Below are 108,227 nucleotides of genomic sequence, written 5' to 3'. Positions count from 1 at the left end.
CGGCCTGTCCGCCGCCTTCGTGCACGAGCGGCTGCGCCGGGCCGCCAAGCTGCCGCCGGAGGCGCGCTATCCGCGCGGCGGCTGGGGCGGGGTCGTCGACCGGATGGCCGCGCGGGCCTGGAACATGGGCGTGCGGATCGAGACCGGGGCCCGGGTGGACGAGCTGCCGCAGGACACCCCGGTGGTCGTCGCCACCGGCCTGCCCGCCGCCCGGCGGCTGCTCCGCGACGACGCGCTGGAGTGGCCGAGCGGCCGTACCGTCCTCCTCGACCTCGCCGTGCGCGCCCGGCGCGGGGACGCCTTCGCTGTCTCCGACCTGGACGCGCCCGGCTGGATCGAGCGCTTCACCGCGCAGGACCCGTCCCTCGCGCCGGCCGGGGAGCAGCTGATCCAGGGGCAGTTCCCGATCGGGCCCGGCCAGGCCCGGACCGACGGCGTGGCCCGCGCCGAGCGCCTGCTCGACCTGGGGTTCCGGGGGTGGCGGGAGCGGGTGACCTGGCGGCGGGAGGCCGTGGCGGACGGCCGTACGGGGGCCGTGGACCTGCCGGGCCGCAGCTGGCGGGACCGGCCCGCCGTGGACCGCGGCGACGGGATCTACCTCGTCGGCGACCAGGTGGCGGCCCCGGGGGTGCTCGCGGAGGTGTCCTTCAACAGCGCGGTGACGGCGGTGTCCCTGATCCTCGGCCGGCCCGCCCTTGACCTCAAGCGCGCTTGAGGTCCGAGGGTGGAGATCACATCGAGCCTCGTCTCCCTGGGGGTCCCATGCACGCCGTCCGCCTGTACGCCTTCGGTCCGGCCGAGAACCTGACCTACGAGGAGCTCCCGGACCCCGTCCCCGGCCCCGGCCAGGTGCGGATCGCGGTCGCCGCGGCCGGCGTGCACCTGCTCGACGCCGCCCTGCGGGAGGGCCACCAGGGCCCGCTGCCCGAACCGCCCCGCCTGCCGACCGTGCCCGGCCGGGAGGTCGCGGGGGTCGTGGACGCGCTCGGCGACGGCGTGGACGGCCTGTGGCTCGGCCGGCGGGTGGTGGCCCACCTGGGCTTCGCGCCCGGCGGGTACGCCGAACGCGCCGTCACCGAGGTCGAGCGCCTGCACGACGTCCCGGAGAACCTGGACTTCGCCGCCGCCGTCGCCATGATCGGCACGGGCCGTACGGCGCTGGGCATCGCCCAGTTCGCCGAGCCGGGCCCGGACGACGTGGTGGTCGTACCGGCCGCGGCCGGCGGCATCGGCACCCTGCTCGTGCAGCACGCCAAGAACGCCGGGGCGACCGTGATCGGGCTCGCGGGCGGCCCGGAGAAGACCGCCCGCGTCCGGGCCGCCGGCGCCGACCTCGCCGTCGACTACACCGCACCGGACTGGCCCGCCAAGGTCCGCGCCCACCTGGGCGGCCGGCCCGCCTCCCTCGTCTACGACGGCGTGGGCGGCCAGGCCGCCCGGGAGGCCGTCGCCCTGCTCGGCCCCGGCGGCCGGCACCTGGTGTTCGGCTGGTCGGCGGAGGGCATCGGGCAGGGGCGGGGGTACCACGTCGAGGGCGTCTCGGAGTCCGTGCTCGGCCCGGCGATGCTGGAGCGCGCCGGCGGCCTGCGCGCGCTGGAACTGCGCGCGCTCGCCGAGGCCGCCCAGGGCCGGCTGCGCCCGGCGGTCACCCGTTTCCCCCTCGCCCAGGCAGCCGCCGCGCACCGGGCACTGGAGGGACGGGACACGATCGGCAAGGTCGTGCTGGAACCCTGACGACCGCGGAGTGCGGCGCGGGGAACCGCGCGACCGGCCGCGGACGACCGGGAGCCGTCGGGCCACCGCCACGGCGACCCCCACCCCCGCGACCCCGACCACCTGGACCGCCACCGCCATGGCCGCCGCCGGGACCGCCGTCGGGGCCTGTGTCAGCCGGCCGAGCCCAGCGCGGTCAGGGACTCGTCGGTGAGCCGGTACACCGTCCACTCGTCCTGCGGCCGGGCGCCCAGCGCCTCGTAGAAGCCGATCGCCGGCCGGTTCCAGTCCAGCACGGACCACTCCAGCCGCTCGTACCCGCGCTCCACGCAGATCCGCGCCAACTCGGCCAGCAGCGCCCGCCCGTGGCCGCCGCCGCGCGCCTGCGGGCGGACGTACAGGTCCTCCAGGTAGATGCCGTGCACCCCGCGCCAGGTGGAGAAGTTGAGGAACCACAGCGCGAACCCGACCGGCTCCCCGCCCGCCTCGTCCACCGCCATGTGCGCGAACGCGGCCGGCCGCTCCCCGAACAGCGCCTCCCGCAACTGCGCCTCGCTCGCCCGGGCCTCCTCGGGCGCCTTCTCGTACTCGGCCAGCTCACGGACCATGGTGTGGATGACGGGGACGTCGTCGGGGGTCGCGGTACGAATCATGCCGCGAGGGTAACCGGCCCGCGGACCCGGCCTCAGTGCCGTCCCGCCACCCGGTCGGCCACCTTCGCCAGGCGCGAGGACTCCATGCCCGGACGGAGGCGTTCGCGCTGGTCGGCGGCGCGGTAGGTGGCGTACATGCCCTGGACGCCCAGCCAGCGCAAGGGTTCCGGCTCCCACTTGCGGACCTTGTGGTTCACCCAGGGCAGGTCCGTCAGCTCGGTCGGCCCGCCCTGTCCGGAGTCCCGCTGCACCAGGTCGCGCAGGGTGCGGGCGGCCAGGTTGGTGGTGGCGACGCCGGAGCCGACGTAGCCGCCCGCCCAGCCGAGGCCGGTGGTGCGGTCGAGCGTCACCGTGGCACACCAGTCGCGCGGCACCCCGAGCACGCCCGACCAGGCGTGCTCGACCCGCACCCCGGCCAGGGACGGGAAGAAGCGGGTCAGGATCTCCCGCAGCGCCTCGACCGTCGCCGCCTGCGTCCGGCCGTCGTTGTCGGTGCGCGAACCGAAGCGGTACGGCACCCCGCGCCCGCCGAGCGCGATCCGGCCGTCCGCCGTGCGCTGGGCGTACATGTAGGCGTGCGCCATGTCGCCGAGGGTCTCCCGGCCCGCCCAGCCGATCGCCGCCCACTGCTCCTCGGTCAGCGGCTCGGTCGCGATCATCGAGGAGTTCATCGGCAGCCAGGTCCGCCGCTGCCCCTTGAGGGAGGCGGTGAAGCCCTCGGTGCAGCGCAGGACGTAGGGCGCGCGGACGGTGCCGTAGGGGGTGACCGCGTGCTTGGGGCGGATCTCCGTCACCGGCGTCGACTCGTGGATGGTCACGCCGAGCGCCTCCACGGCCGCCGCGAGCCCCTTGACCAGCTTCACGGGGTGCAACCGGGCCCCGTGCGGGGTCCAGGTGGAGCCGACCGCGTCCGCGATCCGGATCCGCTGGGCGGTCTCCCGGGCGCCGTACAGCTCCCGGTCCTTCTCGCCGTACGACAGCTCGTGCTGGTGGAACGCCCTCAGCCGGGCCAGCTGCGCCGGGGTGGTGGCCACCTCCAGGACGCCGCCCCGGTGCACGTCGGCGTCGATGCCCTCCGCCTCGGCGACCGCGATCACCTCGGCCACGGTGTCGTTCATCGCCCGCTGGAGCCGTACGGCGGCCTCGTGGCCGTGCAGCTTCGCGTACCGGTCGCGGCCCGCGATCCCGTTGTACAGCCAGCCGCCGTTGCGGCCGGAGGCGCCGTACCCGCAGAACTTCTGCTCCAGGACGGTGATGCGCAGGAAGGGGGCGGCCTTCTTCAGGTAGTACGCGGTCCACAGGCCCGTGTAGCCGCCGCCCACGATCACGACGTCGGCGGACGCGTCCCCGGGCAGCGGCTCCCGCACCGCCGGAAGGCCGTCGTCCGCGTACCAGAAGGAGATGCCACCGTTCACGACACTGCTCGCCGAGCTGCTCATGGCCGGGACGTTAACCCCTGAGCCCGGCCAGTGTCTCCTTCGGATTCCATGCTTTTCCGCGGCCCCTGGCCAGCGGATAGCAGGCCAGGCCGATCAGTACGGCGACGAGGTGACCGAAGTCGGTGAAGGTCGGCCCGGCGGCCAGCGGCAGCCCGAACACGGCCAGCACCGCCGGCAGGTACGCGTACCGCCAGGGCGCCGCGATCCGGTAGACCAGCACCGCCATCGTCCCGGCCAGCGCGTAACTCACCCCGATGTCCAGGGTGTTGACCGCCGAGTGCGGGGCCATGCCCCGGCGGATCGCCTCCAGCAGCACCCCCTCGCTGATCAGCGAGGCCAGCACGTGCGCCAGCGCGCACACCGCCAGCCAGCGGACCGTGCCCAGCCAGCGCTCGGCCGGCGCGTGGAACACCGTGTACAGCAGGGCGTACGGCACCCAGTACCCGCTCTCGATCCACATCGCGCTGGCCACCAGCACCCGCACCGGATTGCGGGACAGCTCATGGATGTTCGTCGACCGCCGCCGCAGGAAGTGCTCCTCGAACTCCGGCGACATGTGGTGCAGCGCGACGGTCGTCACGAACAGGATGCCCAGCCACACGTACGTGCCGGGAGCACCGCGGACATACGCCCACACCCCGCAAAGGCCCCGGAAAATTCGCATGAGCCGATTCACGCACGCCGGTATCGTCCGCTTCGTGATCGACATCCCCGGCGAGTTGGCGCGGACGCAGGAGGCGTACAACGGCGCGGCGGGACGAGCGTTCATCGCCGCGCTGCCGGACCTCGCGGCCGACTTCCTGCACCGCTGGCGGCTCACGCTCGACGGGCCGTCGATGAACGGCGTCAGCGCCCTGGTCCTGCCGGTCGTCCGCGCCGACGGCCTCCGCGCGGTCCTCAAGCTCCAGTTGACGGACGAGGAGAGCGTGGGCGAACCGGTCGCCCTGCGCGTGTGGGACGGCGACGGGGCGGTACGGCTCCTGGACCACGACCCGGCCACCGGCGCCATGCTCCTGGAGCGCCTGGACGAGTCCCGGATGCTCGCGGGCCTCGGCGACACCCGCGAGGCGGTCCTGGTCATCGCCCGGCTGCTGGCCCACCTCACGTCCTTCCCGGCCCCGCCCGGCCTGCGCCGGCTGGGCGACATCGCCGAGGCCATGCTGGAACGGACCCCCTGGGCGCTGACCCGCATCCCGGACCCCGGGATGCGCCGGACCGTCGCCGACTGCGCCGCCGCCGTGCGCGAGGTCGTCCACGAGCCCGGCGACCGGCTGCTCCACTGGGACCTGCACGACGAGAACGTCCTCGCCGCCGACCGCGCCGACTGGCTCGCCATCGACCCCAAGCCGCTGGCCGGCGACCCCGGCTTCGAACTGTGGCCCGCCCTGCACAACCGGTTCGACGCGGCCGAGGTCCGCTGGCGCTTCGACGCGATGACCGACGTCCTCGGCCTGGACCGCGCCCGGGCCCGCGCCTGGACCCTCGGCCGCCTGCTCCAGAACGCCCTGTGGGACGTGAAGGACGGCCGTCCGATCGAGGCCCGCCAACTGGAGATCGCCCGCCTGCTGGCGTGAGGAACACCTGGACCGACGGCGCCACGGCCCCGCGAGGAGACGGGGGCCTCGGCTATCCGGGGAGCAACGCGTCGATGTCGACCAGGTCGCCGCCCGCCGTCCAGGGGCTGACCAGGTACGCGCCGTTCCAGTCGACCGTGCCGCTGGTGGTGCCGCGGGCCATGGCCATGGGCAGCAAGCGGTCGGCCACGAAACCTTGCCCGCCCTTCAGGTACCCAGGACCGGTTCGTGTCCGCGGCGACCGCCTCGCCCTGGGGCCTGCTTTCCCTCCGCGGTCCCGGGGCAGAAGCCCCAGGTCGGCGTGGTGGTGGAAGAGCCCCCTGTCGGATTCGAACCGACGACCTTCGCTTTACAAGAGCGGCGCTCTGACCAGCTGAGCTAAGGAGGCGTGCACCTGGGTGCCCGTGCAGTGTACCCAGGTCTCGGGGCCGTCCCGTCGAAAATTTCCGCGAAGTTCACACGGGTCGGGCTACTGACAGATCGAGTGAACGCCAGGTACCGTCCTGACCCAGTTCACTCGCGTGGACTACACCAACCACCTTCCTACAACGGATCGTCCGGCACGTTCCTGCCGGTAGAAGGGGGCCCATTCACCATGGCCACAGTCACGTTCGACAAGGCGACCCGCATCTACCCGGGTTCCACCAAGCCCGCCGTCGACGCACTCGACATCGCGATCGAGGACGGCGAGTTCCTCGTCCTGGTCGGCCCGTCCGGTTGCGGAAAGTCCACCTCCCTGCGGATGCTCGCGGGCCTGGAGGACGTCAACGGCGGCGCCATCCGCATCGGCGACCGCGACGTCACGCACCTGCCGCCCAAGGACCGGGACATCGCCATGGTGTTCCAGAACTACGCCCTCTACCCGCACATGACGGTCGCCGACAACATGGGCTTCGCGCTCAAGATCGCCGGCGTGAACAAGGCGGAGATCCGGCAGAAGGTCGAGGAGGCCGCGAAGATCCTCGACCTCACCGAGTACCTGGACCGCAAGCCGAAGGCGCTCTCCGGCGGTCAGCGCCAGCGTGTCGCCATGGGCCGCGCGATCGTCCGCGAGCCGCAGGTCTTCCTCATGGACGAGCCGCTGTCCAACCTGGACGCCAAGCTCCGCGTCTCCACCCGTACGCAGATCGCGTCCCTCCAGCGCCGCCTCGGCATCACCACCGTCTACGTCACCCACGACCAGGTCGAGGCCATGACGATGGGCGACCGCGTGGCCGTGCTCAAGGACGGCATCCTCCAGCAGGTCGACTCGCCGCGGAACATGTACGACAAGCCCGCGAACCTCTTCGTCGCCGGCTTCATCGGCTCCCCCGCGATGAACCTGATCGAGGTCCCGATCACCGACGGCGGCGTGAAGTTCGGCAACAGCGTCGTCCCGGTCAACCGGGACGCCCTGAAGGCCGCCGCCGACAAGGGCGACCGCACGGTGACCGTGGGCGTGCGCCCCGAGCACTTCGACGTGGTCGAGCACAACGGCTCCGTCGCCGCCTCCCTGTCCAAGGACGCCTCCGACGCCCCGGCCGGCCTCGCCGTCTCCGTGAACGTCGTCGAGGAGCTGGGCGCCGACGGCTACGTGTACGGCACCGCCGAGGTCGGCGGCGAGGTCAAGGACCTGGTCGTCCGCGTCAACGGCCGCCAGGTGCCCGACAAGGGCTCCACGCTGCACGTCGTGCCGCGGCCGGGCGAGACCCACGTGTTCTCCACGTCCACCGGCGAGCGGCTGTCCGACTGACGGCCGACGGCATCGGAAGGGCCCCGCGCGCTCGGCGTGCGGGGCCCTTCCCGTCGTCTCGTCACCGGGTCCCGCCACACCGCCCTGTCGTGGATCTTGCCGTGGGGCGCTCCGTCAACCCGTTACCCGGAAATCAGCGCCTTCTCATCCCCCATAAGAGTGACGCATTGTCTCCGCGTCATCACTGGGCGCTACCCTCACACGCGTGAAGCACTCCACCACCCCACAGACGCGACGCGGCCACCGGGGCGGCCCTGCCCGCCGGATCGGCCGCACTCTCGCCCTCGTCCTGCCCGTCGTCCTGGTGCTCTCCGGGACCCTCGCGGTCACCCGGGTCAACTGGACGGGGAGCCCCTCCAGCTCGGTGCTGGCCGCCTCCGACGTGACGTCGGCGGAGGTCTCCGCCAGGAAGGTCACCCGCGCCCCGCAGGACGTGCTCCGCGACCAGCTGATGACCGAGTTGCAGCACAAGAACCCGGGGGTGGTCCTCACCCACCTCCAGCAGGCCGTCAACGGCCGCCCCTCGCTGGCCCGGCACTGCTCCTCCATCGCCCGCGCCCTCGGCAGGGCCGCGGTGCACATCTACGGCGCCTCGCGCGCCCAGTCGTACGCCCGCCCGGTGTGCGACACGGCCTTCGCCTCGGGCGTCCTGGCCGCGCACAGCTGACCCCGCGACAGCGGGCCGCGGGTGTGAACCGGGTAACGGCTCCTCAAGGAGCGGGTCGGCCCCGGCGCACCGCGACGGGGGCGCCACGTACAGTGCGGTCATGACCCATCCGAACGCCGCGTCGCGCCCCACTCAAGCCGTGGTCCTGGCCGGTGGCCAGGGCTCCCGGCTGCGTCCGTACACCGACGACCGGCCCAAGCCGATGGTCGAGATCCCCGGTACGGGCACTCCGATCATCGGCCACCAGCTGACCTGGCTGGCCGAGGAAGGTGTGACGGACGTCGTGGTCTCCTGCGGCCACCTCGCCGACGTCCTGGAGAAGTGGCTGGACTCGGCCGACCTTCCCGTCTCCGTCACCACCGTCGTGGAGGGCGAGCCCCTCGGCCGCGGCGGCGGCCTGCGGTACGCGGCGGCCCGTCTGCCCCATCCCGACCGGCCCTGGTACGCCACGAACGGTGACATCTGGACGCGGTTCTCCCTGCGGGACATGGCCGACTTCCACGCCGAGCGGGACGCCGTGGCCACGCTGGCGCTCGCCCGGCCGCGGATCCCGTGGGGAGCCGTCAGGACCGACGGGTTCGGGCACATCACCGACTTCATCGAGGCACCGCCGTCGACGTTCGAGATCAACGCGGGTGTCTACGTGTTCTCGCCGGAGTTCGCCTCCCTGCTGCCCGAGCGGGGGGACCACGAGCGGACCACGTTCCCCCGGCTGGCCCGGGAGAAGAAGCTGGCCGGGTTCCCCATTCCGCAGGGCGCGTACTGGCGGGCCATCGACACGGCGAAGGACCTGACGGAGGCGGCCAAGGAACTGGCGGCGCTCGGCCGCTGACAGGTCCCCGGGCCCCTGGGCGGGTCCGCCGGCCGCGAGTCCCCGGGATCGAAGAGGGCCCCGTACCTTTCCGGTACGGGGCCCCGCGCTGTTCCGTGTGCTGTTCCGTCAGCCCAGCAGGCCGCCCACCAGGCCCGGCTGTCCCGTGGACGTGCTGCCGCCGCCCGTGGACGTGCCGCCGCCCGTCGTCGAGCCACCGGTGCTCGTGCCGCCGCCGCCCGTGCTCGTCGGGCCCGCCGTCGTGCTGGGCGCGCCGCCCGTCGTCGGGGACGTCTGGCGGGGCGGGACCTGGCCCGTGGTGCCCTGGGTCTGGGTCGGGGTCGTGGTGGTGCCGCCGGAGGTGGCCCGGCTCGTGCCCGGGGTCGTCGCCGCCCCCGAGGGGCTCGCGCCGGCCGTGGCGTCGCCGGTCGGGGAGCTGGACGCCGCCGGGGTCCTCTGGTGCCGCGTGCCGGGCTCCTGCGGGAGCGGGGAGCCGGGAAGCTGGTTGCGGGGCGCCTCGCCGGGGCCGGGGACGACCACGCGGCTGGAGTCGCGCACCGCGCCGCCCAGCAGGGAGCCGATGAACAGGGTCAGACCGACGGTGACGGCCGTGATCAGCGCGCCGCGGCGCAGGACGTAGCGGCGCAGCTCCCAGATGTCGGCGCGGGGGCCGAGGCGGCGCCAGGCGCCGCCCGCGAGCCGGCCGTCCACGGAGTAGACGGGGGCGCCGGCGATGATCAGCGGGGACCAGGCGGCGAGGTAGATGATGTCCGGGGCGTCGTAGACCGGGACGGTCTTCCAGCTGACGGTGACGATCAGGGCGGCGGAGAGCATCGCGCCGACGACCGCGGCGACGCGCTGCCAGCAGCCCAGGATCGTCAGGACGCCGACGACGACCTGGAGGAAGGCGATGACCAGGCCGGAGCCGACCGGGTGGTGCAGGGCGAACTGGCGCAGCGGCTCGGCGACGTCCCAGGGGTGCAGCGTGTTGAGCCAGGTGACCATGGAGCCGCGCTTGCCGCCGTCGAAGTAGACGGGGTCGCACAGCTTGCCCATGCCGGCGTAGATGGAGATGAAGCCGAGGAAGATGCGCAGCGGGAGGAGGACGACGCCGAGGTTGAGCCGGCGGCCGGGGTAGTAGGCGTGCCGGGCCGGGTCGTCGCCCTGGCGCTTGGCGCGGCGCGGGGCGTCGGCGCCCGCGGCGAGGCCGGTGCCGGGGCCGGTGTCGGCCGGGTAGCCGTCGTACGGCTCGTGGTCGTCGGGGTAGGCGGGGTAGACGGGGTCGTCGTAGGCGCCGGTGGCCGTGCGCATGTGCGGCAGGAGGCGGGTGCCGTCGGCGCCGGGGGCGGTGCGCTGGTGGCCGACGACGGGGGTCTCGACGGTCAGGTCGCGTTCGTCGTAGGTGTCGGCGTAGCCCGTCTGGACGCGCGGGATGACCTGGGTGGCGCCGGCCTCGGGCTCGTCGGCGTGGCGGACGCTGCTGCCCCGCACGGCCTGGAGGAGCCGGTGGGCGCCGGTGTCGTCGGGGGCGGACTTGCCGCTCCACACGACGGGGCGGCGGCGGCCGGTGGCGCCGGCCCGGCCCGCCGTGCCCACGACGGGCATCCGGGCGGTGTCCTGGGCGGCGCTCAGATGCCGGGCGATCCGCGGGGATTGGGTGCGCCTGGCCGCCGCGCCCAGCTGCACGCGGAAGCTGGCGTGATTGACGATGACCTGCGCCGGATCGCTCGGCACCTTCACCATGCTCAGCGCGGGAGCGTCGTCGAATCCCGACGAACGGTCCCCCGTGGGTGTGCGGGGTGTTCTGGTGTCCACACTCATCTAACCGAGTGATGTGGCGTTAGGACACTGCTTTGACCGCCCGGATGTGTCCGGACCCCGTCAAAGCGGCCCCGAGCGCCATATGTCCGCCCGAATTACCCCGCAAGGGTGAACTTCCGGACGGGCGTTCAGGCCCGCCCGGAGGTTGTTCAGCTCCGCCTGCGGGCGGCCTCGTACAGCACGATCCCGGCGGCCACACCCGCGTTGAGCGACTCGGCGCCGCCCGGCATCGGGATGCGGACGCGGAAGTCGCAGGTCTCGCCGACCAGGCGGGACAGGCCCTTGCCCTCGCTGCCGACCACGATGGCGACCGGGCCCCCCAGGGCCTCCAGGTCACCGAGTTCGACCTCGCCGTCCGCCGCCAGGCCGACCACCGTGAGGCCGGCCTTCTTGTAGGCCTCCAGGGTCCGGGTGAGGTTGGTGGCGCGGGCGACCGGCGTACGGGCGGCCGTACCGGCGGAGGTCTTCCAGGCGCCGGCGGTCATGCCGGCCGAGCGGCGCTCGGGCACGACCACGCCGTGGCCGCCGAAGGCGGAGACGGACCGGACGACGGCGCCGAGGTTGCGCGGGTCGGTGACCCCGTCCAGGGCCACGACCAGCGGGTCCTCGCCCTCGTCGGCCGCGGCGTCGAGCAGGTCCTCCGGGTGCGCGTACTCGTACGGCGGGACCTGGAGGACCAGGCCCTGGTGGTTGAGGCCGTTCGTCATGCGGTCCAGCTCGGGACGCGGGGCCTCCATGAGGTTGATGCCACCGCGCTCGGCGGCGAGCTGGAGGGCCTCGCGGACGCGCTCGTCGTTGTCGATGAACTGCTGGACGTAGAGGGTGGAGGCCGGGACGCCCTCGCGCAGCGCCTCGACGACCGGGTTGCGGCCCACCACCAGCTCGGAGGTGGACCTGCCGCCACCCCGGCGCTGCTGCGTGCGGCCCTGCGCGCGGCGGGCCTTGGCCGCGGCGGCGCGCTGCTTGGCGTGCCCCTTGCGCATCTCGGCGGGCGGGGTCGGGCCCTTGCCCTCCAGGCCCCGGCGCCGCTGGCCGCCACTGCCGACCTGCGCGCCCTTCTTGCCGGACATGCGACGGTTGTTCGCGGCCATGACCTACCTGTCTTCGTGAGCTTTCGTACGTACGTCTTATGCAGTGTGCCGCCCGGAGGGCCGGGCGGCACAATCGATCAAGCGGGGCGCTAGCGCGGGCCGAGGCTCCAGCGCGGGCCCTGCGGGCTGTCCTCGATGACCAGCCCGGCCTGGCCGAGCTGGTCGCGGATGGCGTCGGCGGTGGCCCAGTCCTTGCGGGCGCGGGCGGACTCGCGCTGGTCGAGGACGAGGCGTACGAGGCTGTCGACCACGCCGTTCAGGTCCTCGCCCCGGTCGCCGCCCTCACCCGCCCAGTGCGGGTCGAGCGGGTCGAGGCCGAGGACGCCGAGCATGGCCCGCACCTCGGCGAGCCGGGCGACGGCGGCCTCCTTGTCGTCGGCGGCCAGCGCGCTGTTGCCCTGCCGGACGGTGGTGTGCACGACGGCGAGGGCCTGCGGGACGCCCAGGTCGTCGTCCATCGCCTCGGCGAAGGCGGGCGGGACCTCGGCGGCCGGCTCGACCGTCTTGCCGGCCAGCTCGGTGACCCGCTGCACGAAGCCCTCGATCCGCGCGAACGCGGACTCGGCCTCGCGCAGGGACTCCTCGCTGTACTCGATCATCGAGCGGTAGTGCGGGGTGCCCAGGTAGTAGCGCAGCACGACGGGCCGCCACCGCTTGACCATCTCGCCGACCAGGACGCTGTTGCCGAGCGACTTGGACATCTTGTCGCCGGCCATGGTCACCCAGGCGTTGTGCACCCAGTACCGGGCGAAGTCGTCGCCGTAGGCCTTGGCCTGGGCGATCTCGTTCTCGTGGTGCGGGAAGATCAGGTCGAGGCCGCCGCCGTGGATGTCGAAGGCGCTGCCCAGGTACTTGTGCGCCATGGCGGAGCACTCCAGGTGCCAGCCGGGGCGGCCCGGTCCCCAGGGGGTCGGCCAGGTCGGCTCGCCCGGCTTCGCCGCCTTCCACATGGCGAAGTCACGCGGGTCCCGCTTGCCGGTCTCGCCCTCGCCGGACGGCTGGAGCAGGTTGTCCAGCTCCTGCCGGGACAGCTCCAGGTAGTGCGGGAAGGACCGCACGTCGAAGTAGACGTTGCCGTCGGCCTCGTAGGCGTGCCCGCGCTCGATGAGGCCCTGCATCATCTCGACCATCTCGGTGATGTGGCCGGTGGCGCGGGGCTCGTAGGTCGGCGGGAGGCAGCCGAGGGCGTCGTAGCCCTCGTTGAACGCGCGCTCGTTCTCGTACCCGATCGACCACCAGGGCCGGTTCTGCTCGTGGCTCTTGGCGATGATCTTGTCGTCGATGTCGGTGACGTTGCGGATGAACGTCACCTCGTAGCCGCGGTACGCGAACCAGCGGCGCATGATGTCGAAGTTGAGGCCCGAGCGGATGTGGCCGATGTGCGGTGCCGCCTGCACGGTGGCGCCACAGAGGTAGATCGAGACGCAGCCCGGCTTGAGCGGGGTGAAGTCACGGATCTGCCGGGCGCTGGTGTCGTACAGGCGAATAGTCACCACTCCAGAGTAGTGGGCCCCGGGCAGTGCCATGCGCCTTCCCACCAGGAAGCCGCCTCACCGCGGCGCCGGGCCCCGCCCTCACCTCTCTACAACCGCCCGACCACCTTGCGCGGGCGGATCCGCACCACCACCCGCTCGGCGTCCTGGGCCGACGCCGGGTTGAAGTCGGCGTAGTCCTTGCCGGTGTACTTGCGGCTGAGTTCGTCGATGAGTTCCTGGCCGCCCTCGGTCGTGGTCTCGGCGGTGCCGCGGATCTCGGCGTACTCGTAGGGCTCGTCGGGGTTGAGGACGACGACCGTCACCCGGGGCTCGCGCTCCAGGTTGTGGTACTTGCGGCGGTCGACCGTCGTGGAGATCAGGAGGTCGTCGCCGTCACGCTTCACCCAGACCGGGGACATCTGCGGGCTTCCGTCGGGCTGGACGGTGCCGAAGACGACGAACACCTTGCCGTCGAGCACGGACTTCAGGCGGTCGGACAGTACGGCGGACATGGGCACCCCTCCGGAGTACACGATCACTGGTGGTCGTGTGGGTACCCTGCCACGCCGTCAGCTCACGCGCACCACGAGTGCCGTGGCCACCGCCATCAGCCCCTCCTCGCGGCCCGGGAAGCCCAGCCCGTCCGTCGTGGCGCCGGAGACCGACACGGGCGCGCCGGCCGCCTCGGAGAGGATCTTCTGCGCCTCCTCGCGCCGCTTGCCGATCTTCGGGCGGGGCCCGATCACCTGGACGGCGACGTTGCCGACGGTGAAGCCCGCCGCGCGCACGATCCGGGCGGCCTCGGTGAGCAGGGTGACCCCGGACGCGCCGGACCACTCGGGGCGGCCGGTGCCGAAGTGCTGCCCCAGGTCACCGAGCCCGGCGGCGGAGAAGAGGGCGTTGCAGGCCGCGTGGGCGACGACGTCGGCGTCGGAGTGGCCGGCCAGGCCGGGCCCCTCGCCCTCCCACTTCAGGCCCGCGCACCACAGCTCGCGGCCCTCCTCGAAGGCGTGGATGTCGGTGCCGATGCCGACCTGGGGAAGCACGAAGCCGGCCTCAGAAGCCATCGGTCAGCCTCCTGCGGGCCAGGACCGCCTCGGCGAGGATCAGGTCGAGCGGGCGGGTGACCTTGAACGCCTCCTCGTGGCCGGGGACGGCCACGACGGGCAGCCCCAGCTGCTCCACCATGCTCGCGTCGTCGGTGACGTTCTCGGTGACGCTCTCGTGGGCGCGGACCAGGGTCGCCCGGTCGAAGCCCTGCGGGGTCTGGACGGCCCGCAGCCGCGCCCGGTCGGGGGTGGCGACGACCGGTTCCGGGTCGTCGGCCACGGCCGCGGGCTCGACCTCCTTGACCGTGTCGGCCAGCGGCAGCGCGGGCACCACGGCGGGGGCGCCGTCGCGTACGGCCTCGATGACCGCGTCCACCGTGTCGACCGGGACCAGCGGCCGGGCCGCGTCGTGGACGAGGACGATCCGGTAGTGCGGCGGCAGGGCGTCCAGGCCGATCCGGACCGACTCCTGGCGCGACTGGCCGCCGGGGACGACCTGGAAGTCCGTCCTCTCCGGCAGCGCGTGCGCGTCGAGCAGGGACTTGACCTCGGCGGCGCCGTCCGGCGGGGCCACGACGACCACCAGCGAGACATGGCGGGACGCGGCGAGGGCGCGGACCGCGTGGATGAGCATGGGTGTGCCGTTCAGCGCGCGGAGCGCCTTGGGGGCGCCCGGACCGAGCCGTACGCCCCGGCCGGCGGCCGGAATCACGGCGGCGACGGGGGTCTGCGCGGGCGTGGGGCGCGATTCGTCAGACATCGGTTCCTGTCAGGTTTGTGTGCTCGACCTAGGTGGGTATGGCCTGGAGGAGTGCGGGCGCGACGCCTTGACCGGACCCTTTCCGTGACCCTGGTCGAGCCATCCGCCCGGGCGGCGCATCGAGTACCGGCACTTGGGGTACCGGGGGATCGAGTATCGACCGGGGAATCGATGATCGGGGGATCACGTGTCGGGGGCTGGTCCACAGGCTTGCCGGGGAGCACCCGCTGCGGGGACGCAACATGCCGCAGCGCCCGGCGACAGGATCAGTGTCATCGGGCACCGCGGCATTTCAGTGTGCTGAGCGTGCCGGAAGCGAAGGTTCGCCGCCGTCGCGCGTCAGGAGGCGAGCACCTCGTCGAGCAGGGCCTCGGCCTTGTCCTCGTTCGTGTTCTCCGCGAGAGCCAGCTCGCTCACCAGGATCTGGCGGGCCTTGGCGAGCATGCGCTTCTCGCCGGCGGACAGTCCACGCTCGCGCTCGCGACGCCACAGGTCACGCACGACTTCCGCGACCTTGATGACATCGCCGGAGGCGAGCTTCTCCAGGTTTGCCTTGTAGCGACGGGACCAGTTCGTGGGCTCCTCGGCGTACGGCGCGCGCAGCACCTCGAAGACCCGGTCCAGCCCGTCCTGACCGACCACATCACGCACGCCGACGAACTCCGCATTGTCCGCTGGCACACGCACCGTCAGGTCACCCTGGGCGACCTTCAGCACCAAGTAGGTCTTGTCCACGCCTTTGATCTGGCGAGTTTCGATGGCCTCGATCAGCGCGGCCCCGTGATGGGGATAGACCACGGTGTCGCCAACCTTGAACGTCATGTGACAGGTACCCCTTCCGTGGCTATCCAGGGTAACACGGATACGGCGTCTTCTGAATGGCGTTTTCGCAGGTCAGGGCATATCTCAGGGCTTGACAACAGCAACCGGAACGTGCTGCGGGGAGCCTCCGGAACCGGGTATTCGCAGGTCGGAGGGGCTCTCCGGGCGGGGTGAAACACGTACGTCACACGCCTCGGGAGGCCGTTCCAAGTGGCGGAACATCCTGATTTGTCCGGTCTCAAGCGTGCGACTTCCGCTACTCCGTTCGGTGACCATGGCCGGATGCGGGACGATTCAGAAATTGATCAACGGCTGCCGGAGGGGTGCTCCGTGATCAATATCCGGGAGGCTCGCGCATTCCTTCACGGACATTTTGCGAGCGTCGTTGTGAGGGGCCGGGAGGGGGTCGCCGTCGCGTTATGTGAATGACAGACCAGCGGCTCCGCAATGTCACCGGGGAGCCGCGCGGGCCGCGCGGAGTACCCCCAGCCGGAGGGAAGCCCGGGGCCAGGGGGAGGGTCGGGTGCGACGGCGCCGGAACGGCTCGGTAGCCTGAAGCCGCTGACAGACACTTAGGGCGGCTTTACAAGGGGAGCCGCCCGCGCGTTCAAGGAGTTGCCGCCGCCGTGAGCAGCAGCCTTCGACGCGGCGCCCTCGCCGCCTCCGCCATCGTCTTCTCGATCGCCTCGCTCGCCGCCTGCGGCGCCGGAAACAACGCCCAGACCCTGGAGATCAAGCCGGACAACGCGGCGACCAGCGTGGGCGACATCAAGGTCCAGAATGCTCTGGTCATCACCCAGCCCGACCTCCAGTCGACGGGTCCCGCGGTGATCTCCGCGACCCTGTTCAACTCCGGGAGCACCGACCAGACCCTCCAGTCGGTCACCCTGGACGGCAGCGGGACGTCCGCCGAGTTGAAGCCCGCCAAGGGCCAGAGCCTGACCGTTCCCGCGCACGGCTCGCTGATCCTCGGCGGCAAGGACAACGCGTCCGCGACGCTGCCCAGCGGCCGTGAGGCCGTCCAGGACGGCAACGCCCAGAAGATCACCTTCACCTTCAGCAAGACCGGCAAGGTGAGCCTGCGCGCCTTCGTCGTCCCGGCCACCAGCTACTTCGACAAGTGGGGCCCGACCCAGGTCCCGTCCGCCCCGGCCGGCGCCGGCGGCGGCCCGGCCACCCCGTCCGGCAGCGCAAGCCCGTCCGGCAGCGGCAAGCCGGAGAGCGGCCACGGGACGAGCCCGTCGGCCACCGCGTCCGGTGCGCCCGCCACCCCGCACGACTCGGCGTCGGCGTCGGCCGCCGGCCACTGACCAGCCGTATGCCGAAGGGCGGTACCCCGTGCGGGTGCCGCCCTTCGGCATACGTACCAGCGCTCACACGTCTGGAGGCGCTTACGGCTTACGGCTCGAACTTGTAGCCCAGACCCCGCACCGTCACCAGGTACCGCGGCGCGCCCGGGTCCGGTTCGATCTTGGCGCGCAGACGCTTGACGTGGACGTCGAGGGTCTTGGTGTCGCCCACGTAGTCGGCGCCCCAGACGCGGTCGATGAGCTGCATGCGGGTGAGCACGCGGCCCGCGTTGCGCAGCAGCATCTCCAGGAGGTCGAACTCCTTGAGCGGGAGGTCGACCTTGGAGCCGCCGACCGTGACCACGTGCCGGTCGACGTCCATGCGGACCGGCCCCGCCTCCAGCGCGGCCGGGGTGACCTCCTCCGGCTCGCCGCGCCGGCGCAGCACCGCGCGGATGCGGGCGACCAGCTCACGGGAAGAGAACGGCTTGGTGACGTAGTCGTCGGCTCCTATTTCGAGCCCGACGACCTTGTCGATCTCGCTGTCCTTGGCGGTCACCATGATCACCGGGACGTTGGAACGGCCGCGCAGCTGGCGGCAGACCTCGGTGCCGGGCAGGCCCGGCAGCATCAGGTCGAGGAGGACCAGGTCGGCGCCGTTGCGCTCGAACTCGTCCAGGCCGTCAGGGCCGGTCGCCGCGACGGCGACCTCGAAGCCCTCCTTGCGGAGCATGTACGACAGGGCGTCGGAGAAGGACTCCTCGTCCTCGACGACGAGCACACGGGTCACGGAAGGACCTCCGGGGCGGGAAGCGATGCGTACGGGGGTGGATCGGTGGGGCCGGCCTCGTCGTCGAGGTCGGGGTGCTGCTGTGCGCGGTCGCGGGCCGCGCCCGCCTCCGGCAGCCTGAGGGTGAAGGTGGAGCCCTGGCCTTCGGCGCTCCAGACCGTGACCTCCCCGCCGTGCGAGGCGACCACGTGCTTGACGATGGCGAGACCCAGACCGGTGCCGCCGGTGGCCCGGGAGCGGGCCGGGTCGACCCGGTAGAAGCGCTCGAAGATGCGCTCCTTGTCCTTGTCCGAGATGCCGATGCCCTGGTCGGTGACCGCCAGCTCGATCATGTCGCCGCCGGGCGCGTTGACGCGGCGTGCGGCTATGCCGACGCGGGTGCGGGCCGGGGAGTAGTTGACCGCGTTCTCGACCAGGTTGCCCAGGGCGGCGGCCAGCTGGCCCCGGTTCCCCCACACGTGCAGGTCCGCGGTGCCGCCCGCCCGTCTCCCGCCATCACCCTGATCGGGCCCTTCGGGCGCCCAGACATTCGAGGCCATCGTGATCTGCTTCGTGCCCGCCTGGTGGCGGCAGCGGTCCATGGCCTCGGCGACCAGCTCGTCCACCCGGACGGGCTCGGCGTCCTCCAGCGGGTCGTCGTTCTGCACCCGGGAGAGGTCGATCAGCTCCTGCACCAGGTTGGTCAGGCGGGTCGCCTCGATCTGCATCCGGCCGGCGAAGCGCTGCACGGCCTCGGGGTCGTCGGAGGCGTCCATCACGGCCTCGGAGAGCAGGGACAGCGCGCCGACGGGCGTCTTCAGCTCATGGCTGACGTTCGCCACGAAGTCACGGCGCACCGCCTCGATCCGGCGGGCCTCCGTCAGGTCCTCGACCAGCAGCAGGACCAGGCGGGAGCCGAGCGGGGCCACGCGCGCGGAGACGGCGAGGGCCTCGCCGCGTCCGGTGCCGCGCCGGGGCAGGTCCAGCTCGACCTGTCTTATCTCGCCGTCCCGTCTGGTGTCCCGGGCCATCTGGAGCATGGGCTCGACGGAGAGCTTGCCGCCGCGGACCAGCCCGAGGGCGTAGGCGGCGGAGCTGGCCTTGACCACGGCGTCGGCCTCGTCGAGGACGACGGCGGAGGAGCGGAGCACGGACAGTACGGTGTCCACGCCGGGCGGGAGTACGGGATCAGTGTGCAAGGAAGTCCTGGTCGGTCGCTTCTGGTCGCGTTCGCTCCAGCGGAACGCCAGCATGGCGATGACACCGGTGAGCACCCCGGCGATCGCTGCCGCTGCGGCGACCGCCGCGTTCACGTCCATGCCTCCAGGTTAGGCACGGGGTACGACATGACCACAGCCGTCACCGTGCGACCTCGAACACTCGTCGCCCAGAGTTCACCTTGCAGCCAGTATTGGTTCATTTGGGGTGGCGGAAACGGACGGGTGCGGGGCAGAACGTGGGAGCGTGGGGACCAAGCACACCGATGAGAGGGAACCCTGATGCGGGACGCGTACCACGAGGAACTGGACTCGATCGGCGACGGACTGGTGGAGATGGCCCGGCTGGTCGGATCGGCGATCGGGCGCGCCACGACCGCCATCCTCGACTCCGACCTCAAGCTGGCCGAGAGCGTGATCGAGGCCGACAAGAAGGTCGACGAGCTCCAGCACGACCTGGAGGCCCGGGCGATAGCCCTGCTGGCCCGGCAGCAGCCGGTGGCGACGGACCTGCGGATCGTCGTCACGTCGCTGCGGATGTCCGCCGACCTGGAGCGCTCCGGCGACCTCGCCCAGCACGTGGCGAAGCTCGCGCGGCTGCGCTTCCCGAACCGGGCCGTTCCGCACGACCTGCACGCCACCATCCTGGAGATGGGCCAGCTCGCGCAGCGCCTGATGGCGAAGGCGGCCGAAGTGCTCGTGACCAAAGACGTCGACCTCGCCCTCCAACTGGAGCAGGACGACGACGAGATGGACCTGCTGCACCGCACGCTCTTCCAGCACCTGATCGACGACCGCTGGAAGCACGGCATCGAGACGGCCGTGGACGTCACCCTGCTGGGCCGCTACTACGAGCGGTACGCCGACCACGCCGTGGCCGTCGCCAAGCGCGTGGTCTACCTGGTGACCGGTGAGCACGCCGACGAGTTGCAGCCGGACATCCAGCCGGTGACGGGCGCCGAGGGGGCGTAAGCCCTCCAGCCGGGGTGGTCCGGGTCCGCGAACGCCTCCGTGCGCCGTTGATGCGCCCGGCGCGACGGGCATGAAATGGGCGAGGGCACCCTGCCCCAGGTCTAGGAGGGACCCATGGCCGAATCCCCCAGCACCACGCCCGACCCGACGCAGGAGCGCGAGACCGGGCAGCCCGCCGAGATCAGGACCCTTCCGCTGTTCGGCGCGTGCGGCTGCGGCTCCGGCTGCGGCTGCGGCTGCCAGTCGGGCAACCCCTGCCAGTGCGGCTGAACGGCGCGCCCGGGCCGGTGTGAGCGTCGGTTCACACCGGCCCCCGCCGTACCGGATGCCCCTCCCTCCCCCCGGGCGCAGCATGGAAGGTGCGGGTGGGAAGGACAACCGGCAGCAGGAGGTGTCGGGTCATGGCCAAGTTCATCGACGTGCACCGTGGCATGGAGGGCATCACGGCCGACCAGCTGATGGAGGCGCACCGGGCCGACCTCGCCATCGAGGCGGACGAGTCCGTGCACTTCCAGCACGCCTGGGCGGACCCGGAGTCCGGCATCGTCTACTGCCTCTCCGAAGCGCCCTCGGCGGAAGCCGTCCAGCGCGTCCACGAGCGCGCCGGCCACCGGGCGGACGAGGTGCATCGGGTGCCGCTGGAGGTGTGAGGGCCGCCGGGAGCGTGGGCCGCCGGAGGTGTGAGGGCCACGCCCCGCCCTCGTCGGCGGACGTCACGCCCCGCCCCTTCCGCGTCAGCGGACGTCACGCCCGTCCTCTCCGCGAGGACCCTGGGGGTCACCACCGTACGGACCGGCCGGGTCACCACCGTACGGACCGGCCGGGTCACCGCCGTCCGTCTCCGGCCGGAAGCTCAGCCGGCGGGTCAGGACCTCCCGGGCCACCTGGCTGACCGTGCGGCCGTCGGCGTACGCGCGGGCCCGCAGCCGGTCCAGGGCCTGCTCGGGGTCCACGTCCAGCTGCACCATCACCATGCCGACCGCCTGGTAGACCTCGGTGTGGCCGGCCTCGGAGGCCGCCACCCAGGACGCCACCTCGCCCTCGGTGTCCGCGTCGGTGCCCCCGCCGGGGGTGCCGTACCGGGCCGCCTGGAGGTTCATCAGCGCCAGGGTGACCGCGTCCCGCACCCACAGCGCGACCCGCAGATCGGGCTCGGCCAGCCCGCCCGCCTGCTCGCTGTACAGGTCGAGGGTGCCGACGGCGGCGCCGCTGACGCCGAGCGGCAGCGAGAACACCGCGCGGACGCCGAGACCCACCGCCTCGTGCGCGAAGATCGGCCAGCGGCGGAGGTCGGGGCCCTGGGTGAGGTCGCACGCGAGGACGGGGACGCCCCGGTCGAGCGCGGTCTGGCAGGGGCCGTCGCCCACCGTGTACTGCAACTCCGCCAGCCGGGCCGCGACCCGGTCGCTGGCGCACCACGTCATGCGGACGCCCTTGCCGCCGGAGATCGACACCGAGGAACCGGTGACCGGCAGCAGCCGCGCGCACGCCGCGCACAGCGCGCCGGGCACCGCCCGGGGCTCGTCGGCGCCCCGCGCGGCGGCGGCCAGTGCCTCATCGACCCGCAGCCGCACCTCGGCGTCGGGCGGCCCGCCGCCACCCGCGGACGGCCCGGACTTCTCGGGCGGCATGGTCATCACTCCCGCCACGGCACGGTCTGTGCCGGCCTGATCCACCGGCTCCGCCTGCCGAGTTCCCAGGAAGGGGGAAGTGAAGGGGGAAGTAGCTGCGCTGCGCGTTTCGTTTCCACCGACGGGTGCCTCCGCACGCCGGTCGCCCCCGCCTCCCGGGGCCGGTGCCGGTCCTGCGAGAGTGGGTCCGTGCTGCTGGATGCCGAGAAGACCCTGTTCGTCCGCGGGGCCACGCCCGTACTGCTGCTGGCCGGGGCGCCCTTCCACGACGCGCTGCCGGTGCCGGCCGCGTCCGACGGGGCGGTGCCGGTGTGCGAGGGGTGGAGCATCGTGCCCCGGCTCACCCTGTGTGTCGTGGACGGACCCGGCGACCACGGCCTCGTGGTGCCCGCCCTCGCCGCCCCGGTGATCGACGCGCAGGGAGCCCCCGGCGGCATGGGCGACTGGTGCGCGGACGCCGAGGGGGCGGGCGGAGCGGTCGTACTGTCCCTGGACCGGCTGCCCGAGACCCTCGACTGGTCCGCCTTGCTCTCCTCGGGCACGACCCGCGGCGGCTTCCTGCCGGCCTTGTGAGGGCGGCACGAGCAGCGGCCGGCTAGGCCGTGCGCACCTCGGTCCCGGCGTCCGCCCGCACCTTGGCCGGGGCCGGCCGCTCCGTGGGCAGGCGGCGCATCAGGACGCCGTAGCCGAGCCCGGCCGCCGTCCCCACCACCGCGCACATCCCCCACAGCCACCCGGCGCCGAGGCGGTCGATGACCACGCCCGACATCAGGGGCGCGATCAGGGCGGCGACGGACCAGGAGAGGGTGTACATGCCCTGGTAGCGCCCGCGGCCGTGGACCGGGGAGAGGCGGACGACGAGGCCCGTCTGGGTCGGGGCGTTGACGATCTCGGCCAGGGTCCACACGCACACGGTGACCATGAAGACGCCGACCGAGCCGGCGAACGCGGTGAGCCCGAAGCCGTATCCCGCGAGGAGCGAGGAGGCGACCAGGAGGGTGCGCGGGTCGCGGTGCTCGATGAACCGGGTGACGGGGATCTGGAGGGCGACGATCAGGATGCCGTTGACGGCGATGGCGAGGCCGTAGTCGGCCGGGGTGAAGCCGGCCCGCCCCATGGCCACCGGCAGGCCGACCGAGCCCTGCTGGAAGACCAGGGCGACGAGGAAGGACAGCCCGACGACGGCCATGTACCGCCCGTCCCGCAGCACCGTGCCCAGGCTGACGCTGTCCTCCGCCTGCCTGGCCGTGGCCGCCGGCCGCGACTCCGGCACCTTGGCGAAGACGACGACCGCGCAGGCCAGGGTCATCCCGGCCTCGATCAGGAACCCGGCCAGATAGCTGAACTCGGCGATGAACCCGGCGGCCATGGAGGAGACGGCGAAGCCCAGGTTGATCGCCCAGTAGTTGAGGGAGAAGGCCCGCACCCGGTCCTCGGGGTGGACGATGTCGGCCATCATCGCCTGCACGGCCGGCCGGGAGGCGTTGGCGGCCATGCCGACGAGGAAGGCGACGGCGGCGATGGCGACCGGGTCGGTCATGAAGCCGAGCAGGGCGACCGAGGCGGCGGTGGCGGTCTGCGCGATGAGCAGCGTGGGCCGCCGGCCGAGCCGGTCGGCCATCACCCCGCCGCCCAGCGAGGAGACGACCCCGCCGAGCCCGTGCAGGGAGGCGACGAGACCGGCGTACGAGGCGGAGTAGCCCCGGTCGAGCGTGAGGTAGAGCGCCATGAACGTGGCCACGAAGGCGCCCAGCCGGTTGACGAGGGTGCTCGTCCACAGCCACCAGAACTCTCTGGGGAGCCCGGAGACGGATTCGCGGACGGCACGTCTCATACGGGCTGGTGACATCGAGGATCCCCCACGTCTGTAAGCGGCTCAAGCGGCGGGCACACGTTACGAGCGGGGGCCTCGGAAACGCCAGTCGATTAGCGGGTCGCGTCATTCGGGCCCCGGCCGGGCCGCGCCCCGGCGACCGGCGTGCCGCTCCCTCCCCCATGCCCGACACGCCCCCATCCCCCTTAGGTAGGCTCAAGGCCATGGCCGACGCACCGTACAAGCTGATCCTCCTCCGCCACGGCGAGAGCGAGTGGAACGCGAAGAACCTGTTCACCGGCTGGGTGGACGTGAACCTGAACGAGAAGGGCGAGAAGGAGGCAGTCCGCGGTGGCGAGCTCCTGAAGGACGCCGATCTCCTGCCCGACGTGGTCCACACGTCCCTCCAGAAGCGCGCGATCCGCACGGCCCAGCTGGCGCTGGAGGCCGCGGACCGCCACTGGATCCCGGTCCACCGCTCCTGGCGCCTGAACGAGCGCCACTACGGCGCCCTCCAGGGCAAGGACAAGGCGGCGACGCTGGCCGAGTTCGGCGAGGAGCAGTTCATGCTCTGGCGCCGCTCGTACGACACCCCGCCCCCGCCGCTGTCGGACGACTCGGAGTTCTCCCAGGCCCACGACGCGCGCTACGCGACGATCCCGCCGGAGCTGCGCCCGCGCACGGAGTGCCTGAAGGACGTCGTCTTCCGGATGCTCCCCTACTGGTACGACGCGATCGTCCCCGACCTGCTGACCGGCCGCACGGTCCTGATCGCCGCCCACGGCAACAGCCTGCGCGCCCTGGTCAAGCACCTGGACGGCATCTCCGACGCGGACATCGCGGGCCTGAACATCCCGACGGGCATCCCGCTCTACTACGAGCTGGACGCCGACTTCAAGCCGGTCACCCCCGGCGGCAAGTACCTGGACCCGGAGGCGGCGGCGGCCGCGATCGAGGCGGTCAAGAACCAGGGCAAGAAGAAGTAGCCCTCATTGGTCGAGCCCCCTGCCTGCGGATTTCTCGCGGGCAGGGGGCTTGCCTCTGTCTCCGGCCTGTCGTGAGACCGCCCCTGGGCCGCTCGGCGGATCGGCCGGACGTGCCGGCACCGGCTCACGGCGGCTGGCGTGCTGCGACGATCTCCTCGACCGCATCGAGGACCAGGTGCCACGGGTACGCGTGCGGTTTGCCCTGCCCTGGCTGGTTCGGGACAAAGCCGCCCTCGCCGTACAGGACGCGCACACCCATCTCACGCAGTTCGGCGACACTCCGCTCGAACTGCCGGTGCTGCGCGTAAGCCGCGTTCACGCAGGGCATCGCGACCATGGGGATGTCCTTGCCGATGCCCTCGGCGACGACGCCGACCACGAAGTCACGAGTGATACCGAGCGCCCACGCGTTGACCGTGTTGAAGGTCGCGGGCGCCACCGCGATCACGTCCGCCTTCGGCCACACGTCCGGCTCACCCGGCAGCTTGTACACGCTGCGCACGGGGTGCCCGGTGATCCGCTCCAACTCGCCCCTCCGTGGCTCCAGCCAGCGCGCCGCGGTCGGAGTCAGCCCGAGACACACGTCGAACCCCCGCCCCTGCGCATCCACGACGACCTCCGCCACGTCGAACACCGGCGGGGCAGCGGAGCCGAACAGGTAGAGGACAGGGCGTGTTGTCGTCATGCGCTTATCCGATCACACACGACCACGCCCGGGCGGTGAGAACGGAAGCCACGTACCCGTGGAGCTACGCGGGTACCGTTCCATCGGGTGCATCGGGTGCTCAGAACGGAGGCTGCATGCCGTCTCGGGACGATGACCACACGGGCGCACGCATCAGGGAGCAACGCAGACTCGCCAGACTCACCCAACGGCAACTGGCCGAGCGGCTTCCCTACTCCTACAGCTACCTGAATCAGGTCGAGTGCGGTGCCCGCCCGGCCACCGCAGCCTTCGTCGCCGCCTGCGCCCGAGCCCTCACCATCGACGTGACGGTCCTGACCGGACAGCCGTACGTGACCGAGTTGCAGCGCGACCGCCTCGCGGAACTGGTCCGACCCATCCGTGAATCCCTGGACCTGTACGATCTCGGGCCCGACCCTGAGCTGACCCCCCGGCCGGCGCAACAACTCATCGCCGGGGCCGACCGCCTCTGCGCCGAGGTGCGGGCCACCCGCCTGCGCAGCGCGGCCCGCGACCTTCCAGGGCTCATCGCCGAGCTGACCCACGCGGCATGCTCGACCCCGTCCACCGAGCTGTGGCGGGCGCTGGCCTCCGCTTATCGCACAGCGCACGACATCAGCGTCAAGCTCGGCTACTACGACCTGTCCACAGTCGCTCTGGACCGCATGGACTGGGCGGCACACCGCGCATCCGACCCGTATCTGGCCGCCGTACGGCAGTACATGCGGGCCCTAGTCTACTTCCGCGAGGGCGAGTACCGAATCGGACAACGCCTCATCGCCGCCGGGCACGACATGATCGCGCAGAACGATCCTTCACGAGAAGCGCTCGCGGTCGTCGGACAGTTGCACCTCGGCGGTGCCGTCATCGCCGCCCGCGCCGAGCGGCAGTCGTCCGTGGGACAGCACATCGCCGAGGCCCACCGAATCGCAGAGCGCATCGGCGACGCCTCCGACGTGCACTGGCTCAGCTTCGGTCCGGCCAATGTCGCCCTGCACCAGATGTCCGCCGCCGTGGAGATGTGCCAGTACGACGAAGCAATGAAGCAGGCCCGGGGCATCGAACTGCCTCCCCCGCTGCCCACTTCCCGCCGCGCCCACTTCCTGATCGAACGGGCCCGCGCCGAGATGGAGACCGGGCATACCGATGCCGCCTTGAAGTCCCTCGTAGAGGCCCGCCGCCTGGCCCCCGAACAGACCCGCTACCACCCGGCCGCACGCGAAACGATCACCGGTCTGGTGCACCAGTCCCGCCGCACGCCGGAGACCCTCAACCACATGGCGGCCTGGGTCGGTCTCTAGAGCCGCTCGCAACGCTCGCAAAACTGTGAGCGTTCCTCCTTCAGCAGCTTGTCACCCTTTACTCACCCGTCGTCATGGCTATGCGAAGGCGACGATGCGAGATGCGCCCCGGCGGCCGCGCGAACGACCCCGGGGCCGGCCAACGCTGCGAAGGAGCGTCGACATGCCGAACGCTACATGCCCGCCTCAGGATGACCCGCCGACCGCCAAGATGACCATCAGGGTGTACCAGGTGAACCGCCAGGGCGCCGTCACACGGGAGTGCGGGACGGTGATCGTTCCACCCCTCGAAGGGCCGCCACCGTTCACAAGCGCCTTCCCGTCATGCGAGTGCCGGGACTGCCGGGCCGGCGGGGCGGCTGCCCGGTGACTCGGACCATGGAGAACGGCACCCCGGCGCTCTCTGACGGCATGGCGGCGGGGCACGGCTACTGGTGCGAGTGCTGGACAGAGGATCTGACCGGGCAGTGGGGGCCTGCGCTGCTGGCATCGTTCGACGCGTACTCGGCGCCCCAGGCGGACCGTTGGGTAGCGGTCGCGCTCCGCACGATCTCGCCGGCCCTGGACGCGGACGCCTCCGACGAGGCGTGGGCGTGGCTGTCCGAGGGCCGCATCGAGACGCGTCGAGCCTTGTTGCGGGCCGAGCCGTGCGCGGTGTCAGTGACTCACGCCAAGACCCGCATCACCTGGGCAATCCGACCCGTGCTCTTCCTGCCACTCGCCCACCGCCAGGGGCCTGAACTCCCGGCGTGCGCGTACGCTTTCACGCCCCGCCGGGGTGAGTGAGTTACAACTTTCTCTACGGGTTCAAGGCGGCTCGCTCCGCTCCCCGCGCGCGGCCCGGCCCCCGGCCGGGCCTGCGCTCCTGTCTCCGCCCCGCTCCAGCCCGGCCGGCGCCCGTGCCGCGCGTACGGCGATCAGCCGCCTGACGTCAGAGAAGGGGTACGTCGTGGCTGGGGCGGTCGGCTCCACGGCCAGCAACCTCGACATGTACAGCTCCCCGTAATCTCTGAAGCTCGGTACGATCCCGTAGACCGGCAGGACACGGGGAGGGCCGAAGCCACATGTCGATTCAAAAGATTTCGCTGGCCAAAAACCAGATACACAAAATTCTTCAGCTAGAAGAAGGCCACTTCTCGGATCTAAAGTCGATCGAAATCTCGCCGGCGAAACTCACCAAAGCAATTTCGGCGTTCGCTAACGCCGATGGCGGTGAACTCTACGTAGGGGTAGACGAAGGCCCCAACGGCAGCAACCACAGTTGGCGCGGCTTCACAAATATGGAAGCAGCCAACGGGCATCTGCAAGTATTCGAAGAGCTTTTCCCACTCGGTGGGGATTTTCTTTACGAATTCATGCAGTGCGACGATCAGCCCGGGCTGGTTCTGCATGTAATCATCCAGAAGACGAAGGAAATAAAATACGCGAGCGACGGTAAGGCATACGTACGCCGAGGAAGTCAAAGTCTGCCGGTAGGCCCAGAGGGCCTGGAGCGCCTACGGCGCAACAAAGGAATCACCTCGTTCGAGTCGGAGACCGTCCCAGTCCCGACTGAAATCATCACAAACTCGCTAACTGTGATTGATTTCATGCTCAGCAGCGTACCCACCGGTGAACCCGAGCCGTGGCTAAGGAAACAAATGATGATCGTGGGCGACAAACCTACGGTGGCCGGGGTGCTGCTCTACTCGGACGAGCCTCAAGCCGTGCTGCCGAAGCGATGCGCTATCAAGATCTATCGATACAAGACCACCGACCCAGAGGGCTCACGAGAAAACCTCGCATTCGATCCATTGACCGTCGAAGGATCTCTTTACGAGCAGATCAAGACGGCCGTCTCTACAACATCTGAACTCATCGAAGAAGTTAAGGTACTTGGCCCCGAGGGGCTGACGCCCATCAAGTACCCGTTTGAAACGCTACACGAAATCATCACGAATGCGGTAATTCACAGGGATTACGGAACTGCTGATGACGTACATGTCAGAATCTTTGATAACCGCGTCGAGGTAGAGAGCCCTGGGCGTCTGCCCGCCCACATCACCACTCGCAACATCCTAAAGGAGCGATTTTCACGGAACGGGGCTATTGTTCGCTTGATCAATAAGTTTCCCGACCCGCCGAACAAAGATGTGGGCGAGGGTTTGGCCACGGCGTTTGCCGCCATGAAGAAGTTGAAACTCAAGGATCCCGTAATCGAAGAAAGGGATAACTCGGTCCTCGTCAACATCCGCCATGAGCGGCTTGGCTCGCCAGAAGAAATCATCATGCAGTACCTGGAAAGCCACGAAGAAATCAACAATAGGACAGTTCGCGCACTCACCGGAATCGGATCAGAGAACAAGGTAAAGACTATCTTTCTGAGACTGATGGACGCGGGGCAAATTGAGCGCGTTCCAGGCAAGAGAGGCAGTGCGTCCGCCTACAGGAGAATCATCGATCCCGCGTAGACGCGACGCTCGGGAGGTTCCGCAGCCGAGCGCGCCACAACCGCACCAGAACGAGCGAGGCACCGCAGGGGCTCACGGCGAAGTAGCTTGCGCGAATGTTTCTGATCCGCACTTTCCGTGCGGATCAGGGGAATTTTCGGGATGACGCCCGTCTTTTCGTGGGGAGGCTTCCAGCGCTCTTCGTTCAGCGACGTACGCCACTGCGCTCGCGCGCGACGGCGTTGGGGAGCTTCCGCCCGCGGCATGCTTCCGGGCCGACTTGGACCTGGCGTGCCCAACTTGGACCTGGGGTGACCAACGGGTCGGCAAAGTACCTGCGACTATCCCGGCAACCCCCACGCGGGAGCGCCCCGCGGCGCGTGGCTGCGGGGCGCTCTGGTCTGTGGGGTTTAGTCGACCTTCTCGCCGTCGTGCGTGCCGCCCTTGCAGACGTTGTCCGTCAGGTCGGCCGTTCCGCCGCCCTGCCTGCACTCAGAGGGGGTGACGTAAGATTTGGCACCCTGTGCGTTGGCGGTGGCGGCGCTGGTGAGGCCGATTCCGGTGAGGGCTGCCGTGGCGATGACGGCGGCGAGGATTCGTCGAGTGCGCATGTGCTCCCCTTTCACGGATTGCCTTCGAGGGGCACTAGCCAGCTTCACCTTCGCCCATGTGGGTGGCACCTGGTGTTCCGCCATTCGGGTGACAGCGCGAGAACGGGCGAGGGGGCGGCGATGGCGGAGCGGGCGTGGGCCACGGCGGGCAGGAAGGGCAGTCCCGACCGGAAGCCGGTGAGCCGGGCGCGGCTCGCGGGCGTGGCGCTGGTCGTGCTGTCTCTGACGGGGGCAGTGCTGAGCTACCTGACGTTCACGGTGTGGGTGCCAGGCCGGCAGGAGCGCTACGAGCATTACCGGGCAGCCGAGCCGTGCCCCGCGCAGGCTGCCGCGCAGGAGGTGGCCGCGCAGGACTGTCTCGTCACCTGGCACTTCACCGTCACGAAGGCCGAGTCCACGTTCACCGGGAAGGTCACGGTCTACGAGGTGACCCTCAGGGACAAGGGCGGCGACTCGCGGCAGAGGACCGTGCGGTTCGGCGACTCCGGGCCGCTCTTCGACAAGCTGCGTCGGGGCGACGAGGTCACCGCGACCGGCTGGCGCGGCGCGATCGTCGTCCTCAGCAAGGACGGTGTCCGCCAGAACACCTCCGACGCGCCCCGCGACGAGCACCCGGGAAACGCCGCCCTGGGCGTCCTCCTCGCCCTCCTCGCGGCCCAGTCGCTGGTGTTCGGCGCGGTCCGCCTGGCCCGGCCGACCGCCTACGCGCCCCTCGTCTGGGAGCCGTACGGCAGGTGGCTGGTCTTCACCGACATCTGCGTCGGCGTGGGCGTGGGGGCCGCCTCGGTGTGGCTCCACATCCCGTGGTGGACCGTGCTCGTGACCGTGCCGGTCGCAGTGTGCGCGGTGATGGCACGGCTTGTGCGCCGGCAGCGGCGCGCGGCGGCGCCCTCGGCGAAGACCGGGCGGCAATAGGACTCACGAGTGAGTCCGCGATAGGTCAGGGCTTGCGGAAGTCCGGCTTCGGCTGTTCCCTCACCTCTGCCCGCGCTCCCGCCTCGCGGAGAGCCGTCACGGCTGCCTCCGCGTCTTCCTGCGGCACACCGTCGAGGATCACCGCGGATACCTGCATGGCCAGCGTCACCCTCCCCCCATCGACCCCTGAGCCCTGAGCCTACGAGCCTCGGCCGGCCGGGCGCAGACCGGTAGCGTGTGGTGATCAGCCGTGGCGCACCTGGAGGCTTCGTGGAAGCTACCGCTCTCGTCAATCCCGATCGGTTGTGGTCGGCGCAGGAGGTCTTGGTGCGTCCGAGCCCTGTTCCGGCGGCGGCAGGGGTGTACGGGTGGCACTTCGAGCAGTCGCCCCATCCGGACCTGGAGGCCGGACAGTTGCTCTACGTCGGGATCGCCCCGCGGTACATGGCGAACCGGACCAGCGCACAGAACCTGCGCAAGCGGCTGCGCAACCACTACCGGGGCAACGCGGCCGGCTCGACGCTGCGCCTCACCCTCGGTTGTCTGCTCGGACTTGAGCTGCGTCGCGTGGGCAGCGGTAAGAAGACGACCTTCGGGAAGGCCGGCGAAGCCGCGCTGAGTCACTGGATGGCCGAGAACGCGCGGGTGTGCTGGATCGAGGATGACGAACCCTGGGTCCTTGAGTCACAGCTCATCTCCCGGCTCGACCTGCCGCTCAACCTCGACCAGAACCGTCACAACGCGTTCCACGGCCACCTGAAGGAACTACGGGCGCAAGCACGCCGACGGGCGCGGGAGTTGCCCATCAGCGCGTGAGCCGGCGGATGGGCCGACGGGCCGTCCCCGGTCTGCGCCTGGGCCGTCCGGGGCCGCATCGGCAACCGAAGCAGGGCAGTTCACGCCTCCGCCTCCACCGCCCGCGTCACCGCTTCCCTCATCCCACGCCATCCCCGGGGCCGCTGCGGCGCCAGCCGTGCGACCACGCGGCCCAGCCACTCGGGATCGCCCAGGAGGTGTGCCTGCCCCGCGTCGATGACCTGCCTCGTCAGCAGGTCGAGGAAGACGAGGTGGGCGCCGGGATAGTGGCGGGGGTGCCGGTCGAAGCGGGCGATCCAGTTCTCGTAGGGGTGGCGCAGGGTCATGTGCAGATAGCCGCTGCCGCGCCCCCTCCAGGGACCGGGCAGGCCGCCGAGGAGTCCCCCGAAGCCGTTCGACCCCTTGGCCGGGTACTTGCTCCCCATGGTGAGGTGCATGCCCAGCATGATCCGGGACCACGGGACCAGCTGTCCTTCCGCGTGGGACTCGTGCTGGTACAGCCCGTCCCTTCGGAATTCCACCCAGTGGGGCTTGCCGGCGTCCCCCACCACCCAGCGCCCGTGGAGGAACTCCAACGGCCCCAGCGTTGCGCTCGTGTCCGTCATCCGACTAGACCGCGCCGAAGCCCTTGCGAAGCACGAGCTTCAGGTCTTCGCCCAGTTCGGCACCCGGATCATCGATCAGCCGTTGCCGCAGGCCGAGGAGCAGTCCGGCCTCGGCGGTGCGGCCGTTCCGGCTGTGTGCCCTGGCCAGTCGCAGCAGCGCCGAGCGCACGGTGGGCGCGTTGACGAACAGTCCTTCGCCCAGATCGATCGACGGAACGCCCTTGTACGCGACGGCCGGTCCGGGCCGTGATGCAGGGCGTCGACCGCGGCTCATGTGCTGGACCGCCGGCGCGACCGGCGGCTCTGCCAGGGCCTTGACCCCTACCCATGTGTTGCCGAAGCTGTGCGCAGTCATTTCCGCCCCCTGATCACCGCCCGCACTCCTCACAGTGTCGGCGATCAGGTCGTTCCCGGTCCACTCGCCGAGGCCGGTCAGGCCGGGAGCCAGTCGGGCCACCGCGGCGGGACGTTGCTCGCGGGGCAGCGGCCGGAGTCGCCGGGGTGGCCGTCCAGCGTTCTCCGGGTCGCGAAGAGCCACCAGGCCGGGGACACCGTCGTGACGACCACCAGCAGCGTCGGCAGTGCGGCGCGGATGGCCCTCGGCGTGGCGAGCGTCAGGCGGCGGCCGGTGGCTCGGGCCATGAGCGCCACCACCGCGCCCGCTCCCAGTACGCGGACACGCACCCGGCGCGACGGAACCGCGCCGGGTGCGTTGCCGGTCGTGTCCTGTGGTGAACACAGCCGAGCCGAGCTCCACCGCCTGCCTCCCTGGGCGGCCTCCGCCCTGTTCGGCGCCGTGACTCGAACCGGGTCCGGTCAGGACAGTTGCGGTACGCAGCCGAACCAGTTCACCGCGTGGTCGTCCTTCGTGTAGCCCATGCACCTCAGCGTCTTGTCGTGCAGGGTGCTGGTCCCGGCGATGTTCTCGTCCAGGTAGTCCGTCTTGTGGCGCGGCTGGACGAGGGTGTCGACGTCGATGACGTACCAGCGGTGTCTCTGCTTCGGGATGTCGCAGCCGTGGGCGGTGACGTTGCGGCTCGGCCCTTCACTCCATATCGGGCGTTCGGCGCGCTCACAGTGCGCCTTCTCGGATGCGGCGGCGGTGCCGGCTCCGGTGCCGAGCAGCGCCGCGGCGCTCATGGCCACCGCCGCGGCGGCGCCCAGCAGGCGGTGCGGTGTGCGGTTCATCAAGTGGTCTCCCTGGCAGTCGCCATGACGGACGGTGGGTGACCCGTCGTCTCCCTGTGATCGTCACACCCGTTCCGGCGGCCGTCCTGGCGGGGAGCACGCCCGTCCCACGTCCCGGTGACGGACGTGGTGCCAATGCAGCAGCGGGAGTGACGCGGTCACTCGGCGGCACGTCACATCCCGGGCTCCCCCTCCGTCAGAGAGGTGCAAGCAGCCGCGACCCACTCAGGAGCACACCATGGAAGCTCGGCTCGACCTCTTCGCCAACCCCGTCGCCGGCAAGGTGTTCAAGCACTTCAACGCGGCCGGCAAGGCGATCACGGAGTCCTCGCTGCCCGCCGCCACGCAGGAGCTGGTGAAGCTGCGTGCCAGCCAGATCAACGGGTGTGGGTTCTGCACCGACATGCACACCAAGGACGCCCTGGCGGCCGGGGAGACCCAGACCCGGCTGAACCTGGTCGCGGTCTGGCGCGAGGCCACCGTGTTCAGCGACGCCGAGCGGGCCGCGCTGGAGCTGGTGGAGCAGGGCACCCGGATCGCCGACGCGGCCGGCGGGGTCCCGGACGAGGTCTGGGCGAACGCCGCCGAGCACTACGACGAGGAGCAGCTCGCGGCCCTGGTGGCCCTCATCGCCGTGATCAACGCCTACAACCGCGTCAACGTCCTCGTCCAGCAGCCCGCCGGCGACTACGTTCCCGGCATGTTCGGGTAAAGCAGCGGAGAACGGCCTCACGGGTGCATGCGGGCGCCCTTGAGGACCTTGTCCACCCCGTTCTTCGGGCCGTACACCGCCAGGCCCACCAGGTCCAGCTCGGCGGTCGGGACGGCGCGGACGGCCGCGCGGTTGTCACGGTCGTTGCCCGTGGTGAACAGGTCCGCCGTGAACACCGCGCACGGCAGGACACGGGTCAGTGCCCTGCCGTGCGCCGCCTTCAGGGTCTCCTTGGCGCCCTCGAAGACCAGCACCGGCTGGCGGAACATCGGCAGGTACGACACGCCGTCCGCGTCCTCGTACGGGTCGCCGACCACCTCGGGGACCGTCGGGCCCAGGCCGCTGACCAGGAACGCGGTCACGTTCAGGCGCTGCCAGGGTTCCAGGTCCTCGCGCAGCAGCACGGCGATCTTCGTGTCGAAACGGATGGGTTCAGTGTTCATGGACTGAGACTCGCGGCCGGGTCCCGGCCGCGTCTTGTACGTTTTTTGCATGGCCGCCGGGCAGGAACTCGTCAGCGCGTGGCGTCCCCGGGTGCCGGGCGTCACCGAGGTCTTCCACGCCCGCTTCACCGAGTACGCGTATCCGATGCACGTCCACGACGCCTGGACGCTGCTCATCGTGGACGACGGGGCCGTACGGTACGACCTCGACCGGCATGAGCACGGCACCCCGCTCGACACCGTGTCGCTGCTGCCGCCGCACGTGCCGCACAACGGGTCGCCGGCCACGCCGGGGGGTTTCCGCAAGCGGGTCGTCTACCTGGACAGCAGCCGGCTCGGGGAGGAGTTCATCGGGCCTGCCGTGGACTCCCCCGATCTCAGGGACCCCGTGCTCCGGCTGCGCGTCGGGCAGTTGCACTCGGCCCTCGCGCGGCCCGGTGACGAATTGGAGGCGGAGAGCAGGCTGACGCTCGTCGCGGAGCACCTGCGCCACCGGCTGCGGCGGCGCGCGGCCGGGGGGCGGCACGAGAGTCCCGTACTCGCCCGCCGGTTGCGGGAGTTGCTGGACGCGCGGGTCGTCGAGGGGGTCTCGCTGGAGGAGGCCGGCCGGTTGCTGCACGCCCATCCGGCGCATCTCATCCGGGCGTTCAGCGGCGCGTACGGCATCGCCCCGCACCAGTACCTGATGTCGCGGCGGGTCGGCCGGGCGCGGCGGCTGCTGCTGGACGGGGTGCCGCCGGGCGAGGTGGCCCCGGTCGCTGGGTTCTACGACCAGGCCCATCTCACGCGGCACTTCAAGAAGCTGGTCGGGGTGACCCCGGGGCGTTACCGGAGCAGGGCGCGCTGAGCCTCGTACAGGTTGCGCGGGTGTACGGCGTCCGGGGTGCCGTACAGCTCCAGGCGGGAGTGCAGGTCGCCGGTGAAGTCGGGGACGTCGGTCTGGTCGAACTCGCGGACCTCGTCGATGCCGACGGTCGCCGAGTACGGGGCGAGTCCGTCGATCTTCACCAGGCCGGCCCGGCCGTTGGTGACCCGGATGTTCCAGTGGGTGAAGCGGGCGCCGAAGAGGGGGCCCGCGCTGGCGTCCCCGCCGTGGCGGCCGTTGTTGTTCACGGTGATGTCGGTGCGGACGTTGGCGAAGGGCAGTCCGCGGTGGCTGTCGAAGGTGCCCATCCGCATGTCGCCGCGCGACCAGACGTTGCAGGAGGAGAGCCCTTCGACGTTGATGCCGTGCAGTTGGGTGTTCGCGGGCGCGGGGACCGTGCGCTCCTCGATGGTGAAGTCCTCGATCAGGTTGTCGTGGGAGCCCTCGCGGCAGAAGTACGGGTGGTGCGAGCCCCGGCCGGCGACCCGGGTACGGCGCAGGGTGCAGGCGGAGGCGGCGACCAGGCCGAAGCCGTTGTCGACGTGGCGGACGGTGACGTCGTCCACCCAGCAGTCGTAGGCGCACTGGAGGACGACGCCGTTGTAGCCCTTGTCGAGGAGGTGCGGGGACTGCGGGGTCTGCACCGCTTCGAGGGTCAGCCCTTCGACGCCCGATCCGGTCAGTTCCGGCACGTGCGTGGTCAGGCGCGGGTCCCACTCCGGGCGGACGTCGAGGGGCAGGGGGCGTTCGAGGGTGACGCGCCGGCCGTGGACGCGCTGGACGCGGACGGGCCATTCGTAGGGGACGTACGACGTCAGTTTCGTCTTGTCGTCCCAGACGTACGCCGCCGGGCCGGGGCCGTCGCCCGCCATGTGCTGGAGCAGGGTGTGGGCGGCGTCGTCGGCGAGGCGGAGGAGGACGAGCCGGCCGGGACGGAGGGCGGAGGCGTCGGCGACCGTGACCGTCCACGAGCCGCGCTTCGCCGGGGCGACGGTGGTGAGGGTGGTCCACTCGTCCCGCCGGTTGCCGGTCCAGCCCTCGAAGGGCCAGGCCCGGTCCCTGATGGCGGCGGTCAGGGAGTCCCAACGGGCCCTCGGCGCCAGCCAGACGAGGCCGCCCGCCCAGGACCAGGAGGACTTGTCGCCGCCGTAGCGGGAGCCGTAGACGCCGATGAGTTCGGTGAGGTTCTTCGTCGCGTACAGGGTCGTCCGGCCGCTGCCGGCGCCGCGCAGGACGACGTTCGAGTCGCCGAGGCGGATGACGTCGTCGATGCGGTAGGTGCCGGGCGGGATGGTGACCGTGCCGCCGCCGGCCCGTCCGGCGGCGGCGATGGCACGGTTGATCGCGGGGGCGCAGTCCGTGGTGCCGTCGGCCACGGCGCCGTACGCGGTGACGTCGGCGACGACCCGGGGGCGGGGGAAGCGGCCCGCTCCGGCCCGGTAGCCCGCCCGGCCGATGTACGGGATCTGCGGGTGGGTGAGCGGGGTGCGGGTGAACTCCCGCCACAGCGCGGGGGGTTCGGCGGCCCGCGCGGTGCCGGTCGCGGCGCCCAGGGCCACCGCGGTGGCGCCGGCGAGCAGGGTCCGTCTGGTGAGGTGCGTGTTGCTCATGTCCACCCGCCCCTTCGTCTTCCCGGTATGCAGGGCCATTCACGCATGTGAATGACGTTCAGGAATGCATTGGCGGTGAGCATGCCACTGTGCCCGGCGGACGGGAAAGGGGTCGTACGGAAGAAACGCGGGTGTCAGTCCGCGGGGCGGTCGATCAGGTGCGTGAACGCCTCCAGGTTGCGCGTGGACTCACCGCGCGCCACCCGCCAGGCGTACTCCTTGCGGATCGAGGAGGCGAAGCCGAGCTCCAGCAGGGTGTTGAAGGCGCCGTCGGCCGCTTCCAGGACCTGGCCGAGGAGCTGGTCGACCCCGTCCGGGGTGACGGCGGCGAGGGGCAGCCGGGCGGTGACGTAGACGTCGCCGAGGTGGTCCACGGCGTAACTCACGCCGTACAGCTTGAGGTTGCGCTCCAGCAGCCAGCGGTGGACGCCCGCCTCGTTCTCGTCGGGGTGGCGGATGACGAAGGCGTTGAGGGAGAGGGAGTGGCGGCCGACGAGGAAGGACACCGTGGTGGACAGCTTGCGCGTCCCGGGGAGCTTGACCACGTAGTTCCCGGGCTCGGGGCTCTCCCACTCCAGTTCCGCGTCCTCGAGGACGCTCTCCAGGACCTGTCCGGCCTTCTCGACATCACCCATGGTGGGAGCGTACGCGACGGCGGTGGGACTGGGTCGCGGCCGTGTAGACGTCGGCGGTCGCGGCGGCGGCGGCGTCCCAGCCGAAGGACTGGGCGTGCCGGGCGGCGGCCCGGCCCATGCGCGCCGAGAGCGCGGGTTCGTCGGCGAACCGGCGCAGCACGCGCGCGTAGTCGGCCGGATCGTGGCCCTGGACCAGGAAGCCGGTCTCGCCGTCCCGCACGGCCACCGGCAGACCGCCGACCGAGGCCGCGAGCACCGGCGTCCCGGACGCCTGCGCCTCGATGGCGACCAGCCCGAAGGACTCGCTGTACGACGGCATGACCAGGAGGGACGCGGCCCGGAACCAGTCCGCGAGCTGCTCCTGGCCGACCGGCGGGCGGAACCGCACGACGTCCGCGATGCCCAGCCGGGCCGCGAGCTTCTGGAGCCCCTCCGGCTTGGCGAGCCCGCTGCCGCTGGGGCCGCCGACGACCGGGACGAGAATGCGGGAGCGCAGCTCCGGGCGCTCGTCCAGCAGGACGGCCACGGCGCGCAGCAGGATGTCCGGCGCCTTGAGGGGCTGTATGCGGCCCGCGAAGAGGGGGATCAGGGCGTCCCGCGGGAGACCGAGACGGGCGCGGGCGGCGGCGCGGGCTTCCTCCACGGTGGCGGGCGAGCCGTCCTTCAGGGTGCCGTCCGTCAGGGAGCCGTCCGTCAGGGAGCCGCCCGACAGGGTGCCGTCCGTCGCGAAGTCGCCCTTCCGGAAGGGGCGGAAGCGGTCCAGGTTCACGCCGGGGTGGACGACGGCGACCTTCGCGGGGTCGGCGGCGTAGTGCTGGACCAGCTCGCCGGCCTCCTCCGCCGTGTTGGCGATCAGCCGGTCGGCGGCGGCCACGATCTGGGTCTCGCCGATGACCCGGGCGGCGGGCTCGGGGGTGTCGCCGTCGGCCAGGTTGGCGTTCTTGACCTTGGCCATGGTGTGCATGGCGTGCACCAGGGGCACCCCCCAGCGCTGGGCGGCGAGCCAGCCGACGTGGCCGGAGAGCCAGTAGTGGGAGTGGACGAGGTCGTAGTAGCCGGGGCGGTGGCCGGCCCAGGCCTGCATCACGCCGTGCGTGAAGGCGCACAGCTGGGCCGGGAGGTCCTCCTTGGCCAGGCCCTCATAGGGACCCGCGTCGACGTGCCGGACGAGGACGCCGGGGGCCAGTTCGACGGTGGGGGGCAGGCCGCCGGTCGTGGCCCGGGTGAAGATCTCGACCTCGATGTTGATCGCGGCCAGCCGCTGGGCCAGCTCCACGATGTAGACGTTCATGCCGCCCGCGTCGCCGGTGCCGGGCTGGTGGAGCGGGGAGGTGTGCACGGAGAGCATGGCGACCCGGCGGGGCCTGCGGTACAGCCTCAGCCGCGTGCCGGCCGACGGGGAGCGTCGCCCGAGCCTGCTGACGTACTGGCTCACCTGGCGTTCCTCCTTGTTGCGGGCATGCCTGACGAGGGCCCACTCCGCCCTCCAAGCTGGTCCAACAGCGAGCGGGTGCCCGGCCATTTCCCCCTCGGGCGGCTTTGCCGAATCATTACCCGTGATCGATCAACGGTTCGAATGCCGTCGGCGTCGGCGGCAGGCCCCCGGCCCCGCACGCTTACCCTCGTACCCATGACAGCCCGCACAGCCACCCGGCCCGTAGGAGCGGTGACGCGCGGGACGACCAACCCCAACCGGCTGCGCCGCATGGACCGCTGGATCGCGGCCACGCACGGCGCCGAGCTGCGCCGCGCGAGCGACCCGGTGGCGATCGACCTGGGGTACGGCGCCGCTCCCTGGACCGCCGTGGAGCTGCTGGCCCGGCTCCGCGCGGCAGCGCCCCGCGCGCGTGTCGTCGGTGTCGAGATCGAACCGGCGCGGGTGGCGGCGGCCCGGCCGTACGAGCGGGAGGGGCTGGCCTTCCGGCACGGCGGCTTCGAGATCCCGGTCCCCGGGCGCCCGGTGCTGATCCGGGCCGCCAACGTGCTGCGCCAGTACGACGAGGACGAGGTCGCGGCGGTCTGGGAGCGGCTGCGCGCGCGGCTCGCCCCCGCGGCCGGCGGCTCGCGCGGCGGACTGCTGGTCGAGGGGACGTGCGACGAGATCGGGCGGCGGCACGTGTGGGTGGCGCTCGGCCCGGAGGGTCCGCGCACGGTCACCTTCGCCACCCGGCTGGGCTCCCTGGACCGCCCCTCCGACCTCGCCGAGCGCCTGCCGAAGGCGCTGATCCACCGCAACGTCCCGGGCGAGCCGGTGCACGCCTTCCTGCGCGACTTCGACCGCGCCTGGGCCGCCGCCGCGCCCTACGCCTCCTACGGCGCCCGGCAGCGCTGGCTGCGCGCGGTGCGGGACCTGGCCGCCGACTGGCCCGTCACCGACTCCCCGGCCCGCTGGCGGCAGGGTGAAGTGACGGTGGCCTGGGCGGCGTTGGCGCCCCGGACCTGACCCCGGCGCCCCGGGCCGGACAGTGCCGTCCCCGATCCGAATCCGCCGTGATATCACCCGTTCGAGGGAACGGAGACGGAACGATCCCCGCGCGTCGTTCGTCACACCGACGAGGTGATCGTCGTATTCGGCGGTGAGCGGGGGGAATTCCGGTTTCCGAGGCCCTCTGTCGCTTTGCGCGCGGCCGTGGCACGATCCCTCAGACGCCCGTAAGTTACTGACGGTAAATCAGTTTGGGGGGAGAGGTATGGGACCGGGCAAGCGCGGCCTGCTCACGGCCGCCCTGACCGTGATCTGCGCGGTGACCGTCCTGTCGGCGCCCGGCACGGCGTTCGCGATACCCGAGCCCTCCCGCACCCCGTCGGGGACCCCCACGCCCACGGCGCCCCCCGGACCGGCCTCGACTCCCGCGCCCGACAAGGACCTTGAAGAGGTCCGCGCGAAGCTCGACAAGCTCTACCACGACGCGGCCGTGGCCACCGACGCGTACAACGCGGCCGAGGAGAAGGCGGAGAAGCAGTCCGACGAGATCGTGGCGCTGGCGAAGAAGATCGTCGACGGCCGGCGGAAACTGGAGGAGCTGAAGGACCGGGCGGGCGCCGCCGCCCGTGACCAGTACCGCACCGGCGGCCTGTCCGACACCGCCCGGTTCCTGCTCAGCGACGACCCGGGCCGGTTCCTGGACGGCGCCGGCCGGGTGCTCCAGGGCCAGCAGGCGGCGAAGAAGCTGATGGCGGACAAGGCCCGCACCCAGCAGGAGTTGCAGAGTTACGCCGACGACGCCTCCGCCCGCTGGAAGGAACTGGAGGCGAACCGCAAGGCGAAGGACACCGCCAAGAAGGAGATCGAGAAGCAGATCGACGCGGCCGAGAAGCTCCAGTCCCGGCTGGAGAAGAAGGAGAAGGAGCGGCTCGCCGAGCTGGAGCGGCAGGCCGCGGCCAGGGCACAGACCGCCTGGCTGGACACCGGCGCCCTCAAGGGCGTCCCGGGAAAGGCCTCCACACAGGGCGAGAAGGCCGTGAAGTACGCCACCCGGCAGCTCGGCAAGCCGTATGTGTGGGGCGCCGAGGGCCCGGACTCCTTCGACTGCTCGGGCCTGACCTCCCAGGCCTGGGCGGCGGCCGGCCACCCCGTCCCGCGCACCTCGCAGGAGCAGTGGAAGCAGCTCAAGCACGTCGGGGTGAAGGACATGCGGCCCGGTGACCTCGTCATCTACTTCGACGACGCCAGCCACGTCGGCATGTACATCGGCGAAGGCGCGATCATCCACGCGCCGCGCCCCGGACGGACGGTGACGATCACGGGCGCCGGCTCGATGCCGATCCTGGGAGTCGTACGACCGGACGCGTGACCGGCCGCGCGCGGTGCGGCGCGGCCCATGTCCCCGGTGACGTACGTCATGTGACCCACCGCACGCCCGATCCCGCCCAAACTCCCCCAGGACGTGAGCTTCGTCATTCCGCCCGAGTCATCGGCGTGTCCAACTGCGGTACGGAAAGCGGCATATGACAGTGACGGGCACCGGAGCGACGCGGCTCACACCATTCCGCCGGGGCGGTCCCAGCCGCTATGGTCCCGGTCGGTGGGTCGAGACCCCTCGACGCCGCCGTGCCCTCGGGGGGAGGGAAGGAACCCAGGACAATGCCCGTACCCGTACCGCGGCAGAGAGCGATCCCGGCCGTGGAGAGTGGTCAGGCGCAGGCCGCCCGCGCAGCCGGCGGCCCCCTCAAGGAAGAGGCCCACCGCGACGCCACGGCCGTGAACGGCACCGGCGCCACTCTCACCCTGCTGCTGATCGAGGACGATCCGGCCGGCTCGCCGATCGTGCCCGACCTGCTGGACCCGTCCGGCAAGCCGATCCGCGTCCGCACCGCCCGCAACCTCACCGAGGCCGAGCGGCTGCTCACCGACGACGTCCACTGCATCCTGCTGGACCTGGCGCTCCCGGCGCCGGGCGGCAGCGACACCGACGACGAGCTGGCCGTGCTCAGGCACGTCCTCCAGCTCGCGCCCCGGCACGCCGTGCTCGCGCTGACCGCCTCCGGCGACGCCGAGCGCGGCGCCGAGGCCGTGCGCGTGGGCGCCCAGGACTATCTCTTCCGGGACGAGCTGGACGGCCGGCTGCTCAGCCGCGCCATCCGCTACGCGGTGGAGCGGAAGCGGTCCGACACGGCCGAGCGGCGGCTCGCCGAGGGCAAGCTGCGCGCGCAGGAGAACCGCCGGCTGGAGCGCGGCCTGCTGCCGACCCCGCTGCTGGAGGGCTCCTGCCTGCGGTTCGCCGCGCGCTACCGCCCCGGCCGCTCCCGGGCGCTGCTCGGCGGCGACTTCTACGACGCCGTCCGCACCCCCGACGGCACCGTGCACGCCATGATCGGCGACGTCTGCGGGCACGGCCCGGACGAGGCCGCGCTCGGCGTGGAGCTGCGCATCGCCTGGCGGGCGCTGACCCTGGCCGGGCTGTGCGGGGACGAGCTGCTGAACACGTTGCAGCAGGTGCTGGAGCACGAGCGCGCCGACGAGGAGATCTTCGCGACGCTGTGCACGGTGGACATCGCGCCCGACGGCCGCCGGGCCGGCCTGTGCCTGGCCGGCCATCCGGCCCCGCTGGTCGCCCGCCCCGGCCGGCCGGCGCGGCTGCTCCCCTACGAGAACAACGGCCCCGCCCTGGGGCTGCTGCCCGGCGCCCGCTGGCCGCGGATGCAGGTCGAGCTGGGTGCCGAGTGGAGCCTGATGCTCTACACCGACGGGCTGATCGAGGGCCGGGTCGGTGAGGGCGGCGAGCGGCTCGGTCAGGACGGCATGCTGGAGATGATCCGCCGGCAGCTCTCCGAGGGGCTGCGGGGCGAGGAACTGCTGCGGGCCGCGGTGAGCGAGGTGCGGGACCTCAACGGCGGTGAGCTGACCGACGACGTCGCGGTGGTGCTGCTGGACCGGACGCGGTAGGCGCAAGCCGCCGACCGGACGCGGTAGGCGGAGGCCGCACCACGCACGCACCCGGCGATCGGCGAGCGGTCCCGCGGCGGGATGCCGTCAGCGACCGCCGTTGTACGGGCCGTACGGGCCGTCGCTGCTGCTTCCGCCCCGGCGGCGGCCCCACCCGCGTCCGCCGCCCACCTGCTGGAGGGCGGGGCGGACGTCGACGAGGTAGACGATGCTCGCCACCGCGCCGGCGATGGGGAGGATGGACAGCAGCGAGAACAGGTAGCTGACCACGAGGGCGATGCCGAGGATGATCAGCCAGAAGACCTTGTTCTGCTTGTCGGCGGCACGGAAGGCGTCCTCGCGCCGGAACGCGGCGTCGGCCAGCCCGAACGCGGCCAGGGCCATCAGAACGATCTTCAAGATGCCCATGAAACCCGCGAAGCCCAACATCAGCATGCTGCCCACCGCCCGTTGATTCCCGATTCCCGCTACGCCGCCACCGTACCCATAGAACGGGCCGGACACCCCAAAGGTGCCCGGCCCGGAGCCGTCCCGTCGGCCATGGTCACTTGGCCGGCGGGGTCGTCTTCTTCGCCGTGGTGGAGGTGGTGGAGGTGGTGGTGGTCTTGCGGGGAGCCGGGGCCTTCTTCGCCGCGGGCTTCTTGTCCGCGGCCGGGTCGGCCTTCGCCTCGGCCGGCTTCGGCTGGTCGTCCTTGACCTCGACCGGCTCGGGCTTGCCCTCGACCGCGATCGCCAGGTCCTCGATCTCCTCGGCGGCCTCGCCGCGCCAGGTCTTCACGGCCTGCTCGCCGTGCTCGGCGACCCGCTCGTAGGTCTCGCGGGCCTTGACGGCGTACTCGGCGGCGACGCCGACGCTGCGCAGGGCGAGGTCCTGTGCGGTCTCGCCGAGCTTCTTGAGGTCGACGTCGATGGTCCCGATGAACTCGTTGACCTTGGCCTGAAGGGTCTCCTGCGCCTCCTTGGCGCGGGCGGTGGCCTTCTCCTGCACGGCCTTGGGGTCGGTGTTGCGCACGGCCTCGATGCGCGCCGGGGCCTCGGCGCGCAGCTGCTCGACCAGGGCCGGCACCTTCTTGGCCTGCTGGAGCGCCAGATCGGCGGTGCCGGCGGCGAAGTAGAGCGGGGTCGGGTCGCTGAGGGTCTTGCGCAGGTCGTCGGTGATGGCCATGGTGAGGGTCCTCCCGGATCGGATTCGCGTTCGGCTGGGTGGGTGTGGTCCGCGGCGGGCGTCCGGAGCCCTGGTCCGGCTCTATCCGGCCGTCCGCCGCGGGCCGGCGTCCGTGTCACTTCCGGCGGCATCGCCTGGGCCGGCCGTAGGGCCGCCGCCGGTCCCCTGGTCCACGGGTCCGTCCCCGGGCCCGTCCTCCTCGGCGCGCTCGCCGATCCCGAAGCCGTTCTCCTTGCGGAAGGACTCGTAGATCTGGAGCAGCACCTGCTTCTGCCGCTCGTTGAGCGTGGGGTCGGCGAGGATGACGGCGCGCGTCTCGACCTCGTCCCGGTCCCGTTCGGCGTCGAGGATGCCGGCGCGGACGTACAGCGTCTCGGCGGAGATGCGCAGGGCCTTGGCGACCTGCTGGAGCACCTCCGCGCTGGGCTTGCGCAGCCCGCGCTCGATCTGGCTCAGGTACGGATTGGACACCCCGGCGGCGTCGGCGAGCTGCCGCAGCGACAGCTGGGCGTTCCGCCGCTGTTCGCGCAGGTACTCACCGAGGTTGCCGACGTTCAGCGATGCCATGCCTCCACCTTGCCCCACCCTCGCTAACAATTGCAAGCACCCGCTTGCAAGAGTGTGTCGTGTCACGGGTCGAGGAAGACGTCAGGACGAGAAAGGCGTCAGGAATGGAGAAGCGCCCGCCGCCGGGGCGCCGCTACGGTGGCCGGCATGGACGACGCCACCGCACGGCACGCCGCCGACAGTCATGACCTGATCCGTGTGCACGGGGCACGCGAGAACAACCTCAAGGACGTGAGCGTCGAGATCCCCAAGCGCCGGCTCACGGTGTTCACCGGGGTCTCCGGCTCGGGCAAGAGCTCGCTGGTGTTCGACACCATCGCCGCCGAGTCGCAGCGCCTGATCAACGAGACGTACAGCGCGTTCGTCCAGGGCTTCATGCCCACGCTGGCGCGGCCCGAGGTCGACGTGCTCGACGGGCTGACCACCGCGATCATCGTCGACCAGCAGCGGATGGGCGCCGACCCGCGCTCCACGGTCGGCACCGCGACCGACGCCCACGCGATGCTGCGCATCCTGTTCAGCCGGCTGGGCACCCCGCACATCGGCTCGCCGAAGGCGTTCTCCTTCAACGTCGCCTCGATCAGCGGGGCGGGCGCGGTCACCGTGGAGCGCGGCGGGAAGACGGTGAAGGAGCGCCGCTCGTTCAGCATCACCGGCGGCATGTGCCCGCGCTGCGAGGGCCGGGGCACGGTGACGGACATCGACCTGTCCCAGCTCTACGACGAGGACAAGTCGCTCAGCGAGGGCGCGCTCACCATCCCCGGCTACAAGCCGGGCGGCTGGAACTACCGCCTCTACACCGAGTCGGGCCTCTTCGACCCGGACAAGCCGATCCGCACGTTCAGCCGGCGGCAGCTCGACGACTTCCTGTACCGCGAGCCGGTCCGGATGAAGATCGCCGGCATCAACATGACCTACGAGGGTCTCGTGCCGCGCATCCAGAAGTCGATGCTCGCCAAGGACCGGGAGGCGATGCAGCCGCACATCCGGGAGTTCGTGGACCGGGCGGTCACCTTCACCACCTGCCCCGACTGCGACGGCACCCGGCTCAGCGAGACGGCCCGGTCCTCGAAGATCAAGGGGATCAGCATCGCCGACGCCTGCGCGATGCAGATCAGCGACCTGGCCGCGTGGGTGCGCGGGCTGGCCGAGCCGTCCGTGGCGCCGCTGCTCACCGCGCTGGGCGAGACCCTGGACTCGTTCGTGGAGATCGGCCTCGGCTACCTCTCCCTCGACCGGCCCGCCGGCACGCTCTCGGGCGGCGAGGCCCAGCGGACGAAGATGATCCGCCACCTCGGCTCCTCGCTGACCGACGTCACGTACGTCTTCGACGAGCCGACCACCGGCCTGCACCCGCATGACATCCGGCGGATGAACGACCTGCTGCTGCGGCTGCGCGACAAGGGCAACACGGTGCTGGTGGTGGAGCACAAGCCGGAGGTGATCGCGATCGCCGACCACGTGGTGGACCTCGGCCCCGGCGCCGGTACGGCGGGCGGCACCGTCTGCTTCGAGGGCACCGTCGCCGGGCTGCGGGCGAGCGGCACGCTCACCGGGCGGCACCTGGACGACCGGGCGGCGCTGAAGAAGACGGTGCGCGAGCCGACCGGGGCCCTGGAGATCCGCGGCGCCACCACCCACAACCTGCGCAATGTGGACGTCGACATCCCGCTCGGCGTGCTCACGGTCATCACCGGGGTCGCCGGTTCCGGCAAGAGCTCGCTCGTGCACGGGTCGATCCCGGCCCGCGAGGGCGTGGTGTCGGTGGACCAGGCGCCGATCCGTGGCTCGCGGCGCAGCAACCCGGCGACGTACACCGGTCTGCTGGAGCCCATCCGCAAGGCGTTCGCCAAGGCCAACGGGGTGAAGCCGGCGCTGTTCAGCGCGAACTCCGAGGGCGCCTGCCCCTCCTGCAACGGCGCCGGGGTCGTCTACACCGACCTGGCGATGATGGCCGGGGTGGCCACCACCTGCGAGGAGTGCGAGGGCAAGCGGTTCGACGCCTCGGTGCTGGAGTACCACCTGGGCGGGCGGGACATCAGCGAGGTGCTGGCGATGCCGGTGACCGAGGCCGAGGAGTTCTTCGGCGGCGGCGAGGCCCGCACCCCGGCCGCGCACCGCATCCTGCGGAACATGGCCGACGTCGGTCTCGGCTACCTCACCCTCGGCCAGCCGCTCACCACCCTCTCCGGCGGCGAGCGGCAGCGGCTGAAGCTGGCCACGCACATGGCGGAGAAGGGCGGGGTCTACGTCCTGGACGAGCCGACCACCGGCCTGCACCTCGCCGACGTGGAGCAGTTGCTGGGCCTGCTCGACCGGCTGGTCGACGCCGGCAAGTCGGTGATCGTCATCGAGCACCACCAGGCGGTCATGGCGCACGCCGACTGGATCATCGACCTCGGCCCCGGCGCCGGCCACGACGGCGGCCGTGTCGTCTTCGAGGGCACCCCCGCGGACCTGGTCACGGCCCGCTCCACCGTCACCGGGGAGCACTTGGCGGAGTACGTGGGCGCGTGAGCACGCCCCTGCGGTGTGCTCGCAGCCACTCCTCCAGCACGGCGAAGTCGGCCTCCGTCAGGCCGTACCGGTGGTCGACGCGGTACGGGAGGGCCGGGGCCGGGTGATGGGCGGCGAGCCAGGCGCGGTCGGCCCCGGTGATCTCGTCGTCCACCCAGACGAAGGGCCGGTCCGCCGCCCAGCGGGCCAGCGGCCGGGTCTTCCAGTGCAGGGGGGCCGGCCGCTCGTCCTCGTCCGGCCACCGCACGACCGGCAGCGGCGGCAGGCCCAGCCACGGCGCGAGGCAGTCGTTGGCGTCGTCCCCCCACGTCGTGGCCCACACCAGCGCACAGCCCAGCGCCGTCAGCCGGGGTCCCAGCGCGGGGTCGACGCGGGGCAGCAGCGGGTGGCCGGCGGGCACCGGCGGGCCGTCGTACAGCGGGTGGGCGCGGTCCGCCGCGCCGAAGGGGACGAGCGGACCGTCCACGTCGAGGAAGAGCAGCATCACCCTCCAGGTTCGTCCCCCGGGCACCGGTCGTCCAGGGGCCCCGCCCCCGGTCAGAACGGCAGCGGCCGGCTGTGTACGACGTCCAGCCGGGAGACCGCCCGGGTGAGCACTACGTACAGCCGGTGGGCGCCGCGTTCCTCCGCCTCGGCCACGGCCGCCGGTTCCACGGCGACGACGTGGTCGTACTCCAGGCCCTTGACCACGCTCGCGGGGACGACGGTCAGCCGGGCGCCGGGCGTGTCGGGGCCGGCCGGGTCGAGGCCGGCCCGGTCGAGCGCCGTCCGCACCCGGTCGGTGTCCGCGTCGGCCGTGATCACGCCGACCGAGCCCTCCCGGGCGAGGGCGTCACGCACGGCGGTCACGGTGGTGCCGAGCAGGTCCTCGGTGGGCCGCAGGGTCAGCTCCCCGTCCGTGCGCAGGGAGTGGGCGGGGGGCACGGCGACGTCGAGGCGGGCGAGCAGCCGGTTGGCCGGCTCCAGCACGGCCGCCGGCACCCGGAACCCGGTGGTCAGCGGCACCACGGCCGCGTCCGGCCGGCCGAGGTGGCGCAGTGGGACGGACCAGTCGCGGGCGGCCCACGGGGTGGTGCCCTGGGCGAGGTCGCCGAGGACAGTCAGGGAGCCGAACGCGGCCCGGCGGGCGATGGCCCGGCACTCCATCGGCGACAGGTCCTGCGCCTCGTCCACGACGAGGTGGCCGTAGCCCTCGGGGTGTTCGACGAGCCCGGCGAGTTCGTCGAGCAGGACCAGGTCGGCGGCCGACCAGCGGGCCGACTTGTACGAGCGCGGCGGGCGTGACCACAGCAGTGCCGCCCGCTCGTCCGGGTCCAGCAGGCCGTCCGCCGCCCGGGCCAGCGCCTCGCCGTCGGCGAGGAGTCCGGCGAGGACCTCCTCGGGCCGGACCTTCGGCCACACGGCGTCGAGCTGTTCGGTCAGCGGCCGGCAGCGCTCGACGCGGCGCACCCAGGAGGCGGGCAGCACCCCGGAGCGCCGTTCGGCCCGGTCGCGCAGCCGCCGTACCACCCGGGTGCGCACCCGCTCCCGTCCGACGGCGTACGGCGGTTCCTCGGCGCGCACCTGAGCGACCAGGTCGGCGAGTTCGGCGGCGGGGACGCGCCAGCGGTAGGAGCCGTCGGGCACGACGAGGTCGCCGGCGCCGTCGGTGCTCACGCGCGCGTACAGCGCCCGGCGCAGCACCTCCGCCATGCGCGGGTCGTGCTTGACCGCCGCGGTCCTCAGCGGGTCGGTGCCGGTGACCGGGTGGCGGGCGATCTCGTCCAGCAGGGTCGACTGTCTGACGCCGGTCTCGCCGAGGGAGGGCAGCACCTCGGCGATGTAGGTGAGGAAGGTGGGGTTGGGGCCGAGGATCAGCAGGCCGGAGCGCTGAAGCCGCTTGGGGTGGGTGTAGAGCAGGTACGCGGCGCGGTGCAGGCCGACGGCGGTCTTGCCGGTGCCGGGGGCGCCCTGCACGCACACGGAGTCGGTGAGGGCGGCGCGGACGAGGTCGTCCTGCTCGGGCTGGATGGTCGCGGCGATGTCCCGCATGGGGCCGACGCGGGGCCGCTCGATCTCGCGGGCCGCGATGTCGCTGGTCCTGGACTCGCCCCGGCCCAGGTGCTCGTCCTCCAGGCCGGTGAGGTCGGCGGAGTCGCCGCGGCTGCCGGGCGCCCAGCCGAACCGGCGCCGGACCGCCACGCCCTGCGGTTCGCGGGCGCTCGCCTGGTAGAAGGCGCGGGAGACGGGGGCCCGCCAGTCGACCACGAGCGGCGGTGCGGCCGGGTCCTCGGTGACGCGGACCCGGCCGACGTGGTAGCTCTGCCCGCCGTGTCCCGGGTCGCCGTCGGCGAAGTCGAGCCGGCCGAAGAACAGCGGGCCCGGCGGGAGTTCGCGCAGGGCCTTGGCCTGGCTGCGCAGCCGGCGGCCGAGGACCTCGGCATCGGCCCCGGAGGCGGAGACGTCCTCGGAGGTGACGACCTGTTCGTCGGCGCCCTCGACCATCGCGGCGAGGGCCGTACGGCAGGTGTCGTGGTAGGCGCGCTCGGTGTGCAGGGTGTCCTTGAGGGCGGGGTCGGGTGACGTCATGGCGGCAGCGTACCGCCGAAACGTTACCCAGTTACATTTTTAACCGAGTCACATTCGCTGGCCCCGCAGCTCCGGGAGCCCCTGCGCCAGCCGCCGGAACGCCCGCTCGGCCGCCGCCACCGCGTCCGGCGCCACCTCCGCCACCGGCTCCCCCGCCGCGATCCGCCGCCAGTTCTCCAGGGCGAGGACACGCTGTACGGCGATGATCTGCGCGGCGGCCAGCCGGGCCGCCAGATCGCCCCCGAGCGCCTCGGCCAGCGCCGCCTCCGACCGCTCCTGGTGGGCGTACGCCCGCGCCACCAGGGACGGGGTGCCGTAGAGCAGCCGGTGGAAGGCGAGCACACCGGGGTGGTCGTTCAGCCCGGTGACCGGGTCGCGCCGCTCCAGGCCGGCCAGGAAGTGCCGGCGCAGCGCGTCCACCGGGTCGGCCTCCCCGGTGACCACCCGCGCGGCCTCCGTCTCGTGGTCCGCGATCCGGTGCAGCACCAGGTCCTCCTTGGCCGGGAAGTACCTGAAGAGGGTCGGCTTGGAGATCCCGGCCGCGGCGGCGACCTCCGCCACGGACACCGCGTCGAAGCCCCGCTCCAGGAACAGCCGTACGGCGATGTCCGACACGTCCTGGTACATCCGCTGCTTCTTGCGCTCGCGCAGGCCCATCTCACCCATGGGGCGAGCCTACGCAGGGCCGTCCGGACCGGTCCGCAGGCCCAGCGCGCGGGTCAGGTGGGGATTCGACCGGGGCGGGATGGTCAGACCCAGCGACGCGGTGGCCGCCGCCAGGGTCATCGCGTACGAGTCCAGCGCCCGGCGGACGTTGGGCGCCTCCCGGCTCGCTCCGGTGACCAGCCGGTCGAGGTCGACGTACGCCGAGCGGACGGTCTCGATCCACCGGTACACCCGCCAGTCCTGACGCCAGTTGCGGGTGCACTCCCGCGGCAGGCGGCGCTCCCAGCGGCGGAACATGCGGTCCCGGATCTCCGGCCGGGTGGGGGTGAGGTGCATGTGCCGGACCAGGTCGTAGAGCGGGTCCCCGACCAGCGCCATCTCCCAGTCGATCAGGGTCAGCGCCAGGTTGTCGTCCCGGCGCACCAGGTTCCAGGGGTTGAGGTCGCCGTGCAGCAGGGCCGGGGTGCGGCGGGTGAGCCGGTGCCGGCCGAGGATCTCGCGCAGCCGGGGCGCGCCGGGCAGCCCGAGGAAGCGGGCCAGTTGCCGCGACTCCGGGGGCAGACCGGCGACGAGCAGGACGAGCTGGTCGCTGAGCCAGTCGTAGAAGTCCAGGCCGACGGCGACCGGGTCGAGCTGGGCGTGGTCGACCTCGGTGAGCGCGGCGAGCTGGTCCACGAGGCCGTCCGCCTCCTGCGGAAGCAGCCCGTGCACCGGGTGGGCGGGCCGGCGGCCGGGGTCGCGCGGACCCTCGTAGGTGTGGATCGCGAAGCGGTCCCCGGAGTACGCCCGGTTGCCGGAGCGGCTCTCCCCGAGCGCCAGGATCCTGGGCGCGGCCACCGCCGCCCGGGACTGCTCGATCGCCCGCAGCACGGCGTGCTCGCTGAGGAAGCTGCTTTCGAGCCGGCGGGCGTCCGCCACCTCGCGCCGCACGACGACGGGGAAGGCGGTGCCGGGAACCCACACCACCGTGTTGAGGTGCGCCGTGCCCTTGAACATCCGCTCGGCCGGGGCCGCGCCCTCCAGGAGCAGGGCGTCCCCGACGGCCGGGTGGGGGAAGTCGGGGTGCTCCGAGACGCGCCCGTCCGGCTTCCAGTCGATGGCCCGGGTGACCCGGCCGCCGCGGCCGGCGCCGCCGCGCCACACCGCGTCGCTCGTCGCGGCCCGCCAGCGGTGGAGGATGCCCTCGATCTCCCGCTCCCCGGGCACCTGCCCCAGCCGCAGCGGCTCGGCGGCGAGCTCCAGGGCGCGGTGCACGCGGGCCGTCGCCTCGTCCAGGCTCTTCTGGTCGAAGGAGTCCTGCAAGGACCGCGCCGCCCTCATCACATCGGGGTACACCGACTGGGCCCGCTCGAAGGCGAGGTAATGGGGCAGGTCCCTGGCCACCCCGTTGACGGCGGCGGGGCGCACCGCCTGCACGGCGCACGCCCAGGCGTCCACGACCTCCATCTCCTGGTGGTCCGGGTAGCGCATCCGCACCAGGTGGGTGGCGAGGTCGTACAGCGGGTCGCCGTAGCTCGCCAGCTCCCAGTCGACACAGATCAGGGGCGGGTCGCCGCCGTACGACATGATCACGTTGTCGCGGTGCAGATCGGTGTGGAGCAGGCTGTACGGCCGGCGTGCCATGGCCGGGACGCGTTCGGCCAGCCGCACCAGCGCGTCCTCCGGGACGCCCAGGGCGGCGAACAGACCGCCGAACGCCGTCCAGTTGGGCCGCCGGATCTGGAGGTCGGCCATGCGGGCGAGGGCCTGGAGGAAACCCTGGCTGTCGGTGTAGTTGCGCGGCCACAGCGACGGCAGGGGCGGCAGCGCGGCGCTGCTGCGCACCTGGGCCGTCTCGGCGAGCAGGCCCGCCAGCGCTTTCGTCAACAGGCCGTCGACCGGCTTGCCGTCACCGCACACGCTGGACAGCGGTACGCCGTCCACATGGCTGTGGATGGCGAAGCCGTCGCCCTCGGCCAGGCACTCGGGCACGTTGGGCAGCAGGCGGTTGACGGCCCGCAGGATCGCCGACTCGTTCTGCCAGGTGCGGATCACCACCGGCAACGCGCCCGCCCGCCGCACCCGCACGGTCACGGGGACGCCCGGCTCCCGGCCGAGCAGCCGGGCCACCGGCTCGGTCAGCGGGACCACGTAGTTCTGGTGGTGGAACCCGCCGCTGGCCGTCCCCTCGGCGGCTGCGTACTCCAGGAACGCCTGGAGTACGGCCCGGCTCCGGGCTCCGTCGGCGCGGCCCCCGGTCGTGTCGAGGGGGACGGGAGGTGCGCCCACTGGCCGCTCCGGGGGTCGATCGCGCGAGAACACGAGATGGGGAAGGCTGGGGAAAGGTTAAGTCCGCGTGACAGCCGGCACGACCGGGCGCCCGGCCGAGTAGCCCAACGGTGGTCCGCCACTCGCCTGTGCGGGGTCGTCCGAGGCCGGCTCGTTCGCCATCCCTCGCGCAGGGATCCGAACGGTCGCTCAGCCTGCGTGCGCGGATGCTATCGCATGGGCACGGCGTCGGCGGGCGGCCGGGCTGGTGGCCCGGCTCGGACCACGGTCACCGGCGGCGCAGCGCCAGCAGCAGGGGCTCCAGCGACCCGACGACGCACTCGGCTCCGGCCTCCCGCAGCAGCTTCCCCTTCTGTTCGTTGCGCGCGTAGCCGAGGAACGGCACGCCGGCGTCGCGCGCGGCGGTCAGGTCGGAGGGGGAGTCACCGATCATCAGGGCGGCCGAGGGTGCGGCGCCCATCGCGCTCAGGGCCCGGTTGAGACAGTGCGGGTCGGGCTTGAGGAGGTGCAGGTCGGTGGTGCGGCCGTAGATGTGGGGGCTGAAGCAGGCGGTGAGGCCCCGGGTGTCGAGGTAGGAGCGGACCACCCGGGGGGAGTTGTTCGTGGTGATGGCCAGGCGGGTGCCGACCGCGGTCCAGGTGCGGATCAGCGGGTCGGCGTAGGCGGTGGGCAGCGCGGAGGCGGCGGCCCGCAGTTCCTCCTTGGTGAGGCGCTCCTCCAGTTCGGCGACGAGGTCGCTGCCGGGGTGGCGGCGGTCCACGGCGCGCAGCACCCCGTGCGGGTCCACCGCCTCGCGCTCGGTGTCGTCGAGCAGGCCGTGCAGCCCGCGCCCGGCCAGCCACTCCACCAGTCCGGCCGCCACCCGCTCCGCCTTGTGCCCGGCGAACAGGCGGCAGACGGGCCCGTCGAAGTCCCAGAGAACCACCCGGGCGCGGCGCAGCAGTTCTCGTAGCTGTGCCGCCGTTCCGGCCGCTGTACCGGTCGTCGTGTCAGTCGTTGTCTCTGTGGTCACTAGGAGAGTGTCAGGTCCGTGGTGATGGTTTCCCAGAGGGCGTCGAACCACTTCTGGGACTGTTCCACGAACGCGGCGTCCCGGCGCCCGGTCCGCTTCTCGAAGGAGAAGAGCAGGGATTCGGAGCCGAGGGTGTCGTACATCTCCAGCGTCCCGCTCTCGGTGGGCTCCGCGCGGCGGGTGACCATGTAGTACGCGTACAGCGCCTCCGCGCCGTTGAGCAGGTACAACTTCGCCGGCGGGGTGAACGGCAGCGCCCGGAAGGCGACGTGGACGTCGATGTCGTGGGTGCCCCGCAGCGCCTGGAGGTTGTACTGGAGCACCTGCCCCTGGGCGTTGCGCATCGCCAGCCACCGCTGGTGGACGGCGTCCTCGTCGCTGCCGGCGTCGACCGAGACCGGGAAGGCGAGGTTGATGTCCCGGGACGGCAGCAGGATGCGGACGTCGATCCGCTCCGGTCGCAGCCGGCCGTCGTGGATCAGGCGCAGCGGCTCGCCGAGCGCGGGGATCAGGCTCTGCGCGGTCAGGCAGACGGCGTCGATGCGCACGTGCGGCGCGGCGAAGGCATCGGTCAGCCGGGGCGCGAGGGCCACCATGGTCGGCTGCGGCTCCTCGCGCGCGGGGCCCGGTTCGGCGACCCGGGGCGGGCTGCCCTTGCTGACGTTGCTGAGCAGGCCGTCCTCGTGGAGCACGCGCAGGGCCTGGCGTACGGTGCCGCGCTCCACGCCGAACTCCTCGGCCAGATCGGCCTGGGTGGGCAGCCGCTCGCCGACGCGCAGGACGCCGGCCCGGATGCGTTCGCGCAGGGTGTCGGCGATCTGCTGGGGCGTGTGCCGTCCGCTGCCCTTCACTGCCACGTTCTCCTGGGTCACGACCAAACGCTACAACCCTGAACCGTCTACGGGGAGTTGTTGAAAAGTTGTTTGCGGATAGGGACCAAGTGGGGACAACTTAATCAAAGTTGGCTGCCAACTTGGTCGAGTTGGCAGACCGAAAGGGGGAACGTCCATGCCTGTCCTCGCGCTCCTCTCCGCCCTCTTCGTCGTCGGCTTCGAGCAGCTCGTCCAGTGGCGGTTCGGCGCCGCCGGCCTCGTCGGCCTGCTCCTGCTCACCGTCGGCGTCAAGGCCAAGAGCCCGGCCGTCAGCTCGGCCGGCGCGGTCCTGCTGGCGGTCCTGCTGGCCGGCCCCGCGCTGTGACGCCGACCGCACCGGCCCGGGGCGCCGGCACGCCGGGCCGGCCTACGGCGTCAGCACCAGGTCCGAACTGATCGTCTCCCACAGCGCCTCGAACCACAGGCGCGACTGCTCCACGAACGCCGCGTCCCGCTGCCCGGCCCACCGCTCGAAGGCGAACAGCATGGACCGGGTGCCGTCGGCGTCGTACAGCTCCACGTGCTCGTCCTCGATCTCCCGCTCCCGGCGCCCCAGCGTGTAGTACGCGAACAGCGCCTCGGAGTCGCCCAGCAGGTAGAGCTTCACCGGCGGGGTGAACGGCAGCGCCCGGAAGGAGACCCGCACGTCGACGCCGTGCGTGGTGCACAGCGCCAGCAGGTTCTGCCGCAGCACCAGGCCCTGGGCGTTGCGCTGGGCCAGCCAGCGCCGGTGCAGCAGACCGCCGTCGTCGGCGTCCACCGGTGTCGGGAAGGCCAGGTCGATGTCGCGGCTGGGCAGCAGCAGCCGCACGTCGATCTTGGCCGGTTTCAGCCGTCCCGCGTGGATCTGCCGCAGCGGCTCGCCGATCGCCAGGGTGAGCGAGACCGAGGTCAGACAGAGGGCGTCGATGCGCACGTGCGGGGCGGCGAAGGCGGCGGCGACGCGCGGGGCGAGGCCGACCATGGTGGGCTGCGGCGGCGCGGCGGGGCCCGCCGGAGGGCGCGCCGGCCCCGGGACCGCCGCCACGGTGGCCGGGCTGCCCTTGGAAACGCCGGTGAGCAGATGCTCCGACTGAAGGATGCGCAGGGCCTGCCGCACCGCGCCGCGTTCGACCCCGAACTCGTCGGCCAGCTTGGCCTGCGTGGGCATGCGCTCGCCCGGCCGCAGCACACCGGACCTGATCCGGCTGCGGAGTTCGTCGGCGATCTCGCGGTGGGACGAGCGGTGCCGCTGGGGCCGCGACCGCCCACTGGAGGAGGCGTGCTCCGGGTCCACGAACAAACACTACAACTTCCCGCCAACTTACGGCAGTTCCCCGGTAGCTGGTTATAAGACGCATTCCAGCGGACATAAGTACAGTGAAGTTGGCAACCAACTCGCTGGACCTGGTCGAACTACCCAGTGGTTGGCCGCTCGGGTTCCCTTCCGGAGGGGAGCCGGGAGCCCGGACAGGGGACGGCCACCGGAGCGCACAGCCACAACTGAACAGCGACATCTGAATACCGACATCGCACAGCCACAACTGAACAGCACGCTACGGACGACCAGTACGCGAAGGGAACCACAGCAGACAGGGCGCCGACCTCGCACGAGGCGGCGCCCTTTCGTCACATCAGCAGATCGTCCACCTGCGCCTCGCCCACCCGGTACCGGCGGGCGATCTCCCCGCTGCAATCGTCGGCCGTACGCTGCAACCGCTGGCGGCGCCGCGAGACCTCCTGCTCGTAGCGGACCAACCGCCCCAGGCCGGCGCTCAGTTCCAGGTCCGTACGCGCCGTCAGATCCGACAGCTCGACCTCGGCGAGCATCTCGGCGGCCAACTGCCCGTACTCCTCGTTGTGCGGGGTGCCGAGCGTGACGTGGCGGGCCGAGGAGCGCTGCCGGGCCGGGGCGTCCTTCAGGATCTCCGGGAGCCGGTCGACCACGGAGCCGTCCGCCGGCGCCGGCACGGACGCCCGGCCGCGCCGGCCCAACTCCGCGCGCAGGATGTCGATCCGCCCCTGGAGCAGCCGCCGCACATAGCTGAGGTCCGCCTCGTCGCGCTGGGCGTCGCGGCGCAGGGTGCGCAGCTCGGGCAGGCTCAGCCGCGCCAGGTCGGGCTCGGGAGGCTCGGCGGGCAGCGCCGGGCCCGTGCTGCCGTCGGCGCGCTGGGCGGGCGGCCGGTACGTCCCCTGCGTCCCCAGCCGCCCACTGGTACTCGGTGTGCTCATCTTGCGTGTGACCGTCCCCTCGACCGGCGTGTGGGAAGCATCGTGCCACCCCAACCAGCCGCAATGTGACCGAGTGCCCCCCAACATCCCCAGATGGGCGGTAAGAGATCCATAGTGGACCCCGTGCGGGCTAGTGCGGGACACCGGGCATGATGGTCCGCATGCGTGCGGTGGTGCAGAGGGTGGACGGCGCGAGCGTCGTCGTGGACGGCGAGACGGTGGGCGCGATCGAGAGCGAGGGGCTGTGCGTCCTCGTCGGGGTGACCCATGAGGACACCAAGGAGAAGGCGGCGCAGCTCGCCCGCAAGCTGTGGACGATCCGGATGCTGCACGACGAGAAGTCGTGCAGCGACATCGCCGCCCCGCTCCTGGTGATCAGCCAGTTCACCCTCTACGGCGACGCCCGCAAGGGCCGCCGCCCCACCTGGAACGCGGCGGCCCCCGGCGACGTCGCCGAGCCCCTGGTCGACGAGGTGGTGGCCCAGCTCCGCGCCCTGGGCGCGACGGTGGCGACGGGCCGCTTCGGCGCGCAGATGAGGGTGTCGCTGACGAACGACGGACCGTTCACGGTGCTGCTGGAGATCTGACGGGCGGGCCCCTCGCCCCGGACAGCGTTGAATGTGACCCGCTCAGCGGCCCGGACGCCGTTTGCGTGCGCCATGCTCGTGGACATCACTTGAACACGCAGTGTAGTTGCTGCATCGCGCTGCGCACACGTGTTCTCGGAAAGGAGCTGGCCTCGATGACACCGACGTCGCAGTCCCACGAGCCCGGACGTCTTCTCTACGACCCCGCCACCGACAAGGTCGGCGAGTACCGGGACAGAGCCGGCCCCTACGTGATGCTGCGCCCCGTCGGTGGTGGGGTGGAGTGGCGGGCCGATCCGGAGAGGGTGCGTCCGGCCACGGACCGGGAGCGGATCGGGGCGGGCGTACGGGCCGTCAATCAGCGCGCCCGGGGCGTTCCGTCGCTGCCGCCGCCCCTGGACGAGGCGAGCCGGCCCCCGCGTCCCATGCCCGGCTGTGCCGCCTGTCTGGAGCTGGCGGAGCGGCGGGAGGCGGCGCGGTCGGCGTACGACCGCAGCGCCGAGACCGACGCGAACGTCCTGCTGCGCCAGCACCAGCGGACGGAGCACCGCGCATGACGGCCCCGCGGGACCGGACCGTGACCCCGCCGGCGTACGCGCTGCCGCCGTTCCGTCCCGCGTTCCATTCCGGGCTGCGTGATGCGCCGGACGCCACCGGCCCGGCTCCCGCCGCGGGTTCCCCGCCCCGCCCCCGACGCCGCGTGCCCGACGGTGCGGCCGTCAGCGGCTTCCTCGCCGCGCTCGGCGTCGGCGCGCTGCTCGCGGCGATCGGGCGCGCGGCGGTCCGGCGCCGCTGACGCGGTCCCGTGCACAGCCGAAGGGCCGCACCCCCCTCTGGCGTCCAACCCAGGGGATGCGGCCCTCAGCCGTCACTGAACCCGCGCACGGGCGAAAGGTCGCTCAGACCGCGATGGCGACCTCGGCCAGTCCGCCCTTCTGGGCGACGACCGTGCGGTCGGCGGTCGCGCCCGGCACCAGCGCCCGCAGCGTCCACGTGCCCTCGGCCGCGTAGAAGCGGAACTGGCCGGTCGCGGAGGTGGGCACCTCCGCGGTGAACTCGCCGGTCGAGTCGAGCAGTCGGACGTATCCGACCACCGGCTCGCCGTCGCGGGTCACCTGGCCCTGGATCGTGGTCTCACCGGGCTTGACCGTCGAGGCGTCCGGGCCGCCGGCCTTCGCTCCACACATGTATTTCTCCAGAGGGGTCTCGGTCTGACCGGAAGGCCGGTCGGGGTTACTTGTTGGCGCCGAGCTCGATCGGCACGCCGACGAGGGAGCCGTACTCGGTCCAGGAGCCGTCGTAGTTCTTGACGTTCTCCACGCCGAGCAGCTCGTGCAGCACGAACCAGGTCAGGGCCGAGCGCTCACCGATGCGGCAGTAGGCGATCGTGTCCTTGGCGAGGTCCACGTCCTCGGCGGCGTAGAGCTCCTTGAGCTCCTCGTCCGACTTGAAGGTGCCGTCGTCGTTGGCGTTCTTCGACCACGGGATGTTCTTCGCGGTCGGCACGTGGCCCGGGCGCTGCGACTGCTCCTGCGGCAGGTGCGCCGGGGCGAGCAGCTTGCCGGAGAACTCGTCGGGCGAGCGGACGTCGACGAGGTTCTGCGCGCCGATCGCCTTCACGACGTCGTCGCGGAAGGCGCGGATCGAGGTGTCCTGCGCCTTGGCCGTGTAGTCGGTCTTCGGGCGCTCGGGGACCTCGTCGCCGGCGACCAGCTCGCGGGCGTCCAGCTCCCACTTCTTGCGGCCGCCGTCGAGGAGCTTGACGTTCTCGTGGCCGTACAGCTTGAAGTACCAGTAGGCGTACGACGCGAACCAGTTGTTGTTGCCGCCGTAGAGGACGACCGTGTGGTCGTTAGCGATGCCCTTCTCCGACAGGAGCTTCTCGAAGCCCTGCTGGTCGATGAAGTCACGGCGGACCGGGTCCTGGAGGTCCTTGGTCCAGTCGATGCGGATCGCGTTCTTGATGTGGTTCTTGTCGTAGGCGGACGTGTCCTCGTCCACCTCGACGATCGCGATGGTCGGGTCGTCCAGGTGCTCCTGGAGCCAGTCGGCGTCGACCAGGACGTCGCTGCGGCTCATGCTCTTTCTCCTCCGGGGCAGTCGCGGCGGGGCGTGCGAGTAGAGAGGGGGCGCGCTCGGTGCGGAGCGGCGCACGGATGCCCTGGCAGCAGGGCGGGTGAGACGCGGGAGCCGGGGCTTCCGCTCAGAAGGGGCGACAGAGCATGGCGGCAACGCGGCACAGGTCCACTGCCCGCCGCTTCGTGAGATCCGCCTGTCGCTTCATGGGTTCGATCGTAGGGACGTCCGGGCGGGCGTGTCACCGGTGTGTCACATGGCGAGATGGGATCGTCCGGATGGCGGAACAGGCAAGGCGCTCGGGAGCCGTCGGGCGCTCGTGCCGGTGCATCGCATCTGCGCTACGGACGGGACCGTCTCGCCAGTCGGACAGAACCCGTGTTCAGGCCCATCGGCGCGCGTTCTTGTCGGCGTCCGTCCCCTACCCCGCCAGCTTGACGTCCGAACCCTTCACGCTGACCTGCACGCCCTTCGGCGCGGCCTCCACCTTGTCCAGCTTGATGCCGCCGGGAAGCTGGTCGATGACCTGCTGGAAGTCGGTGATCCGGCGGATGCGGTCCTCGGCGACCGCGGCGGCGCCCAGCTGCGGCAGGGAGTCCGCGTGCACCTCGACCTTGTTGTTCACCACGGCCACCGAGCTCAGCACGGACACCGTCTGCTTGATCCCGAGGGACGAGACGGTCCCCTCCACCGCGACCTTGATCTTCCCGTTGCCGCCGTCGGAGAGGCCGACGACCCGGGCCATCACGCCCGGGGCCACCTCGGTCGGCTCGGACTTGGCCGTCTTCAGCAGCTCGGCGTAGGAGATGGACGCCGTGCCGGTCGCGGTGGACGCGGTGGCCGAGCTGTAGTCGCCGGAGAACTCGACGCCCTTCATGTCGGCCTTCAGGTCGTCGATCCGGATGGTCTGGCCGGGCTTGCCGGTGGCCGCCTCGTACTCCTTGATGCCGACCTCGACGTCGTCGAGCGAGCCGCCCGCGACCTGCGTGAGGAACGGGAAGCCCTTGATGTCCACGCTCGGGGTCGAGGACAGGTTCTCGGTCGCCTTCAGCTTGTCCGCGGCCTCGCCCTCGGCGAAGTGCACGGCGACCCGGTCCACGATCACGAAGAGCCCGCCCAGGATCACGACGATGATCAGGAGTATTCGCAGGGCGCGCATGTGGTGGTTCCCCCGGGTCGGCGACGGTGTTTCGTGAATCCGGTACGGACACGCCACGGTACCCCCGCCGGGCCCGGCCACCGCGAATTTGTGGATCAGTTGTGACAGGCCGCGCCGGACCTACAGTGGACGTATGTACGCCCGGCGTCGGCACATCTACTTCGCCATGATGGGGACCTGCATCGGCCTCTTCGTCCTGGCCTGGGGGGTCATTCGCATCTGGTCGGTGCCGGCGGCCGTCGGCATGTGCGTGGTGGCCATGGTCATCCCGCCGGTCGCCGCGATGATCGCCAACCGCCGGGGCCCGGAGGACCGCTGGTGGGACGACCCCTCCGGCGACCCGCAGTCCGACGAGTGGTGGGACGAGCTGGACGGCAAGAAGCGCCCGCGCCCGTAAAGACGCCGGCGCGGTCGCGGCCGGCCGCCGGTGGCGGGCTCAGTAGACGAGCGCCTGCGTCCCGTCCGCCAGTGCCTCCTGCACGAAGACCTGCGCGCCCGCGATCCGCACGCCCTCGATGACGTCCTTCTCCGTGATCTCCCGGCGGGCGGCGCACTGCGTGCACAGCGTGACGCGTCCGGCGGCGAGGACCGACTCCAGCAGATCGGGCAGCGGCGCGGCGTGCGGCAGCTCGAACTCGGCCGCCCGGCCCGGCAGCGCGAACCAGGACGACTCCCCGGTCAGCCACAGCGAGACCTCGACCCCGCTGGCCACGGCCACCGCGGCCACCGTGAACGCCTGCGAGCACCGCTCGGGAGCGTCCGCCCCGGCCGTCACCTTGATCACGAGCTTCTTCGCCATGCGGGAAGCGTAGCCCTCGGCGGCGCCGCCCCTCACAAGGAGCGCCCCGGCCCGGCCGCGTAAGCTGGGCTGCGGCTCTGTCGTCCGCCCACCCACGCTCAAGGAGCACCCGTGGAAGCATTCTTCGAAATCCTGCTGGTCCTGGTCTGCGTCGGCGTGCTCGCCTTCGCCGGTCTGACCGTGAAGAAGCTGTACCAGGGCCAGCGCTGATCCACACCCACGAAAGCCTCCGCTCATGATCGAGATCCCGTCCGACCTGCACAAGGACCTCGTCCCGCTCGCCTTCCTGCTCGGCAACTGGGCCGGCGCGGGCGTGCACGACTTCCCCGGCTCTGAGAAGTGCAACTTCGGGCAGGAGGTCAGCTTCACCCACGACGGCCGGGACTTCCTGGAGTACCACTCCCGCACCTGGGTGCTCGACCAGGACGGCAACAAGGTCCGCCCCCTGGAGACCGAGTCCGGCTTCTGGCGGATCCGCCCCGACCGCACGGTCGAGGTCACGATGACCCGCGACGACGGCGTGATCGAGGTCTGGTACGGCGAGATGGCCGACAAGAAGCCGCAGATCGACCTGGTGACGGACACCGTCGCCCGCACCGCCGACGCGCAGCCGTACAGCGGCGGCAAGCGGCTCTACGGCTACGTCAAGAGCGACCTGATGTGGGTCGGCGAGAAGCAGACCCCCGAGGTCCCGCTGCGCCCCTACATGTCGGCCCAGCTCAAGAAGGTCGTCACCCCCGAGGACGTCGAACGCTGGGCGAAGGCCCTCCCCGACGACCTCCCGGACGACGGCATCGCCTTCTTCAAGTAGGCCGCCGCCTCTTTCCGATCTTCCACAGGGCCCCGCGCACCGCGCCGGGGCCCTGTGCCGTTTCCGGTTGTTTCCGGCTCCTCGGATGCTCGCCGATCGGGGGGGTTAACAGTTTCGGTGCGCAGTGCACTGCGGTTGCGTGAGCGGCTCCGGCGAGGCTACCGTGGGCACAACGGCGGGGCGGCTCAACCGAGTTGGGATGCGTCTCGAAGCAGAAACCCCCGGCTGCCTGAAAGGCGGCCGGGGGCCTGAATGCCGTGCCCTGGGTGGCGTGCCGAGCAGAGGCGAGCCCAGGGCGTTCATCACCCAACGTATCACGGTGGGTCTGTTCCTGTACCGAAACGTGTTCCCGGGCCGCGGTGTGCCCGGAAAAGGGGGGTTCCGATGACCGACAACCTGCCGGAGTGGATGCTGCGCGCTTTCTCCCGGCTCCGACTGGGACGTTACGTCGGTGCGGCGCACGGCAACGCCCTCGTGGCGCGGCGGCTGTACTGGTGGAACGTCGAGGCCTCGGCCGCGCTCTACGGCTCGCTGCACTGCCTGGAACTGGCCCTGCGCAACGCGTTACACCAGCAGCTCACTCTCGGCTACCGGAGGGACGACTGGTGGACGGCAGCACCCCTCAACCCGAACGGGCAGCGGCTCGTGGCCAAGGCCCGGAGCAAGTGCGAACGCCGTGGCCTGGTGCCGGCCCCGCCCGACAGCATGGTCGCCGAGCTGTCGTTCGGCTTCTGGGCGTCCCTGGTGAGCGGGGGGTCCGGCTACGACCGACTGTTCTGGGTGCCCACCGTGCACAAGGCGTTCCCGCACTACTCCGGTCGCCGTGACACCTTGTACGACGGCCTGTGGTCGTTGGTGCTGCTGCGCAACCGGATCATGCACCATGAGCCGATCCATCACCGCGACCTCGCCGCCGACCATGCCAAGATCTACCGCATGCTCGGGTACCTCGACCCCCAGCTGGCCAAGGAAGCCCAGGCCATGGACCGGTTCCCGGCCGTGCTCGCGGGCAAGGCGGACGCGCTGCGCGGATCCAGGCCTTCCCGGTTCTGAGTGGTGGGAGAAACGGTGAGCGACTTCGAAGGGGTCCTCGTGACGCGGGCCGACATCGCCCGGTTCGCCGGCGTGAAGCGGCCCGCCGTCACGAACTGGGAGCGGCGGCACGCAGACTTTCCCCGGCCGCTGGAGAGGTCCGCCGATGCCCCCCCGGGCGTCGAGGTCTTCTCCGCCGCCGAGGTGCTGGCCTGGCTGGCGCAGCGCACCATTCCCGCGAATGCCCGGCAGCCCGGCGAGCCCGAGGGGACCACGTACGGCGACCGGTTCCGGGTCTCGCTCGGCGGAACGCGGTCCGGGGCGCTGTTCAAGGCCGTGGACCTGTTGAGCGGTCAGCAGGCGGAACGATTCCGTGGCGAGCTGTCCCACGCCGAGTACCTCACCGTGCTGCTGACCCTCGTCTACCTCCGGGGGTGCCGCCCCGAGGAGTGGCGGCGGATCGTGGCCGAGGCGAGCCGGTACCAGTTCCCGCACTCCGGCGAGCTTCTGGTGCGCTTCCTTGCGAGCGCGGTCCGTGAAGGCCTGGGCACCGTACACGAGCAGCTTGTCCTCGCTCTGTCACAGAACCTCGGAGGCGCCCGCGTGGCAGACATGGTCCGTCTGCTCGACGACACCGGCCCCGTGGACAGGGCCGAACACGCCGAGGGCTTCGAAAGGGTGCTGGCCCGCTACAGCGAGCTGCTGGGAAAGAGAGCGGGAGACTTCTTCACACCGCGTGCCGCCGTCCAGGTGATCGCAAGGCTCATCGCGGAGGGCGCCCGGCATGTGCACAGCGTGCACGATCCGTTCGTCCGCGCCGGTGAGCTGGTGTCGGCGGCCTGGGACGCCGTGGCCGCGGTGCAGCAAACGCCCGGACGAATCGAAGTCAGCGGCGCGGGCGCGGGCGAACACCCGCTGGCACTGGCGGGCATGAACCTCGCCCTGCACGGGATCCCGGACGCCGGGCTGTGGACCGGAGACATCGCCCCCTCAGCCGGAGGCGGTCCCCGGCACCTCGATGCCCGAACGTTCGACCGGGTCGTCACGAACCCTCCGTTCAACGCGAAGTTCGATCGTCCCGTCGACGAAAGGTGCTGGCGCTACGGCCCGCCGCCCCGGCACAACGCCAATTTCGCCTGGCTCCAGCACGTCGTGGCCAGCCTGAGGCCGGATGGCCGGGCGGCGGTCATCATGCCCGACATCGCGGCCTTCTCGGCCAACCCCTCGGAACGCAGGATCAGAGCCGGGATGGTGGAGGACGGAGCGGTGGAGGCGTTGATCGCCCTCCCCGCGCAACTCTTCGCGAGTACCGGCATCTCGGTCACCGTGTGGCTGCTACGGCATCCGACTGGCTCGTGCGACGAGATTCTGTTCGTGGACGCGAGCCGCTTCGGCTCTCTGACGACACGGGTCCGGCGGGAACTGTCCCCGGACGAGGTTCGACTCATCCACGAGGAACACCGGTCCTGGGCCGCGGCCAGGGCCGAGGGACGCGCGTTCACGGGAACCGACGGACTGAGCAGAGCCGTTTCCATCGAGAAGCTCAGAGAGATGGATTACACGCTCAGCCCCGCCTTCCACGTGCCGAGCGGCAAACGGTCCGACACCAGGCCTGCCGACCGGGCGGATCTGGCGACTCTGGCCGGGCACCTGGCCGAACTGCACGCGCGAACACGGGAAGCGGACGCCGCGGTGGAGGAGCTGCTGGGGAGGTACGGCCTGTGAGCGAGGAAATGATCGACGCTCTCCCACACGGCTGGCGGCGGGTGTCCCTCGGCGACATCTGCGAGATCCAGGGTGGCGGTCCAGCCGTGCGCAGGACCGAGCGGATCGAGGCGGGAGTGCCGCTGATCCGTCCGGCCGATCTGCGCAATCGAAGGATCGCGGACCGGTCCGGCATGGTGTGCGTCGACCCCCGGACGGCACGTGACCTGTCCAAGTACCGGGTGCTCGCCGACGACATCCTGGTGGCGCGCACCGGGGCGGTGGGCCGAGTCGCGCTCGTGACCGCTCAGGAAAGCGGGTGGCTGTACAACACCCACCTGTTCCGGGTGCGCGCACACGAACCCACGCAGGCCGCGTACCTGCTCGCCTACCTCTCGCGCCGGGGAGCGGGTGAGTGGCTGGAGCGGCGAGCCGCCGGCACCACCGGCATGCGGTCCATCACCGTGCGCACGCTCCATGACCTGCCGGTGCCGCTGCCCGCGCTCGACCAGCAGAGGGAGATCGGAGCCGCCCTCCACGCGATCGACGAGAAGATCAGAGCACACGAGGAGATCATCCGAGCGACCGCGGATCTGCGTGAGGTCCTCTCCGACCTTTTGATGTCGGGCGACCTGCCCACAGGCTCTTCGGCTCCTTGATGGTCGTCGGCCCTCCTACACTGGGCGTGTGGTGAGCACCGACTGGAAGAGCGACCTCAGGCAGCGCGGCTACCGGCTGACGCCGCAGCGGCAGCTTGTCCTGGAAGCCGTGGACACCCTTGAGCACGCGACCCCCGACGACATCCTCGCGGAAGTGAGGAAGACGGCGTCGGGGGTCAACATCTCCACCGTCTACCGCACGCTGGAGCTGCTGGAGGAACTGGGCCTGGTCAGCCACGCCCACCTCGGGCACGGTGCCCCGACCTACCACCTCGCCGACCGCCACCACCATCTGCACCTGGTGTGCCGGGACTGCGACAACGTCATCGAGGCGGACGTGGACGTGGCCGCGGAGTTCACGGACAAGCTGCGCCGGCAGTTCGGTTTCGACACCGACATGAAGCACTTCGCGATCTTCGGCCGGTGCCAGGACTGTTCCCTGAAGGGTTCAAGTACCACGTCGTAGGCTTGCGGTATGAAGAGCCCCCTGCTGTCCCTGCCCGGCGCCGTCCCCGCCGAGGGTGTGGACGAAGGTGTCGCCGCCCACTACGGCGACCTGTTCCGCGAACAGCGCGCCCTCGCCGACGGCACCGGTTTCGTCGATCTCTCGCACCGCGGTGTCGTCACCGTCAGCGGCGAGGACCGGCTGAGCTGGCTGCACCTGCTGCTCACCCAGCACGTCAGCGAACTGCCCGTGGGAGAGGCCACCGAGGCCCTGATCCTCTCCGCGCACGGGCACATCGAGCACGCCCTGTACCTGGTGGACGACGGCACGACCGTCTGGGCCCATGTGGAGCCCGGCACCCAGGACGCGCTGATCGCGTACCTGGAGTCGATGAAGTTCTTCTACCGGGTGGAGGTCGCCGACCGCACCGCCGACATCGCCGTGGTGCACCTGCCCGCCGGTTCGATCGCCGACGTCCCGGACGGGGCCGTCGTGCGCGAGACGCCGTACGGCCGTGACGTCTTCCTGCCCCGGGCCGGCCTGGAGGAGTTCGCCGCCTCCCACGGCCCCGCCGCCGGCCTTCTCGCCTACGAGGCGCTGCGCGTCGAGCAGCACCGGCCCCGGCTCGGCTTCGAGACCGACCACCGCACCATCCCGCACGAGCTGGGCTGGATCGGCACGGCCGTGCACCTCCAGAAGGGCTGCTACCGGGGTCAGGAGACCGTCGCCCGGGTGCAGAACCTGGGCAAGCCGCCGCGCCGGCTGGTCTTCCTGCACCTGGACGGCAGCGACGTCCACCTCCCGGTCCCCGGCACGGAGATCCGCATCGCGGACGAGGGCCCGGAGGGCCGCCGGGTCGGTGTCGTGACGACGTCGGTACGCCACCACGAGCTGGGGCCGGTCGCGCTGGCCGTGGTGAAGCGGAACGTCCCGGTCGACGCGCGCCTCCTGGCCGGGGAGACGGCGGCGGCCCAGGAGGTCGTGGTCGAGCCGTAGCCCCGCGCGGGGCTCAGGCGGTCAGCACGTCGGCCACCCGGTTGATCATGTCCTCACCCGGGTTCAGCGCGGTCGGCGTGTAGGACAGCACGAAGCGGGTCGACAGGTCGAGCGTGGCGAACACACGGGTGCGGTAGCCGTAGGTCTCGCCGGTCTTCCCCCAGAAGGTCGTGCCGTTCACCGTGGCCGCCTGGAGGCCCATGCCGTAGCGGGCCGGGGTGCCGTTCAGCATGGGCACCGTGGGCAGAGTGACCATCTTCCGCAGTGCCCGCCCCGGCAGGAGCGCCCCGCTGAACAGGGCCTCCTGGAACCGGAAGAGGTCGTCCGCGGTGGAGACCAGTTCGCCCTCGCCCCAGGCGGCGGACTGGTCGTAGACCGTCACATCGCGCAGGCCGCCGTCCGTCATGCGCAGGAAGCCGTGGACGGACGGGCCGCGCAGGCGGGGATCGCCGCCCGGTATCCGCGTGCCGGTCAGTCCCAGGGGCCGCAGGATCCGGGAGGCGATCACCTCGCCGTAGGGGCGCCCCGTCAGTTCCTCGATCAGGAGGGCGAGGAACACGTAGTTGACGCCCCGGTACTCCTGCGCGGAGCCGGGAGGGAACTTGAGGCGGTCCCGCGTCACCGTGGCGACCAGGGCCCGCGGTGTCCAGTGGTCGAAGCGGTGCCGCAGGACCGCCTCCGGTGTGCCGAGGTCCGGCAGGCCCCGGTGGTCGGGCAGCCCGCTGGTGTGCTGGAGCAGATGCGCCACCGTGACGCGGTGGAAGCGGGAGGGCAGGGCGAGGCCGGGAAGGCAGTGCGTGATCGGGGCGTCGAGATCCACCCGGCCTTCCGCCCAGAGTCGCAGCACGACCGTGGCCACGAACGCCTTGGTCACGCTGCCCGCGCGGAAGCGGTCGTCCGCCCGGACGGGCCGGCCGCTCGCCGGGTCGGCCGCGCCCGCCGTGCCGTACCAACGGCTGCCCCGCCGCTCCACCAGCAGCTGGGAGGCGGTCGCCTCCGGATGCGAGAGATCGCCGATCGCGGCGCGTAAGGCGGCGGGGTCGAGCGGGGCAGGGGGGTCCTGGGCGGCGGGGCCGTCCGCGAGCGGCGCGGCCGTCGCCGGGGCGGCCAGGCCCGCGGTGGCGAGCGTCAGGGCGGCGGTCGCGCCCATGCCCGTGAAGGCGCGTCGGGAGAGAGAAGTCATGTGATCGATCCTTCTCCCGCCCGCGCGCCGGGACATCGGGGATGCCCCCGAGGCGACCCTGGCCCGCCCCCGGCCTCAGCCCAGGGCTCGACCCAGGACCCACACCACCGGTGCCGCCGCCGACAGGGGCAGGGCCACGCCGGCCGTGAAGTGGACGAAGCGGGACGGGTAGTCGTAGCTGGCCACCCGGTGGCCGACCAGGGCGCACACCCCGGCCGCGGCGCCCAGCAGCGCCCCCTTCGCGCCGAAGCCGGTCATGCCGCCCACGGCGATCCCCGCGCCCGCCGCCGCCAGCAGGGCGACCACGACCGACACCGGGGTCGGCAGGGGCAGGGCACGGGCCAGGACCGCCACCGCGACCGCCGCGGCGCCGACCGAGACCGCGTGCGGGTCGACGGCCAGGTACCCGGTGGCCAGGACCGCGAGCGCCGCCGAGGCGACCGTCGCCATCAGGCCGTACATCCGCTCGTCCGGCGAGGCGTGCGAGCGCAGCTGGAGGACGAGGGAGAGCAGCACCCACAGGCCGAGCGGGCCGAGGATGGCCACCAGGGCGTGGTCGCGGCCCGCCGCGAGGACCGCCACGTCGGACGTCAGTGCGCCCGCGAAGGCCAGCGCGATGCCCTGCCGGGCGGGCCACATGCCGTTCAGCCGGAACCAGCCCGCGGCCGTCACCGCCTGGAGCACCACCAGCGGCACGGCCAGGGCGTACGAGGCGACGGGCGCCGCCGCGGCCAGGAGCAGGCCCAGCACGGCGGTGAGCAGCGCCGGCTGCATGCCGGGCTCAATGATCGGGGAGCGGCCCTCCAGGCGGGCCCGCTGGGCGTCGGTGATCCGCGCGTTGCCGGCGAGGGTGGCGGGGCCGTAGGCGGGCCCGGCCTCCGCGTCGGCCGGGGACGCGGACTCAGCCGCCGCGGGCTGTGGTGCGGGCGCGGGTGCCGGTGCGGGGTTCGGCGCGGGCGCGTACGTCCCCGCCCCCGCGGGCGTCCCGCCGTACGTCCCCGCGTACGGCTCGGCGTACGGCTCCGCGTAGTGCTGCTGGGGCTGGGGCTGCTGGTACTGCGGCTCCTGGTAAGCGGGCTGCTGGTACCCCGGCTGCGGATACCCCGCCTGCTGGTACCCGCCCTGCTGCTGCTCCTGCCGCGGCAGGTACGCCGTCTCCGCCGCCTGCACCGGCGCGTGCGTCTGCGTCTCCCAGGTCTGGCCCTGCCACTGCTGGGTGAGTTCCGGGTCGTGGCCGGGCTGCCCGTGGTGCGGCTCCTGTGCGGGCCACTGCTGCTGGTAGGGGTCGTAGCCCTCGTAGGGGCTGCCCTGGTACGGCTCCTGGTACGGCTGGTTGGTCATCGCTCACCCTCCTGCGAACGGCGGGAGCACCTCGACCGTGCCGCCCTCGGCCAGCCGTACCGTCTCATGCGCGCGGGTCCCGACGGGGTCGCCGTCGACGAGGAAGGAGCATCGCTGCAGTACGCGGGTGAGTTCGCCGGGGTGCCGCGTACGCACGGCGGCCAGCGCGTCGGCCAGCGTGTCCGCGTCGTACGGCTCCTCGGCGACCTGGGCCGCGGCCTTGGCGGCGGCCCAGTAGCGCACCGTGACCTTGGGCATCTGAATCCTCAATCGACGGCAGGGACAGGAACAAAAACAAGAGAACGATAAGGACAGTGTGGGTCAGGCTAGCCCGCCGCCGTCACCGACCAGTCCCCGATCCGGGCCATCAGGGCGTCGTCCGCCGCGTGCTCCGCGTGGCCCATGCCCGGTTCGACCCAGAGGTCGGCGTGCCCGCCGGCCGCCTCGGCGAGCATCCGGGGGTGGTCGAGCGGGAAGTAGCCGTCGCGGTCGCCGTGGACGACGAGGAGCGGCGTCGGGGCGATCTCCGGGACCGCCTGCACCGGGGAGAGCGGGACCGGGTCCCAGTCCCGGTGGTGGATGCGCGTGCGCAGGCCGTAGCGGCCCACCAGGCGGCCCTCGGGGCGGGTGACCAGCCAGTGCAGGCGGCGCATGGGGGCCGTGCCCCGGTAGTACCAGCGGGCCGGCGCGCTGACGGAGACGACGGCGTCCGTGCCGCCGTGCAGCGCCGCGTGCCGCAGGACCACCGAGCCGCCCATGGAGAAGCCGACGGTCACCACGCGCGCGTGCCCGAGACCGCGGGCCCACTCCACGGCGGCGGCGAGGTCCAGCACCTCCTTGTCGCCGACCGTGGACCGTCCGCCGGAGCGGCCGTGGCCGCGGAAGGAGAAGGTGACGACGGCGCCGTAGCCGCGCAGGACGCCCGCCACCCGGCGCACGTGCGGGCGGTCCACGTCGCCGGTGAAGCCGTGCGCGATGACGAACACCAGGTCACGGGAGGCCGTCCGGGGGGCGTCCGGAAGGGTGTCGTATACGACGGGGGGCGGATCGTATACGGAATCGATCGGAATTCCGTCGGCCGTGCGCAGAAACGTCCGGATAGGGCCCTGTCTGCCTGTCTCGTAGTTCGGACGAACGGGGGAACGTGCCCCATGACCTGCCGGACGGTTGCTCATGTGGGCTATTCTGCTGGGCAGAGGACTCGGGCAGCGTAGCCCCCGGGTCCTTTTGTGCTTTCGGAAGCGTTGTATACGAAGCGGGAAACCTCGGGTGACCGCCGGTGTACGGGGCCTTCGGGATCGCAGAGCAGTACCCGTCCGCACTGTCCTCGCAGGGACCGAGGAGGAACCAGACGTATGAGTTCTCTGCTGCTGCTGACCAACGCCCTCCAGCCGTCGACGGAGGTGCTTCCGGCCCTCGGCCTGCTCCTGCACAACGTGCGGGTCGCCCCGGCGGAGGGGCCCGCCCTGGTCGACACCCCGGGCGCCGACGTCATCCTCGTCGACGGCCGGCGCGATCTGCCCCAGGTGCGCAGCCTCTGCCAGCTGCTGCGGTCCACCGGCCCCGGCTGTCCGCTGCTCCTCGTCGTCACCGAGGGCGGCCTCGCCGCCGTCACCGCCGACTGGGGCATCGACGACGTCCTGCTGGACACCGCCGGTCCGGCGGAGGTCGAGGCGCGGCTGCGGCTCGCCATGGGGCGCCAGCAGATCGTCAACGACGACTCGCCGATGGAGATCCGCAACGGCGATCTCTCGGTGGACGAGGCGACCTACAGCGCCAAGCTCAAGGGGCGGGTCCTGGACCTGACCTTCAAGGAGTTCGAGCTGCTCAAGTACCTCGCCCAGCACCCGGGCCGCGTCTTCACCCGCGCCCAGCTCCTCCAGGAGGTCTGGGGCTACGACTACTTCGGCGGCACCCGCACGGTCGACGTGCACGTACGGCGGCTGCGCGCCAAGCTCGGCCCCGAGCACGAATCGCTGATCGGAACCGTCCGGAACGTCGGTTATCGATTCGTTACGCCGGAGAAGCCCGACCGCTCCGCCGAGGAGGCCAAGGCCAAGGCGGGCCGGGCAAAGCCGGAGGATGCGGACGCGCCCGCCGTCCTGGAAGGCACCGAGGTCCCCGCCGAGGCCTAGCCGGTTCGCAGCGGACGCATGAGCGGCGCTGGGCGGGGCATCGTCCCCGCACGGCCGCCCTGTGAATACGCCCTGCCCATGGCGGGTCAATCCGCGTAGACTCCGCGCGTGGCCAAGGTGACTCGGGATGACGTGGCACGGCTGGCGGGAACCTCCACAGCCGTCGTCAGTTATGTCATCAACAACGGACCCCGGCCGGTCGCCCCGGCAACGCGCGAGCGTGTCCTCGCCGCGATCAAGGAGCTGGGGTACCGCCCCGACCGGGTCGCCCAGGCGATGGCGTCCCGGCGCACGGACCTCATAGGCCTCATCATCCCCGACGCCCGCCAGCCCTTCTTCGGCGAGATGGCGCACGCGGTCGAGCAGGCCGCCTCGGAGCGCGGGAAGATGGTGCTCGTCGGCAACACCGACTACATCGGCGAGCGCGAGGTCCACTACCTGCGTGCCTTCCTCGGCATGCGCGTCTCGGGCCTGATCCTCGTCTCGCACGCCCTGAACGACCTGGCCGCCGCCGAGATCGACGCCTGGGACGCCCGGGTGGTGCTGCTGCACGAGCGTCCGGAGGCCATCGACGACGTCGCCGTGGTGACGGACGACCTGGGCGGCGCCCAGCTCGCCGTGCGCCACCTGCTGGAGCACGGCTACGACTACGTCGCCTGCATGGGCGGCACGGCGCAGACGCCGGCCGTCGGCGACCCGGTCTCCGACCACGTCGAGGGCTGGAAGCGGGCCATGGCCGAGGCGGGCCTGTCCACCGAGGGCCGGCTGTTCGAGGCGCCGTACAACCGCTACGACGCCTACCGGGTGGCCCTGGACGTCCTGTCCGGCCCCCACCGGCCGCCCGCGATCTTCTGCTCCACCGACGACCAGGCCATCGGCCTGCTGCGGGCCGCGCGCGAGCTGCGCATCGACGTGCCCGGGGAGCTGGCGGTGGCCGGCTTCGACGACATCAAGGAGGCCGCGCTCGCCGACCCGCCGCTGACCACGGTCGCCTCCGACCGCTCGGCGATGGCGCGGGCGGCGGTCGACCTGGTGCTGGACGACGGGCTGCGGGTCGCCGGGTCCCGGCGCGAGCGGCTGAAGACGTTCCCCTCACGACTGGTGCTGCGCACGAGCTGCGGCTGTAGCTGACCCGAGGGAGCTGCTCGCACGAGGGCCCCGTGCCCGTCTTTATGTCCGGCAAACGAGCTTCTGCCGGGCTTCTCAGGCGGCACTCAGGAAGCTCTCATGGTCACGGGGGAGGCTTCTGTCATGACCGAGAGCCAGGGCACTTACGAGCAGCCGCACTCCTACTCCTCTCCTGTGAACCCCGAGTGGCCGCCCCCGCCGCAGTACCAGCCGGCGGTCGCGGCTCCCGAGCCCGGGAGGAAGCGCGCCCGCGGCCCGATGGGCCTGCTCGCGGCGGTCGCGATCGTCGCGGCGGCGGTCGGCGGCGGTACGGCGTACGCCTTCCAGGAGCTGACCGGCAAGGACACGGTCGCCACCGCCGGCAGCACCACCACCGTGGTGCCGTCGAGCAAGAAGGGCGACGTCGCCGCCATCGCCGCGGCGGTCAGCCCGAGCGTGGTGGAGATCAACGCGACGCTCCAGAACGGCTCCTCCACCGGCTCCGGCGTGATCATCACGTCGAACGGCGAGATCGTCACCAACAACCACGTCGTCTCCGGCGCCACCTCGGTCAAGGTGCGCACCAGCGACGGCAGGAGCTACACCGCCGAGGTCGTCGGCACCGACAGCTCCAAGGACCTGGCGCTGATCAAGCTGAAGGGCGCCTCCGGTCTGAAGGCGGCGGCGCTCGGTGACTCGGGCGGCGTCCAGGTCGGTGACACGGTCGTCGCGATCGGCTCCCCCGAGGGCCTGACCGGCACGGTCACCAGCGGCATCGTCTCCGCCCTGAACCGGGACGTCACCGTCTCCACCGACGAGAACCAGGGCCAGGGCCAGGACGGCGAGGGGCAGTGGCCCTTCCAGTTCGGCGGCCGTGAGTTCAACGGCGACACCGGCTCGTCCACCACCACCTACAAGGCCATCCAGACCGACGCGTCCCTCAACCCCGGCAACTCCGGCGGGGCGCTGATCGACGCGAGCGGTCACGTCATAGGCATCAACTCCGCGATGTACTCCTCCGCCTCGCAGGCGTCCTCGTCCTCGGACGCGGGCAGCATCGGCCTCGGCTTCGCCATCCCCATCGACACGGTGAAGTCCGACCTGGCCAAGCTGCGGGCGGGCTCCGACAGCTAGCAACACCGAGTGCAAGGAGCAGGTCATGATCAAGCACGTCCCCCACCGGTTCAGTGAGCGTGGTCCGGCCGGCCTCACCCTGGCCCTGTCCATCGTGTCCGAGCTGCACGTGCCCGTCCCGGCGCCCCGGGCTCCCGAGGTGGCCGCGCCCGTGACGCCGTGCCCCCAGCTGATGGGCCTGCGCACCTCCGCCGCCCGTCCGCACCGCCGCAAGGTCCCGCTGCACCGTCTGAACACGGTCCGGGTCTGACCGGCGGGCGTGTCCCCGGCCCCCGGACATGGGACGCTGAGAGACACCGGCCACGGCCGGGAGGCCCCCACCCCCGGCCGGAAGGCACCGGCCGGCCCACCCACCGCACCCCGAGGAAACGCGAGCGATGAGTCCCGCCGAAGGCGACCGTGACCCCCAGCGCATCCTGATCGTCGACGACGAGCCGGCCGTGCGCGAGGCCCTCCAGCGCAGCCTCGCCTTCGAGGGGTACGGCACCGAGGTCGCCGTCGACGGCGCGGACGCCCTGGAGAAGGCCACGGCCTACCAGCCGGACCTGGTCGTGCTGGACATCCAGATGCCGCGCATGGACGGGCTGACCGCGGCCCGCCGCATCCGGGGTGCGGGGGACACCACCCCGATCCTGATGCTCACCGCCCGCGACACGGTCGGCGACCGGGTCACCGGTCTCGACGCGGGCGCCGACGACTACCTGGTGAAGCCGTTCGAGCTGGACGAGCTCTTCGCCCGCATCCGCGCCCTGCTGCGCCGCAGCTCCTACGCGGCGGCGGTGTCCGCCGAGGCCCAGGCGGACGAGGCGCTCACCTTCGGCGACCTGCGCATGGACCTCGCGACCCGGGAGGTCACGCGCGGCGGCCGGCCGGTCGAGCTGACCCGCACGGAGTTCACCCTGCTGGAGATGTTCATGGCGCATCCGCGTCAGGTGCTCACCCGTGAGCAGATCCTGAAGGCGGTGTGGGGCTTCGACTTCGAGCCCTCCTCCAACTCGCTCGACGTCTACGTCATGTACCTGCGCCGCAAGACCGAGGCCGGCGGCGAGCCGCGCCTGGTGCACACCGTGCGCGGGGTGGGCTACGTCCTGCGGCAGGGCGGCGCCGAGTGAGGCAGCTGGCGCGCCGGTACCGGGCGCTGCCGCTGCGGGCGCGACTGGCGATGCTGGTCGCGGCTGCGGTGGCGTTCGCGGTGGCGGCGGTGTCGGTGACCTGCTGGTTCCTCGTGGAGCGGAAGCTGTACGACCAGCTCGACGAGGATCTCCAGAAGTCCCTGCGGAACACGACGCAGACGGACCAGTTGCAGTTCACCCTCGACAACTGCACGGACACCCCGCAGGCCAACAGCTTCCTGCTGCGCGACCGGTACTCCCAGCTCGTCACGGAGGACGGCAAGATCTGCCTGTTCGGTGCCGCGTCGGGCCGGATCAGGACCACCCAGGCCGACAAGACCGAGATCAGGGACCTCGACCCCAGCATCCTGTACTTCCGCAACGGCAGCGACGACGAGGGCAACGAGCTGCGGGTGCTCACCAAGCCCGTCGGCGGCACCTCCACCCCGAGCGGCGGGCGCGGGCCCAACGTCGGCGTGCTCATCGCCGTACCGCTCAAGAGCACGCAGAAGACCCTCAACGACCTCGCCCTGGTCCTCCTGCTCGTCTCCGCCGTCGGGGTCGTCGGCGCCGGTGCCGCGGGCCTGGCCGTCGCGCGGGCCGGGCTGCGCCCCGTCGACAAGCTCACCGAGGCCGTGGAGCACGTGGCCCGCACGGAGGACCTGACCATCCGCATCCCCGTGGAGAACGTCAGCGAGGACGAGGTGGCCCGGCTGTCCCGCTCGTTCAACTCGATGACCGCGTCGCTGGCCAATTCCCGCGAACTCCAGCAGCAGCTGATCGCGGACGCCGGCCATGAGCTGCGTACGCCCCTGACGTCGCTCAGGACGAACATCGAACTGCTCACCCGCAGCGAGGAGACGGGCCGCCCGCTCCCGCCCGAGGACCGCAAGGCGCTGCTCGCCTCGGTGAAGGCGCAGGTGACCGAACTGGCCGCGCTGATCGGCGACCTCCAGGAGCTGTCCCGCTCGGAGGGGCAGCACGGCGAACGCGTCCAGGTGGTCGCCCTCCAGGACATCGTCGAGGCGGCGCTGCGCCGGGCCCGGCTGCGCGGCCCCGAGCTGTCGATCACCGCGGACCTGGAGCCCTGGTTCGTCCGGGCGGAGCCCTCCGCGCTGGAGCGGGCGATCGTCAACGTCCTGGACAACGCGGTGAAGTTCAGCCCCGAGGGCGGCACGGTCGAGGTGCGGCTCGGCGAGGGCGTGCTGACGGTCCGCGATCACGGTCCCGGCATCCCCGCGGACGAACTCCCGCACGTCTTCGACCGGTTCTGGCGCTCCCCCAGCGCCCGTGCCCTGCCGGGCTCGGGCCTCGGCCTGTCCATCGTCGCCCGTACGGTGAAGCAGGCGGGCGGCGAGGTCTCCCTGGCCCCCGCCGAGGGCGGCGGCACGGTGGCGACGGTACGGCTGCCGGGGGCGCCGACCCCGCCCCCGGAGACACCGGCCGGCTGACCCGGTCGCTCAGTCCGGCCGGGGCATGGCGCGCAGCCGCTTGACCTGGGTGTGGCCGAGGTCGTGGGCCCGGCGCAGGTGCCGGGTGATCGCCCGCAGTTCGTCCTCGCTGTGGTCGTCCAGGAGGGTCTGCCAGCTCTGGCCGAGGTCGTCCCACAGCGCGGTGACGCGGGCGAGGCGCTCCGGGACGGGGGTGACCAGCACCCGGCGGCGGTCCTGCCGGTCGGAGGTGCGGGTGACGTAGCCGCCGCGTTCCAGCCGGTCCACCAGACGGGTGGCCGAGCCGGTGGTGAGACCGGTGCGGTCGGCGATCTGCCGGACGGTGAGCGGTTCCGGCTCGGCGGTCAGCAGGCTCAGGCACTGCACGTCGGTCGGATGCAGGCCGAGGTGGTCGGCGACGGCCTGGTTGAACAGCACGTAGGCGGCCAGGTAGCGCCGGGACTCCAGGGCCAGCTCCTCGTACAGCCGGGCCCGGCCGGGGTCTGTCACGTCGGTCACGGGGGTCTCCTCGCCCGAAATCACTGCGCGGCGCAGTGACTTGTGCCCTAGTCTGCTGCGCGACGCAACCACTGCGCCACACAGCAATCGTATCGATCCAGGGGGACCACCATGCTCACCGTCGCCGTCACCGGCGCCACCGGCGCCCAGGGCGGGGCCACCGCCCGCGCCCTGCTGGCCGCCGGCCACCGGGTCCGCGCACTGACCCGCCGGCCCGGCTCACCCGCCGCCGAGGCGCTGCGCGGCCTGGGCGCCGAGGTCCGCCACGCCGACTTCGACGACCCCGGCTCGCTCAACGCCGCCCTCGCCGGCGCCGACGCCCTCTTCGCGGTGACCACTCCGTTCGGCACCGACACCCGGACGGAGATCCGGCAGGGCACGGCCCTCGTGGACGCGGCGGCCGGGGCCCGCCTCGGCCATGTGGTGCTCACCTCCGCCGCCCACGCCGACCGCGGCACCGGCGTCCCGCACTTCGCGAGCAAGTGGGCGGTCGAACAGCACCTGCGCGCCTCCGGCCTGCCCTGGACCGTGATCGCTCCGGCCGCGTTCATGGACAACTACGCGAGCGGCTGGACCCTCGACGGGCTGCGCACCGGCGTCTTCGCCTGGCCCATGCCCGCCGACCGGCCGCTCGCGCTGATCCCGGCCACCGACATCGGCGCGTTCGCCGCGCTGGCCCTCCAGCGCCGGGACGACTTCGCGGGCCGGCGCGTCGACATCGCCTCCGACGTGTGCACCCCCGCGCGGATCGCGGCCGTCCTCAGCACCGCCCTGGCCCGCCCGATCGCCCACGCTCAGCCGCCCCTCGCCCAGGTCCGCACCCACTCCCCCGACCTGGCGGCGATGTTCGCGTACTTCACCGACACGGGCCTCGACGTCGACGTCACCGGCCTGCGCCAGGCCCACCCCGAGATCGCCTGGCACACGTTCGCGGACTGGGCGGGCGAGCAGAACTGGACGGCGCTGCTGGACCGTTGACCGCAGGGGCCCGGACTGGGCCACCGCCACCGCGGACGGGTTCGCCCCGGTGAACGCACGCCGGGGCGCCGCCTCGGTGGCCGAGTGTCCGCCGCCGCTCGGGAAGGAACCCCACCCCCGAGCCGACGCCTACCGCACGACCGTGATCCGGTCCGCCTTCGGCGGTGCGATCGGGGACGCCGCCGACGAGTTGGCCGTCAGGTACTTCTCCAGGGCCGTCAGATCGTCCGCGCCGACCAGGTCACCCGTGCCCTGCGCCAGTGTCGGGAAGCCGTCGCCGCCGCCCGCGAGGAAGCTGTTGGTGGCGACGCGGTAGGTGGCCGACGGGTCGACCGGGGCGCCGTTCAGGCGGATGGAGCCGGTGACCACACGGTCCGCGCCGGACTTGGTGAGGTCCAGGGTGTAGGTGAGGCCGGCGGACGGCTGGAGGATCTTCGGGGCCGCCTCGTTGGCGCCGCTGACCTGCTCCTTGAGGACCTGGACCAGCTGGGCGCCGGTGAGGTCCTGGAGGTTCACGGTGTTGGCGAACGGCTGGACCGTGAAGCCCTCGGCATAGGTGACCACGCCGTCGCCCTCGGCGCCCTTGGCCGCGTAGGTGAGGCCGGCCCGGACCCCGCCCGGGTTCATCAGCGCGAGGCTGGTCCTCGGGTCCAGCTCACGGCCGTGGGCGAGCTGCGCGTCGGCGATCAGATCGCCCATCGGGGACTCGGTGCCGCTGTTGTTGATGTCGCCGGAGATCCAGCCGATGGGGCGGTTGCCGATCGGGGCGGCCAGGGTGTTCCAGCGCGAGATCAGGTCGGTCATGTCCGGCGCCCTGGGGACGTCCCGGGTCACCACGTGGTTCGCGGACCGCACGGCCGTACGCGCGATGTCGCCGGTGCGGCGGTCGTACGTCAGCGTGGTGTCGGTGTAGAGGCGGCCGAAGGAGGACGCCGAGGTGACCATGCGGGGGCGGCCGGAGGGGTCCGGGACCGTGCAGACGTACGCCTGGTGGGTGTGGCCGGTGACCAGGGCGTCCACCGCCGGGGTCACGTTCTTGGCGATGTCCACGATCGGGCCGGAGATGCCGTCGCCCGCGCCCGGGGAGTCGCAGTCGTAGTTGTAGGAGCCGGAGGCCGGGTAGCCGCCCTCGTGGATCAGGGCCACGATCGACTGCACACCCTGGCGCTGGAGCACCTTGGCGTACTTGTTGATGGTCTCGGCCTCGTCCTTGAAGGACAGGCCCTTGACGCCGTCGGCGGAGACGATGCCGGGGGTGCCCTCCAGCGTGACCCCGATGAAGCCGATCCTGACGTCCTTCTTCTTCCAGACCCAGTACGGCTTCAGGAGCGGCTTGCCGGTCTTGTCGTCCAGGACGTTCGCGGCCAGGTACGGGAAGTCGGCGCCCTGGAACTCCTGGTCCGTGTAGCAGCCGTCCGCGGGGTGGCAGCCGCCGTTCTGGAGGCGGGCCAGTTCCCTCGCGCCCTCGTCGAACTCGTGGTTGCCGACCGAGGTGACGTCCAGGTCCAGCTTGTTCAGCGCCTCGACGGTGGGCTCGTCGTGGAAGAGGCCCGACAGCAGCGGGGAGGCGCCGACCAGGTCGCCGCCGGCCGCGGTGACCGAGTACGGGTGGCCGGCGCGGGCCTGGCGGAGGTGGGTCGCGAGGTACTCGACACCGCCCGCGTCGATCGTCTTCGTCGTGCCGTCCGGCTGGAGTTCGGTGACCCGGCCGGAGGAGCCGGACGGGGGCTCCAGGTTGCCGTGCAGGTCGTTGAAGGAGAGCAGCTGGACGTCCTGGTAGCGGCCCGGAACGTGGTGGCTCTCGTGCGCGTCCGCCGGGAGCGCGGCGGTCAGCGCCGCGGCCGTGGCGAGAGAGGCCGCGCTCGCGAGAAGGGCGTACGTACGACGTCTGGTGCGCCGGGGCGCGGCTGGCATGGGACCCCCCTGTGGGTCGGCTGTGGTGGCTCGGCGCAGCCTAAAGTCAACGCGCGTAGCACGACAGGGGGTTCATGGTTACATCCTGGTTTCCCTTTGCCGTTGCCTTTACCGGTGCTCCCGCCGTGGCCGATGTGCCGGGAATTCGCCCCGGCCGCCCCGTACCCTCATACGCATGAGCAGCGACGACACCGTACAGGGCTTCCCCGCCCGCTCCATCGAGACCTACTCCGCGCTCACTCCGGACCGGGCCGAGGCCGTGACGCGCCTGCTCGGTGAGGCCGCCCGGGTCGACGGGCAGCAGCCGGTGTCCGAGCAGGGCCGGCTGCAACTGCGCGGCGGAGCCCGCGAGGGCGTCTCGCATCTGCTGCTGACCGTCGACGGCGAACTCGTCGGCTACGCCCAGCTGGAGGACACCGACCCGGTGGAGGCGCCGGCCGCCGAACTGGTCGTGCATCCCGCCCACCGCGGGCACGGTCACGGCCGGGCGCTCGGCGCGGCCCTGCTCGCCACCTCCGGCAAGCGGCTGCGGGTGTGGGCGCACGGCGGGCACCCCGCCGCCCGGCACCTCGCCCAGGTGCTCGGCCTGACCCTGTTCCGGGAACTGCGCCAGATGCGCCGGTCGTTGACCGATCTTGAGCTGCCCGAGCCGGTGCTGCCGGAGGGCGTGACCGTGCGCGCGTTCGTGCCCGGCAAGGACGACTCCGCCTGGCTCGCCGTGAACGCCGCCGCCTTCGCCCACCACCCGGAGCAGGGCTCGCTCACCCAGCGGGACCTGGACGACCGCAAGGCCGAGCCGTGGTTCGACCCGGCCGGGTTCTTCCTCGCCGAGCGGCGCGGCGAGCTGATCGGCTTCCACTGGACGAAGGTGCACGCCGAGGAGGGGCTGGGCGAGGTGTACGTCCTCGGGGTCCGGCCCGGTGAACAGGGCGGCGGCCTCGGCAAGGCCCTCACCACGATCGGGCTGCGCCACCTGGCCGCCCAGCAGCTGCCGGCCGCGATGCTCTACGTCGACGCCGACAACACGGCGGCGGTGTCGGTGTACGAGCGCCTGGGCTTCACGGTCCACGAGACGGACCTGATGTACCGCACGGAGACGTGAGCGGGGCCCTCGCCGGGGGGTGAGCGGTCGTGGGCCTGGGGGCCAGGCTCACGGATCGGTGGGGGCTGGTCGCGCGGTCCCCGTGCCCCTTCAGGTCCGCCGGTCAGCCGTCGGCCGGAAGCGGCCCAGCGGTTCGCCGAGGGCCAGGCACCCCACCGTCACCGCCCCCGCCGGCAGCCACGCCCAGTGCTCGTGGGCCGTCGCCCACCTGGGGTGCCGGGGGCCCACGAACAGGACCGAGCGGTCGCTGACGGCCAGGGGTGCGAGCAGGGCGGCGGTGAGGAGGGCGATGGCGGCCGGCGGGCCGGGCCGCGGGTCGTCCGTGCGGTGTACGGCGACCGTGGCCGCCGCCAGGGCGAGGACGCAGGCGGCCCCGGCCTCCAGGGTGGCGGCCCCGGCCGGCGGAAGGTGGGCGCCGGGGGCCAGGAGCAGTACGGCCGTCCACCACGGCGCGGCGACCGGTGCCACCAGCGCCACCCGCAGCGCGGTGCGGGCCGCCCGGCCGGTGGGGACCGGGGTCGTGGTGTGCCGGGCGGGGTCGTCCAGCAGGAAGGCGAGGCCCAGCGCGAAGGCGAGCGCGGCGGACCGGAGCAGGGCGAGGGCAGTCCAGGGGTCGGGGTGGGCGCCGGACAGGCGGGGCAGGCCGACCACCAGCAGACCCACCGCGCCGGCCGCGCCCAGGAGCCGCCACGGCAGCGTCCGCCAGACCGGGACCACCAGTGCCGGGATCACCCGTGCCGGGATCACTCCGCGCACCGGTCCGCCCCCATGCGGTTTCGCACCCGGGAACCCCTTCGGGCCGCCCCCCGCTATCCCGCACGTCATGTCGCCGTAACCATTGATTCAGCCGGGCTTGCGACGCTCGGGCAATGAAGCCCGCCGTGCCAGAGCCTTCGCCGCCCCCCGAGGGGCCCGCGGGGAACGGGGCCGTCACGCTCCGGCCCGCACGTTCCGACGCGCCTGTGTCACCCGTTGCGCGGAAGAATGGGTTCATGAGTCAGCAAGACACCCAGGCAGAGGTACAGCACCCCCAGCCCTCCGTGGGCTCCATCGCCGCGCACCGCCAGCACGCCGTGGCCGCCGTGGTCTCCGACCTGGAACCCGATCTCGACGCGGGTCTGGACACCTACGAGGAGGCGCCGACCGACGGCGCGCCCCTGCCCCAGGGCCGCTTCCTCGACCGGGAACGCAGCTGGCTCGCCTTCAACGAGCGCGTCCTGGAGCTGGCCGAGGACCCGAACACCCCGCTGCTGGAGCGCGCGAACTTCCTCGCGATCTTCGCCAGCAACCTGGACGAGTTCTTCATGGTCCGGGTAGCCGGTCTGAAGCGCCGTATCGCCACCGGCGTCGCCACCCGCTCCGCCTCCGGCCTCCAGCCCCGCGAGGTGCTGGAGATGATCTGGGCCCGCTCCCGCGAGCTGATGGCGCGGCACGCCGCCTGCTACCACGAGGACGTCGCCCCCGCACTCGCGGACGAGGGCATCCACCTGGTCCGCTGGTCCGAGCTGACCGACAAGGAGCAGGCCCGCCTCTTCACGCTCTTCCGGCACCAGATCTTCCCGGTCCTCACGCCCCTGGCCGTCGACCCCGCGCACCCCTTCCCGTACATCTCCGGCCTGTCCCTGAACCTGGCCGTCGTCGTACGGAACCCGGTCAGCGGCCACAAGCACTTCGCGCGCGTGAAGGTGCCACCGCTGCTGACCCGCTTCCTGGAGGCCTCCCCGGGCCGCTACGTCCCCATCGAGGACGTCATCGCGGCCCCCAACCACCTGGAAGAGCTGTTCCCGGGCATGGAGATCCTGGAGCACCACGCCTTCCGGATCACCCGCAACGAGGATCTGGAGGTCGAGGAGGACGACGCCGAGAACCTCCTCCAGGCCCTGGAGAAGGAACTCATGCGGCGCCGCTTCGGCCCGCCGGTGCGCCTGGAGGTCGAGGAGTCCATCGACCGCGAGGTGCTGGACCTGCTGGTGCGCGAGCTGAAGATCTCCGAGGCGGAGGTCTACCCGCTGCCCGGCCCGCTCGACCTCACCGGCCTCTTCCGCATCCACAGCCTCGACCGGCCGGAGCTGAAGTACCCCAAGTTCGTCGCCGGCACCCACCGCGACCTCGCCGAGGTCGAGTCGGCGTCCGCGCCCGACATCTTCGCGGCCCTGCGCGCCCGGGACGTGCTCCTGCACCACCCGTACGACAGCTTCTCCACCTCCGTGCAGGCGTTCCTGGAGCAGGCCGCGGCCGACCCGGACGTCCTCGCCATCAAGCAGACCCTGTACCGCACCTCCGGCGACTCCCCGATAGTCGACGCGCTCATCGACGCCGCCGAGTCCGGCAAGCAGGTCCTCGTCCTGGTCGAGATCAAGGCCCGCTTCGACGAGCACGCCAACATCAAGTGGGCCCGCAAGCTGGAGGAGGCCGGCTGCCACGTCGTCTACGGCCTGGTCGGCCTCAAGACGCACTGCAAGCTGTCGCTGGTGGTCCGCCAGGAGGGCGAGACCCTGCGCCGCTACAGCCACGTCGGCACCGGCAACTACCACCCGAAGACGGCCCGCCTGTACGAGGACCTCGGTCTGCTCACCGCCGACCCGCAGGTCGGCGCGGACCTCTCCGACCTGTTCAACCGGCTGTCCGGATACTCGCGCCGCGAGACCTACCGCCGTCTGCTGGTCGCCCCCAAGTCCCTGCGCGACGGCCTGGTCGCGCGGATCGACAAGGAGGTCCAGCACCACCGTGCGGGCCGTCCGGCCTTCGTCCGCATCAAGGTCAACTCGATGGTGGACGAGGCGGTCATCGACGCCCTCTACCGGGCGTCCCAGGCGGGCGTGCCGGTCGACATCTGGGTGCGGGGCATCTGCGCCGTCCGCCCGGGCGTCACGGGCCTGTCGGAGAACATACGGGTCCGCTCGATCCTCGGCCGCTTCCTGGAACACTCCCGGGTGTTCGCCTTCGGCAACGGCGGCGAGCCCGAGGTGTGGATCGGCAGCGCCGACATGATGCACCGCAACCTCGACCGCCGGATAGAGGCCCTGGTCCGGGTGGTCGACCCCGGCCACCGCGCGGCCCTCAACCGGCTGCTGGACACCGGCATGTCCGACAGCACCGCCTCCTGGCACCTCGGCCCGGACGGCGAGTGGACGCGGCACGCGACCGACGCGGACGGCCAACCCCTGCGCAACGTCCAGGAGATGCTCATAGACGCCCGGAGGCGCCGGCGTGGCACAGCAACACCTTGACCCGACGGACCCCACGGCCGGGGCGGTGACGGGAGACGCCCTCGCGGGCTACCTGCGCGCCCAGGCCACGGAGTTCCTCCGCGCCCTGCGCCTGCACCGGGAGACCGGGGGCCAGGCGGCCGGCGCGGCGGAGCCCGTCGACGCGGCCCGGGCCCTGCGCCGCTCGGCCCGCCGCATCAGCGCCAGCCTGCACACCTTCCGCCCCCTCCTGGACCCCGACTGGTCGGAGGAGATGCGCCCGGAACTGGCCTGGCTGTCCGGCACGCTGGGCCTGGAACACGCCTGCGAGGCCCGCCTGGAACGCCTGTTGCTGGCGTTGCACCGGTTGTCAGGCGCGACGGTGCTGCCCGCACAGGCGGTGGACGTCGCCGTGGCCGCGGGCAGTCGTGCCACCGGGGCGGCACGGGCGGCAACGGCCGCGGTGCCGAGCACCGGCGGCCCCGCCCACGCGACGGCGACAACGGAGCGGGGCACCCTCACGGTCGGCGCGGCGAAGGCGGGCGCCCTGCTCGAACGCCAGCTCACCCTGGCCCGGACGCGCGCCCACTCCACGGCCCTCCAGGCCCTCGGCTCCTCCCGCTTCCACGCCGTGGCCGACAAGGTCGCCGTACTCGCCAGCGAGGTCCCCCTCACCCCCGCCGCGTCCGCCACCGCCCTGCACCCCCTGGCCGCCGCGGCCGAGGAACGCCTCACGGACGCCGTCGCCGCGCTCCCCCTGGTCACCGCCGGCCACCCCTACAACGCGGAGGCCCTGGTCCACGGCCTGTCCCCGGACCCGGCCCCGCACCCCCAGGACAGCCCCTGGCACCAGGTGCGCCTGCTGCTGCGCCTGCACCGGTACGCCCGCGAGGTGCTGCACGGCGGCGACGCCCCGGTGGACGTACGACTGCTGACGGCGGGCCAGGCGCTGAACCGGCACCGGGACGCCTCGGAGGCGGCAGCGGCGGCGGCGCAGGCGGCCCGCACCCCCCGGATCACCCCGGCGACGGCGTACGCGCTCGGTGTCCTCCACGCCGACCAGCGGCACGAGGTGGAGGCGGCCCGGTTCGCGTTCCAGCAGGCGTGGCTGAAGCAGACCGTCCCCGCGCCCTGACCCCCCGAGGAGGCGGTGTGAACGACACCGTGGTGCAGGCGGCCGGCTGTGTGCTGTGGCGCCGCTCCCCGGTCTCCGGCGACCTGGAGATCTGCCTGGTCCACCGGCCGAAGTACGACGACTGGTCCCACCCCAAGGGCAAGCTGAAGCGGGGCGAAGACCCGCTCGCCGGCGCGCTGCGCGAGGTCGCGGAGGAGACCGGGTACACCGCCGCTCCGGGCGCGGAACTGCCGACCCTGTGCTATTCGGCCAACGGCCGCCCGAAACGGGTGCGGTACTGGGCCGCGGAGGCGGTTTCCGGCCACTTCACGCCGAACGCCGAGGTGGACCGCATCCTGTGGCTGACCCCGGCGGCGGCCCGGGACCGGCTGACCCAGCCGCGCGACGGGGACCTGGTGGACGCGCTCCTGCGGGCCCTGGAGCGCCGGTGACGGCTCAGGGGCCCGTCGCGTGCCCCTCCGCGTCCGCGCGGGCCTGACTGCGGGCCCGGCGGGCGGGGCCGCGCCAGCCGCAGCTGCATCTGGCCACGCAGAAGGGGCCCTGCTCGGCCGTCGTCGTGAGGTGCTCCTGCCCGGACCGGGCGCGCTCCGGCCCGTCCTCCGATACCGCGTTGACTGCCACGCCGTCAACGGTACCCAGCCCTGGTCGAAGAGTTGGTCCCGCTCGCGCCGGCACCGGTCCCGCCCCCCTCGCCCCCGACGTCGTCCCGGCGCCACCCCCGGCGGCGCGTGACGGCGCCCCCCACCCGTCGTTATCCGGACGACAGGGGGCCCGTGACGGACACACCGGCTGGGGGTAGGCAGGCCATGGATCGGCGGCAGCACAGGCGCGCGGGCGGGACGGTCGTCGCGGCGGGCGTCCTCCTCGCCCTCGGGACGGGCGTCACGGGCTGTTCCGGCAGCGGGGTCGCCGCCGAGGACGTCAAGGTCGCCGGCGACCCCGTCGCCACCCTGCACCGGGCCGCCGACGCGCTGCGGGCCGCGGGCAGTTCCAAGGCCGGCACCTCGATGGAGATGGCCACCGGCGGCACCCGGGTCACCATCCGCGGCAAGGGCGTCTACGACTACCGGCGCCGCCTCGGCCGGCTCACGGTGGTGCTGCCCGAGGACCCCACGGGCACCTCCGAACACCGGCCCATCACCGAACTCCTCGCCCCGGGCGCGCTGTTCATGAAGAACCGGGGCGCGGGCGTGCCCGCCGACAAGTGGGTGCGGGTGGAGACCGCGACGCTGTCCGACGGCAATCTGGTCACCGGCGGCGCGACCGACCCGTACGCGGCGGCCGAGGTGCTGCGCGGCACGCGGGAGGCGGTCTTCGTCGGGCGGACCGAGGTCGCCGGGACGGCGGTGCGGCACTACCGGGGCACCGCCGACCTGCGCCGCGCGGCCCGGTACGCCTCCGCCGCGAACAGGGCGGCCCTGGCCGCGGCGGCGAAAGGGTTCGCCGCGGCCGAGGTGCCGTTCGACGCGTACCTGGACGACCAGGGCCGCATCCGCAAGCTGCGGCAGCGCTTCAGCTTCGTCAACGGCCGCCAGAAGGCCACCGTGGCGGTCGCCTCGACCCTGCTGCTGTACGACTTCGGTGCCCCCGCCGACGTACGGCTGCCGGCCCCGGGGGACATCTACGCGGGCCGGATCGCCGAGGAGGGCGGGACCGGCGGCGGGGCCTGAATCCGGCCAGTCACTAGTCCGGGACGCCACCCCGTAAGTAGCCCGTCCGTGCCATGCGCGGTGTGCGGGGCGCTGCCTACCCTAGGGAGCGGTGACGTCCGAGAAGAGGTGAGGCGGGTGGCTGCGGTCGGCGGCACGGCGGTTCAGGACCACGTGGCCCTCGCCGAGATCGAGCTGTGCGGAGAGCTGATCATCGCGGCCTCCGCCGCCGAGGACCGGCTCAGCCTGGAGAGCATCGACGAGGTGCTGCGCGTGGCCGAGGAGCGGAACGCGGCCTGAGCGGCTCAGCTGCGCAGCAGCCGGCCGATCGCCTTCGTCGCCTCGTCCACCTTGGCGTCGATCTCGTCGCCGCCCTTGACGGCCGCGTCCGCGACGCAGTGCCGCAGGTGCTCCTCCAGCAGCTGGAGCGCGAAGGACTGGAGGGCCTTGGTGGAGGCGGAGACCTGCGTGAGTATGTCGATGCAGTACGTGTCCTCCTCCACCATCCGCTGGAGGCCGCGGATCTGGCCCTCGATCCGGCGCAGCCGCTTGAGGTGCTCGTCCTTCTGCTTGTGGTAGCCGTGCGTGGCGCCGGCCTCGGTCGTCGTCGTCATCGCGGGCCTCCGTCTCGGGACGAGCTGGGGACAAATGGGACACATACCCCTACTGGGTATATGGTAACGAACTTTCCGGGGTAGAGGGCCCTTCGTCCGCCCCCGTGCTGACCACTCTGCCCGATGGGCGACACTGGGATGCGGCCCGATAGCCGTGGCCGGATGATGCGCCTAGCATCAGCCTGACCGAAACCGAAGCACCCCGAGGACCCCACGTGCGCTTTCGTCTGACCCCCAGGGAGACGAGCTTCTACGACATGTTCGCCGCGTCCGCGGACAACATCGTCACCGGCTCGAAACTCCTGATGGAACTGCTCGGGGCGGACTCCTCCGCCCGGGCCGAGATCGCAGAGCGTATGCGGGCCGCGGAACACGCAGGTGACGACGCCACGCACGCGATCTTCCACCAGCTGAACTCCTCGTTCATCACGCCGTTCGACCGGGAGGACATCTACGCCCTCGCCGGCTCCCTGGACGACATCATGGACTTCATGGAGGAGGCCGTCGACCTGGTCGTCCTCTACAACGTCGAGGAACTGCCGAAGGGCGTCGAGCAGCAGATCGAGGTCCTGGCCAGGGCGGCCGAGCTGACCGCGGAGGCCATGCCGAACCTCCGCACCATGGACAACCTCACCGAGTACTGGATCGAGGTCAACCGGCTGGAGAACCAGGCCGACCAGATCCACCGCAAGCTGCTCGCCCACCTCTTCAACGGCAAGTACGACGCGATCGAGGTGCTGAAGCTCAAGCAGATCGTGGACGTCCTGGAAGAGGCGGCGGACGCGTTCGAACACGTGGCGAACACGGTGGAGACCATCGCCGTCAAGGAGTCCTGAGGCGTCGATGGACACCTTCGCCCTGGTCGTGACCATCGCGGTCGCGCTCTTCTTCACGTACACCAACGGTTTCCACGACTCGGCGAACGCGATCGCGACGTCGGTGTCGACGCGGGCGCTGACCCCGCGGGCGGCCCTCGCCATGGCCGCCGTGATGAACCTCGCCGGCGCCTTCCTGGGCTCCGGCGTCGCCAAGACGGTCAGCGAGGGTCTGATCGAGACGCCCCAGGGCTCGACCGGCATGGGGATCCTCTTCGCGGCCCTGCTCGGCGCGATCGTCTGGAACCTGGTCACCTGGTACTTCGGCCTGCCGTCCTCCTCCTCGCACGCCCTGTTCGGCGGCCTGGTGGGCGCGGCGCTGGCGGGCGGTACGACGGTGATCTGGCACGGGGTGGTCGACAAGGTCATCATCCCGATGTTCGTGTCCCCGGTCGTCGGCCTGATCGTCGGCTACCTGGTCATGACGGCGATCCTCTGGCTCTTCCGCCGGGCCAACCCGCACAAGGCCAAGCGCGGCTTCCGCATAGCCCAGACGGTCTCGGCGGCCGGCATGGCGCTGGGCCACGGCCTCCAGGACGCCCAGAAGACGATGGGTGTCGTCGTCATGGCACTGGTGATTTCCGGCCATGAGACGTACGGCGACCCGATCCCGGTCTGGGTGAAGATCGTCTGCGCGATCATGCTCTCCCTCGGCACCTACGCGGGCGGCTGGCGGATCATGCGCACGCTGGGCCGCAAGATCATCGAGCTCGACCCGCCGCAGGGCTTCGCCGCCGAGACGACCGGCGCGTCGATCATGTTCACCACGGCGTTCCTCTTCAAGGCGCCGATCTCCACGACCCACGTCATCACGTCGGCCATCATGGGCGTGGGCGCGACCAAGCGCGTCAACGCCGTCCGCTGGGGCGTGGCCAAGAACATCATCCTCGGCTGGTTCATCACGATGCCGGCAGCGGCCCTGGTGGCCGCCCTGGCCTTCGGGCTGGTCAAGCTGGTGGCCCTGTAGGCGAGCCGAACGCAGTGACAACGCAGTGGGCCCGCCCCCGGGAGCCAGGGGCGGGCCCTTTGCGTCCTCGCGGTGGCACCGCCATGCAGCACCGCGAGGGGATCGTGGGATCAGCCGAAGCGGCCGGAGATGTAGTCCTCCGTGGCCTGGACCGACGGGTTGGAGAAGATCCGCTCCGTGTCGTCGATCTCGATCAGCCGGCCGGGCTGCCCGACCGCCGCGAGGTTGAAGAACGCCGTACGGTCCGAGACACGCGCCGCCTGCTGCATGTTGTGCGTCACGATGACGATCGTGAACCGCTCCTTCAGCTCACCGATCAGGTCCTCGATGGCGAGGGTGGAGATCGGGTCCAGGGCGGAGCAGGGCTCGTCCATGAGGAGCACCTTCGGCTCGACCGCGATGGCGCGGGCGATGCACAGACGCTGCTGCTGACCGCCGGAGAGGCCGGAGCCCGGCTTGTTCAGGCGGTCCTTCACCTCGTTCCAGAGGTTCGCGCCCTTGAGGGACTTCTCGACGATGTCGTTCAGTTCCGACTTCTTGTAGTTGCCGTTCAGCCGCAGGCCCGCCGCCACGTTGTCGAAGATCGACATCGTGGGGAACGGGTTCGGGCGCTGGAAGACCATGCCCACCTCACGGCGGACGGACACCGGGTCGACCCCGGCGCCGTACAGGTCCTCGTCGTCCAGGAGCACCTTGCCCTCGACGCGACCGCCGGGGGTGACCTCGTGCATACGGTTCAGCGTGCGCAGGAACGTCGACTTGCCGCAGCCGGAGGGGCCGATGAACGCCGTCACCGACCGCGGCTCCACGGTCATCGAGATGTCCTCGATCGCCTTGTGGGAGCCGTAGAAGGCGGTGAGCCCGCTTACGTCGATTCGCTTGGCCATGTCTGCTTCACTTCCAGAAATTCAAGCTCGGTCGCTGTGTGGCCCCGCCCGGCGGAGCCGGAGATAGTCGCCTCAGCGACCGGTCTTGGGGGCCTTCCAGCGGGCGATGCCGCGGGCCACCAGGTTGAGGATCATCACGAAGGCGATCAGCGTGAGGGACGCCGCCCACGCGCGGTCGAACGCCGCACCGGAACCCGCGCTGTTGGCGAACTGCTGGTAGATGTACAGCGGCAGCGACGCCTGCGCGCCCTCGAAGGGGTTGTTGTTGATGAACGGGTTGCCGAACACCAGCAGCAGCACCGGCGCGGTCTCGCCGGCGATACGGGCGACCGCCAGCATGACGCCGGTGGTGATGCCTCCGATGGAGGTCGGCAGGACCACCTTCAGGATGGTCCGCCACTTGGGCACGCCGAGCGCCAGCGACGCCTCGCGCAGCTCGTTCGGGACGAGCTTGAGCATCTCCTCGGTGGAGCGGACGACGACCGGCATCATCAGGATCGCCAGGGCCAGCGAACCGGCGAAGCCGAACGGCTGCATCTCGAAGATGAGCATCAGGCTGAGGATGAACAGGCCCGCGACGATCGACGGGATGCCCGTCATGACGTCGACGAAGAACGTGACGGCCTTGGCGAGCCGGCCCCGGCCGTACTCGACCAGGTAGATCGCGGTGAGCACGCCGATCGGGGCGCCGATGAGGGTGGCGAGGCCGACCTGCTCCAGGCTGCCGATGATGGCGTGGTAGATGCCGCCGCCGGGCTCGGTGTCGGCGACGACCCCCATCGAGTGGGTCAGGAAGTAGACGTCGAAGACCTTCACACCGCGCACGACGGTCACCCAGATCAGGGAGACCAGCGGCACCACGGCGAGCAGGAAGGCCACCCAGACGAGGCTGGTGGCGACGCGGTCCTTGGCCTGGCGGCGGCCTTCGACGCGCGCGGCGATGCCGAACGTGCCGAGGACGAAGAGGACGGCGGCGATCAGACCCCACTGGATCTGGCTGTCCAGGCCGGCGGCCATGCTGATGCCGATGCCCAGGACGAGGGAGCCGGCGGCGATGGCCCACGGCGTCCACCGGGGCAGGCTCGCGGCGCGCAGCGTGCTGGGCCGCTTGTCGGTGACGGCTGCGGTGCTCATGCGTTGGCCCCCGAGTACTCCGCGCGACGGGCGATGATCAGCCGGGCGGCGCCGTTGACCAGCAGGGTGATGACGAACAGGACCAGACCGGAGGCGATGAGCGCGTCCCGGCCGAACTCGTTCGCCTCGCTGAACTTGCTGGCGATGTTCTGGGCGAAGGTGCCGCCGCCCGGGTTGAGCAGGCTGGCCTGGATGTCGAAGGACGGCGAGAGCACGGTGGCGACGGCCATCGTCTCGCCGAGCGCGCGGCCGAGGCCGAGCATGGAGGCGGAGATCACACCGGAGCGGCCGAACGGCAGCACGGACATGCGCACGACCTCCCAGCGCGTGGCGCCGAGGGCCAGGGCCGCTTCCTCGTGCATCTGCGGGACCTGGCGGAAGACCTCGCGGCTCACGTTGGTGATGATCGGCAGGATCATGATCGCGAGCAGGATGCCGACGGTGAGCATCGAGCGCGGCGCACCCTCGTCCCAGGCGAAGACGCCGGTCCAGCCGAAGAACTCGTTGAGCCAGCCGAACAGGCCGTTCATGTGCGGGACGAGTACGAGGGCGCCCCACAGGCCGTACACGATGGACGGCACGGCGGCGAGCAGGTCGATCACGTAGGCGACCGGGCCGGACATGCGGCGCGGGGCGTAGTGCGTGATGAACAGGGCGATGGCGACCGCGACCGGGACCGCGATGACCATGGCGATGACCGAGGAGACGATCGTGCCGAAGACCAGGACCGCGATGCCGAACTTCGGTTCGAGGACGTTGGTGTTCCACTCGAACGTGGTCAGGAAGTTCGCGTGGTCCTTGCTGATCGCGAGGACGGCGCGGTAGGTGAGGAAGACCGCGATGGCGGCCATGATCACCAGCAGCAGGATGCCGGAGCCCCGGGAGAGTCCGAGGAAGATCCGGTCACCGGGGCGGGTGGCGCCACGGGCCGCGCGCTTCTGCTCGGCGATCGTGGGCTGGGGGGCGGGGGGAGGTACGTCGGTTGTCGTCGATATGTCCATCGGGTTCTCCGGTCTGCGGAACCGTGACCCCGAGGGGGCCGCGGCTCATGGCGGCGGTGCACCGGACGGTGCGGCCCGGCCCTGTCGGGTACCGGGCCGCACTCTCGGATCAGGTCAGCTCAGGCCCTCGATGGTCGTGCGGACCTTGGAGATGATGTCGGCGGGCACGGGCGCGTAGCCGATGCTCGGGAGGATCTTCTGGCCGTCCTCGCCGGCGATGTAGCGCAGGAAGGACTTGGTGGCGGGCAGGGTGTCCGCCTTGTTGCCCTTGTCACACACGATCTCGTAGGTGACCAGGGTGATCGGGTAGGCGCCCTCGGCCTTGGTCTTGTAGTCCAGCTTCAGCGAGAGGTCCTTGCCGGTGCCGACGACCTGCGCGGCGGCGATGTCGGCGGTGGCGCTCTCGGAGCTGGGCGCGACCGGCTTGCTGGCGCCGGTGTTGATGGACACGGCCTTGAGGCCGTCCTTGACGTAGGACAGCTCGAAGTAGCCGATGGCGCCGGAGGTCTGCTTCACCTGCTGGGCCACACCCGCGGACTGCGGAGCGGACTGGCCGCCCTTGGCCTGCCATGCCTTGCCGCCGGAGTACTTCCAGTTGTCCGGGGTGGTGGCGATCAGGTACTTGGTGAAGTTGTCCGTGGTGCCGGACTCGTCCGAGCGGTGGAACGCCTGGATCTTCAGGTCGGGGAGCTTCACGCCCTTGTTCAGGGCGGCGATCGCCGGGTCGTTCCACTTGGTGATCTTGCTGTCGAAGATCTTGGCCAGGGTCGGGGCGTCCAGGACCAGGTTGTCGACACCCGGGACGTTGTAACCGATGGCGATCGGGCCGCCGACCATCGGCAGGTCGATGCCCTGGCCACCCTTGCAGATCTGCTTGGAGGCGGTGACCTCTTCGGGCTTCAGCGGCGAGTCGGAACCGGCGAAGGCGACCTGGCCCTGCGTGAACGCGGTGACACCTGCGCCGGAGCCGCCGCCCTTGTAGTTGATCTGCACGCCGCAGGCCTGGGAGAAGTTCTTCACCCAGGCGTCGATCGCGTTCTTCTGCGCGGAGGAGCCGTCTGCGAGGAGCTGACCCTTGGCGTTGTCGCACTTGATCGAGCCGGCGTTGGCGGACGTGGACGGGTTGCCCGACGCACTGCCACCACCGCCGTTGTCGTCGGAGCCGCACGCCGTCAGAGCCAGGGCGCCGGTGACGGCGACAGCACCGAGAGAAAGGGCGCGCAGCCGGTTCTTGCGCTGAAGCTTCACTTTCGGGAGTTCCTTCCAGGAGCCGCCGCTGTCGGCGGCGCGCGAGGTCATAGAGGTACGTGAGCGCGTTCATGGCCGCACTCGGCACCCGGTAAGGCCGAAATTAGGCAGATCAGGTGAAGCCGCCGATGGCCGGAAGTGAACGAGGGGTGAACCCCTGCCGTCGGCCTGGTGAGGTCACGGAATGCTCACGGGGAGGGCACGCGAAGGTTCCGACGACCGGGTTGCGCGGACATGCCTTCGATGTTCGTCACCCGGCCGGGGGAACCCCCGGGTGCGGCGCGTCGTCTCGTTCCACGACAGCCGAGGAAAGGCGACGGACATGGAACGGCGTACGTTCATCTCGGGCGGCGCAGCCGCCCTGGCGGCGACCGCACTCACCGCGTGCGGTGCGGGCGGGGGTTCGTCCGCCCCTGCGGCGGACCGCCCCGGCACGCCGTCGCGCCCCTCCTCGCTGACGGCCGTCAAGACCACCAGCGCGAGCGCCGCCGCCAACTGGGCGGCCCTCGCCCGTGACCTGGACGGCTCCCTGGTGCGGCCCGGCGACGCGAGCTGGCAGACCGCCCACCAGCTCTACAACACCCGCTTCGACGGGCTGAAGCCCGCCGCGGTGGCCTACGTCGCGCACACCGCCGACATCCGCACCGCCCTCGCCTACGCCCACGCGCACGGCGTGAAGGTGTCCATACGCAACGGCGGCCACTCCTACGCCGGCTACTCCTCCGGCGACAACCGGCTGATCGTCGACGTGTCCCGGCTCAACCGGGTCCGGGCGAGCGGCGGCCAGGCCGTCGTCGGCGCCGGCGCCAAGCTGATCGACGTCTACCGCGCGCTGGCCGCGAAGGGCGTGACCATACCGGCGGGCTCCTGCCCCACCGTCGGCGTCTCCGGCCTGGTGCTCGGCGGCGGCCACGGCGTGGCCTCCCGCGCCTACGGCCTGACCTGCGACAGCCTCACCCAGGCCACCCTGATCACCGCGGACGGCAAACAGCTCACGGCGAACGCGAGCACCAACAAGGACCTGTTCTGGGCGCTGCGCGGCGCCGGCAACGGCAACTTCGGCGTCGTCACCGAGCTCCAGTTCCGGACCCACGCCGCGCCGCAGGCCGTGACCGCCTACCTGACCTGGCCGTGGGCCAAGGCCGCCAAGGTGCTGAAGGCGTGGCAGGAGTGGGGCCCGAGCCAGCCCGACGAGATCTGGTCCTCCCTGCACCTGGAGTGCTCCCCGGGCCGCACCCCGACCATCTCGGTGGCCTGCTTCTCCCTCGGCACCTACGGCGAGCTCCAGAACGCCGTGGACCGCCTGGCCCACCTGGCGGGCGCCGACGCCTCCTCAGTCTCCCTGCGCCGCCGGGGCTACGAGCAGGCCATGGAGATCTACGCCGGCTGCTCCTCCTTCTCCGGCGACGCCCAGTGCCATCTGCCCGGCTCCACCCCGGGCCGCTCCCCGCAGGGCAGGCTCGGCCGCGAGACGTACGCGGCCCGCTCCGACTTCTTCGACCGCTCGCTGTCCGCGGCCGGCATCCAGGCCGTGCTGAAGCAGATCGCCGCGGTCCGGGGCGGCGCGGGCAGCATCGCGTTCACCGCGCTAGGCGGCGCGGTCAACCGGGTCTCCCCCACCGCGACGGCCTTCGTCCACCGCCGCTCGCGGATGCTGGCCCAGTACATCGCCTCCTGGGGCGCGGGGGCCTCCGGCTCCACCGCCCAGTCCTGGCTGACCTCGGCACACCAGGCGATGCAGCCGTACGCCTCGGGCGCCGCCTACCAGAACTACAGCGACCCGACGCTGAAGGACTGGAAGAAGGCGTACTACGGGGACGCGACGGCCCGACTGGCCAAGGTGAAGCAGCAGTACGACCCCCAGCGCTTCTTCTCCTACGCGCAGGGTCTGTAACGGGTCCTACGCGCGGGGTCGGCAAGCGGGGTCCCACCCGCAGGATGCGGAGCGGGCGGGTCTCCCCGCCCGCCGGGCGGCCGTCGGGGATCCGGGGCCGCGAGGTCCTAGGCCGCGAGGTCCCGTTCCTCGGTGTCCAGGGGCTTGCGGGCGCTGGGCAGGAGCGTGTTGCCCCGGTCGCCGGCCGCCGCGGACCGCCGCCGCACCAGCCACCCGGCGCGCGGCGAGCGCTCCACGGCCCGCATCAGCGGGGTGAGCAGGGCCGTGGCCGGCGGGGACAGCAGCAGGACGACCGCCGTACCGAGGGCGAAGCCGCCGACGACGTCCGTCGGGTAGTGCACGCCCATGTAGACCCGGCAGAAGCCCTCCAGGAGGGCCAGGCCGATGCCGATGAGGCCGAAGCGGCGGTGGGCGACGAAGAGGCCCACGCCGAGCGCCATGGTGATCGTCGCGTGGTCGCTGACGAAGGAGAAGTCGGTCTTGCCGGAGACGAGGACGTCCAGGCCCTGGTGGTCCACGAAGGGGCGGGGTCGCTCCACGAAACCCCGTATCGGCACGTTCACCAGCACCGCGAGGCCGGCCGCGAGCGGCGCCCACACCAGCGCGGCCACCGAGGGCGCGGCGTCCTCGCCGCCCCGGCGCCGCACGGACCACCAGCACCACAGGATCAGCAGCACCATGGCGAGCAGCAGGCCGTACTCACCGACGAACTCCATGACCCGGTCGAACCAGTGCGGCGCGTCCTTGGCCAGGCCGTTGATGTCGTAGAGCAGCTCGACGTCGGGGTTCGATCCGGATTCGGCGAGTACAGCCATCGTGCTGCGGCCCCTTCGTCGTCTTCCCGGACGCACCTCGTGTGCGTCGCACCTGCTCCCCGTGGTTCGTAGATCCGCTTCCGCTGCACTGCCGCACTGACGTCCGCTCGGCTACGTCAACAGGAACGCATGCCCACCGCCCATACGTTCCACTCTCCACTGAATGATCACGCAGACGTTATCGAAGAGAGACTCATCGCCCCAGCTCAGGGGATGGGTTCACGCTCGGTTCACACCGTCGTGGGAAGTGCTTTCGCGCCATCTTCGGTGACCCTGGTGGCCCCGAAGTAGTCGGGGGTGTCGATGGGGTCGAACCGGATCACGGCGCCCGTGCGCGGGGCGTCGATCATGTATCCGCCGCCGACGTAGATGCCGACGTGCCGGATGGCCCGGGAGTCGGTGAGGTCGTCGGAGAAGAACACCAGGTCGCCCGGGAGCAGTTGGTCCCGGGAGGGGTGCGGCCCGGCGTTGTACTGGTCGTTGGCCACGCGCGGCAGGGTGATCCCGACCTTCTCGTACGCGGCCTTGGTCAGCCCCGAGCAGTCGAAGCGCCCGCCCTGGTCGGCGGTGCCGTTGCCGCCCCACAGGTACGGCGTGCCGAGCTTGCTCTGCGCGAAGCCGATGGCGCCGGCGGCCTGCCGGGTGGGGTCGATCCGGGTGACCGGCGCGGCAAAGCTCTTCTCCAGGCTGCGGATCCGCTGGACGTAGTTCCGCGTCTCGCTGATGGCCGGAACCCCGCCCGCCCTGATGACGCGGTAGGCGCCCGCGTTGTAGGCGGCGAGCATGTTGTCGGAGACGTTCCCCGGCACGTCCTTCACGTACTTCGCCAGCTCGCAGTCGTACGAGGCGGCCGACGGAATGGCGTCGTCCGGATCCCAGATGTCCCGCTTGCCGTCCCCGTCGCCGTCGATCCCGTGGGTCGCCCAGGTGCTCGGGATGAACTGCGCGATCCCGCGGGCGTCGGCCGGGCTGACGACGGTCGGGTTCCAGCCACTCTCCTGGTAGAGCTGCGCGGCGAGCAGCGCCGGACTGAGCGCCGGGCACAGGTTGCCCCACTTCTGCACCAACGACTTGTAGGCGGCCGGAACGGCTCCCTTGGCCAGCCCCCGGCTCGCCGAGGTCACCCCGCCGAGCAGGTTCCCGGCCACCAGATACACCCCGACGACGAGCAGCATGACGAAGCCCATGCCGAGCCCGACGGCCGCCCCACCGATCACCCATACCTTCCGCACGGTTCAACTTTCCCCCATGCGGGCGCCGTTCAAGGCCATTTGTGCGCGAAGTGGCGTCATTTCATAGGTGAACGGGCGCAGGTGACGCGCCCTCAGCCCGCTCAGCGGCCGGCCGTGGCGTCCCGGTACAGCTCCGCCGCCTCGCCGCCCAGGGCCACGCTGTACGACGTGTCCGCCGTGGAGCCGCCCTCTTCATGGCCGCCGAGCACGCCGACGACCTGGCCGTCACCGTTGACCCAGGGGCTGCCGCTGGTGCCGCTGGTGAAGTCCGGGCAGTCGATGCGCTGTTGGGTACGGCTGTGCGGGACCGGCCTGTTGGTGCAGCTGATGGGCACCTCGCGGGAGTCGGGGTAGCCGGTGACGGTGACCGCGGTGGCGCCGGTGGCCACCCCGGTCGTGAACCGGTTGGCGCCGACCACGTCCTCCAGCCGGTCGCCGTCCCGCGCGGCGACGACGGCGAAGGCGACGTCGCTGTCCTCGTCCTTCCCCCTGGCCCACCCGTCCGGCAGGAACCGCCGCGTCACCTTCCACACCCCATACGGCGCCCGCCCGTCCCGGTAGCCCGGCACGAACACCAGATCGCCGTCGGCGCCGGCCACGCAGTGCGCCGCGGTGACGATCAGATCGCCCCGCGGGCTGTGCACCACGGAGGCGGTGCAGAAGTGGCCGCCGGCCGGCCTGCCCGCCCGGTCCGCGTCGAACAGCGCGCCCACCCGCGCGCTGTGCCGGGTCGCGACGGTGTCGGCGGTGACCCCGAGGGGCCCCCGCCCGTCGTCCGCGGCGGCCACGGAGGCCGACGTCACCGCCAACAGCACCACAGCTCCGAGCAACGCGGGCCGTGAGGTGACCGAGATGCGTGAGGTGCGCTTCATCAGGCCCCACTCTGTCCGACGAAGGTGAGAATCCCGTTCCGGCTTCGCTGAGATTTTCCTGTGAAACCTCCGCTTCCCCCCTCATGGCCGATCGGAACCTCACCACCACTCCCACCGCGCCGCTCCGCCCGGCGCGCTCAGCGGGCCCGGGCACCGGCGGGAGCGGCGCTCCCGGTCACCGCACCGCCGCCGGGAGCGGCCACTCCACGCCCGTCAGCTCCTCCGAGAGCGTCCACAGCCGCCGGGCCGCGGCCGGGTCACTCGCCGCGGCGCTGCGGCCGACCAGGGTCGGGGCACCGCGCAACTCGGCGGGACCGTCGGGGCCGACGTAGGACGCGCCGGGCAGGTTCTGGGTGGCCGCGTAGAGGGTGGGCAGGGCGCCGGCCTCGTCGTCCTGGGCGAGGAACCGGTTGCCGGCCCGCATGAACAGGCGGGTGAACGGGTTGGCGGTACCGCTCTGGAGGTTGGTCGCCGCCCAGCCGGGATGCGCCGCCAGGGCCCGTACGGCCGACCCGGCCTCCGTCAGGCGCCGCTGGAGCTCCAGGGTGAAGAGCAGGTTGGCCAGCTTGGACTGGGCGTAGGCGCGCGTGGGGCTGTAGTTCCCGCGCAGGTTCACGTTCTCGAAGTGGATCGTCCGGTCGCCCATGCGGTGCGCGCCGGACGCCACGGTCACCACCCGGTCGGTGATCCGGGGCAGCAGCAGGGTGGTCAGCGCGAAGTGCCCCAGGTGGTTGGTGCCGAACTGCAACTCGAAGCCCTGCTTGGTGCGCTGTTCCGGCACCATCATCACGCCCGCGTTGTTGATCAGCAGATCCAGCGGGCGGTCCCAGCCGGCGGCGAACTCGCGCACCGAGTCGAGGTCCGCCAGGTCCAGCCGGCGCACCTCGGTGCTGCCGGCCACCCGCGCCGCCGCGGCACCGCCCCGGGCGAGGTCCCGCACCGCGAGCACCACATGCGCCCCGGCGCCGGCCAGCGCCCGCGCGGCGGCCAGGCCGATGCCGCTGTTGGCACCGGTGACGACGGCCGTACGGCCGGTCAGGTCGGGCAGACGGGTCGCGTTCCACTTGCCGCGCTTGCCGCGCGCTTCGGTCGTATCAGCCATGACCTCAATGTAGGCATCGCCAACAATGCTGTCAATGACAACAAAGCTGACGATGGCAACATCGAGATACGATGACCCACATGTCCGCACCCCGCCCCTACCACCACGGAGACCTGCGCGCCGCCCTGCTCAAGAGCGCCGAGCGCACTCTGCGCGACAAGGGGGTGGGCGCGCTCTCGCTGCGCGAACTGGCCCGGGACGTGGGCGTAAGCCACGCCGCCCCCGGCCGGCACTTCAAGGACAAGCAGGCCCTGCTCGACGCCCTGGCACTGGACGGCTACGAGCGCATGAACCAGGCCCTGGCCGCCGCCGACCGCCCGGACCGGCCCTTCGAGGAGCGGATGACCGCCTTCGCCCGCGCCTACCTCGGCTTCGCCGTCGAGAACCCCGAGCTGCTGGAGCTGATGTTCGCGCGCAAGCACGACCCCGACAGCTCCGCCCAGCTCGCCGCGGCCGTCGACCGCTCCCTCAACACCTTCACCCGGCTGGTCGCGGACGCCCAGGAACAGGGCGAGATCGTCCAGGGCGACCCCGAGCGCCTCACCACGGTCGCCGCCGCGAGCCTGCACGGCCTGGCCGCCCTGATCGCCGGCTGCGCGCTCGACGCGGAGGAGACCCTGGCCGGCCTGGACACCCACGTCCACCTACTGCTGCACGGCCTACGCCCACGCTAGCCGCCCGAGCACCCGGGCCCACTTGTGCGCTGACGCGGCAGCAGTTCGGCAGCCGCGGCCACCGCCGCGCTCCTGTCCGCCGGGCTGGGCACCGCGCCGAACGAGACCGGCACCGAGTACCCGGCCGCCCCCAAGTACATGACCGCACGGCGTCTCCCCCCCCGACCGACACCCCGTCAAGCGGCAGCTGTCCGGCCGAGTTCCCGTACAGGCCGAGCACCCCTCGCGGACGGACGGACCACGGCGCCCAGCCGTGGCCCGTTTTCCCGTCCCCCCGTGAGAACATCGACGCGACGCGTCACCCGACCGGCTCCACTCCCACCTCGTTGCCCAGCGTGACCTGCCGTGATACACAGAGTGACCGCACGGGCTATTCGTACGAAACCCGCCAGTCAATGACGTCAAGTCGACATACGTTGGCGGCGTTGTCGGCGACAATGAGGTCTGACCTCTGCACACCGCAGGGGCACTCACGGAACTACCCACCAGGGGCGGTGACTTACATGCTCTTTGCGGCCGACAAGGGAGACATCAACACCATCATCGGCGGGATCGCTCCGGACTGGGGCCCCTTCGGCAGCCTGGGCAACGAGGCCAAGGTGATGATCGAGGTGGTCATGGCCGTGGCCATCCTCCTCTGCCTCGGCATCGCGGTATGGGGCGCGGCGAAGCAGCGCATCGGCGCCACGGCCCTCCGGGACACCTTCAGCGCCGAACAGGGCAAGGGCCTCATCATCGCCGGCCTCACCGGGGTGTTCATCATCGGATCCCTGGGCACCCTGTTCACGATCGTGTACGGCATGGCGGTCTGACCCCGTCCCCTCCACCCCACCCACCCGTCGTGCCCACCGGCTGAGGTTGCGTCTCCCTGATGTCGAGTCACCACACCGCGCCCCCGCGGGAACCAGCACGGCTACCGTCGTATGCCTACGAGGGTGAGGGAGCGCACACGGCATGAGTCCCGGAGACGAACAGGGTTACGACTACCCCGAGACGGGCCACACCCGCACCCGCCTCCCCGACCCCGACCCCTACGGCGGCGCCCCCCGCCGCCCCCACCGCTCCTCCTCCCGCAGCCTGATCACGGTGGTAGGCGTAGTAGTCCTCCTCATCGCCGCCATCGCCTTCGCGAACCGCGGGGGGGATTCGGGGGGTGACGAGGCGTCGGGGAAGGCCGCCAAGCCCGAAGCATCCTCGACTGCCCCCTCGGGCACCCGCCCGGTCGAAACAAGAACCGGCACCATCCCTTCGGGCTTCGCCCACACAGCCCAGGGAGCGGAGAGCGCGGCGGCGAACTACGCGGTGGTCCTGTGGTCCGACGGCATGGTCGACACGGCCAACAGGCACAGCATCGTCGAGGCAGTGGCCGACCCGAGCACCGTGAGCCGGCTCCAGTCGGTTTTCGACGCCAATTACTCGGCCGGCTTCCTCAAGAACATCGGTCTCAACGCCGATGGCAGCGTTCCCAAGGACATCACCTTCGTCGACCGCACACTGCCGGCCGGCACGAAAACGACGTCCTACAGCAGCGCGGCGGCGACCGTCGAAGTGTGGTGCAACACGCTCTTCGGCCTGGCTGGTGAAGGCTCGAACAACCCTGTGACCAGTGGCTGGTCGACCGTCACCTTCCAGCTGAAGTGGGACGGCAGCGACTGGAAGGTGCTGGAGACCAGCCAGAAGACAGGCCCCACCCCGATCGCCGGAGACAACCCCGTCTCCGGTGCCGATGAGATCGGCAAGGCGGTCAAGGAGTTCGGAGGGTTCACATATGCCCGGTAGCCCGCAGCGCGTCCTCAAGCTCGCAGGCCTGGTGGGCGCCGTCCAGGCCGCCACCGTGCTCCTGGCCGCGCGAGCCGTGGCGGCACCGTCCCCCACACCGACTCCGAGCAAGAGCGCCGACTGCTCCCTGCTCGCGCCTCCTGCCCGGAAGTTCTGCGAGTCCGGTGACCCCTCCGGCGGATCCTCCGGCGGCGCCCCCAGCAACCCCCTCACCGACACGCTCGACCCCCTCGCCTCCCTGGCCAAGGGCTGCGCCGACGCCGCCGCCTGGACCGTCGACAAGCTCAGCAAGGCCGTGAAGGAGACCGCCAACGTCGACTTCACCAATCAGGCGTTCCTGAAGCAGTACGCCGTCGTCTTCGCCGCCTCCACGATCCTCACGCTCCTCCTCTGGCTCCTGGCCGTCGCCAAGCGAGCCGTCCGCGGCGTGCCCCTCACCACCGCCATCTCGGAAGCCGTCGGCTTCCTCTGGCTCACCGTGCTGGCCTCCGCCTTCACCCCCCTGATCCTGTACACCGTCGTATCGGCGACGGACGGCGTCACGGACGTCCTCGCCAAAGCCACCGGCGACCAGGCCGACACCTTCTTCGGCACCTTCTCCGGCGCCCTGAAGAAGGGCAACGACATCGGCGGCGGCCCCATCATGCTGATCGTCGTGTCCCTGGTCAGCATCCTCGCCGCCGGCGTCCTCTGGCTGGAGCTCGTCATCCGCGCCGCCCTGCTCTACGTCGGCGCCCTCCTCGGCACCGTCGTGTACGCCGGCCTGGTCGACAAGAACCTGTGGGGCCACGTCCGCCGCTGGGCCGGCATCATGATCGCCGTCATCCTCGTCAAGCCGGTCATCGTGATCGTCCTCGGCCTGGCCGGCGCCCTCTCCGGCGACAGCGGCCCCGACGCCTTCTCCGCCGTCGTCTCCGGCCTCGCCATCATCCTGCTGGCCATCTTCGCCAGCGCGATGATCTACCGCTTCGTCCCCGGCTTCGGCGACGAACTCGCCGGCTCCCGCAGCAACCGCATCATGCAGGGCGCCGAGAGCAAGGCCGCCGCCGTCATCAGCTCCCCGGCCACCCTCGTCGCCCAGGGCATCAAGACCCACAGCACCCGCGCCGACACCTCCGGCGGACAGTCCGGCAGCGCCCCGCGCCCGGCCAACCCCGCCAGCGGAGGCGTCGCCGCCCACAGCAGCCGCACCCCCGCCGGCGGCGGAGCCGTCCCCTCCGCCACGCCCGCGCCCCGCGCGTCCAGCCCGGTCAACACACCGCACGCCAGCAACACCCGCAACAACCGCACGGGAGGTGAAGGGCGTTGACGACCGAGTCCCACCTGTCCCATCCGGTCACGCCCCGCCGTACGTATCTCATCGGCCGCGCCCGGCCGAACGCGATCGTCGGCCGTAACCGCGAGTCCGGCGAGATCGCCCTGATCATCGTCGGCGCGTTCCTCGGCATGATGTGCGGCCTGCTCGTCCCGGTCCTGCCCCTGCGGATCGTGCTGCTGACCGGCTTCCCGCTGCTCGCGCTCGCCGCGGTCTACGTGCCGTACAAGCGCCGCACGTTCTACAAGTGGTTCGAGATCAACCGCAGCTACAAGCGCACCGTCAAGCGGGGCGCCGTCTACCGCTCCACCGCCATGGAGGCCGGGACCCGGCTCGACGGGCGCGAGATCGAGATCGGCCCGCCGCCGGGCATCGGCCGCATCACCTGGCTCGCCGCACCCTTCGGGCCGGACGAGATCGCCGTACTGCTGCACGCCGACCGCAAGACCGTCACCGCCGCCATCGAGATCGAGGGCCCCGGCGTCGGCCTGCGCGACTCGGAGGACCAGGAGGCCCTGGTCGACCGCTTCGGCACCCTGCTCAAGCACGTCGCCAACGGAGACGGCTTCGTCACGCGCCTGCAAATGCTCGCCCGGACCCTGCCCGCCGACCCGGACGCGCACGCCAAGGACGTCGGCCAACGCGGTGACCCCCGCTCCCCCGGCTGGCTCCAGCAGTCCTACGACCAGCTCCAGTCCATGGTGTCCACCAGCAGCGAGCAGCACCGCGCCTACCTCGTCGCCTGCATGCACTACACCCGCGAACTGGCCGCCGAGGCACACGCCATGGCCCGCGCCGTCCGCGCCCGCGGCGGCAAGGTCGACCGGGACGCCGGGCTCGCCGTCGTCATGGCCCGCGAGCTCACCGACATCTGCTCGCGGCTCCAGGAGGCCGACATCCGGGTACGGCAGCCGCTCGGTCAGGGGCGGCTGGCCTCCCTCATCCACTCCATGTACGACCCCGACCACCCCATCGACCACATCCAGGCGATGACCCAGCGCAACGCCTGGCCGGCCGAGCTGGACGCCACGGAGCCCACCTACCTCCAGGCCAAGACCCGGGAGTCCAGCACCCGCGCGCCCTGGTGCCACGCCACCGCCTGGGTGAAGGAATGGCCGATGACCCCCGTCGGCGTGAACTTCCTCGCGCCGCTCCTCGTCCACACCCCGGACGTCATCCGCACGGTCGCCGTCACCATGGACCTCGAACCCACCGAGGTCGCCATCGAGCGCATGCTCACGGAGAAGACCAACGACGAGGCCGAGGCGTCCCGCGCCGCCAAGATGAACCGGACCGTCGACCCCCGCGACATCGCCGCGCACAACCGCCTCGACCAGCGCGGCGAGGACCTCGCCAGCGGCGCCGCCGGCGTCAACCTGGTCGGCTACATCACCGTCTCCTCCCGTTCCCCGGAGGCCCTCGCCCGCGACAAGCGGACGATAAGGGCCTCCGCCGGCAAGTCGTACCTCAAGCTGGAGTGGTGCGACCGAGAGCACCACCGCGCCTTCGTGAACACACTTCCGTTCGCCACCGGCATCCGAAGGTAGGGGCTGATTCGCCGATGCGGGACCCGCTGACCGTCCTCACCGAGGCCTTCACCTCCTTCCTCTTCGGGAAGGTCGAGACGACCCGGCTGCCGGTGCGCACCTCCACGGGCCAGGCCCAGGCCGTCTACCTGCCCACGGCCGCGCCCGGCCTCGGCGACTCCGGCGTCATCATCGGCCGCGAGGTGTACTCCGGGAAGGGCTACATCTACGACCCCTTCCAGCTCTACGGCCAGCAGTTGCCGGCCCCGCACTGGCTCGTCCTCGGCGAGTCCGGCAACGGCAAGTCGGCCCTGGAGAAGACCTACGTCCTGCGCCAGCTCCGCTTCAAGGACCGCCAGGTCGTCGTCCTGGACGCCCAGGGCGAGGACGGGGTCGGCGAGTGGAACCTCATCGCCCAGGAGCTGGGGATAACGCCGATCCGGCTGGACCCGACGGCCGCCCTGAACCATGGCATCCGCCTGAACCCGCTGGACCCGGCGATCACCACCACCGGCCAGCTGGCACTGCTCCGCACGATCATCGAAGTGGCGATGGGCCACGGCCTGGACGAGCGGTCCGGCTTCGCCCTGAAGGTCGCCCACTCGTACGTCAACGAGACCATCGTGGACCGCCAGCCGGTCCTGACCGACATCGTGGAGCAGCTACGGCACCCCGAACCGGAGTCGGCGGAGTCGATGAACGTCGCCATAGACGACGTACGGGCGTGGGGCCTCGATGTCGCCCTGGTCCTGGACCGGCTGGTCGACGGTGACCTGCGGGGCATGTTCGACGGGCCGACGACGGTCGGCATCGACCTGGACGCCCCTCTGATCGTCTTCGACCTCTCCCACATCGACCGCAACTCCATCGCCATGCCGATCCTCATGGCGATCGTCGGGGTGTGGCTGGAGCACACCTGGATCCGTCCCGACCGGAAGAAGCGCATCTTCCTGGTCGAGGAGGCCTGGCACATCATCAACAGCCCCTTCGTGGCCCAGCTCTTCCAGCGACTGCTGAAGTTCGGCCGCCGGCTCGGCCTCTCCTTCGTGGCGGTGGTCCACCACCTGTCCGACGTCGTCGACGGAGCGGCGGCGAAGGAGGCGGCGGCCATCCTGAAGATGGCCTCGACCAGGACGATCTACGCCCAGAAGGCCGACGAGGCGAGGGCCACGGGCCGGGTCCTCGGCCTCCCCCGCTGGGCGGTCGAGATCATCCCCACGCTCACGCCCGGCATCGCGGTCTGGGACGTCAACGGCAACGTCCAGGTGGTCAAGCACCTGATCACGGAGACGGAACGGCCGCTGGTCTTCACCGACCGCGCGATGACCGAGTCCTCCAGCGACCTCGCGGCCGACGACGCCCTGCGCGCGGCCGAACTGGAGGCCGAGCAACGGGCCGCGGCCTTCGTGGAACAGCACGTGGGCGACTCCGAGTCGACGGTGGCGTAAGGAGACGCGAGAGGGCGCGAGAGAGCGCAAGGGGATGTAAGGGGAACAGGGTGAGACCGGACGACCGCCGCGGGGACCGCCGGGACAGCCGCCGGGAGGGCCAGGGCGGCATCCCCGACGGCCTGCTGATCGGCATGCTCGCGTTCCTCCTCGGCATAACGGTGCTGGTGTGGACGGCCACGGGCCTGGCGGCCTGGTTCGCCCAGGGCGCCTGGCCCACCGGCGTCACGTTCACCCGCACACCCCTGGCCATGCGCCACCTCATCGGCCGCCCCCACGACATCACCGGCGCCTGGCCGGACACCCCACCGTCCCAGCTCTCCGGCTGGGGCCTGTTCTGGGGCCTGTTCATAGCCCAACTGATGATCCTCTTCGTCCTCACGATGTTCGCCCTGGGAACAGTCGCCCGGTGGAGAGCCGGAAGAGCCCGCAGGGCTGCCGCTGGGGGCGGGGGGACGACGGAGGCGGGACCGGCGGGGGCCGGCCCGGCGGAGGCCGGATCGGGGTGGGCTGGGCCGGGGTCTGGCGCGCCTGCCCCAGTCCCCGGCGTGCCGATGGAGAGCGACTCCGCGGCCGGCGGGCCTGCGGCTGGGGGAATCGGGGCTGCCGGGGCCGGGGTCGGCGGGTCCGGGGTGCCCGTGTTCCAGGGCGCCGCGCACGGATTCGCCCGGCAGCACGAGGTACCGGCACCTCACGCGGTACCGGCACCCCACGCGGGCGCTGAACCAGCGGGGTCGGACGCCTCGGCCGACGGTGAGCGGGTGGCCGGGTGGGAGAAACTCCACATCGCCCCCCGGGAAGGCCGCCACGCCACCGCGAGCCAGGCCATCCAGACCGCCCCCGGCCCCACCCTCGTCGTCACCTCCAACCCCACCCTCTGGTCGGACACGAAGGACGCGAAGGCAAAACTGGGGCCCACCCTCCTCTACGACCCCGCCCACCTCTGCGACACCCCGGCCCGCCTCCACTGGTCCCCCACCACCGGCTGCGAAGACAAACAAACGGCACTCCACAGGGCGACAGCACTGCTGGCCCCCGTACGCCCCACCGCCAAGATCGACCAAGCGGTGGCGGACACGGCGACCACCCTGCTCCGCAGCTACCTGCACGCCGCCGCCCTGGACAACCGCACCGTCCGCCACGTCCACCGCTGGTCGCAGGGCACCCAGGTCCAAGAGGCCGTCCGCACCCTCCGTACCCACCCCAAGGCCGCTCCGGGCGCCGCCGGCGAACTGGAGGCGGCCCTCACCGCCCATCCCGAACGCCGCGACGTCGCCCAGGAACTGACCGGCAGGGCCCTCGCGGCCCTCTCCACGGTCAACATCCGCGAAGCCTGCACTCCCAACCGAAATGATGCCCTCGCCTTGGATTCCTTCATCCAAGAAGGGGGCACGCTTTATGTGGTCGGTGAATCCATCGAGGACCCGCGGAGCAATCCGGGCGCGATGCCGCTCCTGACGGCCCTCGTCTCCAGCGTGGTCGAGCGCGGCCGGCGCATGGCCGAACGGTCATCCTCCGGTCGGCTCGACCCACCACTCACCCTGGTCCTGGACGACATCGCGGCCGTGGCTCCGCTCCCGGAGCTGCCGGCCCTGCTCGCCACCGGAGCCGACCGGGGCCTGCCGACGCTCGCCCTGCTCCGCTCCCGCGAACAGGCCCGCTCCCGCTGGCCCCACCAGGAGCTACCGGCCTAGACGGGCCGCTCCAGGACGAACTCCAACTCCTGCTCCGCCTCGTCCTTCGAGAAGGACACCACCAGGCCACTCGGCGCGAAGCCGATCTTCCGGTACGCCGCCTGCGCTCGCGCGTTGTCCTCGTGGACGAACAGCCGCACCCGCTCGGCCGCCCGCTCCCACGCCCAGGAGACACCGGCCTGGAACAGCGCCTCGATCAGCCCGTTCCCCCGGTGCTCGGGCCGCACGAACACCCCGACGACATGCCCCTGCCGCCGGTCGACCGGAAACCCGGCCCAGTCCTTGCTCCCGGCCTCTTCGAGGAGGACGGTGACCGAGCCGGCCCAAGTCCCGTCGGCCGTCTCTGCGATGAACTGCCGGGCGGTCGTGGAGCCCTCCCCTGAGGTGACGGCCCGGTCGTGCCAGAAGGAGTCGGGCTTGGCCGCAGCGTTCTCGTAGGTCTCCAGAAAGGCGAGGTGCGCGACCGGGTCCCGCAGCGAGTCCAGGCGCAGTTCCTTCACCCGCTCCCAGTCATCGGGCCGTATGGCGCGGACTACGTATTCATTCCTGGCGAAAGGGCTCATGGGACCACCCTAAACGCAGAAAACCCCCGCACCGAAGGTGCGGGGGTCTCTTCAAAAATTG

The 108,227-nt window shown here is 71.7% G+C and carries 117 protein-coding genes and 1 tRNA gene (1 of these 118 running past the window's edge); 57 read left to right on the top strand and 61 right to left on the bottom strand.

The window, feature by feature from the left end:
• Nucleotides 1–715, top strand: the 3' portion of a protein-coding gene (locus AQJ11_RS25995) for an FAD-dependent oxidoreductase (RefSeq protein ID WP_059264573.1). 458 nt of this gene lie to the left of the window's left edge; only the last 715 of its 1,173 coding nucleotides appear in the window; its start codon lies off the left edge, out of view; it ends in the stop codon at nt 713–715.
• A 47-nt stretch (nt 716–762) separates the two neighbouring features.
• Nucleotides 763–1,734, top strand: coding sequence for a zinc-binding dehydrogenase (locus tag AQJ11_RS25990; protein ID WP_059264572.1), 972 nt, complete (start codon nt 763–765; stop codon nt 1,732–1,734).
• A 152-nt stretch (nt 1,735–1,886) separates the two neighbouring features.
• Here the strand turns inward: AQJ11_RS25990 and AQJ11_RS25985 are convergent, their stop codons facing one another.
• From AQJ11_RS25985 to AQJ11_RS25975, 3 genes are read right to left on the bottom strand one after another with little or no spacing between them, the layout of a single operon-like run.
• The gene (locus tag AQJ11_RS25985) at nt 1,887–2,366 is read right to left on the bottom strand and encodes a GNAT family N-acetyltransferase (RefSeq protein WP_058080983.1); all 480 of its coding nucleotides are present in this window, start codon (nt 2,364–2,366) and stop codon (nt 1,887–1,889) included.
• Between the two features lie 32 nt (nt 2,367–2,398).
• Complete coding sequence (locus AQJ11_RS25980) at nt 2,399–3,805, bottom strand: NAD(P)/FAD-dependent oxidoreductase (RefSeq protein ID WP_175252185.1); 1,407 nt, start codon at nt 3,803–3,805, stop codon at nt 2,399–2,401.
• Between the two features lie 10 nt (nt 3,806–3,815).
• Complete coding sequence (locus tag AQJ11_RS25975; RefSeq protein WP_208616614.1) at nt 3,816–4,469, bottom strand: rhomboid-like protein; 654 nt, start codon at nt 4,467–4,469, stop codon at nt 3,816–3,818.
• On the opposite strand from AQJ11_RS25975, the gene AQJ11_RS25970 reads away from it, so the two are divergent.
• Nucleotides 4,468–5,379, top strand: a complete 912-nt coding sequence (locus tag AQJ11_RS25970) for an aminoglycoside phosphotransferase family protein (RefSeq protein ID WP_059264571.1) — start codon at nt 4,468–4,470, stop codon at nt 5,377–5,379. The genes AQJ11_RS25975 and AQJ11_RS25970 overlap by 2 nt on opposite strands.
• Nucleotides 5,380–5,431: 52 nt before the next feature.
• On the opposite strand, the gene AQJ11_RS49930 is transcribed toward AQJ11_RS25970, so the two are convergent.
• Nucleotides 5,432–5,569: a hypothetical protein gene (locus AQJ11_RS49930; protein ID WP_167360876.1), complete on the bottom strand. Its 138-nt coding sequence runs from the start codon at nt 5,567–5,569 to the stop codon at nt 5,432–5,434.
• A 124-nt stretch (nt 5,570–5,693) separates the two neighbouring features.
• Nucleotides 5,694–5,767 (bottom strand) — tRNA-Thr (locus tag AQJ11_RS25965).
• Nucleotides 5,768–5,974: 207 nt separating this feature from the next.
• Between AQJ11_RS25965 and AQJ11_RS25960 the strand changes: the two genes are divergently transcribed.
• From AQJ11_RS25960 to AQJ11_RS25950, 3 genes are all read left to right on the top strand, one after another.
• Entirely contained in the window at nt 5,975–7,111 is a 1,137-nt protein-coding gene (locus AQJ11_RS25960) for an ABC transporter ATP-binding protein (RefSeq protein ID WP_014673444.1), read from the top strand.
• Between the two features lie 205 nt (nt 7,112–7,316).
• Nucleotides 7,317–7,778, top strand: coding sequence for a hypothetical protein (locus AQJ11_RS25955; protein WP_014673445.1), 462 nt, complete (start codon nt 7,317–7,319; stop codon nt 7,776–7,778).
• 100 nt (nt 7,779–7,878) lie between these two features.
• Nucleotides 7,879–8,610 carry a nucleotidyltransferase family protein gene (locus AQJ11_RS25950; RefSeq protein ID WP_059264570.1) on the top strand — a complete coding sequence of 244 codons (732 nt, stop codon included), beginning with the start codon at nt 7,879–7,881 and terminating at the stop codon, nt 8,608–8,610.
• A gap of 108 nt (nt 8,611–8,718) precedes the next feature.
• Here AQJ11_RS25950 and AQJ11_RS25945 read toward each other — a convergent pair whose 3' ends face one another.
• The 7 genes from AQJ11_RS25945 to AQJ11_RS25915 form a co-directional block, all read right to left on the bottom strand.
• Complete coding sequence (locus AQJ11_RS25945) at nt 8,719–10,410, bottom strand: DoxX family protein (protein WP_208616613.1); 1,692 nt, start codon at nt 10,408–10,410, stop codon at nt 8,719–8,721.
• Nucleotides 10,411–10,559: 149 nt separating this feature from the next.
• Nucleotides 10,560–11,501 carry a 23S rRNA (guanosine(2251)-2'-O)-methyltransferase RlmB gene (rlmB, locus tag AQJ11_RS25940; protein ID WP_014673448.1) on the bottom strand — a complete coding sequence of 314 codons (942 nt, stop codon included), beginning with the start codon at nt 11,499–11,501 and terminating at the stop codon, nt 10,560–10,562.
• Between the two features lie 89 nt (nt 11,502–11,590).
• Nucleotides 11,591–12,994 (bottom strand): cysteine--tRNA ligase, encoded by a 1,404-nt coding sequence (gene cysS / locus AQJ11_RS25935; protein ID WP_041665309.1) that lies wholly within the window; start codon nt 12,992–12,994, stop codon nt 11,591–11,593.
• An 89-nt stretch (nt 12,995–13,083) separates the two neighbouring features.
• A complete protein-coding gene (locus AQJ11_RS25930; protein ID WP_014673450.1) occupies nt 13,084–13,488 on the bottom strand; it encodes a PPOX class F420-dependent oxidoreductase in 405 nt (134 codons plus the stop codon).
• Nucleotides 13,489–13,545: 57 nt separating this feature from the next.
• A complete protein-coding gene (gene ispF / locus AQJ11_RS25925; RefSeq protein WP_014673451.1) occupies nt 13,546–14,043 on the bottom strand; it encodes a 2-C-methyl-D-erythritol 2,4-cyclodiphosphate synthase in 498 nt (165 codons plus the stop codon).
• Nucleotides 14,033–14,785: a 2-C-methyl-D-erythritol 4-phosphate cytidylyltransferase gene (gene ispD / locus AQJ11_RS25920; protein ID WP_058080989.1), complete on the bottom strand. Its 753-nt coding sequence runs from the start codon at nt 14,783–14,785 to the stop codon at nt 14,033–14,035. The genes ispF and ispD overlap by 11 nt, the downstream gene beginning before the upstream one ends.
• Before the next feature lie 339 nt (nt 14,786–15,124).
• Nucleotides 15,125–15,607: a CarD family transcriptional regulator gene (locus AQJ11_RS25915; RefSeq protein ID WP_003953493.1), complete on the bottom strand. Its 483-nt coding sequence runs from the start codon at nt 15,605–15,607 to the stop codon at nt 15,125–15,127.
• A gap of 626 nt (nt 15,608–16,233) precedes the next feature.
• Between AQJ11_RS25915 and AQJ11_RS25910 the strand changes: the two genes are divergently transcribed.
• The gene (locus AQJ11_RS25910) at nt 16,234–16,917 is read left to right on the top strand and encodes a copper chaperone PCu(A)C domain-containing protein (RefSeq protein ID WP_059264568.1); all 684 of its coding nucleotides are present in this window, start codon (nt 16,234–16,236) and stop codon (nt 16,915–16,917) included.
• 88 nt (nt 16,918–17,005) lie between these two features.
• Here the strand turns inward: AQJ11_RS25910 and phoP are convergent, their stop codons facing one another.
• Nucleotides 17,006–17,686 carry a two-component system response regulator PhoP gene (phoP, locus tag AQJ11_RS25905; RefSeq protein ID WP_014673455.1) on the bottom strand — a complete coding sequence of 227 codons (681 nt, stop codon included), beginning with the start codon at nt 17,684–17,686 and terminating at the stop codon, nt 17,006–17,008.
• Complete coding sequence (gene phoR / locus AQJ11_RS25900) at nt 17,683–18,984, bottom strand: two-component system sensor histidine kinase PhoR (RefSeq protein ID WP_059264567.1); 1,302 nt, start codon at nt 18,982–18,984, stop codon at nt 17,683–17,685. Before phoR ends, phoP begins: the two co-directional genes overlap by 4 nt.
• A gap of 180 nt (nt 18,985–19,164) precedes the next feature.
• Here phoR and phoU point away from each other — a divergent pair, with 180 nt between their 5' ends.
• From phoU to AQJ11_RS25890, 3 genes are all read left to right on the top strand, one after another.
• Nucleotides 19,165–19,854 carry a phosphate signaling complex protein PhoU gene (phoU, locus tag AQJ11_RS25895; protein WP_059264566.1) on the top strand — a complete coding sequence of 230 codons (690 nt, stop codon included), beginning with the start codon at nt 19,165–19,167 and terminating at the stop codon, nt 19,852–19,854.
• A gap of 114 nt (nt 19,855–19,968) precedes the next feature.
• Nucleotides 19,969–20,124 (top strand): hypothetical protein, encoded by a 156-nt coding sequence (locus tag AQJ11_RS49925; RefSeq protein WP_014673458.1) that lies wholly within the window; start codon nt 19,969–19,971, stop codon nt 20,122–20,124.
• A 131-nt stretch (nt 20,125–20,255) separates the two neighbouring features.
• Nucleotides 20,256–20,504, top strand: coding sequence for an SCO4226 family nickel-binding protein (locus tag AQJ11_RS25890; protein ID WP_014673459.1), 249 nt, complete (start codon nt 20,256–20,258; stop codon nt 20,502–20,504).
• Between the two features lie 84 nt (nt 20,505–20,588).
• Here the strand turns inward: AQJ11_RS25890 and AQJ11_RS25885 are convergent, their stop codons facing one another.
• Nucleotides 20,589–21,491, bottom strand: a complete 903-nt coding sequence (locus AQJ11_RS25885) for a GAF and ANTAR domain-containing protein (protein ID WP_244218354.1) — start codon at nt 21,489–21,491, stop codon at nt 20,589–20,591.
• Between the two features lie 183 nt (nt 21,492–21,674).
• On the opposite strand from AQJ11_RS25885, the gene AQJ11_RS25880 reads away from it, so the two are divergent.
• Nucleotides 21,675–22,058, top strand: coding sequence for a hypothetical protein (locus tag AQJ11_RS25880; protein WP_058080990.1), 384 nt, complete (start codon nt 21,675–21,677; stop codon nt 22,056–22,058).
• A gap of 22 nt (nt 22,059–22,080) precedes the next feature.
• Here the strand turns inward: AQJ11_RS25880 and AQJ11_RS25875 are convergent, their stop codons facing one another.
• Nucleotides 22,081–23,334, bottom strand: a complete 1,254-nt coding sequence (locus tag AQJ11_RS25875; protein WP_208616612.1) for an MDR family MFS transporter — start codon at nt 23,332–23,334, stop codon at nt 22,081–22,083.
• Nucleotides 23,335–23,522: 188 nt separating this feature from the next.
• Between AQJ11_RS25875 and AQJ11_RS25870 the strand changes: the two genes are divergently transcribed.
• Entirely contained in the window at nt 23,523–24,284 is a 762-nt protein-coding gene (locus AQJ11_RS25870; RefSeq protein WP_014673463.1) for a phosphoglyceromutase, read from the top strand.
• 124 nt (nt 24,285–24,408) lie between these two features.
• On the opposite strand, the gene AQJ11_RS25865 is transcribed toward AQJ11_RS25870, so the two are convergent.
• Nucleotides 24,409–24,969, bottom strand: a complete 561-nt coding sequence (locus AQJ11_RS25865) for a flavoprotein (RefSeq protein ID WP_079082406.1) — start codon at nt 24,967–24,969, stop codon at nt 24,409–24,411.
• A gap of 116 nt (nt 24,970–25,085) precedes the next feature.
• Here AQJ11_RS25865 and AQJ11_RS25860 point away from each other — a divergent pair, with 116 nt between their 5' ends.
• From AQJ11_RS25860 to AQJ11_RS46270, 3 genes are all read left to right on the top strand, one after another.
• Nucleotides 25,086–26,270, top strand: a complete 1,185-nt coding sequence (locus AQJ11_RS25860; protein ID WP_059264564.1) for a helix-turn-helix domain-containing protein — start codon at nt 25,086–25,088, stop codon at nt 26,268–26,270.
• A 378-nt stretch (nt 26,271–26,648) separates the two neighbouring features.
• On the top strand, nt 26,649–27,056 hold the full coding sequence (locus tag AQJ11_RS25855) for a hypothetical protein (protein WP_244218353.1): 408 nt from the start codon (nt 26,649–26,651) through the stop codon (nt 27,054–27,056).
• A gap of 278 nt (nt 27,057–27,334) precedes the next feature.
• Entirely contained in the window at nt 27,335–28,720 is a 1,386-nt protein-coding gene (locus tag AQJ11_RS46270; RefSeq protein ID WP_079082405.1) for an ATP-binding protein, read from the top strand.
• A gap of 389 nt (nt 28,721–29,109) precedes the next feature.
• On the opposite strand, the gene AQJ11_RS25850 is transcribed toward AQJ11_RS46270, so the two are convergent.
• Nucleotides 29,110–29,310, bottom strand: coding sequence for a hypothetical protein (locus AQJ11_RS25850; RefSeq protein ID WP_014673468.1), 201 nt, complete (start codon nt 29,308–29,310; stop codon nt 29,110–29,112).
• Between the two features lie 120 nt (nt 29,311–29,430).
• Between AQJ11_RS25850 and AQJ11_RS25845 the strand changes: the two genes are divergently transcribed.
• A complete protein-coding gene (locus AQJ11_RS25845; protein ID WP_063807694.1) occupies nt 29,431–30,225 on the top strand; it encodes a hypothetical protein in 795 nt (264 codons plus the stop codon).
• Between the two features lie 25 nt (nt 30,226–30,250).
• On the opposite strand, the gene AQJ11_RS49305 is transcribed toward AQJ11_RS25845, so the two are convergent.
• Entirely contained in the window at nt 30,251–30,382 is a 132-nt protein-coding gene (locus tag AQJ11_RS49305; RefSeq protein WP_341846292.1) for a hypothetical protein, read from the bottom strand.
• 170 nt (nt 30,383–30,552) lie between these two features.
• Here AQJ11_RS49305 and AQJ11_RS25840 point away from each other — a divergent pair, with 170 nt between their 5' ends.
• A complete protein-coding gene (locus tag AQJ11_RS25840) occupies nt 30,553–31,041 on the top strand; it encodes a GIY-YIG nuclease family protein (protein WP_341846291.1) in 489 nt (162 codons plus the stop codon).
• An 80-nt stretch (nt 31,042–31,121) separates the two neighbouring features.
• Here the strand turns inward: AQJ11_RS25840 and AQJ11_RS25835 are convergent, their stop codons facing one another.
• The 4 genes from AQJ11_RS25835 to AQJ11_RS25820 all read right to left on the bottom strand — a co-directional run bounded on the left by AQJ11_RS25835 (nt 31,122) and on the right by AQJ11_RS25820 (nt 32,834).
• A complete protein-coding gene (locus tag AQJ11_RS25835) occupies nt 31,122–31,646 on the bottom strand; it encodes a hypothetical protein (RefSeq protein ID WP_244218352.1) in 525 nt (174 codons plus the stop codon).
• 4 nt (nt 31,647–31,650) lie between these two features.
• Nucleotides 31,651–32,103, bottom strand: coding sequence for a hypothetical protein (locus tag AQJ11_RS51200; protein WP_244218351.1), 453 nt, complete (start codon nt 32,101–32,103; stop codon nt 31,651–31,653).
• A complete protein-coding gene (locus AQJ11_RS25825; RefSeq protein ID WP_244218350.1) occupies nt 32,079–32,288 on the bottom strand; it encodes a hypothetical protein in 210 nt (69 codons plus the stop codon). Before AQJ11_RS25825 ends, AQJ11_RS51200 begins: the two co-directional genes overlap by 25 nt.
• Nucleotides 32,289–32,462: 174 nt before the next feature.
• Nucleotides 32,463–32,834 (bottom strand): hypothetical protein, encoded by a 372-nt coding sequence (locus tag AQJ11_RS25820; protein ID WP_059264562.1) that lies wholly within the window; start codon nt 32,832–32,834, stop codon nt 32,463–32,465.
• Nucleotides 32,835–33,072: 238 nt separating this feature from the next.
• On the opposite strand from AQJ11_RS25820, the gene AQJ11_RS25815 reads away from it, so the two are divergent.
• A complete protein-coding gene (locus tag AQJ11_RS25815) occupies nt 33,073–33,546 on the top strand; it encodes a carboxymuconolactone decarboxylase family protein (protein ID WP_014673475.1) in 474 nt (157 codons plus the stop codon).
• Between the two features lie 17 nt (nt 33,547–33,563).
• On the opposite strand, the gene AQJ11_RS25810 is transcribed toward AQJ11_RS25815, so the two are convergent.
• Complete coding sequence (locus AQJ11_RS25810; RefSeq protein ID WP_208616611.1) at nt 33,564–34,040, bottom strand: DUF2000 domain-containing protein; 477 nt, start codon at nt 34,038–34,040, stop codon at nt 33,564–33,566.
• Here AQJ11_RS25810 and AQJ11_RS25805 point away from each other — a divergent pair.
• The gene (locus AQJ11_RS25805) at nt 34,039–34,836 is read left to right on the top strand and encodes a helix-turn-helix domain-containing protein (protein WP_014673477.1); all 798 of its coding nucleotides are present in this window, start codon (nt 34,039–34,041) and stop codon (nt 34,834–34,836) included. The genes AQJ11_RS25810 and AQJ11_RS25805 overlap by 2 nt on opposite strands.
• On the opposite strand, the gene AQJ11_RS25800 is transcribed toward AQJ11_RS25805, so the two are convergent.
• From AQJ11_RS25800 to AQJ11_RS25790, 3 genes are all read right to left on the bottom strand, one after another.
• Nucleotides 34,815–36,464, bottom strand: a complete 1,650-nt coding sequence (locus AQJ11_RS25800) for a glycosyl hydrolase family 28-related protein (protein WP_208616610.1) — start codon at nt 36,462–36,464, stop codon at nt 34,815–34,817. The two genes, AQJ11_RS25805 and AQJ11_RS25800, sit on opposite strands and share 22 nt — an antisense overlap.
• A 134-nt stretch (nt 36,465–36,598) precedes the next feature.
• On the bottom strand, nt 36,599–37,099 hold the full coding sequence (locus AQJ11_RS25795; protein WP_014673479.1) for a type III secretion system chaperone family protein: 501 nt from the start codon (nt 37,097–37,099) through the stop codon (nt 36,599–36,601).
• A complete protein-coding gene (locus tag AQJ11_RS25790; RefSeq protein WP_059264559.1) occupies nt 37,092–38,534 on the bottom strand; it encodes a glycosyltransferase in 1,443 nt (480 codons plus the stop codon). The genes AQJ11_RS25795 and AQJ11_RS25790 overlap by 8 nt, the downstream gene beginning before the upstream one ends.
• Before the next feature lie 195 nt (nt 38,535–38,729).
• Between AQJ11_RS25790 and AQJ11_RS25785 the strand changes: the two genes are divergently transcribed.
• The 3 genes from AQJ11_RS25785 (at nt 38,730) to AQJ11_RS25775 (ending at nt 42,485) form a co-directional block, all read left to right on the top strand.
• A complete protein-coding gene (locus tag AQJ11_RS25785; RefSeq protein WP_078611767.1) occupies nt 38,730–39,542 on the top strand; it encodes an SAM-dependent methyltransferase in 813 nt (270 codons plus the stop codon).
• Nucleotides 39,543–39,789: 247 nt separating this feature from the next.
• Nucleotides 39,790–40,893, top strand: coding sequence for a C40 family peptidase (locus AQJ11_RS25780; protein ID WP_059264558.1), 1,104 nt, complete (start codon nt 39,790–39,792; stop codon nt 40,891–40,893).
• A 290-nt stretch (nt 40,894–41,183) separates the two neighbouring features.
• Entirely contained in the window at nt 41,184–42,485 is a 1,302-nt protein-coding gene (locus AQJ11_RS25775; protein ID WP_058081003.1) for a PP2C family protein-serine/threonine phosphatase, read from the top strand.
• Nucleotides 42,486–42,572: 87 nt separating this feature from the next.
• On the opposite strand, the gene AQJ11_RS25770 is transcribed toward AQJ11_RS25775, so the two are convergent.
• The 3 genes from AQJ11_RS25770 to AQJ11_RS25760 form a co-directional block, all read right to left on the bottom strand.
• Nucleotides 42,573–42,920 carry a DUF2516 family protein gene (locus AQJ11_RS25770; protein ID WP_041665957.1) on the bottom strand — a complete coding sequence of 116 codons (348 nt, stop codon included), beginning with the start codon at nt 42,918–42,920 and terminating at the stop codon, nt 42,573–42,575.
• A 109-nt stretch (nt 42,921–43,029) separates the two neighbouring features.
• Nucleotides 43,030–43,650, bottom strand: a complete 621-nt coding sequence (locus AQJ11_RS25765; protein ID WP_058081004.1) for a hypothetical protein — start codon at nt 43,648–43,650, stop codon at nt 43,030–43,032.
• Nucleotides 43,651–43,731: 81 nt separating this feature from the next.
• Complete coding sequence (locus tag AQJ11_RS25760; RefSeq protein ID WP_014673486.1) at nt 43,732–44,217, bottom strand: helix-turn-helix domain-containing protein; 486 nt, start codon at nt 44,215–44,217, stop codon at nt 43,732–43,734.
• A 147-nt stretch (nt 44,218–44,364) separates the two neighbouring features.
• On the opposite strand from AQJ11_RS25760, the gene AQJ11_RS25755 reads away from it, so the two are divergent.
• Nucleotides 44,365–46,734 carry an ATP-binding cassette domain-containing protein gene (locus AQJ11_RS25755; protein WP_059264755.1) on the top strand — a complete coding sequence of 790 codons (2,370 nt, stop codon included), beginning with the start codon at nt 44,365–44,367 and terminating at the stop codon, nt 46,732–46,734.
• On the opposite strand, the gene AQJ11_RS25750 is transcribed toward AQJ11_RS25755, so the two are convergent.
• From AQJ11_RS25750 to AQJ11_RS25725, 6 genes are all read right to left on the bottom strand, one after another.
• Nucleotides 46,697–47,218 (bottom strand): HAD domain-containing protein, encoded by a 522-nt coding sequence (locus AQJ11_RS25750; protein ID WP_059264557.1) that lies wholly within the window; start codon nt 47,216–47,218, stop codon nt 46,697–46,699. The two genes, AQJ11_RS25755 and AQJ11_RS25750, sit on opposite strands and share 38 nt — an antisense overlap.
• A gap of 53 nt (nt 47,219–47,271) precedes the next feature.
• Entirely contained in the window at nt 47,272–49,302 is a 2,031-nt protein-coding gene (locus AQJ11_RS25745) for a HelD family protein (protein ID WP_059264556.1), read from the bottom strand.
• Nucleotides 49,303–49,350: 48 nt separating this feature from the next.
• Nucleotides 49,351–49,968, bottom strand: coding sequence for a TetR family transcriptional regulator (locus tag AQJ11_RS25740; protein WP_059264555.1), 618 nt, complete (start codon nt 49,966–49,968; stop codon nt 49,351–49,353).
• A 9-nt stretch (nt 49,969–49,977) separates the two neighbouring features.
• Nucleotides 49,978–52,236 carry an aminoglycoside phosphotransferase family protein gene (locus AQJ11_RS25735; RefSeq protein ID WP_059264554.1) on the bottom strand — a complete coding sequence of 753 codons (2,259 nt, stop codon included), beginning with the start codon at nt 52,234–52,236 and terminating at the stop codon, nt 49,978–49,980.
• Nucleotides 52,237–52,504: 268 nt separating this feature from the next.
• On the bottom strand, nt 52,505–53,248 hold the full coding sequence (locus AQJ11_RS25730; RefSeq protein WP_237280870.1) for an HAD family hydrolase: 744 nt from the start codon (nt 53,246–53,248) through the stop codon (nt 52,505–52,507).
• A complete protein-coding gene (locus AQJ11_RS25725; protein WP_208616609.1) occupies nt 53,248–54,126 on the bottom strand; it encodes a GntR family transcriptional regulator in 879 nt (292 codons plus the stop codon). The genes AQJ11_RS25730 and AQJ11_RS25725 overlap by 1 nt, the downstream gene beginning before the upstream one ends.
• A 130-nt stretch (nt 54,127–54,256) precedes the next feature.
• Between AQJ11_RS25725 and AQJ11_RS25720 the strand changes: the two genes are divergently transcribed.
• Nucleotides 54,257–54,445, top strand: coding sequence for a hypothetical protein (locus tag AQJ11_RS25720; protein WP_014673494.1), 189 nt, complete (start codon nt 54,257–54,259; stop codon nt 54,443–54,445).
• Between the two features lie 42 nt (nt 54,446–54,487).
• Here AQJ11_RS25720 and AQJ11_RS25715 read toward each other — a convergent pair whose 3' ends face one another.
• On the bottom strand, nt 54,488–55,402 hold the full coding sequence (locus AQJ11_RS25715; protein ID WP_014673495.1) for a winged helix-turn-helix domain-containing protein: 915 nt from the start codon (nt 55,400–55,402) through the stop codon (nt 54,488–54,490).
• A 326-nt stretch (nt 55,403–55,728) separates the two neighbouring features.
• Nucleotides 55,729–56,331, bottom strand: coding sequence for an RsiG family protein (locus AQJ11_RS25710; protein WP_058081010.1), 603 nt, complete (start codon nt 56,329–56,331; stop codon nt 55,729–55,731).
• A 161-nt stretch (nt 56,332–56,492) separates the two neighbouring features.
• On the opposite strand from AQJ11_RS25710, the gene dtd reads away from it, so the two are divergent.
• The 3 genes from dtd to AQJ11_RS25695 all read left to right on the top strand — a co-directional run bounded on the left by dtd (nt 56,493) and on the right by AQJ11_RS25695 (nt 57,714).
• Nucleotides 56,493–56,918: a D-aminoacyl-tRNA deacylase gene (dtd, locus tag AQJ11_RS25705; RefSeq protein WP_107120878.1), complete on the top strand. Its 426-nt coding sequence runs from the start codon at nt 56,493–56,495 to the stop codon at nt 56,916–56,918.
• Between the two features lie 155 nt (nt 56,919–57,073).
• Complete coding sequence (locus AQJ11_RS25700) at nt 57,074–57,475, top strand: hypothetical protein (protein WP_059264551.1); 402 nt, start codon at nt 57,074–57,076, stop codon at nt 57,473–57,475.
• Nucleotides 57,472–57,714: a hypothetical protein gene (locus AQJ11_RS25695; RefSeq protein ID WP_059264550.1), complete on the top strand. Its 243-nt coding sequence runs from the start codon at nt 57,472–57,474 to the stop codon at nt 57,712–57,714. Before AQJ11_RS25700 ends, AQJ11_RS25695 begins: the two co-directional genes overlap by 4 nt.
• 103 nt (nt 57,715–57,817) lie before the next feature.
• Here the strand turns inward: AQJ11_RS25695 and AQJ11_RS25690 are convergent, their stop codons facing one another.
• The 4 genes from AQJ11_RS25690 to AQJ11_RS25680 all read right to left on the bottom strand — a co-directional run bounded on the left by AQJ11_RS25690 (nt 57,818) and on the right by AQJ11_RS25680 (nt 60,153).
• A complete protein-coding gene (locus tag AQJ11_RS25690) occupies nt 57,818–58,105 on the bottom strand; it encodes a DUF1416 domain-containing protein (protein WP_014673500.1) in 288 nt (95 codons plus the stop codon).
• 46 nt (nt 58,106–58,151) lie between these two features.
• Complete coding sequence (locus AQJ11_RS25685; protein WP_014673501.1) at nt 58,152–58,997, bottom strand: sulfurtransferase; 846 nt, start codon at nt 58,995–58,997, stop codon at nt 58,152–58,154.
• A 124-nt stretch (nt 58,998–59,121) separates the two neighbouring features.
• Nucleotides 59,122–59,202, bottom strand: coding sequence for an Ms5788A family Cys-rich leader peptide (locus tag AQJ11_RS52740; RefSeq protein ID WP_350751515.1), 81 nt, complete (start codon nt 59,200–59,202; stop codon nt 59,122–59,124).
• 213 nt (nt 59,203–59,415) lie between these two features.
• On the bottom strand, nt 59,416–60,153 hold the full coding sequence (locus AQJ11_RS25680) for an LmeA family phospholipid-binding protein (protein WP_014673502.1): 738 nt from the start codon (nt 60,151–60,153) through the stop codon (nt 59,416–59,418).
• Nucleotides 60,154–60,286: 133 nt separating this feature from the next.
• On the opposite strand from AQJ11_RS25680, the gene AQJ11_RS25675 reads away from it, so the two are divergent.
• Entirely contained in the window at nt 60,287–60,550 is a 264-nt protein-coding gene (locus AQJ11_RS25675; protein ID WP_014673503.1) for a DUF3099 domain-containing protein, read from the top strand.
• A 39-nt stretch (nt 60,551–60,589) separates the two neighbouring features.
• On the opposite strand, the gene AQJ11_RS25670 is transcribed toward AQJ11_RS25675, so the two are convergent.
• Complete coding sequence (locus AQJ11_RS25670; RefSeq protein ID WP_014673504.1) at nt 60,590–60,952, bottom strand: DsrE family protein; 363 nt, start codon at nt 60,950–60,952, stop codon at nt 60,590–60,592.
• Nucleotides 60,953–61,187: 235 nt separating this feature from the next.
• Between AQJ11_RS25670 and AQJ11_RS25665 the strand changes: the two genes are divergently transcribed.
• The 6 genes from AQJ11_RS25665 (at nt 61,188) to ygfZ (ending at nt 66,599) form a co-directional block, all read left to right on the top strand.
• Nucleotides 61,188–61,763: a heme-binding beta-barrel domain-containing protein gene (locus AQJ11_RS25665; protein ID WP_058081013.1), complete on the top strand. Its 576-nt coding sequence runs from the start codon at nt 61,188–61,190 to the stop codon at nt 61,761–61,763.
• 384 nt (nt 61,764–62,147) lie between these two features.
• A complete protein-coding gene (locus AQJ11_RS25660; RefSeq protein ID WP_059264549.1) occupies nt 62,148–62,816 on the top strand; it encodes a hypothetical protein in 669 nt (222 codons plus the stop codon).
• 15 nt (nt 62,817–62,831) lie between these two features.
• Nucleotides 62,832–64,520, top strand: coding sequence for an N-6 DNA methylase (locus AQJ11_RS25655; protein WP_059264548.1), 1,689 nt, complete (start codon nt 62,832–62,834; stop codon nt 64,518–64,520).
• Nucleotides 64,517–65,158, top strand: coding sequence for a restriction endonuclease subunit S (locus AQJ11_RS25650; protein WP_059264547.1), 642 nt, complete (start codon nt 64,517–64,519; stop codon nt 65,156–65,158). Before AQJ11_RS25655 ends, AQJ11_RS25650 begins: the two co-directional genes overlap by 4 nt.
• A 28-nt stretch (nt 65,159–65,186) precedes the next feature.
• Nucleotides 65,187–65,624 (top strand): Fur family transcriptional regulator, encoded by a 438-nt coding sequence (locus AQJ11_RS25645; RefSeq protein WP_014673509.1) that lies wholly within the window; start codon nt 65,187–65,189, stop codon nt 65,622–65,624.
• Between the two features lie 9 nt (nt 65,625–65,633).
• Entirely contained in the window at nt 65,634–66,599 is a 966-nt protein-coding gene (ygfZ, locus tag AQJ11_RS25640) for a CAF17-like 4Fe-4S cluster assembly/insertion protein YgfZ (RefSeq protein WP_014673510.1), read from the top strand.
• A gap of 13 nt (nt 66,600–66,612) precedes the next feature.
• Here ygfZ and AQJ11_RS25635 read toward each other — a convergent pair whose 3' ends face one another.
• From AQJ11_RS25635 to AQJ11_RS25620, 4 genes are all read right to left on the bottom strand, one after another.
• A complete protein-coding gene (locus tag AQJ11_RS25635) occupies nt 66,613–67,782 on the bottom strand; it encodes a serine hydrolase domain-containing protein (protein ID WP_059264546.1) in 1,170 nt (389 codons plus the stop codon).
• Between the two features lie 75 nt (nt 67,783–67,857).
• On the bottom strand, nt 67,858–69,123 hold the full coding sequence (locus AQJ11_RS25630) for a hypothetical protein (RefSeq protein WP_059264545.1): 1,266 nt from the start codon (nt 69,121–69,123) through the stop codon (nt 67,858–67,860).
• Between the two features lie 3 nt (nt 69,124–69,126).
• A complete protein-coding gene (locus AQJ11_RS25625) occupies nt 69,127–69,381 on the bottom strand; it encodes a MoaD/ThiS family protein (protein ID WP_014673513.1) in 255 nt (84 codons plus the stop codon).
• 68 nt (nt 69,382–69,449) lie between these two features.
• Entirely contained in the window at nt 69,450–70,298 is an 849-nt protein-coding gene (locus tag AQJ11_RS25620; protein ID WP_208616608.1) for an alpha/beta hydrolase, read from the bottom strand.
• A 180-nt stretch (nt 70,299–70,478) separates the two neighbouring features.
• Here AQJ11_RS25620 and AQJ11_RS25615 point away from each other — a divergent pair, with 180 nt between their 5' ends.
• The 6 genes from AQJ11_RS25615 to AQJ11_RS25590 all read left to right on the top strand — a co-directional run bounded on the left by AQJ11_RS25615 (nt 70,479) and on the right by AQJ11_RS25590 (nt 76,062).
• Nucleotides 70,479–71,258, top strand: coding sequence for a winged helix-turn-helix transcriptional regulator (locus tag AQJ11_RS25615; protein WP_014673515.1), 780 nt, complete (start codon nt 70,479–70,481; stop codon nt 71,256–71,258).
• Between the two features lie 108 nt (nt 71,259–71,366).
• Nucleotides 71,367–72,389, top strand: a complete 1,023-nt coding sequence (locus AQJ11_RS25610) for a LacI family DNA-binding transcriptional regulator (protein ID WP_078611768.1) — start codon at nt 71,367–71,369, stop codon at nt 72,387–72,389.
• A gap of 120 nt (nt 72,390–72,509) precedes the next feature.
• Nucleotides 72,510–73,499 carry a S1C family serine protease gene (locus AQJ11_RS25605; protein WP_059264543.1) on the top strand — a complete coding sequence of 330 codons (990 nt, stop codon included), beginning with the start codon at nt 72,510–72,512 and terminating at the stop codon, nt 73,497–73,499.
• A 25-nt stretch (nt 73,500–73,524) separates the two neighbouring features.
• Nucleotides 73,525–73,749 carry a hypothetical protein gene (locus AQJ11_RS25600; RefSeq protein ID WP_014673518.1) on the top strand — a complete coding sequence of 75 codons (225 nt, stop codon included), beginning with the start codon at nt 73,525–73,527 and terminating at the stop codon, nt 73,747–73,749.
• A 127-nt stretch (nt 73,750–73,876) separates the two neighbouring features.
• A complete protein-coding gene (locus AQJ11_RS25595; RefSeq protein WP_014673519.1) occupies nt 73,877–74,611 on the top strand; it encodes a response regulator transcription factor in 735 nt (244 codons plus the stop codon).
• A complete protein-coding gene (locus AQJ11_RS25590; RefSeq protein WP_059264542.1) occupies nt 74,608–76,062 on the top strand; it encodes a HAMP domain-containing sensor histidine kinase in 1,455 nt (484 codons plus the stop codon). The genes AQJ11_RS25595 and AQJ11_RS25590 overlap by 4 nt, the downstream gene beginning before the upstream one ends.
• Before the next feature lie 9 nt (nt 76,063–76,071).
• On the opposite strand, the gene AQJ11_RS25585 is transcribed toward AQJ11_RS25590, so the two are convergent.
• Nucleotides 76,072–76,560: a MarR family winged helix-turn-helix transcriptional regulator gene (locus tag AQJ11_RS25585; protein ID WP_059264541.1), complete on the bottom strand. Its 489-nt coding sequence runs from the start codon at nt 76,558–76,560 to the stop codon at nt 76,072–76,074.
• A gap of 111 nt (nt 76,561–76,671) precedes the next feature.
• On the opposite strand from AQJ11_RS25585, the gene AQJ11_RS25580 reads away from it, so the two are divergent.
• Nucleotides 76,672–77,538 (top strand): NmrA/HSCARG family protein, encoded by an 867-nt coding sequence (locus AQJ11_RS25580; protein ID WP_059264540.1) that lies wholly within the window; start codon nt 76,672–76,674, stop codon nt 77,536–77,538.
• Between the two features lie 129 nt (nt 77,539–77,667).
• Here AQJ11_RS25580 and AQJ11_RS25575 read toward each other — a convergent pair whose 3' ends face one another.
• Nucleotides 77,668–79,452 carry a bifunctional metallophosphatase/5'-nucleotidase gene (locus AQJ11_RS25575; RefSeq protein ID WP_059264539.1) on the bottom strand — a complete coding sequence of 595 codons (1,785 nt, stop codon included), beginning with the start codon at nt 79,450–79,452 and terminating at the stop codon, nt 77,668–77,670.
• A gap of 175 nt (nt 79,453–79,627) precedes the next feature.
• Between AQJ11_RS25575 and mshD the strand changes: the two genes are divergently transcribed.
• The gene (gene mshD, locus AQJ11_RS25570) at nt 79,628–80,554 is read left to right on the top strand and encodes a mycothiol synthase (RefSeq protein ID WP_059264538.1); all 927 of its coding nucleotides are present in this window, start codon (nt 79,628–79,630) and stop codon (nt 80,552–80,554) included.
• Between the two features lie 90 nt (nt 80,555–80,644).
• Here the strand turns inward: mshD and AQJ11_RS25565 are convergent, their stop codons facing one another.
• Complete coding sequence (locus tag AQJ11_RS25565) at nt 80,645–81,301, bottom strand: hypothetical protein (RefSeq protein WP_059264537.1); 657 nt, start codon at nt 81,299–81,301, stop codon at nt 80,645–80,647.
• A 122-nt stretch (nt 81,302–81,423) separates the two neighbouring features.
• Between AQJ11_RS25565 and AQJ11_RS25560 the strand changes: the two genes are divergently transcribed.
• Genes AQJ11_RS25560 through AQJ11_RS25550 form a run of 3 tightly spaced genes read left to right on the top strand, consistent with a single transcriptional unit; the run spans nt 81,424 to nt 85,308 of the window.
• Entirely contained in the window at nt 81,424–83,784 is a 2,361-nt protein-coding gene (locus tag AQJ11_RS25560) for an RNA degradosome polyphosphate kinase (protein WP_175252193.1), read from the top strand.
• Nucleotides 83,765–84,877, top strand: coding sequence for a CHAD domain-containing protein (locus tag AQJ11_RS25555; protein WP_014673527.1), 1,113 nt, complete (start codon nt 83,765–83,767; stop codon nt 84,875–84,877). The genes AQJ11_RS25560 and AQJ11_RS25555 overlap by 20 nt, the downstream gene beginning before the upstream one ends.
• Before the next feature lie 17 nt (nt 84,878–84,894).
• Nucleotides 84,895–85,308 (top strand): NUDIX hydrolase, encoded by a 414-nt coding sequence (locus AQJ11_RS25550; RefSeq protein WP_059264536.1) that lies wholly within the window; start codon nt 84,895–84,897, stop codon nt 85,306–85,308.
• A gap of 4 nt (nt 85,309–85,312) precedes the next feature.
• Here AQJ11_RS25550 and AQJ11_RS46260 read toward each other — a convergent pair whose 3' ends face one another.
• Nucleotides 85,313–85,498, bottom strand: coding sequence for a hypothetical protein (locus tag AQJ11_RS46260; protein WP_058081028.1), 186 nt, complete (start codon nt 85,496–85,498; stop codon nt 85,313–85,315).
• Nucleotides 85,499–85,683: 185 nt separating this feature from the next.
• Here AQJ11_RS46260 and AQJ11_RS25545 point away from each other — a divergent pair, with 185 nt between their 5' ends.
• Nucleotides 85,684–86,547: an SCO4651 family lipoprotein gene (locus tag AQJ11_RS25545; RefSeq protein ID WP_059264535.1), complete on the top strand. Its 864-nt coding sequence runs from the start codon at nt 85,684–85,686 to the stop codon at nt 86,545–86,547.
• 117 nt (nt 86,548–86,664) lie between these two features.
• Nucleotides 86,665–86,826, top strand: a complete 162-nt coding sequence (locus AQJ11_RS49920; protein ID WP_014673530.1) for a hypothetical protein — start codon at nt 86,665–86,667, stop codon at nt 86,824–86,826.
• Nucleotides 86,827–86,831: 5 nt separating this feature from the next.
• Here the strand turns inward: AQJ11_RS49920 and AQJ11_RS25540 are convergent, their stop codons facing one another.
• A complete protein-coding gene (locus AQJ11_RS25540; RefSeq protein WP_014673531.1) occupies nt 86,832–87,140 on the bottom strand; it encodes a metal-sensitive transcriptional regulator in 309 nt (102 codons plus the stop codon).
• A 215-nt stretch (nt 87,141–87,355) separates the two neighbouring features.
• Between AQJ11_RS25540 and AQJ11_RS25535 the strand changes: the two genes are divergently transcribed.
• On the top strand, nt 87,356–87,976 hold the full coding sequence (locus AQJ11_RS25535; RefSeq protein WP_015493282.1) for a DUF47 domain-containing protein: 621 nt from the start codon (nt 87,356–87,358) through the stop codon (nt 87,974–87,976).
• A gap of 7 nt (nt 87,977–87,983) precedes the next feature.
• On the top strand, nt 87,984–88,982 hold the full coding sequence (locus AQJ11_RS25530; RefSeq protein ID WP_014673533.1) for an inorganic phosphate transporter: 999 nt from the start codon (nt 87,984–87,986) through the stop codon (nt 88,980–88,982).
• 110 nt (nt 88,983–89,092) lie between these two features.
• On the opposite strand, the gene pstB is transcribed toward AQJ11_RS25530, so the two are convergent.
• The 4 genes from pstB to pstS all read right to left on the bottom strand — a co-directional run bounded on the left by pstB (nt 89,093) and on the right by pstS (nt 93,252).
• Nucleotides 89,093–89,869: a phosphate ABC transporter ATP-binding protein PstB gene (gene pstB / locus AQJ11_RS25525; protein WP_014673534.1), complete on the bottom strand. Its 777-nt coding sequence runs from the start codon at nt 89,867–89,869 to the stop codon at nt 89,093–89,095.
• Nucleotides 89,870–89,941: 72 nt separating this feature from the next.
• On the bottom strand, nt 89,942–91,003 hold the full coding sequence (pstA, locus tag AQJ11_RS25520; RefSeq protein ID WP_014673535.1) for a phosphate ABC transporter permease PstA: 1,062 nt from the start codon (nt 91,001–91,003) through the stop codon (nt 89,942–89,944).
• The gene (gene pstC / locus AQJ11_RS25515) at nt 91,000–92,004 is read right to left on the bottom strand and encodes a phosphate ABC transporter permease subunit PstC (protein WP_058081031.1); all 1,005 of its coding nucleotides are present in this window, start codon (nt 92,002–92,004) and stop codon (nt 91,000–91,002) included. Before pstC ends, pstA begins: the two co-directional genes overlap by 4 nt.
• A 114-nt stretch (nt 92,005–92,118) precedes the next feature.
• Nucleotides 92,119–93,252, bottom strand: a complete 1,134-nt coding sequence (pstS, locus tag AQJ11_RS25510; RefSeq protein WP_041665958.1) for a phosphate ABC transporter substrate-binding protein PstS — start codon at nt 93,250–93,252, stop codon at nt 92,119–92,121.
• Nucleotides 93,253–93,574: 322 nt separating this feature from the next.
• Here pstS and AQJ11_RS25505 point away from each other — a divergent pair, with 322 nt between their 5' ends.
• A complete protein-coding gene (locus AQJ11_RS25505; RefSeq protein ID WP_059264534.1) occupies nt 93,575–95,146 on the top strand; it encodes an FAD-binding oxidoreductase in 1,572 nt (523 codons plus the stop codon).
• Between the two features lie 107 nt (nt 95,147–95,253).
• Here AQJ11_RS25505 and AQJ11_RS25500 read toward each other — a convergent pair whose 3' ends face one another.
• The 4 genes from AQJ11_RS25500 to AQJ11_RS25485 all read right to left on the bottom strand — a co-directional run bounded on the left by AQJ11_RS25500 (nt 95,254) and on the right by AQJ11_RS25485 (nt 99,167).
• Nucleotides 95,254–95,961: a phosphatase PAP2 family protein gene (locus tag AQJ11_RS25500; protein ID WP_059264533.1), complete on the bottom strand. Its 708-nt coding sequence runs from the start codon at nt 95,959–95,961 to the stop codon at nt 95,254–95,256.
• A gap of 230 nt (nt 95,962–96,191) precedes the next feature.
• On the bottom strand, nt 96,192–97,148 hold the full coding sequence (locus AQJ11_RS25495) for a C40 family peptidase (protein ID WP_244218360.1): 957 nt from the start codon (nt 97,146–97,148) through the stop codon (nt 96,192–96,194).
• Between the two features lie 146 nt (nt 97,149–97,294).
• Entirely contained in the window at nt 97,295–98,065 is a 771-nt protein-coding gene (locus tag AQJ11_RS25490) for a trypsin-like serine peptidase (protein ID WP_059264532.1), read from the bottom strand.
• A 175-nt stretch (nt 98,066–98,240) separates the two neighbouring features.
• Complete coding sequence (locus tag AQJ11_RS25485; protein WP_014673542.1) at nt 98,241–99,167, bottom strand: oxidoreductase; 927 nt, start codon at nt 99,165–99,167, stop codon at nt 98,241–98,243.
• 71 nt (nt 99,168–99,238) lie between these two features.
• On the opposite strand from AQJ11_RS25485, the gene AQJ11_RS25480 reads away from it, so the two are divergent.
• The 7 genes from AQJ11_RS25480 (at nt 99,239) to AQJ11_RS25450 (ending at nt 107,603) form a co-directional block, all read left to right on the top strand.
• The gene (locus AQJ11_RS25480; RefSeq protein ID WP_059264531.1) at nt 99,239–99,841 is read left to right on the top strand and encodes a TetR/AcrR family transcriptional regulator; all 603 of its coding nucleotides are present in this window, start codon (nt 99,239–99,241) and stop codon (nt 99,839–99,841) included.
• Nucleotides 99,842–100,344: 503 nt separating this feature from the next.
• Nucleotides 100,345–100,653, top strand: coding sequence for a hypothetical protein (locus AQJ11_RS25475; RefSeq protein ID WP_014673544.1), 309 nt, complete (start codon nt 100,345–100,347; stop codon nt 100,651–100,653).
• Between the two features lie 142 nt (nt 100,654–100,795).
• A complete protein-coding gene (locus tag AQJ11_RS25470) occupies nt 100,796–101,620 on the top strand; it encodes a DUF8175 domain-containg protein (RefSeq protein ID WP_059264530.1) in 825 nt (274 codons plus the stop codon).
• Nucleotides 101,610–102,929: a hypothetical protein gene (locus tag AQJ11_RS25465; RefSeq protein ID WP_059264529.1), complete on the top strand. Its 1,320-nt coding sequence runs from the start codon at nt 101,610–101,612 to the stop codon at nt 102,927–102,929. Before AQJ11_RS25470 ends, AQJ11_RS25465 begins: the two co-directional genes overlap by 11 nt.
• Nucleotides 102,926–104,482, top strand: a complete 1,557-nt coding sequence (locus tag AQJ11_RS25460; RefSeq protein WP_014673547.1) for an SCO6880 family protein — start codon at nt 102,926–102,928, stop codon at nt 104,480–104,482. Before AQJ11_RS25465 ends, AQJ11_RS25460 begins: the two co-directional genes overlap by 4 nt.
• A gap of 14 nt (nt 104,483–104,496) precedes the next feature.
• Nucleotides 104,497–105,909 carry an ATP-binding protein gene (locus AQJ11_RS25455; protein ID WP_059264528.1) on the top strand — a complete coding sequence of 471 codons (1,413 nt, stop codon included), beginning with the start codon at nt 104,497–104,499 and terminating at the stop codon, nt 105,907–105,909.
• Nucleotides 105,910–105,959: 50 nt separating this feature from the next.
• Nucleotides 105,960–107,603 (top strand): type IV secretory system conjugative DNA transfer family protein, encoded by a 1,644-nt coding sequence (locus tag AQJ11_RS25450; RefSeq protein ID WP_059264527.1) that lies wholly within the window; start codon nt 105,960–105,962, stop codon nt 107,601–107,603.
• Here the strand turns inward: AQJ11_RS25450 and AQJ11_RS25445 are convergent.
• Nucleotides 107,600–108,166, bottom strand: coding sequence for a GNAT family N-acetyltransferase (locus AQJ11_RS25445; RefSeq protein ID WP_279616955.1), 567 nt, complete (start codon nt 108,164–108,166; stop codon nt 107,600–107,602). The genes AQJ11_RS25450 and AQJ11_RS25445 overlap by 4 nt on opposite strands.
• Nucleotides 108,167–108,227 lie beyond the last annotated feature (61 nt).

This window comes from Streptomyces corchorusii, from assembly GCF_001514055.1.
Taxonomy (GTDB): Bacteria; Actinomycetota; Actinomycetes; order Streptomycetales; family Streptomycetaceae; genus Streptomyces; species Streptomyces olivaceoviridis.
The sequence above is the reverse complement of the archived record's forward strand: the minus strand, read 5'-3'. Positions and strand labels throughout refer to the sequence as shown.

Bases quoted from the DNA above. Each gene is read 5' to 3' on its own strand.
- AQJ11_RS25990 (WP_059264572.1), top strand. From the start codon at position 763: ATGCACGCCGTCCGCCTGTACGCCTTCGGTCCGGCCGAGAACCTGACC.
- AQJ11_RS25985 (WP_058080983.1), bottom strand. From the start codon at position 2,366: ATGATTCGTACCGCGACCCCCGACGACGTCCCCGTCATCCACACCATG.
- AQJ11_RS25980 (WP_175252185.1), bottom strand. From the start codon at position 3,805: ATGAGCAGCTCGGCGAGCAGTGTCGTGAACGGTGGCATCTCCTTCTGG.
- AQJ11_RS25970 (WP_059264571.1), top strand. From the start codon at position 4,468: ATGAGCCGATTCACGCACGCCGGTATCGTCCGCTTCGTGATCGACATC.
- AQJ11_RS25975 (WP_208616614.1), bottom strand. From the start codon at position 4,469: ATGCGAATTTTCCGGGGCCTTTGCGGGGTGTGGGCGTATGTCCGCGGT.
- AQJ11_RS25960 (WP_014673444.1), top strand. From the start codon at position 5,975: ATGGCCACAGTCACGTTCGACAAGGCGACCCGCATCTACCCGGGTTCC.
- AQJ11_RS25950 (WP_059264570.1), top strand. From the start codon at position 7,879: ATGACCCATCCGAACGCCGCGTCGCGCCCCACTCAAGCCGTGGTCCTG.
- AQJ11_RS25945 (WP_208616613.1), bottom strand. From the start codon at position 10,410: ATGAGTGTGGACACCAGAACACCCCGCACACCCACGGGGGACCGTTCG.
- rlmB (WP_014673448.1), bottom strand. From the start codon at position 11,501: ATGGCCGCGAACAACCGTCGCATGTCCGGCAAGAAGGGCGCGCAGGTC.
- AQJ11_RS25930 (WP_014673450.1), bottom strand. From the start codon at position 13,488: ATGTCCGCCGTACTGTCCGACCGCCTGAAGTCCGTGCTCGACGGCAAG.
- ispF (WP_014673451.1), bottom strand. From the start codon at position 14,043: ATGGCTTCTGAGGCCGGCTTCGTGCTTCCCCAGGTCGGCATCGGCACC.
- ispD (WP_058080989.1), bottom strand. From the start codon at position 14,785: ATGTCTGACGAATCGCGCCCCACGCCCGCGCAGACCCCCGTCGCCGCC.
- AQJ11_RS25915 (WP_003953493.1), bottom strand. From the start codon at position 15,607: ATGACGTTCAAGGTTGGCGACACCGTGGTCTATCCCCATCACGGGGCC.
- phoR (WP_059264567.1), bottom strand. From the start codon at position 18,984: ATGGACGTGAACGCGGCGGTCGCCGCAGCGGCAGCGATCGCCGGGGTG.
- phoU (WP_059264566.1), top strand. From the start codon at position 19,165: ATGCGGGACGCGTACCACGAGGAACTGGACTCGATCGGCGACGGACTG.
- AQJ11_RS49925 (WP_014673458.1), top strand. From the start codon at position 19,969: ATGGCCGAATCCCCCAGCACCACGCCCGACCCGACGCAGGAGCGCGAG.
- AQJ11_RS25890 (WP_014673459.1), top strand. From the start codon at position 20,256: ATGGCCAAGTTCATCGACGTGCACCGTGGCATGGAGGGCATCACGGCC.
- AQJ11_RS25885 (WP_244218354.1), bottom strand. From the start codon at position 21,491: ATGACCATGCCGCCCGAGAAGTCCGGGCCGTCCGCGGGTGGCGGCGGG.
- AQJ11_RS25875 (WP_208616612.1), bottom strand. From the start codon at position 23,334: ATGTCACCAGCCCGTATGAGACGTGCCGTCCGCGAATCCGTCTCCGGG.
- AQJ11_RS25870 (WP_014673463.1), top strand. From the start codon at position 23,523: ATGGCCGACGCACCGTACAAGCTGATCCTCCTCCGCCACGGCGAGAGC.
- AQJ11_RS25865 (WP_079082406.1), bottom strand. From the start codon at position 24,969: ATGACGACAACACGCCCTGTCCTCTACCTGTTCGGCTCCGCTGCCCCG.
- AQJ11_RS25860 (WP_059264564.1), top strand. From the start codon at position 25,086: ATGCCGTCTCGGGACGATGACCACACGGGCGCACGCATCAGGGAGCAA.
- AQJ11_RS25855 (WP_244218353.1), top strand. From the start codon at position 26,649: ATGGAGAACGGCACCCCGGCGCTCTCTGACGGCATGGCGGCGGGGCAC.
- AQJ11_RS46270 (WP_079082405.1), top strand. From the start codon at position 27,335: ATGTCGATTCAAAAGATTTCGCTGGCCAAAAACCAGATACACAAAATT.
- AQJ11_RS25850 (WP_014673468.1), bottom strand. From the start codon at position 29,310: ATGCGCACTCGACGAATCCTCGCCGCCGTCATCGCCACGGCAGCCCTC.
- AQJ11_RS25845 (WP_063807694.1), top strand. From the start codon at position 29,431: ATGGCGGAGCGGGCGTGGGCCACGGCGGGCAGGAAGGGCAGTCCCGAC.
- AQJ11_RS49305 (WP_341846292.1), bottom strand. From the start codon at position 30,382: ATGCAGGTATCCGCGGTGATCCTCGACGGTGTGCCGCAGGAAGACGCG.
- AQJ11_RS25835 (WP_244218352.1), bottom strand. From the start codon at position 31,646: ATGACGGACACGAGCGCAACGCTGGGGCCGTTGGAGTTCCTCCACGGG.
- AQJ11_RS25825 (WP_244218350.1), bottom strand. From the start codon at position 32,288: ATGGCCCGAGCCACCGGCCGCCGCCTGACGCTCGCCACGCCGAGGGCC.
- AQJ11_RS25820 (WP_059264562.1), bottom strand. From the start codon at position 32,834: ATGAACCGCACACCGCACCGCCTGCTGGGCGCCGCCGCGGCGGTGGCC.
- AQJ11_RS25815 (WP_014673475.1), top strand. From the start codon at position 33,073: ATGGAAGCTCGGCTCGACCTCTTCGCCAACCCCGTCGCCGGCAAGGTG.
- AQJ11_RS25805 (WP_014673477.1), top strand. From the start codon at position 34,039: ATGGCCGCCGGGCAGGAACTCGTCAGCGCGTGGCGTCCCCGGGTGCCG.
- AQJ11_RS25810 (WP_208616611.1), bottom strand. From the start codon at position 34,040: ATGCAAAAAACGTACAAGACGCGGCCGGGACCCGGCCGCGAGTCTCAG.
- AQJ11_RS25800 (WP_208616610.1), bottom strand. From the start codon at position 36,464: ATGAGCAACACGCACCTCACCAGACGGACCCTGCTCGCCGGCGCCACC.
- AQJ11_RS25795 (WP_014673479.1), bottom strand. From the start codon at position 37,099: ATGGGTGATGTCGAGAAGGCCGGACAGGTCCTGGAGAGCGTCCTCGAG.
- AQJ11_RS25785 (WP_078611767.1), top strand. From the start codon at position 38,730: ATGACAGCCCGCACAGCCACCCGGCCCGTAGGAGCGGTGACGCGCGGG.
- AQJ11_RS25780 (WP_059264558.1), top strand. From the start codon at position 39,790: ATGGGACCGGGCAAGCGCGGCCTGCTCACGGCCGCCCTGACCGTGATC.
- AQJ11_RS25775 (WP_058081003.1), top strand. From the start codon at position 41,184: ATGCCCGTACCCGTACCGCGGCAGAGAGCGATCCCGGCCGTGGAGAGT.
- AQJ11_RS25770 (WP_041665957.1), bottom strand. From the start codon at position 42,920: ATGCTGATGTTGGGCTTCGCGGGTTTCATGGGCATCTTGAAGATCGTT.
- AQJ11_RS25765 (WP_058081004.1), bottom strand. From the start codon at position 43,650: ATGGCCATCACCGACGACCTGCGCAAGACCCTCAGCGACCCGACCCCG.
- AQJ11_RS25760 (WP_014673486.1), bottom strand. From the start codon at position 44,217: ATGGCATCGCTGAACGTCGGCAACCTCGGTGAGTACCTGCGCGAACAG.
- AQJ11_RS25755 (WP_059264755.1), top strand. From the start codon at position 44,365: ATGGACGACGCCACCGCACGGCACGCCGCCGACAGTCATGACCTGATC.
- AQJ11_RS25750 (WP_059264557.1), bottom strand. From the start codon at position 47,218: ATGCTGCTCTTCCTCGACGTGGACGGTCCGCTCGTCCCCTTCGGCGCG.
- AQJ11_RS25745 (WP_059264556.1), bottom strand. From the start codon at position 49,302: ATGACGTCACCCGACCCCGCCCTCAAGGACACCCTGCACACCGAGCGC.
- AQJ11_RS25740 (WP_059264555.1), bottom strand. From the start codon at position 49,968: ATGGGTGAGATGGGCCTGCGCGAGCGCAAGAAGCAGCGGATGTACCAG.
- AQJ11_RS25720 (WP_014673494.1), top strand. From the start codon at position 54,257: ATGCCTGTCCTCGCGCTCCTCTCCGCCCTCTTCGTCGTCGGCTTCGAG.
- AQJ11_RS25710 (WP_058081010.1), bottom strand. From the start codon at position 56,331: ATGAGCACACCGAGTACCAGTGGGCGGCTGGGGACGCAGGGGACGTAC.
- dtd (WP_107120878.1), top strand. From the start codon at position 56,493: ATGCGTGCGGTGGTGCAGAGGGTGGACGGCGCGAGCGTCGTCGTGGAC.
- AQJ11_RS25700 (WP_059264551.1), top strand. From the start codon at position 57,074: ATGACACCGACGTCGCAGTCCCACGAGCCCGGACGTCTTCTCTACGAC.
- AQJ11_RS25695 (WP_059264550.1), top strand. From the start codon at position 57,472: ATGACGGCCCCGCGGGACCGGACCGTGACCCCGCCGGCGTACGCGCTG.
- AQJ11_RS25690 (WP_014673500.1), bottom strand. From the start codon at position 58,105: ATGTGTGGAGCGAAGGCCGGCGGCCCGGACGCCTCGACGGTCAAGCCC.
- AQJ11_RS25685 (WP_014673501.1), bottom strand. From the start codon at position 58,997: ATGAGCCGCAGCGACGTCCTGGTCGACGCCGACTGGCTCCAGGAGCAC.
- AQJ11_RS52740 (WP_350751515.1), bottom strand. From the start codon at position 59,202: ATGAAGCGACAGGCGGATCTCACGAAGCGGCGGGCAGTGGACCTGTGC.
- AQJ11_RS25680 (WP_014673502.1), bottom strand. From the start codon at position 60,153: ATGCGCGCCCTGCGAATACTCCTGATCATCGTCGTGATCCTGGGCGGG.
- AQJ11_RS25675 (WP_014673503.1), top strand. From the start codon at position 60,287: ATGTACGCCCGGCGTCGGCACATCTACTTCGCCATGATGGGGACCTGC.
- AQJ11_RS25670 (WP_014673504.1), bottom strand. From the start codon at position 60,952: ATGGCGAAGAAGCTCGTGATCAAGGTGACGGCCGGGGCGGACGCTCCC.
- AQJ11_RS25665 (WP_058081013.1), top strand. From the start codon at position 61,188: ATGATCGAGATCCCGTCCGACCTGCACAAGGACCTCGTCCCGCTCGCC.
- AQJ11_RS25660 (WP_059264549.1), top strand. From the start codon at position 62,148: ATGACCGACAACCTGCCGGAGTGGATGCTGCGCGCTTTCTCCCGGCTC.
- ygfZ (WP_014673510.1), top strand. From the start codon at position 65,634: ATGAAGAGCCCCCTGCTGTCCCTGCCCGGCGCCGTCCCCGCCGAGGGT.
- AQJ11_RS25635 (WP_059264546.1), bottom strand. From the start codon at position 67,782: ATGACTTCTCTCTCCCGACGCGCCTTCACGGGCATGGGCGCGACCGCC.
- AQJ11_RS25630 (WP_059264545.1), bottom strand. From the start codon at position 69,123: ATGACCAACCAGCCGTACCAGGAGCCGTACCAGGGCAGCCCCTACGAG.
- AQJ11_RS25625 (WP_014673513.1), bottom strand. From the start codon at position 69,381: ATGCCCAAGGTCACGGTGCGCTACTGGGCCGCCGCCAAGGCCGCGGCC.
- AQJ11_RS25620 (WP_208616608.1), bottom strand. From the start codon at position 70,298: ATGAGCAACCGTCCGGCAGGTCATGGGGCACGTTCCCCCGTTCGTCCG.
- AQJ11_RS25615 (WP_014673515.1), top strand. From the start codon at position 70,479: ATGAGTTCTCTGCTGCTGCTGACCAACGCCCTCCAGCCGTCGACGGAG.
- AQJ11_RS25605 (WP_059264543.1), top strand. From the start codon at position 72,510: ATGACCGAGAGCCAGGGCACTTACGAGCAGCCGCACTCCTACTCCTCT.
- AQJ11_RS25600 (WP_014673518.1), top strand. From the start codon at position 73,525: ATGATCAAGCACGTCCCCCACCGGTTCAGTGAGCGTGGTCCGGCCGGC.
- AQJ11_RS25595 (WP_014673519.1), top strand. From the start codon at position 73,877: ATGAGTCCCGCCGAAGGCGACCGTGACCCCCAGCGCATCCTGATCGTC.
- AQJ11_RS25580 (WP_059264540.1), top strand. From the start codon at position 76,672: ATGCTCACCGTCGCCGTCACCGGCGCCACCGGCGCCCAGGGCGGGGCC.
- AQJ11_RS25575 (WP_059264539.1), bottom strand. From the start codon at position 79,452: ATGCCAGCCGCGCCCCGGCGCACCAGACGTCGTACGTACGCCCTTCTC.
- mshD (WP_059264538.1), top strand. From the start codon at position 79,628: ATGAGCAGCGACGACACCGTACAGGGCTTCCCCGCCCGCTCCATCGAG.
- AQJ11_RS25560 (WP_175252193.1), top strand. From the start codon at position 81,424: ATGAAGCCCGCCGTGCCAGAGCCTTCGCCGCCCCCCGAGGGGCCCGCG.
- AQJ11_RS25545 (WP_059264535.1), top strand. From the start codon at position 85,684: ATGGATCGGCGGCAGCACAGGCGCGCGGGCGGGACGGTCGTCGCGGCG.
- AQJ11_RS25540 (WP_014673531.1), bottom strand. From the start codon at position 87,140: ATGACGACGACGACCGAGGCCGGCGCCACGCACGGCTACCACAAGCAG.
- AQJ11_RS25530 (WP_014673533.1), top strand. From the start codon at position 87,984: ATGGACACCTTCGCCCTGGTCGTGACCATCGCGGTCGCGCTCTTCTTC.
- pstB (WP_014673534.1), bottom strand. From the start codon at position 89,869: ATGGCCAAGCGAATCGACGTAAGCGGGCTCACCGCCTTCTACGGCTCC.
- pstA (WP_014673535.1), bottom strand. From the start codon at position 91,003: ATGAGCACCGCAGCCGTCACCGACAAGCGGCCCAGCACGCTGCGCGCC.
- pstC (WP_058081031.1), bottom strand. From the start codon at position 92,004: ATGGACATATCGACGACAACCGACGTACCTCCCCCCGCCCCCCAGCCC.
- AQJ11_RS25505 (WP_059264534.1), top strand. From the start codon at position 93,575: ATGGAACGGCGTACGTTCATCTCGGGCGGCGCAGCCGCCCTGGCGGCG.
- AQJ11_RS25500 (WP_059264533.1), bottom strand. From the start codon at position 95,961: ATGGCTGTACTCGCCGAATCCGGATCGAACCCCGACGTCGAGCTGCTC.
- AQJ11_RS25495 (WP_244218360.1), bottom strand. From the start codon at position 97,148: ATGGGCTTCGTCATGCTGCTCGTCGTCGGGGTGTATCTGGTGGCCGGG.
- AQJ11_RS25490 (WP_059264532.1), bottom strand. From the start codon at position 98,065: ATGAAGCGCACCTCACGCATCTCGGTCACCTCACGGCCCGCGTTGCTC.
- AQJ11_RS25485 (WP_014673542.1), bottom strand. From the start codon at position 99,167: ATGGCTGATACGACCGAAGCGCGCGGCAAGCGCGGCAAGTGGAACGCG.
- AQJ11_RS25480 (WP_059264531.1), top strand. From the start codon at position 99,239: ATGACCCACATGTCCGCACCCCGCCCCTACCACCACGGAGACCTGCGC.
- AQJ11_RS25475 (WP_014673544.1), top strand. From the start codon at position 100,345: ATGCTCTTTGCGGCCGACAAGGGAGACATCAACACCATCATCGGCGGG.
- AQJ11_RS25470 (WP_059264530.1), top strand. From the start codon at position 100,796: ATGAGTCCCGGAGACGAACAGGGTTACGACTACCCCGAGACGGGCCAC.
- AQJ11_RS25465 (WP_059264529.1), top strand. From the start codon at position 101,610: ATGCCCGGTAGCCCGCAGCGCGTCCTCAAGCTCGCAGGCCTGGTGGGC.
- AQJ11_RS25455 (WP_059264528.1), top strand. From the start codon at position 104,497: ATGCGGGACCCGCTGACCGTCCTCACCGAGGCCTTCACCTCCTTCCTC.
- AQJ11_RS25445 (WP_279616955.1), bottom strand. From the start codon at position 108,166: ATGAGCCCTTTCGCCAGGAATGAATACGTAGTCCGCGCCATACGGCCC.